At 37.5% G+C, this 115,343-nt stretch carries 95 protein-coding genes, 1 tRNA gene and 1 pseudogene (2 of these 97 only partly in view); 61 read left to right on the top strand and 36 right to left on the bottom strand.

Features of this window, described 5'->3' with window-relative positions:
* Both KO521_RS18840 and KO521_RS18835 read right to left on the bottom strand, forming a co-directional pair.
* A protein-coding gene (locus tag KO521_RS18840; RefSeq protein ID WP_215941443.1) for a TonB-dependent receptor crosses the window boundary here: on the bottom strand, nt 1–417 show its start. It extends 1,893 nt beyond the left edge of the window; the window shows 417 of its 2,310 coding nt (coding positions 1–417); its start codon is at nt 415–417; its stop codon lies off the left edge, out of view.
* Between the two features lie 168 nt (nt 418–585).
* Complete coding sequence (locus KO521_RS18835; protein ID WP_215941442.1) at nt 586–999, bottom strand: HYC_CC_PP family protein; 414 nt, start codon at nt 997–999, stop codon at nt 586–588.
* A 328-nt stretch (nt 1,000–1,327) separates the two neighbouring features.
* Here KO521_RS18835 and KO521_RS18830 point away from each other — a divergent pair, with 328 nt between their 5' ends.
* The 8 genes from KO521_RS18830 (at nt 1,328) to rodA (ending at nt 10,423) form a co-directional block, all read left to right on the top strand.
* The gene (locus tag KO521_RS18830) at nt 1,328–2,410 is read left to right on the top strand and encodes a hypothetical protein (protein WP_215941441.1); all 1,083 of its coding nucleotides are present in this window, start codon (nt 1,328–1,330) and stop codon (nt 2,408–2,410) included.
* Nucleotides 2,411–2,499: 89 nt separating this feature from the next.
* Nucleotides 2,500–2,958, top strand: a complete 459-nt coding sequence (locus tag KO521_RS18825; RefSeq protein WP_215941440.1) for a GAF domain-containing protein — start codon at nt 2,500–2,502, stop codon at nt 2,956–2,958.
* Between the two features lie 175 nt (nt 2,959–3,133).
* On the top strand, nt 3,134–4,663 hold the full coding sequence (purH, locus tag KO521_RS18820) for a bifunctional phosphoribosylaminoimidazolecarboxamide formyltransferase/IMP cyclohydrolase (protein WP_215941439.1): 1,530 nt from the start codon (nt 3,134–3,136) through the stop codon (nt 4,661–4,663).
* Nucleotides 4,664–4,729: 66 nt separating this feature from the next.
* Complete coding sequence (locus KO521_RS18815; RefSeq protein ID WP_013992538.1) at nt 4,730–5,758, top strand: rod shape-determining protein; 1,029 nt, start codon at nt 4,730–4,732, stop codon at nt 5,756–5,758.
* A gap of 89 nt (nt 5,759–5,847) precedes the next feature.
* A complete protein-coding gene (gene mreC, locus KO521_RS18810) occupies nt 5,848–6,672 on the top strand; it encodes a rod shape-determining protein MreC (RefSeq protein ID WP_215941438.1) in 825 nt (274 codons plus the stop codon).
* On the top strand, nt 6,662–7,171 hold the full coding sequence (locus KO521_RS18805; RefSeq protein ID WP_215941437.1) for a rod shape-determining protein MreD: 510 nt from the start codon (nt 6,662–6,664) through the stop codon (nt 7,169–7,171). Before mreC ends, KO521_RS18805 begins: the two co-directional genes overlap by 11 nt.
* 45 nt (nt 7,172–7,216) lie before the next feature.
* Entirely contained in the window at nt 7,217–9,136 is a 1,920-nt protein-coding gene (locus tag KO521_RS18800; protein ID WP_215941436.1) for a peptidoglycan D,D-transpeptidase FtsI family protein, read from the top strand.
* 3 nt (nt 9,137–9,139) lie between these two features.
* The gene (gene rodA / locus KO521_RS18795; protein WP_215941435.1) at nt 9,140–10,423 is read left to right on the top strand and encodes a rod shape-determining protein RodA; all 1,284 of its coding nucleotides are present in this window, start codon (nt 9,140–9,142) and stop codon (nt 10,421–10,423) included.
* A gap of 15 nt (nt 10,424–10,438) precedes the next feature.
* Here rodA and KO521_RS18790 read toward each other — a convergent pair whose 3' ends face one another.
* Nucleotides 10,439–11,257, bottom strand: a complete 819-nt coding sequence (locus KO521_RS18790; RefSeq protein ID WP_215941434.1) for a DNA/RNA non-specific endonuclease — start codon at nt 11,255–11,257, stop codon at nt 10,439–10,441.
* 119 nt (nt 11,258–11,376) lie between these two features.
* Between KO521_RS18790 and msrB the strand changes: the two genes are divergently transcribed.
* The 4 genes from msrB to KO521_RS18770 all read left to right on the top strand — a co-directional run bounded on the left by msrB (nt 11,377) and on the right by KO521_RS18770 (nt 13,531).
* On the top strand, nt 11,377–11,841 hold the full coding sequence (msrB, locus tag KO521_RS18785; RefSeq protein WP_215941433.1) for a peptide-methionine (R)-S-oxide reductase MsrB: 465 nt from the start codon (nt 11,377–11,379) through the stop codon (nt 11,839–11,841).
* Nucleotides 11,831–12,388 (top strand): peptide-methionine (S)-S-oxide reductase MsrA, encoded by a 558-nt coding sequence (msrA, locus tag KO521_RS18780; protein WP_215941432.1) that lies wholly within the window; start codon nt 11,831–11,833, stop codon nt 12,386–12,388. Before msrB ends, msrA begins: the two co-directional genes overlap by 11 nt.
* A 106-nt stretch (nt 12,389–12,494) precedes the next feature.
* Nucleotides 12,495–12,908, top strand: coding sequence for a DoxX family protein (locus tag KO521_RS18775; RefSeq protein ID WP_215941431.1), 414 nt, complete (start codon nt 12,495–12,497; stop codon nt 12,906–12,908).
* A 116-nt stretch (nt 12,909–13,024) separates the two neighbouring features.
* Nucleotides 13,025–13,531, top strand: coding sequence for a peptide-methionine (S)-S-oxide reductase (locus tag KO521_RS18770; protein ID WP_215941430.1), 507 nt, complete (start codon nt 13,025–13,027; stop codon nt 13,529–13,531).
* A gap of 49 nt (nt 13,532–13,580) precedes the next feature.
* Here KO521_RS18770 and KO521_RS18765 read toward each other — a convergent pair whose 3' ends face one another.
* Nucleotides 13,581–15,725, bottom strand: a complete 2,145-nt coding sequence (locus KO521_RS18765; RefSeq protein WP_215941429.1) for a carboxy terminal-processing peptidase — start codon at nt 15,723–15,725, stop codon at nt 13,581–13,583.
* Between the two features lie 190 nt (nt 15,726–15,915).
* On the opposite strand from KO521_RS18765, the gene surE reads away from it, so the two are divergent.
* The 6 genes from surE (at nt 15,916) to KO521_RS18735 (ending at nt 22,773) form a co-directional block, all read left to right on the top strand.
* Nucleotides 15,916–16,692 (top strand): 5'/3'-nucleotidase SurE, encoded by a 777-nt coding sequence (surE, locus tag KO521_RS18760; protein WP_215941428.1) that lies wholly within the window; start codon nt 15,916–15,918, stop codon nt 16,690–16,692.
* Nucleotides 16,693–16,760: 68 nt separating this feature from the next.
* Nucleotides 16,761–17,045, top strand: a complete 285-nt coding sequence (locus KO521_RS18755) for a hypothetical protein (protein ID WP_215941427.1) — start codon at nt 16,761–16,763, stop codon at nt 17,043–17,045.
* An 89-nt stretch (nt 17,046–17,134) separates the two neighbouring features.
* On the top strand, nt 17,135–18,253 hold the full coding sequence (gene lpxB, locus KO521_RS18750; protein ID WP_215941426.1) for a lipid-A-disaccharide synthase: 1,119 nt from the start codon (nt 17,135–17,137) through the stop codon (nt 18,251–18,253).
* 28 nt (nt 18,254–18,281) lie between these two features.
* The gene (locus KO521_RS18745) at nt 18,282–20,117 is read left to right on the top strand and encodes a DUF885 domain-containing protein (RefSeq protein ID WP_215941425.1); all 1,836 of its coding nucleotides are present in this window, start codon (nt 18,282–18,284) and stop codon (nt 20,115–20,117) included.
* Nucleotides 20,118–20,196: 79 nt separating this feature from the next.
* A complete protein-coding gene (locus KO521_RS18740; protein ID WP_354668226.1) occupies nt 20,197–20,745 on the top strand; it encodes a C40 family peptidase in 549 nt (182 codons plus the stop codon).
* Nucleotides 20,746–20,793: 48 nt separating this feature from the next.
* Nucleotides 20,794–22,773 (top strand): ComEC/Rec2 family competence protein, encoded by a 1,980-nt coding sequence (locus tag KO521_RS18735; protein WP_252730109.1) that lies wholly within the window; start codon nt 20,794–20,796, stop codon nt 22,771–22,773.
* On the opposite strand, the gene KO521_RS18730 is transcribed toward KO521_RS18735, so the two are convergent.
* Nucleotides 22,770–24,164: a peptide MFS transporter gene (locus KO521_RS18730; RefSeq protein WP_215941423.1), complete on the bottom strand. Its 1,395-nt coding sequence runs from the start codon at nt 24,162–24,164 to the stop codon at nt 22,770–22,772. The two genes, KO521_RS18735 and KO521_RS18730, sit on opposite strands and share 4 nt — an antisense overlap.
* Nucleotides 24,165–24,293: 129 nt before the next feature.
* Nucleotides 24,294–26,471, bottom strand: a complete 2,178-nt coding sequence (locus KO521_RS18725; protein WP_215941422.1) for a S9 family peptidase — start codon at nt 26,469–26,471, stop codon at nt 24,294–24,296.
* 153 nt (nt 26,472–26,624) lie between these two features.
* Here KO521_RS18725 and KO521_RS18720 point away from each other — a divergent pair, with 153 nt between their 5' ends.
* Together KO521_RS18720 and KO521_RS18715 are read left to right on the top strand one after the other, a co-directional pair.
* On the top strand, nt 26,625–27,947 hold the full coding sequence (locus KO521_RS18720) for a hydroxymethylglutaryl-CoA reductase, degradative (RefSeq protein ID WP_215941421.1): 1,323 nt from the start codon (nt 26,625–26,627) through the stop codon (nt 27,945–27,947).
* Nucleotides 27,944–28,858 (top strand): GYDIA family GHMP kinase, encoded by a 915-nt coding sequence (locus KO521_RS18715; RefSeq protein ID WP_215941420.1) that lies wholly within the window; start codon nt 27,944–27,946, stop codon nt 28,856–28,858. Before KO521_RS18720 ends, KO521_RS18715 begins: the two co-directional genes overlap by 4 nt.
* Before the next feature lie 55 nt (nt 28,859–28,913).
* Here KO521_RS18715 and KO521_RS18710 read toward each other — a convergent pair whose 3' ends face one another.
* The 7 genes from KO521_RS18710 to KO521_RS18680 all read right to left on the bottom strand — a co-directional run bounded on the left by KO521_RS18710 (nt 28,914) and on the right by KO521_RS18680 (nt 36,825).
* A complete protein-coding gene (locus KO521_RS18710) occupies nt 28,914–31,028 on the bottom strand; it encodes a peptidylprolyl isomerase (protein WP_215941419.1) in 2,115 nt (704 codons plus the stop codon).
* A 68-nt stretch (nt 31,029–31,096) separates the two neighbouring features.
* Nucleotides 31,097–32,386, bottom strand: coding sequence for a hemolysin family protein (locus KO521_RS18705; protein ID WP_215941418.1), 1,290 nt, complete (start codon nt 32,384–32,386; stop codon nt 31,097–31,099).
* 2 nt (nt 32,387–32,388) lie between these two features.
* Complete coding sequence (locus KO521_RS18700; protein WP_215941417.1) at nt 32,389–32,592, bottom strand: hypothetical protein; 204 nt, start codon at nt 32,590–32,592, stop codon at nt 32,389–32,391.
* Nucleotides 32,585–33,193, bottom strand: a complete 609-nt coding sequence (lptC, locus tag KO521_RS18695) for an LPS export ABC transporter periplasmic protein LptC (protein ID WP_215941416.1) — start codon at nt 33,191–33,193, stop codon at nt 32,585–32,587. Before lptC ends, KO521_RS18700 begins: the two co-directional genes overlap by 8 nt.
* 4 nt (nt 33,194–33,197) lie before the next feature.
* Nucleotides 33,198–34,571 (bottom strand): tetratricopeptide repeat protein, encoded by a 1,374-nt coding sequence (locus KO521_RS18690; RefSeq protein WP_252730108.1) that lies wholly within the window; start codon nt 34,569–34,571, stop codon nt 33,198–33,200.
* Between the two features lie 239 nt (nt 34,572–34,810).
* Nucleotides 34,811–36,097 (bottom strand): hypothetical protein, encoded by a 1,287-nt coding sequence (locus KO521_RS18685; RefSeq protein WP_215941415.1) that lies wholly within the window; start codon nt 36,095–36,097, stop codon nt 34,811–34,813.
* On the bottom strand, nt 36,097–36,825 hold the full coding sequence (locus KO521_RS18680) for a type III pantothenate kinase (protein WP_215941414.1): 729 nt from the start codon (nt 36,823–36,825) through the stop codon (nt 36,097–36,099). The genes KO521_RS18685 and KO521_RS18680 overlap by 1 nt, the downstream gene beginning before the upstream one ends.
* Before the next feature lie 102 nt (nt 36,826–36,927).
* Here KO521_RS18680 and KO521_RS18675 point away from each other — a divergent pair.
* The 8 genes from KO521_RS18675 to KO521_RS18640 all read left to right on the top strand — a co-directional run bounded on the left by KO521_RS18675 (nt 36,928) and on the right by KO521_RS18640 (nt 43,015).
* Nucleotides 36,928–37,000 (top strand) — tRNA-Phe (locus tag KO521_RS18675).
* A 65-nt stretch (nt 37,001–37,065) separates the two neighbouring features.
* Entirely contained in the window at nt 37,066–38,040 is a 975-nt protein-coding gene (locus tag KO521_RS18670) for a phosphotransferase (RefSeq protein WP_215941413.1), read from the top strand.
* Entirely contained in the window at nt 38,037–39,344 is a 1,308-nt protein-coding gene (locus KO521_RS18665; protein ID WP_215941412.1) for an ADP-ribosylglycohydrolase family protein, read from the top strand. Before KO521_RS18670 ends, KO521_RS18665 begins: the two co-directional genes overlap by 4 nt.
* A 68-nt stretch (nt 39,345–39,412) precedes the next feature.
* Entirely contained in the window at nt 39,413–39,904 is a 492-nt protein-coding gene (locus KO521_RS18660; RefSeq protein ID WP_215941411.1) for a rhodanese-like domain-containing protein, read from the top strand.
* A gap of 78 nt (nt 39,905–39,982) precedes the next feature.
* A complete protein-coding gene (locus tag KO521_RS18655) occupies nt 39,983–40,651 on the top strand; it encodes a TIGR04282 family arsenosugar biosynthesis glycosyltransferase (protein WP_354668232.1) in 669 nt (222 codons plus the stop codon).
* Entirely contained in the window at nt 40,648–41,463 is an 816-nt protein-coding gene (locus KO521_RS18650) for a purine-nucleoside phosphorylase (protein WP_215941410.1), read from the top strand. The genes KO521_RS18655 and KO521_RS18650 overlap by 4 nt, the downstream gene beginning before the upstream one ends.
* 90 nt (nt 41,464–41,553) lie before the next feature.
* A complete protein-coding gene (locus KO521_RS18645) occupies nt 41,554–42,324 on the top strand; it encodes a DUF547 domain-containing protein (protein WP_215941409.1) in 771 nt (256 codons plus the stop codon).
* Nucleotides 42,311–43,015, top strand: coding sequence for a TIGR04283 family arsenosugar biosynthesis glycosyltransferase (locus KO521_RS18640; protein ID WP_215941408.1), 705 nt, complete (start codon nt 42,311–42,313; stop codon nt 43,013–43,015). Before KO521_RS18645 ends, KO521_RS18640 begins: the two co-directional genes overlap by 14 nt.
* Here the strand turns inward: KO521_RS18640 and KO521_RS18635 are convergent.
* The 5 genes from KO521_RS18635 to KO521_RS18615 form a co-directional block, all read right to left on the bottom strand.
* On the bottom strand, nt 43,012–44,085 hold the full coding sequence (locus tag KO521_RS18635) for an N-acetylmuramoyl-L-alanine amidase family protein (RefSeq protein ID WP_215941407.1): 1,074 nt from the start codon (nt 44,083–44,085) through the stop codon (nt 43,012–43,014). The two genes, KO521_RS18640 and KO521_RS18635, sit on opposite strands and share 4 nt — an antisense overlap.
* Nucleotides 44,086–44,272: 187 nt before the next feature.
* On the bottom strand, nt 44,273–45,154 hold the full coding sequence (locus tag KO521_RS18630; RefSeq protein ID WP_215941406.1) for an AraC family transcriptional regulator: 882 nt from the start codon (nt 45,152–45,154) through the stop codon (nt 44,273–44,275).
* Between the two features lie 65 nt (nt 45,155–45,219).
* Nucleotides 45,220–46,257, bottom strand: a complete 1,038-nt coding sequence (locus KO521_RS18625) for a flavin monoamine oxidase family protein (protein WP_215941405.1) — start codon at nt 46,255–46,257, stop codon at nt 45,220–45,222.
* A 2-nt stretch (nt 46,258–46,259) separates the two neighbouring features.
* Nucleotides 46,260–46,562, bottom strand: coding sequence for a carboxymuconolactone decarboxylase family protein (locus tag KO521_RS18620; RefSeq protein ID WP_215941404.1), 303 nt, complete (start codon nt 46,560–46,562; stop codon nt 46,260–46,262).
* A gap of 99 nt (nt 46,563–46,661) precedes the next feature.
* Complete coding sequence (locus KO521_RS18615; protein ID WP_215941403.1) at nt 46,662–47,408, bottom strand: SDR family NAD(P)-dependent oxidoreductase; 747 nt, start codon at nt 47,406–47,408, stop codon at nt 46,662–46,664.
* A gap of 138 nt (nt 47,409–47,546) precedes the next feature.
* On the opposite strand from KO521_RS18615, the gene KO521_RS18610 reads away from it, so the two are divergent.
* Genes KO521_RS18610 through def form a run of 3 tightly spaced genes read left to right on the top strand, consistent with a single transcriptional unit; the run spans nt 47,547 to nt 49,559 of the window.
* Nucleotides 47,547–48,194, top strand: coding sequence for a VOC family protein (locus tag KO521_RS18610; protein ID WP_215941402.1), 648 nt, complete (start codon nt 47,547–47,549; stop codon nt 48,192–48,194).
* Between the two features lie 8 nt (nt 48,195–48,202).
* Nucleotides 48,203–49,018 (top strand): DUF6503 family protein, encoded by an 816-nt coding sequence (locus KO521_RS18605; protein ID WP_215941401.1) that lies wholly within the window; start codon nt 48,203–48,205, stop codon nt 49,016–49,018.
* A gap of 10 nt (nt 49,019–49,028) precedes the next feature.
* Nucleotides 49,029–49,559, top strand: a complete 531-nt coding sequence (def, locus tag KO521_RS18600) for a peptide deformylase (protein WP_215941400.1) — start codon at nt 49,029–49,031, stop codon at nt 49,557–49,559.
* On the opposite strand, the gene KO521_RS18595 is transcribed toward def, so the two are convergent.
* The 5 genes from KO521_RS18595 to KO521_RS18575 all read right to left on the bottom strand — a co-directional run bounded on the left by KO521_RS18595 (nt 49,560) and on the right by KO521_RS18575 (nt 54,323).
* The gene (locus tag KO521_RS18595) at nt 49,560–50,825 is read right to left on the bottom strand and encodes a POTRA domain-containing protein (RefSeq protein ID WP_215941399.1); all 1,266 of its coding nucleotides are present in this window, start codon (nt 50,823–50,825) and stop codon (nt 49,560–49,562) included.
* 77 nt (nt 50,826–50,902) lie between these two features.
* Nucleotides 50,903–51,622, bottom strand: a complete 720-nt coding sequence (locus KO521_RS18590) for a hypothetical protein (RefSeq protein ID WP_215941398.1) — start codon at nt 51,620–51,622, stop codon at nt 50,903–50,905.
* Nucleotide 51,623: 1 nt separating this feature from the next.
* Nucleotides 51,624–52,625 carry a glycoside hydrolase family 113 gene (locus KO521_RS18585; protein ID WP_215941397.1) on the bottom strand — a complete coding sequence of 334 codons (1,002 nt, stop codon included), beginning with the start codon at nt 52,623–52,625 and terminating at the stop codon, nt 51,624–51,626.
* 45 nt (nt 52,626–52,670) lie between these two features.
* Nucleotides 52,671–53,561, bottom strand: a complete 891-nt coding sequence (locus KO521_RS18580; RefSeq protein WP_215941396.1) for a hypothetical protein — start codon at nt 53,559–53,561, stop codon at nt 52,671–52,673.
* A 42-nt stretch (nt 53,562–53,603) separates the two neighbouring features.
* Entirely contained in the window at nt 53,604–54,323 is a 720-nt protein-coding gene (locus tag KO521_RS18575; RefSeq protein ID WP_215941395.1) for a DUF547 domain-containing protein, read from the bottom strand.
* A gap of 238 nt (nt 54,324–54,561) precedes the next feature.
* On the opposite strand from KO521_RS18575, the gene KO521_RS18570 reads away from it, so the two are divergent.
* The 23 genes from KO521_RS18570 to KO521_RS18460 all read left to right on the top strand — a co-directional run bounded on the left by KO521_RS18570 (nt 54,562) and on the right by KO521_RS18460 (nt 87,466).
* The gene (locus tag KO521_RS18570; RefSeq protein WP_215941394.1) at nt 54,562–55,935 is read left to right on the top strand and encodes an NAD(P)/FAD-dependent oxidoreductase; all 1,374 of its coding nucleotides are present in this window, start codon (nt 54,562–54,564) and stop codon (nt 55,933–55,935) included.
* Nucleotides 55,936–56,015: 80 nt separating this feature from the next.
* Nucleotides 56,016–57,596 carry a 4Fe-4S binding protein gene (locus KO521_RS18565; protein WP_215941393.1) on the top strand — a complete coding sequence of 527 codons (1,581 nt, stop codon included), beginning with the start codon at nt 56,016–56,018 and terminating at the stop codon, nt 57,594–57,596.
* 134 nt (nt 57,597–57,730) lie between these two features.
* The gene (locus KO521_RS18560) at nt 57,731–58,192 is read left to right on the top strand and encodes a toxin-antitoxin system YwqK family antitoxin (protein WP_215941392.1); all 462 of its coding nucleotides are present in this window, start codon (nt 57,731–57,733) and stop codon (nt 58,190–58,192) included.
* Nucleotides 58,193–58,278: 86 nt separating this feature from the next.
* Complete coding sequence (locus tag KO521_RS18555) at nt 58,279–58,974, top strand: glycosyltransferase family 2 protein (protein WP_215941391.1); 696 nt, start codon at nt 58,279–58,281, stop codon at nt 58,972–58,974.
* A gap of 1 nt (nt 58,975) precedes the next feature.
* Entirely contained in the window at nt 58,976–60,460 is a 1,485-nt protein-coding gene (locus KO521_RS18550; RefSeq protein WP_215941390.1) for a cellulose synthase family protein, read from the top strand.
* An 80-nt stretch (nt 60,461–60,540) separates the two neighbouring features.
* Nucleotides 60,541–61,902 (top strand): mannosyltransferase, encoded by a 1,362-nt coding sequence (locus KO521_RS18545; RefSeq protein ID WP_215941389.1) that lies wholly within the window; start codon nt 60,541–60,543, stop codon nt 61,900–61,902.
* A 214-nt stretch (nt 61,903–62,116) separates the two neighbouring features.
* On the top strand, nt 62,117–62,749 hold the full coding sequence (locus KO521_RS18540) for a GNAT family N-acetyltransferase (RefSeq protein WP_194533561.1): 633 nt from the start codon (nt 62,117–62,119) through the stop codon (nt 62,747–62,749).
* A 53-nt stretch (nt 62,750–62,802) separates the two neighbouring features.
* Nucleotides 62,803–63,993 carry an argininosuccinate synthase gene (gene argG, locus KO521_RS18535; RefSeq protein WP_215941388.1) on the top strand — a complete coding sequence of 397 codons (1,191 nt, stop codon included), beginning with the start codon at nt 62,803–62,805 and terminating at the stop codon, nt 63,991–63,993.
* Nucleotides 63,986–64,960 (top strand): N-acetyl-gamma-glutamyl-phosphate reductase, encoded by a 975-nt coding sequence (gene argC / locus KO521_RS18530; protein WP_215941387.1) that lies wholly within the window; start codon nt 63,986–63,988, stop codon nt 64,958–64,960. Before argG ends, argC begins: the two co-directional genes overlap by 8 nt.
* Before the next feature lie 72 nt (nt 64,961–65,032).
* Nucleotides 65,033–65,833 (top strand): pyrroline-5-carboxylate reductase, encoded by an 801-nt coding sequence (gene proC, locus KO521_RS18525; RefSeq protein ID WP_215941386.1) that lies wholly within the window; start codon nt 65,033–65,035, stop codon nt 65,831–65,833.
* A 54-nt stretch (nt 65,834–65,887) separates the two neighbouring features.
* A complete protein-coding gene (locus KO521_RS18520) occupies nt 65,888–67,012 on the top strand; it encodes an aspartate aminotransferase family protein (protein ID WP_215941385.1) in 1,125 nt (374 codons plus the stop codon).
* Nucleotides 67,012–68,211, top strand: coding sequence for a glutamate-5-semialdehyde dehydrogenase (locus tag KO521_RS18515; protein WP_215941384.1), 1,200 nt, complete (start codon nt 67,012–67,014; stop codon nt 68,209–68,211). The genes KO521_RS18520 and KO521_RS18515 overlap by 1 nt, the downstream gene beginning before the upstream one ends.
* A gap of 45 nt (nt 68,212–68,256) precedes the next feature.
* Nucleotides 68,257–69,045 (top strand): glutamate 5-kinase, encoded by a 789-nt coding sequence (gene proB, locus KO521_RS18510; protein WP_215941383.1) that lies wholly within the window; start codon nt 68,257–68,259, stop codon nt 69,043–69,045.
* 54 nt (nt 69,046–69,099) lie between these two features.
* Complete coding sequence (locus KO521_RS18505) at nt 69,100–70,035, top strand: acetylornithine carbamoyltransferase (RefSeq protein WP_215941382.1); 936 nt, start codon at nt 69,100–69,102, stop codon at nt 70,033–70,035.
* 2 nt (nt 70,036–70,037) lie between these two features.
* A complete protein-coding gene (argB, locus tag KO521_RS18500) occupies nt 70,038–70,811 on the top strand; it encodes an acetylglutamate kinase (protein WP_215941381.1) in 774 nt (257 codons plus the stop codon).
* Nucleotides 70,812–70,813: 2 nt separating this feature from the next.
* Nucleotides 70,814–71,878 carry a M20 family metallo-hydrolase gene (locus KO521_RS18495; protein ID WP_215941380.1) on the top strand — a complete coding sequence of 355 codons (1,065 nt, stop codon included), beginning with the start codon at nt 70,814–70,816 and terminating at the stop codon, nt 71,876–71,878.
* Nucleotides 71,879–71,906: 28 nt separating this feature from the next.
* Nucleotides 71,907–72,263, top strand: coding sequence for a four helix bundle protein (locus KO521_RS18490; RefSeq protein WP_215941379.1), 357 nt, complete (start codon nt 71,907–71,909; stop codon nt 72,261–72,263).
* Nucleotides 72,264–72,291: 28 nt separating this feature from the next.
* On the top strand, nt 72,292–73,572 hold the full coding sequence (gene argH, locus KO521_RS18485; protein WP_215941378.1) for an argininosuccinate lyase: 1,281 nt from the start codon (nt 72,292–72,294) through the stop codon (nt 73,570–73,572).
* 27 nt (nt 73,573–73,599) lie between these two features.
* On the top strand, nt 73,600–75,204 hold the full coding sequence (locus KO521_RS18480; protein ID WP_215941377.1) for a M1 family metallopeptidase: 1,605 nt from the start codon (nt 73,600–73,602) through the stop codon (nt 75,202–75,204).
* A gap of 523 nt (nt 75,205–75,727) precedes the next feature.
* Nucleotides 75,728–76,348 carry a hypothetical protein gene (locus KO521_RS18475; protein WP_215941376.1) on the top strand — a complete coding sequence of 207 codons (621 nt, stop codon included), beginning with the start codon at nt 75,728–75,730 and terminating at the stop codon, nt 76,346–76,348.
* A gap of 499 nt (nt 76,349–76,847) precedes the next feature.
* On the top strand, nt 76,848–77,915 hold the full coding sequence (locus KO521_RS18470) for a cadherin domain-containing protein (RefSeq protein ID WP_215941375.1): 1,068 nt from the start codon (nt 76,848–76,850) through the stop codon (nt 77,913–77,915).
* Nucleotides 77,916–77,997: 82 nt separating this feature from the next.
* The gene (locus KO521_RS18465) at nt 77,998–86,520 is read left to right on the top strand and encodes a BspA family leucine-rich repeat surface protein (RefSeq protein ID WP_215941374.1); all 8,523 of its coding nucleotides are present in this window, start codon (nt 77,998–78,000) and stop codon (nt 86,518–86,520) included.
* A gap of 4 nt (nt 86,521–86,524) precedes the next feature.
* Nucleotides 86,525–87,466: a PorP/SprF family type IX secretion system membrane protein gene (locus KO521_RS18460; protein ID WP_194551507.1), complete on the top strand. Its 942-nt coding sequence runs from the start codon at nt 86,525–86,527 to the stop codon at nt 87,464–87,466.
* A 47-nt stretch (nt 87,467–87,513) separates the two neighbouring features.
* Here KO521_RS18460 and KO521_RS18455 read toward each other — a convergent pair whose 3' ends face one another.
* From KO521_RS18455 to KO521_RS18435, 5 genes are all read right to left on the bottom strand, one after another.
* Nucleotides 87,514–88,362, bottom strand: coding sequence for a pseudouridine synthase (locus KO521_RS18455; RefSeq protein WP_215941373.1), 849 nt, complete (start codon nt 88,360–88,362; stop codon nt 87,514–87,516).
* A 25-nt stretch (nt 88,363–88,387) separates the two neighbouring features.
* Complete coding sequence (locus tag KO521_RS18450) at nt 88,388–89,338, bottom strand: carbon-nitrogen hydrolase family protein (RefSeq protein WP_215941372.1); 951 nt, start codon at nt 89,336–89,338, stop codon at nt 88,388–88,390.
* Nucleotides 89,338–90,243, bottom strand: a complete 906-nt coding sequence (locus KO521_RS18445) for a geranylgeranylglycerol-phosphate geranylgeranyltransferase (protein ID WP_215941371.1) — start codon at nt 90,241–90,243, stop codon at nt 89,338–89,340. The genes KO521_RS18450 and KO521_RS18445 overlap by 1 nt, the downstream gene beginning before the upstream one ends.
* Before the next feature lie 11 nt (nt 90,244–90,254).
* The gene (locus tag KO521_RS18440) at nt 90,255–91,193 is read right to left on the bottom strand and encodes a mevalonate kinase family protein (protein WP_215941370.1); all 939 of its coding nucleotides are present in this window, start codon (nt 91,191–91,193) and stop codon (nt 90,255–90,257) included.
* Between the two features lie 280 nt (nt 91,194–91,473).
* A complete protein-coding gene (locus KO521_RS18435) occupies nt 91,474–92,562 on the bottom strand; it encodes a diphosphomevalonate/mevalonate 3,5-bisphosphate decarboxylase family protein (protein ID WP_215941369.1) in 1,089 nt (362 codons plus the stop codon).
* Between the two features lie 92 nt (nt 92,563–92,654).
* On the opposite strand from KO521_RS18435, the gene KO521_RS18430 reads away from it, so the two are divergent.
* Nucleotides 92,655–93,128, top strand: a complete 474-nt coding sequence (locus KO521_RS18430) for a TspO/MBR family protein (protein WP_215941368.1) — start codon at nt 92,655–92,657, stop codon at nt 93,126–93,128.
* Nucleotides 93,129–93,135: 7 nt separating this feature from the next.
* Here the strand turns inward: KO521_RS18430 and KO521_RS18425 are convergent, their stop codons facing one another.
* The 7 genes from KO521_RS18425 to KO521_RS18395 form a co-directional block, all read right to left on the bottom strand.
* Nucleotides 93,136–93,675 carry a DUF1697 domain-containing protein gene (locus tag KO521_RS18425; RefSeq protein ID WP_215941367.1) on the bottom strand — a complete coding sequence of 180 codons (540 nt, stop codon included), beginning with the start codon at nt 93,673–93,675 and terminating at the stop codon, nt 93,136–93,138.
* Nucleotides 93,676–94,959 carry an NAD(P)/FAD-dependent oxidoreductase gene (locus KO521_RS18420; protein WP_215941366.1) on the bottom strand — a complete coding sequence of 428 codons (1,284 nt, stop codon included), beginning with the start codon at nt 94,957–94,959 and terminating at the stop codon, nt 93,676–93,678.
* Complete coding sequence (locus KO521_RS18415) at nt 94,959–95,708, bottom strand: glycerophosphodiester phosphodiesterase (RefSeq protein ID WP_252730107.1); 750 nt, start codon at nt 95,706–95,708, stop codon at nt 94,959–94,961. The genes KO521_RS18420 and KO521_RS18415 overlap by 1 nt, the downstream gene beginning before the upstream one ends.
* A 6-nt stretch (nt 95,709–95,714) precedes the next feature.
* The gene (locus tag KO521_RS18410) at nt 95,715–97,490 is read right to left on the bottom strand and encodes an alpha-amylase family protein (protein ID WP_215941365.1); all 1,776 of its coding nucleotides are present in this window, start codon (nt 97,488–97,490) and stop codon (nt 95,715–95,717) included.
* Nucleotides 97,491–97,493: 3 nt separating this feature from the next.
* On the bottom strand, nt 97,494–99,797 hold the full coding sequence (locus tag KO521_RS18405; protein ID WP_215941364.1) for a glycoside hydrolase family 65 protein: 2,304 nt from the start codon (nt 99,795–99,797) through the stop codon (nt 97,494–97,496).
* Nucleotides 99,798–99,838: 41 nt separating this feature from the next.
* Entirely contained in the window at nt 99,839–100,495 is a 657-nt protein-coding gene (pgmB, locus tag KO521_RS18400) for a beta-phosphoglucomutase (RefSeq protein WP_215941363.1), read from the bottom strand.
* A gap of 82 nt (nt 100,496–100,577) precedes the next feature.
* The gene (locus KO521_RS18395) at nt 100,578–101,609 is read right to left on the bottom strand and encodes a LacI family DNA-binding transcriptional regulator (RefSeq protein ID WP_215941362.1); all 1,032 of its coding nucleotides are present in this window, start codon (nt 101,607–101,609) and stop codon (nt 100,578–100,580) included.
* Nucleotides 101,610–101,953: 344 nt separating this feature from the next.
* Here KO521_RS18395 and KO521_RS18390 point away from each other — a divergent pair, with 344 nt between their 5' ends.
* From KO521_RS18390 to KO521_RS20515, 4 genes and pseudogenes are all read left to right on the top strand, one after another.
* Nucleotides 101,954–105,064 carry a SusC/RagA family TonB-linked outer membrane protein gene (locus tag KO521_RS18390; RefSeq protein ID WP_215941361.1) on the top strand — a complete coding sequence of 1,037 codons (3,111 nt, stop codon included), beginning with the start codon at nt 101,954–101,956 and terminating at the stop codon, nt 105,062–105,064.
* A 10-nt stretch (nt 105,065–105,074) separates the two neighbouring features.
* On the top strand, nt 105,075–106,649 hold the full coding sequence (locus KO521_RS18385; protein WP_215941360.1) for a RagB/SusD family nutrient uptake outer membrane protein: 1,575 nt from the start codon (nt 105,075–105,077) through the stop codon (nt 106,647–106,649).
* A gap of 134 nt (nt 106,650–106,783) precedes the next feature.
* Nucleotides 106,784–106,882: pseudogene (locus tag KO521_RS20655) on the top strand (hypothetical protein); the annotation flags it as partial.
* Between the two features lie 48 nt (nt 106,883–106,930).
* A complete protein-coding gene (locus KO521_RS20515) occupies nt 106,931–107,068 on the top strand; it encodes a hypothetical protein (RefSeq protein ID WP_252730106.1) in 138 nt (45 codons plus the stop codon).
* 75 nt (nt 107,069–107,143) lie between these two features.
* Here KO521_RS20515 and KO521_RS18375 read toward each other — a convergent pair whose 3' ends face one another.
* Nucleotides 107,144–108,796, bottom strand: coding sequence for a solute:sodium symporter family transporter (locus tag KO521_RS18375; protein ID WP_215941359.1), 1,653 nt, complete (start codon nt 108,794–108,796; stop codon nt 107,144–107,146).
* 171 nt (nt 108,797–108,967) lie between these two features.
* Between KO521_RS18375 and KO521_RS18370 the strand changes: the two genes are divergently transcribed.
* Together KO521_RS18370 and KO521_RS18365 are read left to right on the top strand one after the other, a co-directional pair.
* Nucleotides 108,968–112,291 carry a VCBS repeat-containing protein gene (locus KO521_RS18370; RefSeq protein ID WP_215941358.1) on the top strand — a complete coding sequence of 1,108 codons (3,324 nt, stop codon included), beginning with the start codon at nt 108,968–108,970 and terminating at the stop codon, nt 112,289–112,291.
* A gap of 1 nt (nt 112,292) precedes the next feature.
* Nucleotides 112,293–115,343: the 5' portion of a VCBS repeat-containing protein gene (locus KO521_RS18365; protein WP_215941357.1), read on the top strand. It continues 309 nt past the right edge of the window; the window shows 3,051 of its 3,360 coding nt (coding positions 1–3,051); the start codon lies at nt 112,293–112,295; its stop codon lies off the right edge, out of view.

Below are 115,343 nucleotides of genomic sequence, written 5' to 3'. Positions count from 1 at the left end.
CAAATTACAACAGGCCGCCTTTAGCAGCTCCGCGCTATTTACGGTTACTGTATTCTGTGGACTGAAATAAGTTTTCTGAATGTTATCCCGCTCTTGTTGCACAACCACTTCATCCAATTCATTTGAAGGCTTTAAACTTACACGAATGCTTTTGGGCTCTGCTACCGTAAGCGTATCGGACTCATAGCCTACATAACTGATGATTAATTTATTGAATTCCTGTTTATAGGGAATGGTGAATTTTCCATCCATATTGGTTACAACTCCTATTTGAGAGTCCATCCAATACACGTTGGCTCCTGCAATACCCGTTTTACTGGAATCACCTTGCTCCAAGACAATCCCTTTAATTTTCTCTTGTGAGAATGACAGCAATGGTAGCGTTACAGAGATAAGTACTATTATATATTTATTCATTTTCTTGATGAAACATTTTATCAATTAACCTTTATTCATCGGTAATTCATATCTGAAAACCGAAAACACAAAGTAGAACTATCAGGAAACATAAAAATGTAACCGCTACAATAGACCTTATCTAACAAGGAACTACTTTATGCAAAACCATAAGAAATTGATAAAACATCAAATCAAAAAGACAGCGTCCAGAAGCTGTATATCTTTGACGATTTTAGGTGGAAGATAATGTGTGTAGCTAGAATGTGTTTGAACCTCTGTTTCAAACAAGTCAATAAAGGAATAGACATAGGCTGCCAAGAAAACCTGCTGATCTAATTCAAAATCATTGAAAGATGGCTTAACATCTTCTTGCCCTTTTTTAGCGATTACTTCACTATTGCAGCAAGACATTTTTTCAACCGAGGGTTCTATTTCCTCATCTAAAGTCATGCTCATACCGCAATCCTGGGCTTCCCCAAAAAAGGCTACATCTACCAAGTGACCCATACAATAGTGCTTCTCTACTTTCCAAGAGGTAGTAGTTGTCAAAAGCAATACAGCCATGACTAGAGAAACTATTCTATGTAACACATTTTTCATTGAAGCAAAATTACATATTAATTCTTCAATCAGCTAAGCCCAAAAACGCCAACTTTGTTTAAACGCCTTAAATGGCATTCAAATTGTTCATTTTTAACAACATCTTAATATTTTTTTGAACAAACCTAGTTAGGGCACTAGTAATCAAAACAGCTGAATTTCAATAAAATTAAACAGTCTGCACACCAATATTTACAGGGAAATACTTGATTTTAACATTTTTTTTCGTCTTTCACATACTTATCGGTCGGTTTTTGAGTTATCACATGACGGATTAAACTTACAGTACATCCGATTCACTAACCACATTGAACTTAAAATTTTAGTAATGAAAAAAAATATTAGATCAGTAGTAAAATCAGGTTTTGCAGTATTTGCTCTAGCATTTATGGTATCTAGCTGTAGTAGCGACGATGGCTCTGTGTTTGACACACCCATAGGCGATGAAGAACAAGACGACACAGATGAAGAAACCGTTGCTACACTTATAATTAACGACAGTGACTCTTCAGGCGACGTTTTGTTTGCCGAAGCCTCTGGCGAAGTTAGCACAACTGTACCAGGGCGTATCATTTATACATCTGAATCAAATCAAAAAAGATTATATATTACTCAAAACATATCTGGTGGCGGAGAAATGCCATTTAACAATTTCAACATAGAAGGTAAAGACCTTACAAAAGCTTTAAAAGGCGATGGTTCTGTTGATTTAGATGGAGATACTCAGAAAGCTATTGATTTTACTTTTGAACTTCCTGTTCCAGATATTGATAATGGAGAGATTGTTTACCAATTCTGGACAACGACCGGAAAAGGAGATTTCAGAGATCCTACAAAAAGAAAAGCTTTAGGTGTAGGTACTATTACTGTAAAGGTTGGTAATGGAACCAACCCAGCGGCCGAGGCAAGGTCTTTTACAGACATTAAACTATTCGCTCCTAGAGAAGATGGCGATTCCGAAACATTTTTCTCTTTATTGAACGAAACTGTTTACAATATCACAGACGGACCAGAATTTAGAGCATTTTGGGATTTTGGCTACTACTATACCAATGGAGATAAAGCTTCATTAGCATCAACTGCCAAGTACAAAGAAGTATTTAATTTTGATGTAGAAGGTTTTGAAGCAAGTGCAGACGAAGAAGCAGAAGGAGAAACCTTAAACAATACCTATTTTGAACTATCTTTTGTAACTGTTGCAGAGTTCGATGCCATTACATTATCAGGTCAAATAAACGATGAAATTGAGGAAGAAACTTTTGACTTTCAGTATGTAAATGGTTTGAATGTTGGCGATGTTATTAAATTTGTAGACAACTACGGCAAAAAAGGCCTTATTAAAATTACAGAAGTAAAAAGTGGTTTTAACGCTGACGACTATATCGTTTTTGATGTAAAAATACAGCCATAATATATTTTTAAAATATTGCAAAGGGATGTCGTTAATTCGGCATCCCTTTTTTTTGTTTTCAATAGTTTATTTTTGCATAAAAAATTAGCATGTTTAACGACTTAAGAATCAAAACTAGCACCATACTTAAATCTTCCTCTTTAACCGTAGACGAACGCCTTCAGAACCTTTGCAAACTTCTTAAAGAAACCGTACCTCATTATGACTGGGTAGGATTCTACTTTAAAAACGGAGATAAGGAGGAGCTTAAATTAGGTCCTTATGCTGGCGCACCTACGGACCACACCATTATACCTTTCGGAAAAGGAATTTGCGGACAAGTAGCCGTGTCCAATCAAAATTTTGTAGTGCCAGATGTACAAGCTCAAGATAATTATATAGCATGCAGCATTACCGTAAAAGCAGAAATTGTAGTCCCTCTTTTCATAAAGGGAGAAAATGTTGGTCAGATTGATATCGACTCAAATACGCCCGACCCATTCACTGAAGAAGACGAACGTTTTCTAGAGTTCGTAAACACTGAAGTGGCCAAAATTTACATATTATAATTCATCTTAATTAGATTTTTAGTTTTTTAGAATACCGTTTATCGATGCTGCCCCGTGTTATTTGACACAAAACGGTTTAAAACTTTAGCAGTTTTGTTAATAACCTAGGTAGTTTTTTCTTTCAAAAAAAGTACTTTTGCATGTCTTTTTAACTTAGTAACTACATCTTATTAAAATGAGCATCAAAAAAGCTTCTTCTGCACTGATTTCCGTATTCCATAAAGACGGATTGGAACCAATCATCAAAAAATTTCAGGAACTCGGTATTACCATCTACTCTACCGGTGGAACTGAAAAATTCATAAAAGAACTTGGCGTAGATGTTGTGCCAGTGGAAGATGTTACGAGTTACCCTTCTATTTTAGGAGGAAGAGTTAAAACATTGCACCCAAAAGTTTTTGGTGGAATCTTAAACCGACAAGACAACGAAAGTGATGTTGCCCAACTGGAAGAATTTGAAATTCCTCAGCTAGACATTGTAATTGTAGATCTTTATCCTTTTGAGAAGACGGTTGCCAGTGGTGCACCGGAACAAGATATTATAGAGAAAATTGACATTGGTGGAATTTCACTTATCCGTGCCGCCGCAAAAAACTTCAAAGATGTACTTTGTGTATCTTCTATGGAAGACTACTCAGACTTTTTAAATGTGATTTCAGAAGGAAACGGAAGCACAAGCCTTGAAGACCGCAAACGTTTTGCTGCAAAATCTTTCAATGTTTCTTCTCACTACGATACTGCTATTTTTAATTATTTCAACAAAAACCACAATCTCGCAGCTTTAAAAATTAGCGAGACTAATGGCAAGGTTTTGCGTTATGGCGAAAACCCACATCAAAAAGGATTCTTTTTTGGTGATTTTGATGCCATGTTCAATAAACTACATGGTAAAGAACTTTCATACAATAACCTATTAGATGTTGATGCCGCAGTAAATTTAATGCTTGAATTCAAAAATGACGACCCTACTTTTGCCATTTTAAAACACAATAATGCGTGTGGACTGGCACAGCGTAGTACTTTACACCAGGCCTACGTAGATGCATTGGCAGGAGACCCTGTTTCAGCTTTTGGAGGAGTTTTAATCAGTAATAAAGAGATTGATAAGGCAACTGCCGAGGAGATTCATAAGTTGTTCTGCGAAGTGGTCATTGCACCAAGTTATGCAGATGATGCCCTAGAGATTTTGACAGGCAAGAAAAATCGTATTGTTTTAGTTCAGAATGAAGTAAAAATGCCGGAAATGACGGTTAGAACCTGTCTAAATGGCGTCTTACTTCAAGAAAAAGACCATAGAACCGATACTTTAGAAGATTTACAATATGTAACCGATAGCAAACCTTCTGAACAAGATTTAGAAGATTTGATTTTTGCTTCCAAACTATGTAAGCATACAAAATCCAATACAATTGTCCTTGCAAAGAACAAACAATTATGTGCCAGCGGAACCGGTCAGACCTCACGGGTAGATGCCCTGAACCAAGCAATTCACAAGGCTAAATCATTTAATTTCGACCTTAAAGGAGCCGTAATGGCGAGCGATGCGTTCTTTCCTTTCCCAGATTGTGTAGAAATAGCCAATAAAAGTGGTATTTCTAGCGTTATACAGCCGGGCGGGTCTATAAAAGACCAATTGAGTATCGATTACTGTAATGAAAATAGCGTATCTATGGTTATGACGGGCACACGTCATTTCAAGCATTAATTTCATTACTTTTGTCGATGAAATACACCCCTTATCAAGCTAGTAACATAACCAAACAGATTACAAATGGGATTTTTTGATTTCTTGACAGAGGAAATCGCCATCGATTTAGGTACGGCGAATACCCTTATCATTCACATGGACAAGGTAGTTGTAGACAGCCCGTCTATTGTTGCTCGTGACCGTATCTCAGGCAAGATTATTGCTGTGGGTAAAGAAGCGAACATGATGCAGGGTAAAACCCACGAAAACATTAAAACAATCCGTCCGCTAAAAGATGGGGTTATTGCAGATTTTGACGCATCTGAAAAGATGATCAATATGTTCATCAAGAACATCCCTGCTTTAAAGAAAAAATGGTTTCCTCCAGCATTACGAATGGTTATCTGTATTCCTTCTGGTATTACAGAAGTAGAAATGCGTGCGGTAAAGGAATCTGCCGAACGTGTAAATGGCAAAGAAGTTTACTTAATTCATGAACCAATGGCAGCAGCCATAGGTATTGGTCTTGATATCATGCAACCAAAAGGTAACATGATCGTAGATATAGGAGGTGGTACTACAGAAATTGCCGTTATAGCATTAGGAGGTATTGTTTGTGACAAATCCGTGAAGATTGCAGGTGATGTTTTTACAAATGATATTATTTATTACATGCGTACGCAACACAACCTTTACGTTGGTGAAGCAACCGCCGAGAATATAAAAATTGAAATTGGTTCGGCTACCGAGGATTTACAGACGCCACCTGACGAAAAATCAGTTCAGGGTCGTGACCTATTAACTGGAAAGCCAAAGCAAGTTCAGATTTCATATCGTGAAATTGCAAAAGCATTGGATAAATCTATTCTTCGTGTAGAAGATGCCGTTATGGAGACCCTTTCGCAGACGCCTCCGGAATTGGCCGCCGATATTTACAATACCGGTATTTACTTGGCCGGTGGTGGTTCTATGCTACGAGGGCTAGACAGAAGATTATCACAAAAGACAGACCTACCTGTATATATTGCAGAAGACCCGCTACGAGCCGTAGTAAGAGGTACAGGTATAGCACTTAAGAACTTAGAGCGCTACAAGAGTATCCTTATCAAATAAAACCTACAGATTTCGGGGCGATTTCAAAAGGTTTTAATTTTTATTTCCATTCGGAATTGCTTCACAGGTTTCACCAAATCTAATAGTGAATGCAGCAGATCATCAACTTTATCATACGATATAAGAATTTCCTTCTTTATGTCTTTTTGATGATGGTTTCTTTGGGATTTACGATTCAATCGCATTCGTATCACCAGTCGCGTTTCTTTAACTCGTCCAATTGGCTGACGGGAAATATTCTAGATACCTCTAATGATGTTTCCAGCTATTTTGGTCTTGATAAAGAGAACGAAAAACTTATGCAAGAAAATGAATACTTGCGTAAGCTATTGTTTAACAAAGAAGAAAGAATAGATAGCACAGCACTAGATTCCGTTTTTCTTACGTATACCATTTCAACAGGAAAAGTCATTAAAAACAGCTTTGCGGACCCTCGTAATTATATTACTATAGACAAGGGCAGAAATGACAGTGTTGAACCTGACATGGGTGTTATAACCAGCAAAGGTATTTTAGGCATCATAGAAAATACCTCCAATAATTTCGCCACTGTACAGTCTATTTTGAACGAAAAATCCAATATTAACGCTAAAATTAAAAATACGGATCACTTTGGTTCTTTAGTATGGGACATGAAAAGGTTTAATGTGGTACAACTGGTTGACATTCCAAGATTGGTACCCTTAACTATTGGCGATACTATTGTTACCGGTGGTATGAGCAGTATTTTCCCTGAAAATATTCCTATTGGAACCATACGGAAATTTGACCTTAATACTTCCAAAAGTTTTTACAATATAGATGTGGCTCTTTTTAATGACATGACGAATATTAAAAATGTTTACATCATTAAAAACAATTACCGCAAAGAGATTTTAGAACTAGAAAAACAAACGGAGACAAATGGTCAGTAACTATTACTTCTTAAATGTCATTCGTTTTATACTACTGGTACTAGTACAGGTACTGGTATTCAATAAATTAAACTTTTTTGGTTTTATAAACCCAATGGTTTATATTTTATTTCTGTATTGGTACCCAATCAAAGAGAATAGAGCGGCCTTTATAGGGCTTGCTTTTCTATTAGGTGTAGCCATAGATTTCTTTTCGGACACCATGGCCATTCACGCGGCTTCTACAATTACTATAGCCTATATGAGGCCTGCCATTATGAGATTTGTTTTTGGCGTGAATTTTGAATTTCAAAGTTTTAAACTAAGTAACACCACTAGGGTACAACAAATTACATATTTGGCGTTATTAATTATAGTACATCACTTTGTTTTCTTTACCCTGGAAATTTTTAGTTTGGACAATTTCCTATTAATTTTGAAGAAAGTATTGGCTACGGGCGCCGCAACTCTTATTCTTTGCTTATTATTCGGCTCACTTTTCAGTGTTCGAAAAGAGTAGAAAGCAAAAAAGTATAAACTTCGTAAATATAAAATTTCATCTAAGATGAAAAAGCTGTTATTATCCTCCATAATCGTAATCATTGGTATTACGTTTCTCGGTAGACTTTCCTATCTGCAAATTTTCAGCTTCTCGCCTGATCAGGTTCTAGAAGACCCTGCAATAAAAAGGGTTTATGACTATCCTGAGCGCGGTTATATCTATGATAGAAACGGAAAGCTTTTAGTAGGTAACGACCCAGCGTATGACGTCATGGTAATTCCTCGTGAAGTTCGCGAACTAGACACATTAGAACTATGTGGACTTCTTAAAATCGATAAGGAGAAATTTAAAAAGGAATTACGAAAAGCTAGAATTTATTCCCCCAGACTTCCCTCTGTATTTGTGCCCCAACTTTCCAAAGAGGATTATGCCAAGCTTCAGGAAAAGATGCGTCATTACAAAGGTTTCTATATTCAGAAGCGTTCATTACGGTATTATGATACCAATAGCGCTGCCAATGTTTTAGGATATATTAGTGAGGTAAACGAACGAGATTTAGCTAAGAACCCTTACTACGTTCAAGGTGAACTTACCGGTCGTACAGGAGTTGAAAAGGTATATGAAGATATTTTAAGGGGCCGAAAAGGTGTTCAATACATTCAGAAAGACCGCTTTAACAGAGACATTGGTCCTTATAAAAGCGGTACACTTGACACATTACCGGAACAAGGTTATGAAATAAATATAACTATAGATAAGGAGCTACAAGAATACGGCGAAAGATTAATGGTTGGCAAATGGGGAGGAATTGTTGCTATAGAACCTTCTTCAGGTGAAATATTATCAATGATTTCCGGCCCTACCTATGACCCATCTCTATTAGTAGGTAGAAAGCGGTCTGCCAATTATAGCAAATTACATTACGATTCTATCTCAAAACCCACATTCGACAGATCTATTTCTTTTGAAAAAAGCCCAGGTTCACCTTTTAAAGCTATTAACGCATTGATTGCATTACAAGAAGGCGCAATAACACCTTCTACAACATTTACCTGTCACCATGGCTTCTTCATAGGAAGGCATAAAAAGGGCTGCCATTGCGGAGGAGGAACAAGAAATTTGAATAACGGAATATACCTTTCGTGCAACGCTTATTTTGTAGGTGCTTATAAAAAGATATTTGAGCAATTCCCTTCTAACAGTGAAGCAATGGATGCGTGGGAAAAGCACGTAAAAAGTTTTGGTCTTGGATCGTATTTAGGTTCTGACCTTTATACCGGTAGACCCGGTAGTGTCCCCAGTACGGATCTTTATAACAAGTGGTATGGAGTTGGAGATAAAAGATGGTCCGCTACCACCACATATTCCAATGCTATTGGTCAAGGAGAAGTAAATGTAACCCCTATACAGTTGGCCAATATGACGGCCGCAATAGCTAACAGAGGACATTTCTTTACACCCCATGTTCTTAAAAAAGTTGATGGTAAAAAAATTGATATTCCAGATTTTGTAGAGCCAAAGTACACCACCATTGATAAAAGACATTTTGAACCTGTGATACAAGGCATGGCAGATGTGTACCATAAAGGAACAGCCAGATACGTGCAGATTCCTGATATTGAAATTGCCGGCAAAACAGGTACGGTAGAAAATTACGTTAAAATAGATAGCGTTAGAACGCAATTAACGGACAACTCCGTTTTTGTAGCTTTTGCTCCAGTTGACAATCCAAAAATTGCTATTGCTGTGTATATTCAAAATGGATATTACGGCTCTAGATATGCGGGTCATATTGCCTCTTTAATGATTGAAAAATACATTAAAAGAGAAATTACTCGCACGGACCTTGAAAAAAGAATGCTGGAAAGAACTTTGGAACACGAATACGCCAAACCTTATAGCGGTAAGGAATTCAAAATAAACGAATACGATTGGAGCAAGCATTCAACTAAATATAAAGCGGAAAACCAATCAGAACAATAACTTATGACCGGTAAAAGTGTCCTCAAACGTCTTGATTGGCTTACTGTTCTATTTTACGTGCTCTTACTAACTATTGGGTGGGTAAATATTTATTCAAGTACATTTTCCGAAAGTGATTCTTCTATATTCGATTTTGGAACACTACATGGCAAGCAACTTTTCTTTATTCTTACCAGCTTTGCATCTATTATAATACTATTGGCTCTGGAAGCTAATTTTTACGAACGTTTCTCTAGTGTGCTATATATTATATCTATGGTGCTATTGCTAGGTCTGTTTGTATTTGGAAAAACCATTGCAGGGGCTACTTCATGGTATGACTTGGGATTTTTTAACCTACAGCCCTCTGAGCTTGCTAAAGTGGCCACAGCCCTGGCATTAGCAAAATATCTTAGTGACATACAAACGGATATAAAACGAAATAAGGACCAACTCTATGCATTCCTGATCATATTGATTCCTGCGGTATTGATTATACCACAGCCAGATCCCGGTAGTGCCTTGGTTTTCTTTTCTTTAAGCTTTGTGATTTTTAGGGAAGGACTACCGCTTTACTATTTGGGGATTGCGTTTTTTGCCATTCTTGTGTTTGTAACCACATTAATGTTCGGTACTATTTGGATTACCATAGGTATCGCTTTAATCCTAATACTTTTCTTCTTATTGAAAAAGAAAAAATTCAAAGTCCCCATTATTCCAATGGCCATTACTGTCATCCTTACTATACTATTTTCGCTCTCTGTTGATTTTGTATTCAATAATGTTTTTGAGCAACGCCACAGAGACCGTTTTGGACTTTGGTTACGATTAGAGAAAGATCCTGCAAAACTGGAAAAAATCAGAAAGACCATTGGTTACAATACCTACCAATCTGAAAAAGCAATTGAATCCGGTGGTTTCTTCGGAAAAGGATTTTTGGAAGGCACACGTACAAAAGGGGATTTTGTTCCTGAACAGCATACAGATTATATCTTTAGTACCGTTGGTGAAGAATGGGGCTTTTTAGGTACAGCAACAGTTGTACTGCTATTTACTTTTTTACTATTAAGGCTGGTTTACTTGTCTGAACGTCAAAAAACAGGATTTGCCAGAATGTATGGCTACGGAGTGATATCAATTTTATTGATACATTACTTTATAAATATTGGCATGGTAATAGGCGTACTGCCTACAATCGGTATTCCCCTACCCTTCTTTAGTTACGGTGGATCGGGACTTTTGTTTTTTACTGCGTTACTATTTATTTTCTTAAAGTTAGATGCAAACCGGTTAAAAGAAGGAATTTAGATAACCTATTCCTAATTACCATTTAAACTTCCAGCTTTCCGTATCAATTCTACTTTCCAATTGGTCTTGCTGCTTTTTTGGAAGCTTCTGGAAAAAATCAATTCCGGTTCGCTTTTCAATTTCGTCAACAGGAACCGTAAATTGCTTTAATGGTTTAGAACTCTGTCTACCTTCCATTAGAAAGGCCAAAACCTTCATATCGCTCCCATTTCCTCTAGCTACTATCTTATAATAGTATTTGGGCACATCTACATCCTCCTCTCCAATCTCATTTAATCCTCTTTCTAGAACCCCTGCTGTAACCACAAAAACTTCACCATACTGTTTCGCCCATAAGCGCACTTGCATTTCCAGTTCATTCCAAACACCGGCATTAAACTCCCGGTCCTGCGGGCTAATATTACTAGTGTAAAATGTCTCGTTATACGCCTGTTTCGTAAACCTTCTATCACCTGCGGGACATAAATGCCCTCTATCATAACCTGATCCTTTATAATTGCGCCAATCCGCAGATTTCGTGCGCACATTTGGGTCCTCAATAAAATAGGGCCTTTTACGGTCATCATGGGTCAGATGCTCTTTCTTTAATGTATAGGCTACCCATTCGGCCTGCTCAAAAGGTTCGTTATATGAAAGTGTATAATGACTATGCTCAACTATTTCTCCCGTTGTAGAACTGGGCATTAAATTAGTAGCAATTGAAGTTTTAGGTCCGTCATCCGTTTTTTGGGAATAGGTGTCCGGCGTATAAAAATTCTCAAACAACCAAAAGCCCGCTATACAAGCTAGCATCAATGAAGAATATATAAATTTATTTCTGGAATTTTTATTCATATGTCAAATGTAAGTAAAAGCTAAAAATTTCGACAAATAAGCACATTTCATATCATACAATGTATTTATTTTGTATTTCTATTCGTATGTAACAAATTAGTGTAAAAGAAAGGAAAGATATGCTTACATGGAAAGATGTAATCAGTTTTAGTGTAAAGGGAAATCCAGAACCGGACAAAAGGGTTGAAAAGACCGAAGCCGAATGGCGGGAAATCTTGACTCCAGAGCAGTTTAGAATAACCCGGAAAAAAGGTACCGAACGAGCGCACACGGGCGCACTATGTAGTGCACATGATGCAGGAAAATATAATTGTATTTGCTGTAACACTCCATTATTTGATTCAACCATTAAGTTTGAATCAGGTACTGGTTGGCCCAGTTTTACGCAACCTATAAAGGAAAATGCTATTAAATATCATAAAGATTCATCTTTTGGTATGGTGCGAGTAGAAGTTTTGTGCAATACTTGCGATGCCCATCTGGGACATATTTTTCCCGATGGCCCGGAACCGAGCGGATTACGTTACTGTATAAATTCAGAATCAATGCAATTACAAAAAGAAAGCATTACAGATGAACAATAATAATTTAGAGACAGCTACCCTAGGTGGTGGATGTTTTTGGTGTATAGAAGCAGTTTTACAGGAAATAAAAGGTATTGAGAAACTAGTTTCTGGCTATACCGGCGGTACAGCTCCTGGTAAACCTACTTACAGGGAAGTATGTTCCGGTCTTACCGGTCATGCAGAAGTAGTGCAAGTTACTTTTGACCCCTCCATAATTTCATATCAAGATTTATTGATTGTTTTTATGACGAGTCACGACCCTACTTCGCTTAACAGACAAGGTGGTGATGTTGGAACCCAATACCGTTCCGTTATCTATTACCATAACGATACGCAAAAAACTGTTGCCGAAACGGTAATAAAAGAACTTGCATCCTACTTTGAGGAGCCTATTGTTACTGAATTAAGTCCCCTACCTGTATTTTACGATGCAGAGGAATATCATCAGGACTATTATCGTAACAATACCTCGCAAGGTTACTGTAGTGCCGTTATAACACCCAAACTTGTAAAGCTAAGAAAGATGCATGCAGACAAGTTAAAACAGCCTCAAACTAGTTCGTAATTAGTTTTTTACCGCTCACCTACAGGTAACGGTAATTGGTCTACTTGAGTTCAAGAAATGGGTTTTAAGAAAGTAATTTTACCAAACAATCTTAAAACCCATTTCTATGAAAACCACAAAACTTTATTACCGTATTGCACTTACTGTTTTCTCATTGGCTATTATTTATGCCGTAGCTAATTCTATTTTTAACTATGAAGCCATTGTTGTTAAGTTTCAAGAACTAGGATACCCTACTTATCTTATATCTGTACTTGGAGGCGCCCAATTAATGGGAATAGCCGTCCTAGTTTTCAATAGAAGCACTTGGATTCGAGAATGGGCCTACGCCGGATTTTTCTTAAATCTTGCCTTTGGTATTGTTGCACACCTTCTTGCCGAAGATGGCAACGGAATAGCCGCAGTACTATGTATAGTAGCCTTATATGTTACTTACGTACAAAATAAAAGACTTAACGAACATAACAATTCAATAACCGAAAACACACATACTCAACCTACGCTAAAAACTGTAGCATGATTTGGGCGCTACAGTTCTATTTTCGCGATGTAAAAGACCTGCTATTCAGCAGGTCTTTTTATTTTTACACTCTAACAGCACTAAATTAAATATTACAACTAAAACATAGAACATTTATGGTAAAGATAGCTTTAGGTGGAGGTTGCCATTGGTGTACTGAAGCCGTTTTTCAATCTATAAATGGTGTTGATAAAGTTGAACAAGGTTTTGTATCATCCACAGGGAAGCAAAATGAATTTTCCGAAGCTATAATAGTACATTACCAACCGATTACCATCAGTTTAAAAACTTTAATTGAAATACATTTGCGTACTCACAAGAGCACTTCTGAGCATAGTATGCGGAAAAAGTACCGATCTGCCATCTATACATTTTCTGATGAACAGAGAAAGAAAGCAAAAGCTATTTTAAAAAAACTACAACCAAGTTTTAATGAAATATTGATCACGAAGGTGCTTCCGTTCAATGCTTTTAGACCCTCTTTAACTCAGTTCCACAATTACTACTACAATAATCCTGAAAAGCCTTTTTGCCAAAGCTATATTGATTCAAAAATAAAATTATTGCTCACCCAATTTCGGGAACATACGAAACCCGGGCTTGCTCTCCATATCAAAAAATAAAAGCCCTGACACTATCGCGTCAGGGCTTCTCTATATTCTATTATTCTTATTATCCTTTTACAGCGGCTATTTTACCGTGTTCTAGACTGTTGTTCTTTAAATCTTCAAGAACATTAACCGCTTCTTCTACATAGACATCTTTAGCCAAAGCCTTGTGCCATCTGTCACGCTTTTCACGCAATACAGAATCTTTAGTGAAAAGCTCTTCTTCATATTTCAATGACCCAAAAGTTAATTTTGAATCATACTCGCCAATAGCTTTGAAATAATCCATTTTTTTCTTGTGCTCTTTTTCATCGGCACGGTAAGCCTCATAGTTTAACGAAATTTCCATTTCATCGCTTTCAGACTTCAACCATTTGGCATTTTCCTCGATTAATTTAATTTGTGGATTATTGGCCATTCTCTTAGTACTGCTTGCAATGGTCTGATCGTAATCTATATAACCTCCCCAAGGCTTATAATCTGCTGGAGAAATTTTATCCCATTTTAAAGGATTTGCTTGATCTCTTTCACCTAAATCAATATAGCTATACTTATCCGGAACAACCACATCACTTTTTACACCTTCTAACTGGGTAGACCCACCGTTAATACGGTAGAACTTCTGCGTGGTTAATTTAATAGCACCCAAATCCCCATGGTCATTGCTTCTTACAATGTTATCCAAAGGAATTACATTTTGTACGGTTCCTTTTCCAAACGTTTGCTTGCTACCAATAACAATAGCTCTCTTATAATCCTGCATTGCGGCAGCTAAGATTTCCGAAGCGGAAGCAGATAATTCATTTACAAGAATCACCAATGGACCATCCCATTGTATACGCTCATCTTTATCATCATAAACGTCTTTACCTTTTCCCGAAGAACGTACCTGAACTATTGGTCCGTCTTTAATAAAAAGACCTGCCATCTCAACCACAGTCTTCAAGGAACCTCCTCCATTGTCCCTTAAATCTATAATAAGACCTTCGGCACCTTCTTCTTTTAATCTTTCTACTTCCTTTGCAACATCGGTAGCCGCGTTTCTTTCTGTATAATCATCAAAATCAACATAGAACTTGGGCAAATCAATAATACCGAATTTCTCATCGCTTTTGATAATGTTAGCTGACTTAGCAAAGGACTCTTCTAGCTCAACAACATCTCTTGTAAGCTGAACGGTATCTAAGGAACCATCTATCTTACGAACCGTTAGTTCCACAATAGTTGCTTTAGGGCCTTTTATCAATTTGATAGCATCGTCTAAGCGCATGCCTACAATATTAATTGGCTCTTCACCTTCTTGACCTACTTTAAGAATAAGGTCTCCTACTTCTAAGCGGGCATCTCTCCATACTGGCCCTCCGGAAATAATATCTACGATTTTAGCTCCTTCAGGTTTTTTCTGTAAACGTGCCCCAATACCTTCGAATTTACCGGACATACTCGTATCAAACTTATCCTTTTCATCTGGCGCAAAGTAATATGTGTGGGGATCAAATTCGTCTACTATAGTATTAATGTATTGTACGAACCAATCCTTACGTTCCAAATCGTTTACAAAATCAAAAAACTCATCCAAAGTTTTTTGGGTAGACAACCTTGCCGATTTTTCAGCTTCTTTAGGCGTCAGAGGTTTAGATTTTTTGTCGCCATCCTTTCCAGCAACAACATCACCTCTTTCAACACCTTTCATTTTGGAGTCGTAAGTTCCTAAGGTTGCATATTTAAGCTGTTGTCTCCAACGCTCCTTCAGCTCCTTTTTAGAAGCAGCAAAAGACATTTTCTCATAATCAATATTGATACTTTCGTTTTTACTATAGTCAAATGGTTTTTGCAAAACCTCTTTATAAACAGATTTAGCCTCATCCATACGTTGTACCAATCTATCGTAAACCAAATTGAAAAAAGAAATATCCGTACTTTTTATTTGATCGTCCAGCTGAAACTTGTACTGTTCAAATTCATTGATATCCTCTTCCAAGAAATATCTCTTTGTAGGATCTAAAACATCAATGAAATCCTCAAAAACACTTACCGAAAAATCATCGTTAATGTTTTTAGGTTCATAATGACCTTTTTCAAGTACATAAGTAATTAGGTCTAAAAGTAATTTATCTTTATCGTCGGTTTCAAAAGACTTATTGGTAAAACTGCACGAAGCGACCGATATTAGCATTACCAAAAGAGAATAGGCAAGATTCCTTTTCATATATATATTTTCAAAATTTTTATTATAATCAATCTTGGGGAAGATTGAGATTTTCACACTTAAAAGTAATGAATTCCCTAAGATACTGAAAAAACCATGCCACCTTTGGAGCAGATACACTAATTTTTTGTTAAACGAACTTAGGTCGTTGTGTTCTGTAAACGTATTTTTGCTCTATAAAGTATTCAGCATGAAAAAACCTTTGATTTTAGTAACGAATGATGACGGTATTACAGCTCCAGGCATGCGAGCTTTAATAAGGTATATGAAAGAACTGGGCGATGTTGTTGTTGTGGCGCCAGACGGCCCTCAATCCGGACAAGGACACGCTATAACCATAGACAATACGCTACATGCAAATAAAATAGTGGTTGATAAGACGCATGGTGCCCCAGAGGAGTATAGCTGTAGTGGAACACCCGCAGATTGTGTAAAAATGGCACTGCAGGAACTACTGGACCGAAAGCCAGATATTTGCGTTAGCGGCATTAACCATGGTTCTAACTCCTCTATTAATGTAATCTATTCCGGTACCATGAGTGCTGCCATAGAGGCCGGAATAGAAGGAATTCCCGCCATAGGGTTCTCACTCTGTGACTATTCTTGGAATGCCGATTTTGGTCAAGCCGAAGAAATTATCAAGAAAATAGTGAGCGAATCATTGGAAAACGGCATTCCAAAAGGTGTCGTGTTAAACGTAAACATTCCTAAAGCACCAAAAGAAGATATAAAGGGCATTAAAATCTGTAGACAAGCACGTGCCAATTGGAAAGAGAAGTTTGATAAGCGTACCAATCCTGCAGGTAAAGATTATTATTGGCTTACCGGTAAATTTGAATTATTAGATAATGGAGAAGATACTGATGAATGGGCGCTAGCCAATGATTATGTGTCTATCGTACCCACTCAATTCGACCTTACCGCACACCACGCCATTCAACAATTAAACGGATGGCAATTTGAATAATTTTTTACCGTTTATCTTAGAAGAATACCTTTGCACCACCAAAAAAGCACTGAATAAAGTTGAAAAGCATGAACGTTAAAAAAGAACTTGCCATCGGATTTATTGTGGGTATTATAGCAAACACCGTTGGTACCCTACTCTACATTCTGTTGTTCTCGGAATTTGGCATAAATGAAACTTTTCAGGCAGCAGTACAACAAGGTCATATTGGCAGTCTTTTAGCCTTGGGTGCTATTCTTAACCTAATAGCATTTTTTGGATTTTTGCGTATTAGAAGAGACAATAGGGCAAAAGGCGTTCTAATTGCAACCATTTTAACTGCTTTAGCCATTCTTTACTATAAAGTTTTTTAATCCGTAATTTTAGCAGATGAGAACATACAAACAGTGTTCTTACTAAGTTCTCCATTAAAAAGAACGGATATAAACTGTATCGATTTCTAATGAAATACTATATAATAGCAGGAGAGGCATCTGGTGACCTACATGGCTCCAACCTTATGAAAGCCCTACTTCAAAAAGACGCTAATGCCAATATCCGCTTCTGGGGCGGTGATTTAATGCGAAAAGCAGGGGGTACTTTAGTAAAACATTACAAAGAAATGGCCTTTATGGGCTTTTTGGAAGTACTTATGAATCTGGGCACGATTGCCAAAGCCATTAAATTCTGTAAGGCCGATATTCAAAAATTTCAACCGGACATTATTATTTTTATTGACTATTCCGGTTTTAATCTTCGTATTGCTAAATGGGCCAAAGAGCATGGCTTTAAAACCAACTACTACATATCGCCACAAATCTGGGCCTCTAGAGAAGGGCGTATTTCAGATATCAAAAGAGATATTGATGCCATGCACGTTATACTTCCTTTTGAAAAAGAGTTTTACGAAAAAAAACACAATTACCCAGTTAATTTTGTAGGCCACCCTCTTATTGACGCCATAGAAAACAGGACTACTGTTGACGGATATAAATTTCGTTCGGACAATAACTTGGATGCAGAAAAACCAATTATCGCACTATTACCCGGAAGTCGGAAACAGGAGGTTCAAAAGATGCTTACTTTAATGCTTTCTGTAGTAAAAGACTTTACCGCGTATCAATTCGTCATCGCCGGAGCACCAAGTCTAGATCACGATTTTTACGAACCTTTTCTTAAGAATCCAAATGTTAGTTTTGTTACCAATAAGACATATGACCTCCTAAGTATTTCACATGCAGCCTTGGTCACTAGCGGTACCGCTACGCTAGAAACCGCAATTTTTAAGGTTCCCCAAGTAGTTTGCTATAAAGCCAACTGGCTATCTTACCAGATTGCCAAAAGAATAATTACGCTTGAATATATTTCGCTTGTAAACCTCATCATGAAGAAAGAGGTAGTTAAAGAACTTATTCAAAATGATTTGACCACGACTAATATTAGAACCGAATTAAAGAATATACTGGAAGGACCGGCCCGCACAGCACAAATTCAGGCTTATGACGAGCTCGAGAAAAAACTCGGAGGCAGAGGCGCCAGTGTTAAAGCTGCCGAATTGATTGTTAAAAATGCTGAGTTTTAATAACTTCATTACCAGAAAATATCTATTTATGACCTATAAAATCAGTACGATCACCCTAATTTTCGCTATCCTAATCACTACCGGCTGTAAGGAAGAGAACAATACAAAAGAAGCAGTTTCACCTAAAGAAATAGCAAGTGCTTCCAAAGCACTGAACGACTGGTTTCAAAAAAAATGGGATGAAGATGTTGCATTATCGCCAATGACACAAACCTACTTAGGTGATAAGACCGATTATGACAAATGGGACGACCTATCAAAGAACGCTGAAGAGGAGAAGCTGGAGCGCAGCAAATCACGTTTGGCTTTTTTAAAAGACTCTACCCAAATCAATTCTCTAGACGAGCCAACAAAATTAAGCTACAGATTGGCAGTGCAACATTTTGAAAATGAAATTGAGGATTACCAATATCGCTTGTACAATTATCCCGTAAACCAGATGTTCGGAATTCATTCTCAGGTTCCTTCGTTTTTAATCAACATGCACAAAATAACCACCAAAAACGATGCTGAAGCATATGTCTCAAGATTAAATGGGGTTGGAACGTTTTTTGACCAAACCATTATAGCACTAAAGGAACGTGAAGCGGCAGGTATTATGCTGCCAAAATTTGTTTTTCCAAAAGTATTGGAGTCCTGCACGAACATCTTAAAAGGAGAACCTTTTGAAACTGGAAAGAAACAAAGTACACTATTACAAGATTTTTCAGTAAAGGTGAATGCTTTAGATATCACCAAGGAAGAAAAAAATACATTGATTGAAAATGCGGAAAAGGCTTTAGTATCTTCCGTAAAACCCGCATACGAAAAATTAATTTCCTTTTTAAAAGAACAGGAGAAAAGGGCAAATAGCGATGATGGAGCCTGGAAGTTTCCGAACGGCGATGCATTTTTCAATAATGCACTGGCCAGAACTACCACTACCAATATGACCTCCGACGAAATACATGAGTTGGGCCTTTCCGAAGTTGAACGCATTCATTCGGAAATGGAAGCTATTAAAAACAAGGTAGGTTTTAAGGGGAGTTTACAGGACTTTTTTACCTTCATGAAAAACGACAAGCAATTTTATTATCCTGATAGTAAAAAAGGTAGGGATGACTACATGAAAAAAGCTACCATGATTATAGACAGCATGAAGGGTAGGTTAGATGAACTTTTCCTAACCAAACCAAAAGCCGAAATCATAGTAAAAGCAGTTGAGCCTTTTAGGGAAAAAGCAGCGGGCAAGGCATTTTATCAACAACCTGCAATAGACGGATCCCGTCCGGGAACTTATTATGCAAATATGTACGATATCATGGCAATGCCCAACTACCAGATGGAAGCCTTAGCCTATCATGAAGGTATTCCTGGCCATCACATGCAAATTGCTATTGCACAAGAGCTAGAAGGTATTCCTATGTTCCGAAAAATGGGCGGTTATACTGCTTATATTGAAGGTTGGGGCTTATATTCCGAAAAAGTCCCAAAAGAAATGGGTATGTATAGCGACCCGTATTCCGACTTTGGGAGACTTGCTATGGAGCTGTGGCGTGCGTGCAGATTGGTAGTTGACACGGGAATACATTCCAAAAAATGGACTCGAGAAAAAGGTATTGATTATTACGTGGACAACACTCCAAACGCTAAAAGTGATGCTGTTAAAATGGTAGAACGCCATATTGTTATGCCTTCACAGGCTACGGCATATAAAGTGGGCATGAATAAAATTCTGGAGCTTCGGAAAAAGGCTAAAACCAAATTGAACGATAAATTTGATATTCGTGAATTTCATGATGTAGTTCTATTAAACGGAGCTTTACCCTTAAATATTCTTGAAGAATTGGTTGATGCCTGGATAGTAGAAACTTCAAAAAAATAAGTTAGGCAGTTTCAAAGCCCATATTTCTTTAAAGATTATTTAATTAGTTTTGAAAATCGAAATCCAATCTATTCTGCCCGTGCGCAAGATTCTATATTTTATGCTTATTTGCTTGGTTGCAAGCTGTGGGTCCTCAAAAAAGAAGGCCGCGCAAAGACAACCTCGCAAAATTACCGTTGCCGCCCGTACCAATACTCCCCACAGAGAACGTGCTCCTGTTAGAAAACGTCCTTCTGCCAAACGCTCAAAAGCTGATGATGTTATTGATTCTGCCTTAAAATTCTCAGGTACGCGGTATAAATATGGAGGAACCACAAAAAAGGGAATGGATTGCTCTGGACTTCTTTATGTTGCCTTTGGAGAAAATAACATAAAACTTCCTCGCACCTCATACCATATGGCCGAAGAAGGCAGAACTATACGAAAAAGCAGTGTTGCAAAAGGGGACTTACTTTTCTTTAAAACAAGTAAACGTAGTAAACGTATTAATCATGTTGGCATGGTAGTTTCCGTAAAAAACAATGAAATTAAGTTTGTTCATGCATCGTCTTCCAGAGGGGTAATGGTTTCCTCATTGCGCGAAGGATATTGGAGCAGTGCATTCATAAAAGCCACTCGCATTCTTTAAATGAAGCTGCTACGCTTTATACCCATCAAACTTACATTAGTTCTAATTTTGGGTATTATAGTCGGTAATTATTCTAATTCAGATATTGAATATACGCTATTTGCCTGTCTTACTCCACTTTTTGCCCTGGGCATTTTACGCTTCGTGGATAAAAAAAACGAATCTCCTATTTTTGGCTACCTAACTATTCTTACTACCTTTTTTATCGGAGTTTTAGCGGTATCCCTATCGTTCCCCAAAAACAATCCAGACCACTACCTCAACCATGATTTTTCCAGTAACCACACTTGGCGTTTAAAGGTTTCAGGAGTATTAAAATCAACTTCTTTTTCCAATCGGTATATGGCTAAAGTAGAGAAACTGAATAGTAGACATGCAGAAGGCAAGGTACTATTAAGTTTTGTAAAAGATTCAACGTACCAAACTCTCCAAGTAGATGATGAATTGATGTTTTCTGCTATTCCCATGGAAATAAAAGCTCCATTAAATCCACATCAATTCAACTACAAGGTATACTTGAAAGATTTGGGTATATCACATCAGTTCCAATTAGATAAAAAAGATTTTATTAAAATACAAAAACCTGCGGCCACCATTTTCGGTAGAGCTTCAAAGGCCCGTTCCCACATTATATCCCAGCTTAGCAGAGCCAATTTTGGAAAGGATGAATTGAGTATTATACAAGCTTTACTTCTTGGACAACGAAACGATATCTCCGAAGAAACCTATACCGATTACAAGAACGCGGGAGCGGTTCATATTCTTGCCGTTTCAGGACTCCACATTGGTATTCTACTACTGTTATTACAATTTCTTTTAACACCTGTTGAGAGACTTCCTAGAGGCAAAACCCTAAAACTTATTTTAATTGTAATTTTACTTTGGGGTTTTGCCCTACTCTCCGGGTTATCTGCATCTGTAGTAAGGGCTGTTACCATGTTTTCATTTGTAGCCTATAGTATGTATTTGAATAGACCTAAAAATACTTTCAATATTCTAGCCTTATCCATGTTCTTCATCTTGTTGGTTATAAATCCAAAGCTCATCTTTCAGGTAGGATTTCAAATGAGCTATGCAGCCGTCTTAGCCATAGTTTGGCTCTATCCCCTTTTACAAAAATTATGGTTTCCAAAGAACAAAATTATACGAAAGATTTGGCAACTGCTATCCGTTAGTATAGCTGCACAATTGGGTGTACTACCCATAAGTTTGTTTTATTTCCACCAATTCCCAGGCCTTTTCTTTATTAGCAACTTACTAATTGTCCCGGCATTAGGAGTTATTCTGGGAATGGGTATTCTAGTAATCTTGCTTGCCTTAATAGATGCTTTACCCAATTTTTTGGTAGTTATCTATGACACTTTGATCGGCTGGATGAACTGGACTATAAGCTGGGTTGCCCAACAGGAAGCTTTTATTTTTAAAAACATCTCTTTTGATGCTATTCAAATGATACTGGCATATGGAATTATCTTTTGCTGCGTGATTCTATTGACCCGTCCCAACTTTAAAAAAATCATGGCACTAGCCACTTTAGTAATAGGATTCCAGTTATGGGTGCTTTACTCCAACTACCAAACCTCGAAAAACAGCTTGTTATTTCTTGCTCATCAAACTAAGAATACAGCGCTCATACATCAAAACGGAAGAACTGTAGCTGTCCTCACGCATGACACCACGCGACTAGCTAACATAATAGAGGACTACAGCGTTGCCGAGCGAATTTCCAACATTTCCTACTCCCCTGTTCAGAACAGCTATTTATGGCAGGATAAGACCGTTTTGGTTATTGATAGTCTTAGTGTATACCCAAATGAAGAAACCCCTGTTGATTATCTCATTCTTACCCAATCTCCCAAACTGAATCTTGAAAGAGCAATTACTACGCTAAAACCAAAATATATCATTGCAGATGGTAGTAACTATACCTCTTATATAAAAAGGTGGAAACAAACTTGTTCAAAAAGAAAACTCCCTTTTCACGCAACTGGTAAAAAGGGAGCTTATTATTTTGAACCGTCTAATTAAACATGTCCTTCTATTTCAAAATTCTCTTGGCCTTCATCAGTAATTTTTGTTTCGCCATCTTCTGCTCCATGAGCAAGCCGTTTTAACGGTTTTAACATGGCAATAACCAAAATGCCAATTGCAGACCAGATAACGGCTATTCCCGTAAAAATCTCGAACTCACCTAATGATTGAGAAGCTTGCCCTATTAAACCTGCCACTTTATTTCCCAAACCAGTAGCCGCCCAATATAGTCCCATAATGATAGAGGCATATTTAAGTGGCGCCAATTTAGTGATGTAGGATAATGACACCGGAGAAGCACAAAGCTCTCCAATAGTATGTAATAGATAGGCTAAAATTAGCCAGTACATAGCAGAAGAACCATTAGCCTCGTATTGCAGAGAAGCAGCACTCATAAACCCAAAACCGAGCGCCATAATAACCATACCTACGGCAATCTTAAAAATTGACGAAGATTCCTTACCCGCTTTTCGCCATTTCAACCAAAAAGCACCAACAACCGTAGCCAAGGTGATAATAAAAAATGAATTCACAGATTGAAAAACTGAAGCTGGAATTTCAAAAAGGCCGAAGAAATTACGGTCTGTCTTCTGCATGGCATAAAGATTCATTAATCCACCAGCTTGCTCAAAAGCAGCCCAAAACAGAATAATTAATAAGAAAGAAATCAGGAGCACCTTTATTCTGTCTTTTTCTATACTTGTAAGTGGCTTATCTAATATTTCTCGATCGGCCTCATTCTTTCTACTAATAAGATTACCTACATGCGTCAAATACTTCTGACCCCAAATATATACTGCCTGACCCAAGAACATACCAATAGCGGCAAGACCAAAGCCATAATGCCAATTTATATTCTCTCCAATATAGCCACATAAAATAGGTGCAAGGAAACCACCTATGTTGATACCCATATAAAAAATATAGAATCCTAAATCCCTTCTCTCATCTTTGGGCTTATACAAACCACCTACCATAGAAGAAATATTAGGTTTTAGACATCCTACACCCAGAATAATAAAAAAGCATCCAAGATAAAACGATGTCTCTGAATTCAATGCCAAAACAGCATGACCAACACACAATAGAGCTCCCCCAAGCATAACGGTCTTCTTCTGTCCTAGAAATCTATCGGCAATCCATCCTCCGGGTATTGAGGAAACGTAAACCAACATGGTATACCAACCATAAAGTGCCAAGGCATCATCATTACTCCAACCAAAACCTGCATTACTAGAAGTAGTCTCAGCCACTAAAAACAATGTAAATAACGCTCTCATACCGTAGTATGAAAATCGTTCCCACATTTCTGTAAAAAACAGAATATATAAACCTACCGGATGCCCGAACAGCTCCTTTTCATGCGGTGCCTTTTCTACTAATGCCATAAACTTTGTTATTTGTTAAATTGATCTCTATTAAGATTAGTTTCAAAAAACTGATTAAAGTGTTCTTTTTTAATCAGGTTCATCTTCTTGTCTCCAAGAACTTCCTTAACTAATCTTTGTTGGTTTAGTCTATTTTATAGGTTGCAATAAGTGATCGTCCAAGAAATTTGTCATTTTATTAAATAGATGAACACGAGTATTACCACCATAAATCCCGTGGTTTTTATCAGGGTAAATGGCCCAATCAAACTGTTTATTGGCTTGCACCAAAGCTTCTATCATACGCATTGAATTCTGAACATGCACATTGTCATCACCAGAACCGTGAACCAACAAGTAATTACCTTTCAACATTTCAGGATAATTAAGAGGCGAGTTCTCATCATAACCAGCAGGGTTTTCTTTTGGAGTGCGCAAGAAACGCTCTGTGTAAATCGTGTCATAAAAACGCCAAGTGGTAACAGGTGCTACCGCAATTGAGGTTTCAAAAACATCATTGCCTTTAAGAATACAATTGGTTGCCATATGACCGCCAAAGCTCCAGCCCCAAATACCTGTTCTTTTTTCGTCTATATAAGGAAGTTTGCTCAATTCTTTAGCTGCTGCAATCTGGTCTTCAGTCTCGTATTTAACCAAATTTAGATAAGTCGATTTTTTGAAATCAGAACCTTTAAATCCTGTGCCTCGGCCATCTACACAGGCAACCAAATAGCCTTTAGAGGCTAATTGCTGATGCCACAAATCCCTAGCATTCAACCAACTGTTGGCTACACTTTGCGAACCAGGACCACTATACTGGTACATTAACAAAGGGTATTTTTTAGAAGCATCAAAATCCTTTGGTTTTACCATGTACATATTAAGCTCATTACCGTTAATGGTGATGGTTGAGAATTCCTTTTCACTTATCTCGTAATCCTTCAATTTTTCAATTAAGCTATCATTGTTTTTAATGTCTTTTACCTTTTTACCACTTAGGGCCTTGTGCAACGTGTAAACAGGTGGTGTTTTTGAGTTTGAATAGGTTTGTATGAAATAGGTGAAATCAGTGCTAAAATCTGCTGCATTCGTACCTTCATTTGCTGCCAAGGCCTTTTTGTTTTCCCCACTACTTTCAATACTGTAAACTCCACGGTTGATAGAGCCATTTTCAGTAGATTGATAGTATACCTTGTCTTCGTTTTGGTCATATCCGTAATATTGGGTCACTTCCCACGGGCCTTTGGTTATTTGGGTGATAAGGTTGCCACCTTGATCATGAAGATAAATATGGTTGTAACCATCTTTTTCACTCGTCCAAATAAAACTGTCATCCTCTAAAAACGTTAGGTTATCCGTAATATCTATATAGGCTTTGTCCTTCTCCTCAAGAAGTACGGTTGCAGTATTTTTTTTTGCATCTACAGTGTATAACTTTAAATCGTTCTGATGTCTATTAAGAGTCTGTACACTTAAATAATTGGAGTTGTTCATCCACTTTATACGTGGAATATAATACGCATCTTCCAAATCAACCGATGTAGTACTGCCTACTTTAACGTCATATAAATGCAAGCTAACTTTGGCATTTTCTTCACCCGCTTTAGGATATTTAAAGGTTTCTTTTGTTGGATATAAATCCGTTCCAAAAACATCCATGGAAAACTCGGGCACATCTGTCTCATCAAAACGCAAGAAGGCAATTTTAGTCCCGTTGGTGTTCCAGTCAAAAGCACGAACAAAGGCAAATTCCTCTTCGTAGACCCAATCCGTTACCCCATTGATGATTTTATTCTTTTCACCGTCTGCTGTAAATTGTTTCGTACTTCCAGAAGTCAGGTCAAAAAGGTATAAGTTGTTTTCTGCTACATACGCCACTTTTGAACCATCTGGCGCAAGTTTAGGCTCTTGAATTTTTGAATCCGAAACTTTGGTCAATTTTTTGGTCTTTAAATCGTACACATAAAAAATACCGAGCGTAGAGTGTCTAAAAATTGGCTCTAGTTCGGTAGCTAATAAAATTTGAGATTCGTCATCACTAAACTGATACGAACTAAAACTTTGAATTTCTTGTAAATTCGCAGAATTGACTATAGTTCCTACTTTTTCTTGTGTTGTGTAATCAAACTTATCTATAGTAGTTGTACCATTAGCATCTCTGTTTAGAATGGTATATTGTTTTCCATTTTTCATGGATCTAAGGGCATCAAGTCTTTCAATTGAGAACTCCCCACCATAAACTGCCTCTACTGTAACTTGTTTCTTTTGTGCGTAAGAAATTGCCAAAAAAGCAAAAACAAAAGAGACATTTAAAACTATTTTTCTCATAGAATGTTATAAAAAGATTAAATCGCCCAAGTTTAGTGATTATTTTACAAAGAAATAAACTTTAAATCATAAAAATCCCTTGTATTATCGAGGTTTATCTCAATCTTTTGTATAAACCATTATCATTATCTTTACCAATCGAAACCAAACACTATGACCAAGCCCATAGAGGGATTCTCAAAACTGACAAAAGAGCAAAAAATAGATTGGCTAACAACTAATTATACGGCCGATCCAGATGCATCAAAAATGCTGCTAAAACGGTATTGGAACGTTGCCCAAGATGTGCAGCAATTGCATGATGAATTTATAGAAAACACCATTTCTAATTATTATCTGCCGCTAGGAGTAGCACCGAATTTTTTAATTAACAATACCCTTTATGCCATACCTATGGCCATAGAGGAAAGTTCCGTTGTTGCCGCTGCAAGCAAGGCCGCGAAATTCTGGTTGGACAAAGGTGGTTTTAAGGCCGAAGTTCTTGGAACCGAAAAAATAGGTCAGGTACATTTTATGTACCATGGTACTAAAGAACATTTAACCGATTTCTTTGAGCAAGTACATTCAAAGCTTCTTTCGGATGCCTCGTCCATTACCAAAAACATGGAAAAACGTGGGGGCGGTATCCATAAAATTGAATTAAGAGACAAAACCGCAGCTCTAGATAACTATTACCAATTGCATTGCACTTTTGAAACCCTAGATGCCATGGGTGCCAACTTCATTAACTCATGCCTAGAGCAGTTTGCAAAAACTTTAAAGGCAGAAGCTCAAGAATTTTCCCTTTTTACCGAAGAGGAAAAAGCAATTGAAATTGTAATGAGTATACTATCTAACTATGTACCCAACTGTGTTGTTCGTGCCGAAGTTAGCTGCCCTGTGGAAGACCTTGAAAGCGGAGACACGGAGAAATCAAAGGCGTTTGCCGAGAAAATGATTCAAGCGGTAAATATCGCCAAGGTTGAACCGCATAGGGCCGTTACGCACAACAAAGGTATTATGAACGGTATAGATGCGGTTGTTCTGGCAACAGGAAACGATTTTAGAGCCGTTGAAGCTGGAGTACATGCCTACGCCGCTAAAGACGGAATCTATTCCAGTCTTACCCATGCCGCTATTGAAAACGGGATTTTTAGATTCTGGATCGAGCTTCCGTTGGCGCTCGGGACCATTGGAGGACTCACAAGTCTTCACCCGTTGGTAAAGCTATCTATGGAAATGCTAGGAAAACCATCTGCAAAAGAACTAATGCAGATTGTTGCTGTTGCCGGATTGGCACAAAACTTTGCCGCAGTACGTTCTTTGGTTACCACTGGTATACAAGAAGGTCATATGAAAATGCACCTCATGAATATTTTAAACCAATTGGGTGCCACGGAAGACGAAAAGAAAACTTTGACCCATCACTTTAAAAAGCATTCCGCTACCCATAATGCTGTAGTAGATGCTTTTGAAAAGCTTAGGAAAAGCAAATGACAAAAGAATTCTACAGCAACGGAAAACTTCTTCTAACAGGAGAATACGCTATACTAGATGGCGCAATAGGTCTTGCAGTACCAACCAAGTACGGACAAACACTAAAGGTCTCTTCGATTAAAAGTAAAAACTTAATTTGGAAAAGTTTGGATGACAAAGGAGAAACTTGGTTCTCCACTTCTGTAGGCTTTACAAAAATACTGGATGATAAAAAGAAAACTTCCGATGAATCTGTACATAATGTTCTTCTTAACCTTCTTAGAGAAGCTAAAAAACTGAATCCAGATTTTCTAACCGGTGATAGCGGATTTGAAGTGGAGACAGAATTAGGTTTTCCAAGGGATTGGGGGCTAGGCTCTTCATCAACACTGATAAACAATATAGCCCAATGGGCAGAAGTAGATGCTTTTCAACTCTTATGGAATGCGTTCTCGGGCAGTGGTTATGACATAGCCTGCGCGCAGAACAACACGCCTATCTTATATCAAGTGAAAGAAAAGGACCCTACCATAAAACCAGTCGTTTTTAATCCCTCATTTAAGGAACAATTGTTCTTTATTCATCTTGATAAAAAACAAAACAGCCGAGAGGGTATTGCCCAATACCGCAAAATGGAATTTGATTCGGATCGGCTAATCGAAAGCATTACTACCCTAACATTAGAAATAGCCAAAAGTGAGGATTTAGCCACTTTTTCAACTCTAGTAGAACGTCATGAAGCCCTATTATCTCAAATACTTCAGACAAAAACCATAAAACAACAGCTCTTCCCGGACTATCTAGGATCTATAAAAAGTTTAGGCGCATGGGGCGGAGACTTTATTCTTGCTACAGGAAACAATGACACGCCTGAATATTTTAATAAGAAAGGATTTTATACCGTTATACCTTACGCTAATATGGTATTATAAAAAAGGGACCTTTAGTATGAAAGATCCCTTTTTTATATACTTGTAAAGCAAGTTTTTAATAGAAAGAAGCTCTTTTGTCTTCTATAACAGAAGCATCTTTAAGAGCATCATAAACAGCGGTATTAACTTTAGACTCCCTAGAGGTCTTAACCGAAGTTGCATACATACTGTAGTTGTCTAATTTTGGTGCCTCCGTTTTCTTGGTAACTGTCAACTTATAAATTCCGGTATTACCTTCAATAAGATCAGACGTAGCACCTTCTTTCATTGCAAAAGCCCTACCTACAACAGCAGGTTCCGAACCGGCACCAGGTATAGTTGGAGACTTTACCGTTAATGCAGATGCAGTAGATGCGCTTACATTGTTATCTTTTGCCAAATCCTCTATTGATTTACCTTTGTTAGCTGCTATGATCTGAGCTGCCTTTCGTTCTTTTCTAAGTTTAGGAAGAACTAAGGCAGAAGCGTCTTCAACTGACATAAGACCTTTTTCGTATGTTTTAGTTAACTGAGCTACGGCGTAACCACCTGCTAAGTCAAAACGTTTGATATCACCGATCTTAGTATCTTCCTGAAAAGCCCACTGAACAATGTTTCTTTGAGCAGAAAGACCAGGCAAGTTTTCATCTGTAGCCTTAATCTTGTTTACCGGGCGTACCACGTATTCATTTTCTTTTGCTAAATCCGAAAAAGCCTTGCTAGATTCAATTGACTCCATTTCAAATTTAGTAGCATCTGTAAACAATTTGTTCGTAGTTTCTTCAGATGGTTCAATTTCACGAGCTAAAGTAGCTATTTGAACTATATCTTCTTTATCATCTATGTTTATGATATGAAAACCAAAATCGGTTTCAACCATACCTATTGTTCCGACTTTATTATTAAATGCGAAATCATTAAAAGCAGGTACCATTCTACCTTCTTGAAAATACCCCAAATCACCTCCATTAGGTGCAGAAGGGCCATCAGAATTATCACGTGCCAATTCTACAAATTTTGCATCTTTCTTTCTAGCCTCTCTTAGTAAACGCTTGGCTTCAACTTCTGCCTCTTCTTTAGTTCTTGTTACCTCAGGGTTGGCACGTTGCGCACCTTCGTAAGCTATAAGAATATGACTAGCTTTTACAGACCCATTAGGTTTTCTACCTATCATTTTAGAAACTTTAAAGAAATCTCCATCTCTATAAGGACCGAACATCTCACCAACCTCTAACGTCATTAACGTATCTGCAAACTTTGCAGGAAGTTCTTTTTTTGATCTATAAATCGTATCAAACTTAATATCTGAATTACGATCTAAAAATGCCATCATATCCGTAGCATTCCTGAAACCAGCTATTGTATCGTTCTTATCTGTTTGGGCATTATACTCCACTGTATCGTCCATCAATTTAGTGATAGCATTTTTAACAGCGGTCTCATCTGCAGCAGAAGCCTTCTCTTGGAAGTAAACAAACTGAATGTCTCTTGCAGGTTCTTGTTTGAAATCTTCTTTATGATTGTTGATATACGTCTGAATCTCACTTTTAGAAACAGCTATTGTACTATCTGCAATAGAAGTAAAAGGTATACGAACGTACTTGAGATCAATTTTATCGTTGGCCAATTTATAATCTAACTCACCTTCTTTTAAAGTAGCACCAACACCCGCTTTAATCAAATTGAAATAAGTTTGTTGTTTGGCACTTTGAATGATAGCCTGCTCATCTTGCAACCACAGATTGTATTGCTCAGGATTGTTCATTTTAAGTTCCGCGATAAAGTTTCTGAACTTGTTTTGATCGAACATTCCACTTTCATTCTGAAATTGTGGACTCTGGGAGTAAGAAGGGATTGTACCTATGTAGTTCAAAATCTGATCTTGCTCGATATCCACACCTAAATCTTGGAATTGCTGACCTAAAACCGCATTACGAACTTCTTGGTCATATAGCTGATTCACTGTTTGCATAGTAGATGCAGTGGCCGATCTTCTAGAAGCGATATCTACTTTTTGACGAAAAGCATCTATGGAAATCTCTTCACCATTGATTTCAGCTATACTAGAGCCTACTTTACCATTAACATCTCCGTTAGTAAAAACATCGGAAATTACGAATGCGAAAAGGGCCAAGCCTATAATAAGTATTAGAACGGTTGTCCGTTTTCTTATATTCTCTAAAATTGCCATTAATTAAGGTTTTTTAATCAGTTTGCGAAATTACCATTTTTCCTTCAATTTATAAAAGGAATGAAAAACTATTCTTTATCAACGATTTGCAAAGACACTAAATCGATTTTTGTATTTGAGACTTCTACTATTTTAAATAGGAAATTTTCTACCTGTATTTCTGAATCCTGCTCAGGAATCTCTCCTGTTTCATTGACAATTAATCCCCCAAGTGTCTCATACTCTTCACTTTTAGGAAGTTCCAATTTATACACTTCGTTTATATAATCCACTTCCAAACGTGCTGAAAATTTATAGGTATTATCTTCCAATTGCTCTTCGATTAAATCTGTAGAATCATGCTCGTCTTCTATCTCACCAAAGAGTTCCTCTACAATATCCTCTACGGTCATGATACCAGAAGTACCACCATACTCATCTAAAACCACCGCAATACTTTTTCGCTTTTTAGTCAAAACATTAAGTATATCTTGAATTAACATTGTTTCCGGCACAAACTCCACCGGTAAGAGAATATTTTTTATGGTTTTAGGCTTCTTGAAAAGTTCGTATGAATGTACATAACCAATAATATTATCAATAGTATCCTCGTAAATTAAAATTTTTGAATAACCGGTATCGGTAAAAAGCTTGGCAAGGTTTTTTGGAGTTTCCTGAAGCTCTACAGCCATAATTTCCGTTCTGGGAACCATAACCTCACGAGCTTTTAATGCCGCGAATTCCAATGCATTTTGAAAAATCTGTATTTCGGAATCTACTTCATCCTCCTCTTCTACGGTTTCCATTTGCTCTGAAATATAATCTCCTAACTCAATTTTACTAAAAGCCAATTGCACATCATCACCATCAGTTTTAAAAAAAGCTTTTAAAATAGCATCTGAAACCCAAATGACAAATTCCGATATTACTGAAAATAGAATATAAAACAGGTATGCAGGTATAGCTAAAAACCGAAGTAGGACATTAGAATAAATCTGAAAAAGCACTTTTGGTAAAAATTCTGCGGTAAAAAGAATGATCAGTGTAGATATTACCGTTTGGGTAACCAAGCTAAAATCTCCCAGAACCAGATTAAGAAACTCACTATTGGCGGGCACTATGCTCTGAAACCAGCTCATGAGCAGGTCACCCATGAACAACCCGTATATAACAAGTGCAATATTATTACCAATTAACATAGTGGCAATAAATTTAGAGGGCTTCTTGGTTAGACGCGTAAGTACCTTGGCCAATAGACCCTCCTGTTTCTTCTCTATTTCAATGTGTATTTTGTTCGCGGAAATAAATGCAATCTCCATCCCCGAAAAAAATGCTGAAAACAGCAGGGACAAAACAATAATTAAAATGGGAGTTTCCACAATTATTGTTGGTTATCTTGTTTGTGTTGTTCAAATTTCTTCCTGTAATTTCTTCTAAAAAAGAACATCCCTATGGAAACAACAGCAAAAAACACAAAGATATAAGCGGACTGCCTATTGGTATTCCAATCCGTAAAAATCCTATACAACGAAAAGAAGGCAACAGCCACATACAAGTATTCGGTATATCTTAAAATCTTAATCATTAGATTCTTCTTTAATAGTCATTAGACCATATGTTTTATGGGCATTGAAATAGCTTAAATCTTTATTGAAATCCATTCCTTCGCCATCCATTATGGTTCCATCTTCAGGATTCGTAAACTTAAAATTTTCTTGGGTAAAAATCCAATTATCATCTTGATCCCAAAACAATTGCGGAGTTTCTAACTTTTTACCATCATGGCTTTCTATAACCACATTACCTTGTAAATCTATCACATTTGTAGCAGAATAAATAATTCCATAATCTGCCTTAATGATACTCTTCTCCCCTCCTTCATTAAAATAATGCACCAATAATCCTTTTGGAAAGGTACGATAGGGAAACTCTAAATTATTATAATCTTCATTTAACGGACTTGTTAATATAGCTATTACTCTAGTAGAAGTAGAGTCTTCACTCTCGAGCATTTCTTTAGCCTCAGTATATGTTGCTCTAAAATTTTCGGCAATACCCATAGGATAAACCAAGGGTACCTTTTCTTGTCCTGACCTTTTATAATTGTCCTGACATGAAAAAAAAAGTATTGCCATGGTGAAAACCATGGCAATACTTTTAAGTTTATATCCGTAAGATGAAATCATCTTTCTATAAGTTCGGTACTTTTATGCTACCACCAACCCAACAATTGAAGGTTACTGTCTTACCGGCCATACCAGAGTTAAAGATATCTGTTTTAGACGGTGCTTTTGCAGCGTAACTAGCAGCAGATTGGTTTGCAGCTCCTTTTACAGCTGGATCTACACGACCTGCTTGACGCGCCATATCTGCAGCTTTCCAATAAATGGCTCTCTTTTCGAATGGAGTACTACCGCAAGCATTAGCACTTGTTGCATAAAGGTTTGCTATTAAAAGATAAGCTTTACCGTTTGCTTTGTTAGAGTTAATAGCTAACTGAGCATATTTTCTAGCTGTAGACTTACTTCCTTTTCTTTTGTTAATAACAGCCACTTTATAAGCAATGTCAGATTTTTTGTAAGGATCGGTCTCTAATGTCATTGCTTTATCAAAATCTGCAAGGGCTCCTTTAGAGTCTCCGTTTTTCATTTTTAAAGTACCGCCATAAACATAAGCACTAGCTGAAGGATCTAAAGACAACTGAGCTTCAAATAGCTTCTGGAACAAAGGATCATCAGTACATTCTTTGTTGAACATTCTTCCTACTGCTCTTTTTACCCAGGTAATATCCCCTTTTTTCTCTTCAAAACTTTTCTGATACAAAGGAATAAGATTATCACAATCTGCCAATGCACCAAGCTTAGAATCTACACTACCTGCAATCTTACCATAAGATTCAGAGTTAGTAGTTGCAATCTTTAAGCTTCTCTTTTCTTTAGAAGTAATTGTTCCTGTAGAATCTTTGGGAAGCAACTTTGTAATTACCTCTGTAAGCTTTTTGTTTTCTTCTTCTATTTTGTCATTTACATTATCGTAAACATCAAATACTTCTTGCAAGTCTTTTTTACCTCCTTTGTGCAAGTCTACTAAACTTGAAAAATAAAGATACAAAGCTTTTGGGTTCTTAAAGTTTTTAGTGTCTTCGGTAAAAGCAGAACCTAACATAGAGTACAACTCATCATCAGAAGCCATTTTATTATCGTACAAAAACAAAGCTTTATCAATACCAACCACACCTGGAGAATATTTCTTTGGGAAATATTTTGCGCTATTATCGTATAATGCCAACATATCTTTTATGTAGCCATCCTTTTCAGCCCCAGAAGACTTTTCAATTTTATCTTCTAATATTTTTTCGCCGTAAATAAAATTCGCTCTGTTAATATCAGGACAATTATCATATACCATTTTCCATGGTGTATACGCCGCCTCATAATTTTTAACTTTTGCATGCTCAACGTATATAGATAGGTTGGTCATACATTCTTGATTTTGAGCTTGGGCATTACTTACTCCCATAAACCCTAAAAGCATAATCGCCGTGAAGTAAAGTTTCGTTTTCATTTCTTAATTTTTACTTGTTTTTCAAATTACAAATTGCCAATCAAAATCGTGGTTAGTGTCCAGAGTCATTATGGCTCGTTATATGTTCTAATTTTTGGATGGGTAATGTACTAATTTTTTACCAACAGGTCTAAGGGAAATTTAGAAAATGCCATTTTGAGATTTTTTTTACGAATTTATTCGATCATTCATCAAATTATCATTTAAACCCTAACAAAACCTCAAGTATTTTTACAATCTTAGTTAATTTTCCTTTTTCTAAACCATTGGTCGTTTAATGACAGCCCTAGGTTAACCTTAAAGTAACTCTCCTCAATTAAATCTGCTGAGGTAGTTCCTCTTTTTCCAACTTCAAAACCTAAGTTAAGATTGGAGAGATTGTTACCCAGCGGTAGACCCAATCCAAAAGTTATGCCAAAATTGTTTATGTCTTTTTCATTAACGTACATTCCTGTCTTCTCTAAACGCAAACCGGCTCTGTAGGTAACCCTTTTAAAGTAGCTCCCGAAAGAGTTTCTTTCCGGTGTATAAAAACCACCTAAAGAAAAAGTACTGGCATCTTTATAAACTATGTTATCAATCTCTAAAAAGTCGTTCGTAAAATCTGTTAGTTTTTGAAAACTATATTCTACACCAATAAACCACTGCATGTTTTTTCCGTAACCTAATCCCATAGTGGTGGTTGTAGGTATGGTCACCCCGGTATCTTCACGTCCTTGAGATGCAAGATCAACTTCTTCTACAAAACGTTCTGCGGAAGGGCTCCCGATAAAAGAACCTATTCTCTGTGTATTCCTTGCGGTAAGATTGGCCTGTGTATTTATACGCAAAGATGTAAATAATGTGTGTTGGTCATCAATTGCAGGCGTATAATTAAGCGCATAGTTCAAATCTACCCCGTTGATCCTAGAGACTCTTTCATCTTTAGAGCCAAGAAGTACACCTTCCGTACTTTGAACTTTTAGGGTTTCTATTCTTCCAAAATTATAGTTGGCGGTAACCCCGAAACTTAGATTCTTGGCAAACTCATACCCTATGGACATGTAAACTTTGTTTACACCACCGTCTCCTGAATATTGGTTGATTTCCCTAGAACCTTCTGTTCCTATTAAACTTTCAAAATTATAACCTACGGAAGAATATGGCAAAATACCAAAACCAACACCCAAGCCTTTTTTAATACTTAAGCCTATCGAAAGATATTCAAGATTAGTTACTGCCGTAGTTTGACTTTCAGTATAACTCTTTAAACTTGTTTGCTTATAAGACAGTCCGGCGGTGTAGGTAGTAATACCAAAATCATCTCTTCCCTGAATACCTAACTGACTGTAAGCGGCAGGGTTTTTTAGGTTAACATGAATACTATCGGCATACATACCGATTCCTCCCATCATTTGATTTTCCACGGTAGAACCGCTTCTTAATTCTCCTAAACCGAAATATGAATATGGGGAAACTGAACCATCTTGAGCGTACATGCCTGTTGTTAAAAGGCAGATTATAGCAAAACCTATTTTTCTGATCATTAGCGTTTGTTGTATTCCAACAGATAATTTAATCCTACTAGGAGAAATTTGGAGTCCGCAAATATGGTATTTTTTAACCATTTAGACAAAAATAGCATGTCACCGCCTGTTAAAATAACTGTTAAATCTGCAAAACGAGATTTGTATTGGTCTATTACACCGTCTATTTCATGGCAAATACCATTTACCACACCACTATGAATACTGGTTTCAGTAGAATTACCAATATAATCCAAAAATTCTTCTGGCTTTAATAATGGTAATTTGGAAGTCTGGTCGTGCAACGCCTTATATCTCATATGCAGACCTGGAGAAATTGCGCCGCCTAAATATTCTCCGTAATCATTAACCATGTCATAGGTTACACAGGTTCCCGCATCAATGACCAAACTATTTCCTTTTGGATTATGATAAAAAGCTGCCGTAGCCAGGGCAATACGATCTACACCTAAAGTTTGGGGTGTAGCATAAGAGTTCTTAAATGGTGTTTTACTGGAAGGTGTTAATTCGTGAACTTCACAGAAAACGGTTAACACTGACATCACTTTTCGGTCTAGATTTCCAACCGAAGCTATGATTCCATGGTTTATTTTCGGGTAATGGTCACAAATTTCCTTTATTTCTCGAGCCACATTTTGAACGTCGGCATTTTGACGAAATATGAGGGTATCTCCCTCAAACACCGCAAGTTTCACACAAGTATTACCAGCATCTATAACTAAGTTCATAGATACAAAGATCAAAAAATGTTACCTAACAAACATCTTTTTTTCGAATTTTGTTTGCATATCGCAAATTTGAAATTATATTTGCACCCCGCAAACGGGTATGGTGCCTTAGCTCAGTTGGTAGAGCAATGGACTGAAAATCCATGTGTCCCTGGTTCGATTCCTGGAGGCACCACAAAAAATCCTTACATCAGTAAGGATTTTTTTGTTTTTGGACTTATATTGCAAAAAACTACTGTTTTGACTGTAATAGATGCCAACACCCCTTTAGAAGAGCTTCAAAATTATTTATTATCTAAAGAATGGCTAGACGCTGCAGAAAAAATTACAGCTATAGAAAAGCCGGGTGAGGGAAACATGAACGTAGTTCTTCGTATCATAACCGATCAGCGCTCTTTTATATTAAAACAATCTAGACCCTACGTACAGAAATATCAGCAAATAAAAGCACCTGTAGACCGCATTGCTGTTGAGAAAAAATTCTATCAAGCGGTAAGAGACAATGCCGTTCATGCACATGTCCCAAAAATTATTGGGTTTGATGCCTCCGAAAATTTATTGTTATTAGAGGATTTGGGAAATTGCAAGGACATGACCTATATCTATCAGAAACATGCCATTTCAAATGGTCTGTTAGACCGTCTGATTTTTATTTTAGGCCTTATACATAGAAAAAAAGCCCCAAGTGATTTCCCGGAGAATATGGAAATGAGGCAATTGAACCATCAACATATTTTTGAACTTCCTTTCTTAGAAGATAACGGGTTTCAATTAGATGATATCCAACCGGGGCTTCAAGAACTTTCTCTCCAGTTTAAAACTGACAAGAAGGTTAGAAAAATTGTCAAAAAGGTTGGAAAAAAATATTTAAAACCTGGAAACACCCTCCTACATGGTGATTACTACCCTGGTAGCTGGATGACCGAGGCTGAAAATCTCTACATTATTGATCCGGAATTTGGCTTTGTAGGTTTTCCGGAATTTGATTTAGGAGTAATGGCAGCTCATGTTATTATTGCAACTGGTAAAAAAGGCTATATGAAACGTATTCATGCCGCTTACCAAGGTGATGCCGACCTAGAACTTATGTCTCAAATGGCCGGTATAGAAATAATGAGACGTTTAATCGGTCTTGCGCAATTACCGCTAGACCGCACTCTAAAAGAAAAGAGCAAACTTTTGAAAAAAGCCCGCAAACTTATTTTATCTCCATGAAGCGGTTATTAGCCTGTCTTGTCATTCTTGTAGCTATAGCCTGTAAAGAGTCCGCGACTTCAATAGATATACCGGCACCTACCAAAACCGAATACACTTCAGACATTTTACAGTTTTCAGAAGAAGAAGAATATTATGATAAAGTCCTAGGTGCTCTTGTGGGTTCTGCAATTGGTGACGCTATGGGTGCTTCTACCGAAATGTGGTCCAGAAAAGATATTCAACTTAAATACGGTTATATTACAACTCTTACTCCCGCCATACGGGAACAATCCCCAGAAGGCACCTGGGAACATAACCTCCTTGCTGGCGCCACTACGGATGACACACGTTGGAAATACCTCATGGCAAAGTATCTATCCCAGAACAAAGGAGATTTAAACGCTACTAATTTTACCAACTTTATAATCGATTATTATGCATCTCTAATCAAGAGCATAAATGATAACGGTACTATACCCGACACCGATTTTTTGGATACGCAGGTTGAAAAAATAGACTGGATAAAAGAATGGGTGCGTGTAAGTATGGCGTATAAAAAAGATACCGATTCTTATTTAAAGGCGATGAATCGCTTTTACGGTGGCGAAATGTCTTGTGCAGGGCAATTGTACACTCCCATCTTCGGTCTTATTAGTGAAACTCCAGAAGATGCCTATATAATAGCTTACGACCATGCTTTGTTTGATATAGGGTATGCCAAGGATATTTCTGCATTGGTCTCGGCAATGACACATATGGCGCTTAGAACGAAAAACATAGACTCCATAATCAATACGGCCACTTTCGTAGATCCATTGGGTTATCAAGATAGCAGGTTGGTAGGTCGTATTTCCTATGACATGGCAGACGTTTCGGTAAAAAAAATATTGGCTCTAAATCAGTTTAACCTAACTGACAGCCTATCTCAACACGACAGCATTCAATTTAAGATGCCCGAAGGCTTTCAGGGAGCCCAGAAAGATTGGACTCGTCAAGAAAAGGCCTATCAATTTTTAGAAGAGAATGAAAAAGCTATTCCCTTCCACTCGGGAGAAATATGGCAGATTCTAATTACCGCACTTCAATATGGTGAAGGCAATTTTGAAAAGACCTTGCAGTTCATCGTTAACTTCGGAAGAGACAATGACACCGTAGCAGCAGTTGCCGGTATGATTTTAGGCGCTAAGGACGGATATTCAAATTTACCCGTGGCGCTTCGCACCCAAGCCTTAAAAGTAAACAAAGAAAATATGGGTATTGACCTTGAAGCCTTAGCTAGTGAATTGGTTGCTAAGAAGTATATAGACTTTCAACACCCTTAGTCTTTACTTAACTAAAACAACCTCTTTTTAGTAGTATATTTGTTATTGCACCAAATAGTTACACATTCATGAAAATCTTTTTAAGCTCTATTTTATTTCTTTTGATTACTTCTTTTTCTTTTGCTCAGAATAAGATAGACAAGACTTTAAGAAAACTCAATAAAGAGTCTGTTGACTACATTCATGTAGAAACACTTCAGAAAGCTGAAAATCCTATTTTATTGGATGCTCGCGAAAAGGCAGAATATGAAGTAAGCCATATAAAAGATGCTATTTGGGTAGGTTATGATACTTTTCAGTTAGACTCTGTAGTTCAAAAAATCCAAAATAAAAACAGTGAAATAGTCGTGTACTGTTCTATTGGGGTTCGCTCTGAAAATATTGGCGAGAAACTGGAAAAAGCAGGCTACACTAACGTAAGAAATTTGTACGGAGGTATTTTTGAATGGAAAAACGAAGGTCTCCCTGTTGTAGATTCACTTGGAAACGAAACCGAGCGCGTACATGCCTTCAACAAACACTGGGGCAAATTACTGAAAACAGGAGAAAAGGTGTATTGAAACCAATATTCACATCAATTCGTAATAGACCCATTGTTTTGGCGACAAATCCCAAAAAAGAAAATCATTTTGAGTTTTATAACCCCTAATACAAAGCAAAAAGAAGCCGCTACGGTGAATTATACCAATATAGCTTCAAAAAATCTATTGCTCATTTTTACGAGAAACCCCGAATTGGGCAAGTGCAAAACCCGTTTGGCCGCCACATTAGGCAACCAAACGGCATTAGATATTTACGAGTTTCTATTGGATCACACGGTGGAAATCACTGAGAACCTTATCGCAGCAAAACAAGTATGGTATTCAGAAGAAATCTGGGAAGACGATATTTGGGATTCGAATATATTCGACAAAAAATTGCAACAAGGTGAAGACTTGGGCATTCGCATGGCAAAGGCTTTTCAAGAAGGATTTACTGCGGGCTACGAGCGAATTATTGTTATTGGAAGTGATATGTTAGACCTTAATCAAAATGACCTTCAAAATGCTTTTTCAGAATTAAAGAAAAACGATTTTGTAATTGGTCCTGCAGAAGATGGCGGATATTACCTTTTAGGCATGAACCGCTTTAAACCAGAACTGTTCGTTAAAAAAAACTGGGGAAAAGAAACTGTTCTTGCTGATACCTTAAACGACTTAAAAAACGAAAAATATCATATTTTAGAGGAGCGAAACGATGTGGACCTTTACGAAGACATTAAGGACATTGAAGTTTTTCAACCCTATTTAAAACATATAAAAGCATGATTCAAAAACAACTTAAAGAATCCGTAGCATATTTAAAAAGTAAAGGATTTGATAGTCCTGAAATTGGTATCGTATTGGGTACCGGACTTGGTAAATTGGCCGAGCAAATAGAAGACCCTATTGAGGCGCATTACAACCATATTCCTTTTTTTCCGTTAGCAACTGTAGAGTTTCACACCGGGAAGCTTATCTATGGCACCCTAGAAGGCAAAAAGGCCGTGGTTATGCAAGGGCGCTTTCACCTATACGAAGGATATGATTTTTTAGATATTACCTACCCTATTCGCGTGATGCACCAACTGGGTATTGAAAAACTATTCATTTCTAATGCCGCAGGGGCCATCAACCTTAATTACAAGGAAGGTGATTTGATGTTAATTGACGACCACATAAACCTTCAAGGAGGTTCTCCGTTAGCATTTAAGGGTGTAGGTCAGTTTGGCGAGCGCTTTACGGATATGTCCGAACCTTATGATGATCCTATGTGCAAAGCATTGCTAAATATTGCAGAAAAGGAAAACATAACCTTGCACAAAGGCGTATATGCCTCTGTAGTAGGTCCGCAATTGGAAACCAAAGCAGAATACCGCATGCTTAAAATTATTGGCGCAGATGCTGTAGGAATGAGTACCGTGCCAGAAGTAATAGTTGCCAACCATTTGAATCTCCCAATTATAGCCGTTTCGGTTATTACGGATGAATGTGATCCGGATAATCTAAAACCTGCAGATATACAGCGAATTCTTAAAACCGCCGAAGCAGCAGAACCTAAAATGGTAAAACTTTTTAAAGAATTGATAAAAACCCTGTAGTACATATAATTTGATTTATATAAAATTCATCAGAACCTTTATTGTAAGTTTTTGAGTGTTAGCACTACTTATAGTTAGAAACCAACAACTATGCAATTTAAACTAATGGCTAAAATGACCGTTTTATCAGTTCTTTCCTTAGCAGGATTTTTTTCTTTTTTTGGAGGAAAGGAAATGCCACAACACCAGTTTAAGGGAAATTTGCAAAGTGAAGTTTTAGATCACAGTGCATGGAACTCGCTTTTGAAAAAATATGTAGACCAAACAGGAAATGTAGACTACAAAGCCTTTAAAAACGACCAAGCAACGCTAAGTTCTTATTTGAACTATTTGGGGAACACCCCTCCGTCTGAAATATGGTCAAAAGAAGAAGGTTTGTCCTACTATATAAATATTTACAACGCTGCTACCGTAAAGCTAATCCTAGACAATTATCCTACCAAGAGCATTAAAGACATTAAGGACCCTTGGGGAAAAGAATGGGTTAAAATAGGAAGCGACACCTATTCCTTAGGGGACATAGAACATAAAATTCTTCGTAAAATGAACGAACCCCGTATTCACTTTGCCATCAATTGTGCTTCTTTTTCGTGCCCTAAACTATTGAACGAAGCCTACACTTCCGAAAAAGTTGAAGAACAGCTTCAAAAGGCATCGATAGACTTTGTGAACGATCCTACCCGAAATATTCTTTCCAAGGAAAAATTACAGCTTTCCAACATTTTTAAATGGTATAAGAAGGACTTTACCGAAAACGGAAGTCTAATCGATTATATCAAAACTTACAGCGAGAAGGAAATAGACCCGAAGGCAAAAATCTCATACGTTACATACGACTGGAGTTTGAATGAAAAAAAATAAACTCCAAATAAGCATAATAATTCCGGTGTTGAACGAGGCCAGTGGCATTGCTCAAACACTAAAATATCTTACCGCAAACAGTTCGCCAAAAAACATCCATGAAATATTGATTGTTGATGGCGGCAGCACGGATAATACTGTAATTATAGCCCAACAGAACGGAGCAAAGGTCATTCACTCTGCCAAAGGAAGGGCCAAACAATTAAATTACGGCGCTAAAAATGCCAAAGGTAATATTCTTTACTTTTTACATGCCGATACGCTACCGCCACATGATTTTGACCAATCCATTATTGATGCAGTAGCAAATGACCATAAAACAGGCTGTTTTCAGATGAAATTTGATAGCAACAGTAACTTTTTAAGCTTTTTTGCTTGGTTTACACGTGTGAACCACGAACTATGCAGAGGCGGGGATCAGTCTTTGTTTATTACAAAACAATTATTTGATTCTTCTGGTGGTTTTAATGAGGACTATGTTGTATATGAAGACAATGAATTCATAGGACGTTTGTACAAAAGTACATTCTTTAAAATCCTGCCCAGACATGTAAAAACTTCTGCCAGAAGGTATGAAGAAAGAGGTATGATAAAGCTACAGTACCACTTTGGAATGATGCATCTAAAGAATTACTTAGGAGCGGGCCCCGAGCAATTGTACGACTATTACAAACGGAAGATTTCCGTTTAACGAATAGGCCCTATTTCGCCTAACTTATGGTCTAAAAGAACACCTTCGCTAATCCATTTTGCCAACGCCTGTCGGTTTTCAGGCTCAAGAATCCTTATTTGGTCCTTTTTATTTTTAATGTTTCCAACTTCAATAAAAGTCATTGCAGGGTGCGTCTTTTTCACTAAGTACAAAGAAGTTCTATCTTGAAAAGTTCCTGAATATGTCCGGTTAGGCTGGTATTTTTTATACTTTTTCTCAAAAGTCTTGTGTATACTTTCTGCTAATTTTTTACCGTTACGGCTCTTTTCATGATGATAGAAAAACACATCAATATTCTGCCCAACACTACGGCTATCAATGTGAGTAACTATTAAGCGCTGATATTTTCCCCTATTTTTTCTATGCAAATCATTAATAATCTCCACTCGTTGCTTTAAACGAGCTACTTGATTTAAAGGAATTTTTTTATTTGGATATGCCACCTCATCGTGGTCTATTTCCAAAATACGCTCATCCCTGATACCATCGTTTTCATCTCTAATAATAATATATACTGTGGCTCCATGAGATAACAGTTCTTTGGCCAAACGCAGTGTAATATCATAGGCGTACTCATCTTCCGCTATTGATTTACCGCCATACTTTGCCATAGCACCAGGGTCAGGGCCTCCATGACCCGAAACTAAATAGTAAACGGCATCTTTAAGTAATTTACTTTTAGGAAGCACCGTTTCATGGTCTTTTCCAAAAATAGTATAGTTTTTACCCTCTATCTTTTTAATTTCCTTGGTCTTGTCTTGAATGGAATCTACAATAGCAACCGTTTCTAGATTTACATTCGGAATACGATAAGTACGGCCCGCATATAGGTGAACACTATCTCTAAGATTCTTAATATTCATAGAAACAAAGTCGTCATAATGTTCATAAGGGTTTACCCCCTGCTTTCTTAACAACGAAAGTATTCCATCTCCTTTTTTTGCAACAACGGTCTGTATCGTGTCCTGTGAAAAAGACAACACCGTAAAACTTATGGCAACAAATAAGAGACCTACTACCTTAAAACGATAAGAAAAACTATAATTCATTAATCATACTATATCAAAACTGAACACAAACCTACATTAACGGAATACCGTCTGACTTCAGAAAATCAAAAACAGTGCCTAACCCATTTGAATCAGCTACAAAATTAAAGAACCAAATAACAAAACCACCAAACCTTGCAAAATTTAGTTAACGATTTCTTTAACAGTCTATATTTTAAGTTGATATTCAGGTAAATTGACTTTTACGATAACTTTTTGGTGATTGCCCTATATGTCTTTTAAAATATTTCACGAAGTATGAGGCGTCTTCAAAACCCAATCTAAATGCAATTTCATTGATTTGTAACCCCGTGAACCTCACAAGACGTTTGGCCTCTAATATGGTCCTTTCAGCAATTACTTGGGAAGGAGATTTACCTACAACCGAGTTGGATAGTGTAGATAACGTTTTGGAGGAAATATGCAGTAAACCAGCATAATCCGCCACTGATAGACCCTTTTTAAAATGCACCTCTATGAGTTCTTTAAATTCAAAAAACTGTCTTTCATAGAGACTATTAAGTTGAATAGGCGCACTGTCATTTTTTTGATGAATGCGTTCTAATTGAATTAAAAAAGACTTTAACAAAAAACGGATAATATCTTCATATCCAAACCTATCACGTTGCTCCAATTCACTCTGTATTAGAGTGATATAAGTTGATGCAACGTTAAGAACTCCCTTTTCAATAGTATAACAAGGTTTATCCAACATGTGAAAAATGTTGAATTTCAGAAACATATCTACATCTATATGCTTAAAAAAGCTCTCGTTAAAATGAATAAGCCAACCCTGCACCTCTTCATTATCATCAAAAGCATGCACTTGATCTTTGGTAATAAAAAGCACGGTATTCTTTTTTACATCATACTTCTTAAAATCTACTACATGCGTTCCTCCTTCATTAAAGAACCATATAATCTGATAATAACTATGTGAGTGGGGCACGGCAGCCAAATCACCGCTTTTTTTCCTATACGCATTTAAATCGTACAGCTCAAACTGAAGCTTTCGAGGGTGCATTTTATGCAAATGGTACTGCTCAATTTTATTCTTTGAATGTTGCATTCACTTCGGTTGGAGCTGGTTAAAATCCATTTGTCGGAAAAAGATTGCCTCAATAACACCTCAACCTACAATTTTTCAATGGTTTTAATTCCAGTATAAATAGCACCGTCCATATATCCACCATGAACAGGGGAAGTTTCTGCTCCGGAGAACCGTAATTTTCCGTTCATGTAATTTTTGTCAAAAACCGTATTCCCATAAGACGGACTCATATAAACCGATTTTATTGTTTCACATGAGGTATGCCAATCTTGAGACCAATCTTTTTCTTCATAAGTAAGGTAATCTAAGGTTTCAGCTCCCAGATATTTGGACAAATAATCTAAAATACGTTGTTTTCTATTCTCGGCCGATGTATCCCTTAATCCTTCGTTTACAAAACCCATTAGGGCATAATATTGATTTTCAGAATCATTATGGTCATAAAGTTCGGTAACCGCACCTACTTGGCCAATGACCATTCCCGAAAAATCCTTTTTTCGCCAAAATGGTTCCTTAAACGTCAACCCTACCTTTATAGCATTGCTCATCCAAGTGTGGGTCTTATCCATCACCGCACCAACCTCAACTGGCAATTCGGGAGAAAAAGAAATACGGGTAGCTATTTTTGGTGGAACGGTAACAATAACCTTTTTGCTGTAAAATGTACCTTTATCGGTTTCTACCCGTACTCCATCTTCTATTTCCGTAATGCTCAAAACGTTGGTGCCGACCTGTATTTTGTCCAATACAGGTTTAGCCAATGCTTGAATCAAAGCTTGTGAATTTCCTTTAATACGGTAGGCAGACGGTGTATTTGGGTCATTCTCAAAATAATGTTCGGGCGCCATGGTACTATAGACCAATACACTCTTCCCTTTATTATATTGATGGTATTTCTCAACACCCAGCTCATCTAAAAGTGCTATAACTTCTTGATGGTGCGTCTGGAACCACGTAGCCCCGTAATCAATACGGTCTCGGGTTACGATTCGCCCTCCAATACGGTCTCGAGATTCAAGAACCGTAAAACTGGTTTCATCTTTATTAGATAATTTGTACGCTGATGTTAGACCTGAAAGCCCCGCTCCTACAATAATATATTTAGAAAAATTCTCTTTCAAACTTACTTCATTAAATGTGTTCCGTGCACCACTGCCGCTCCTGCCCTTAATGCCGCAGAAATCATAGTAACTTCCGATAGCTCCTCTTGTGTAGCGCCTGCCGCTATTGCAGCATCTTTGTGTATTTCAAGACAATACGGGCATTGTGTTGTCAAAGCTACGGCAATTGCCATTAATTCTTTATACTTTTTTGGTATAGCGCCATCTGCCAAAGCAGCTTGGTCAAAAGCCCAAAAAGCCTTCATTGTCTTTTCTGATTCTTTTCCTAGAGTTGGTAATTTCTCTAGATTCTTCATATCGTACATAACTTCGCTAATTTTATATGTGAAGAAAAATGGAGCAATTCATACATTTACTTGTCAGACCAAAAATTGCTTCCATCTTCCCTCGTTTATTATTTGTATTTAGTTTCTTCCGGACATTACACCACCATCTGTATCCCAAATAGCACCTGTTACCCATGAAGCTTTATCAGAAAGTAAAAAGGAAATGGTATTGGCTACATCTTCCGGTTTCCCGTATCGCCCAATGGGGTGAAAACCATGAAAACCTTGTAAAGCCTCATTGGCCTCTTCTTTTCCTCCAAAAACACTGTCATAAACCGGAGTTTGAACCACCGCCGGAGATACGGCATTCACTCGAATTTTGGAATCTGCCAACTCCATGGCCAAATGTTGTGTTAATGAATGTAAACCCGCCTTTTGCATAGAATACGCAGTTGAAGGCGTTGCTTTCACCGCTTGTTTGGCCCACATAGAACCTACATTTACAATAGACCCACCACCTGTAGCTGCCATCTTTTTAGCTGCATTCTGAGTAATAAAATAGAACCCTCTGTTCAAATCCATATACGAATCGTAATCTGCCACAGTATGGTCTAAAAATGGTTTTGGACCAAAAATACCGGAAGCATTTACCAAATAATCCAAATTATCCCAATCACCTATTTCTGCGTTAAGGCCATCTAATTCGTTTGCATTAGTAATATCAACCTTATGAGTTACCAAATTTCCAGTGGCTTCTTCCTTAAAATTTCCCAATTTTTCAGGGTTTGTACCAACAACATGTACTTCTACACCTTCGTTTAAAAGGTTTTGGGCCGTTGCTTTTCCAATTCCGCTACTTCCCCCTATAATCAATGCTCGTTTCATAGTTTATTTTTTTTTAGAATTTTTGTTGATACAAAGGTATTTCGGTTCTACAGGGCGGAACGGCATATTGAGGAGAATCCATGGTAATTTTCGGAAACGGATGCGTTTAACTCTTACTTTTAAAATATCTTTAAGCTTATGAAATCAATAAAAACAACGAATAGACTTTTAGATCACATTGTCTACACCGTACAAGATTTAGAGGCAGCAACCCTAACTTTGGAAAAGAAGCTGGGCGTTAAAGCAGTTTTTGGAGGTTACCATCCTACTCAGGGCACAAAAAATGCGCTTATAAATTTGGACAACGGCACCTATCTTGAGCTATTGGCAGCTGATGATTTGAACATGAACATATTAACACCCAGATGGATGGGCATTGATATTCTTACAAAAGACCAAATTACGCGTTGGGCCCTAAAATCCGAACAGCTTGAAAAAGATGCGGAAATAGTAAAACAATACCTCCCGGAAATGGGAAATATTACAGGCGGAAGTCGCAATACCGCAAATGGTTCTCTTTTAAAATGGCAGCTCATTTTACCACTGGCAAAACCAGAAGTTGAGCTCATGCCTTTTATGGTAGATTGGAGCCAAACGGAAACACATCCGCATGATGCCTTACCCCATATGGACTGTAAATTGATTGAGCTGTATGGTACGCACCCAGATCCCGACCTATTACGAGTTACATTTAAAAACTTGGGCATAAATTTACGTATAGAATCCAATAAAAACATCAGCTTAAAAGCTATAATACAATGCCCTAACGGGGTAGTTGAAATCTAGACCTATATATGAAAGTTATCTGTTATCTTATTATCCTAACCGTCTTTTTGGGATTATCCTCTTGCAAATCCAAAGAAAAAGAAAAAACTGTTGAAAATAATATTCCTAAACTTGTACAATCTATTGATGATTCTATCCAAAGAGAGGAACCTGATGAGGCAGAAATAGTTGTTCTAGAAGCCATTATGGCACATGGTGGCAACCGATATAACAAAGCCCATTACGGCTTTACTTTTCGCGATAAGAACTATACGTTTCAAAATGATGGCAACAAGTATATCTATACCGTATCTATGGTTGAAAAGGGAAATAAAATTATTGACTCCCTCAACAATGGAAACCTGTTTCGGACTTTAAATAAGCAATCGGTTTCATTATCACCTAAAGACAACACCAAATATACGGAAGCCTTAAATTCCGTTATTTATTTTGCCACGTTACCTCACAAGCTTAACGATAAAGCGGTACATAAAAAATACATAGAAAATGTAAAAATCAAAGATACCGACTATAAAGCTATTGAGGTTACTTTTGACCAAAAAGGTGGTGGCACAGACCATGATGATGTATTTATGTACTGGATTAACACAAAAACAAAGACTATGGATTACCTAGCATATAAATATGAAACGAACGATGGAGGTGTACGCTTCAGAAGTTCGTACAACCGTAGAACGGTGGACGGCATTATATTCCAAGATTATATTAATTACAAAGCTCCTATTGGCACACCGCTTACAGAACTACCAGCTTTATTTGAAAAAGGAGAGTTGGAAGAATTGTCAAGAATAGAAACGGAGAACGTTGTAAAATTGACGCAATAAATAGAAAAATATGGCTGTTCTTGATGTGATAAAAATGGGTAACCCCTTACTGCGAAAGGTATCTGAAGAAGTTGGAAAAGACGAAATAACTTCACCCGAGTTTCAGCAATTTATAGCTGACCTAGTCGAAACCATGCGTGCAGAAAGTGGAGCGGGAATTGCTGCCATTCAAGTGGGTGTTCTCAAAAGGGTCTTTGCCATGGAAATGAAAAAGAACGACCGCTATCCGGACAAAGGTTCTTTTGCGCTCACCACGGTCATCAACCCCACAATAGAACCCCTATCTCCCGAAAAAGTTGAAGGTTGGGAAGGTTGCCTTTCCATACCTGGCATACGTGGGAGATTAAAACGCTACAAAAAGGTAAAACTAAGCGGTCTGGACACCAACGGAGAACGGTTTGAAAAAGTTCTTGATGATTTTTCCGCTATAGTTGCTCAACATGAACTTGACCACCTAAACGGAATTCTGTTAATAGACCGTATGCCCAATATGGAAACGTTGACCTTTCAAGAAGAGTACGACACCTATTGGAACGTATAGTTAAAAATACTGACCAATTCCAAAAACAATACCTCTTGAAGCATCTTTGGTAATTCCGTAGCCATAATCTATCCTTAAAATAGCATTAAAAATGCGTTTATGCATTACTCTAAGCCCCACACCTGGGTAAATACGAATATTACTTTTATCGGAGAAATCATCAAAACTACCCCCCGGGTTTCGCCATGACCCTCCGTCAATAAAAAGGTTGCTTTGTAATACGAACCAATCTTCTTCAATAAGCGTGTGTCTATATTCTGTATTGAAAACAATGGCACCTGTTCCCCTGTCAATCGTGTTGCCAACTCCACGAATATTTAAGTTGTTATCTACCGTAAAAGGTGCAAAAGGCGTATTCACATTACTTGCCAATCCTAATCGGAGACGGTTTGCCCAATTGCCCTTGTCACCTACTCTTTTAAAATATACAAAGTCATTAAATCCTATCAAAAACTCGGGCAAGTTGGGATTACTACTACCCACGTATTGAAAATTCAAAGTACTTCTGAATCCATCTAAAAAATAAAAATAGTATTTAATGTTTTCATAATTATATATGAGTTTGAAAAGATGTTTATCTACTTTTAACTCTCTTGGTACATTGTCATTCGTAGCGCCGGACAGATATCTGTAATCTTCGGTAAAAAGACTCCCCCCCAACTCTATTCGGTTTTTAAAGTTGAATTCATGTAGGCCCATTACTTCAAACCCACTATTATTATACCTATAATCTGCTGTTGTACCATCAAAAAATACGGGCTCTTGAGTGGTAAAATCGTTGTAACTAAAAGACAGACCCGTAGTTCTACTAAACAAATGTGGGGCTCGCACCGCTATTCCATAAGAATTGAAAACATCATATTGATAAAAGCCTCCCAAGGTTATATTCCTACCCAAAAGATTGAATTCTTGTAACCCAAGTCTAAAGGCAAAAGCATCATTGGAAGACGAAAAAAGATTGGCAAACGGAATTAAAGTAAAATTCTCCTCAACATTATAGAACACATTGTGCTCATTGGTATCCGAAGAAAAAACTTGATAATAGGCATGCGATATAGAAGGAAGGCGCTGTAAACGAGCAATGTCCTGTTCTAAAACAACAGAGTCTAAAGGCATACCTGACCTTAGTGTAACTAGGTTTTTTAAAAAAGATGGTTTAGTTCGTTTTGCTCCTTGAATTTGAACATCTAAGACGGTACCCTCTTGTGCTTGTGAGAACACTCCATTCAATACAATAATAAAAAATAGAAGTATTCTTCTAACCATGCTTTACGCTGTGAGGCTACTAAAGTAGTTTTAATTGGCTATAAAGATATCACAACAACCAAATTACAGAGACTAATTTAAAATTCTTTTTCCGAAATAAGATTCACCCAATTGTCTTCACTAACCGCCATCAATGTAAAATTATAGGTCGATTCTGATTTTAAAGTAAGTGGATTTTCCGTCGTTATGTTCAATACCACGTTATCCAAGTTGTAATATTGAAAGCTATTTTCATACGTATATGTACCTGAAAGCAAATTATCCGACGCATCCGATACTACTTGAAAATAAATTTCAGAGTCAGTATACTCCCCATCCTCCCAAGAAAATATGGGCATGCCTGTTTCAATAGAATCAATTTTAATGTTTTGGGAAGCGTATTGCGTAGGTTTGGTAAAATGTTTTAAACGAATTGGGTTTGATACATGGGTCTCCCCTCCTTCTTGAAAAGTAACTATGACCCACTTTTCCTCAGAAACGGCAACTTCAAATTTTTTCAGGTACCCGTTAAAAACATTAAATGAAGGAATTTCCAAACGGTAGTACTCATCAAAATCGTTCTTAGAAACATTTAAGTCCTCAGTCTCATAGTAACGTATATTAGTGGCCCCAGTTCTTGGATAAAAAAACACACTTACCAGATCATCATTTTGATTACTTGCGGCACATGCTATAACATTGTCAAGGACAGTTGTACGCCCTTTTAAACCGTCTTCTAAAGTTATATCCTGATTTTCCAAATCAGATGAGCAGCTTACTGCCAAAACCAATAGCACAAAACAAATGAATGATCGCATTTTAATGACTTTTATAAACCTCTTTTATTATTTCTTGCGCCGGCTTATTCTGCGGTGTAAATCTATTATCCTTTTCACCTCCAGACTTTTTGTGATCTATAAACCACTTCCACACATAACCTCCTGCAAACCAATCCTCGTCCCAAAATTCCATAAAGATGGCTTTTTTGGCATTTACCTGGGCATCCAGATTTACATCATCTTCATTTCTATCTACCAACCAAGGTTTGTGAGCGGTAAAATCCATACTCCTGTACCCAAATTCTGTAAATAGCACAGGACGTCCTGTTTTTTCTGAAAGCGCCGCTATGTCTTTCTTCCATCTTTGCCAACCTTCTTGCAATTGCTCTACAGATGGTGTCTTTTCTTCCGACAGCGGAAAATACGCATCTATACCTATATAATCCAAATCTTCCCAAAAAGGAACTCGCGAATATTCATCCCAATTGGCCGCATAGGTAAGCTTCCCATCATAAACAGCACGGATTTTTGCAATCAAACCATGCCAATATTCCGGTCTATTCATTACAAATTTTTCAAGCTCTGTACCTATACAGAGGATTTCAGATTGGGTCTCTTGCGCCATTTTCGCATTAGCTAAAATGAATTTTTCATAAGAAGCCTCAAGATTTTTCCAATCATCCTCTGAGTTCATTTGTAACGTACCGGTAAATTCTCCCCGCCAAATCCAAATCTGCGGCTTTACCATGGTCTTTATATTGTTTTTATGAAGTAGGCCAATGTATTGCATGGCTCCCTTGTTGGTTTCCCCAAACCATTGGCGTTCTGTATTAAATACAATTTCTGGTGAGGCCACATCTCTAATAAAGCCAAAAGGCATTACGGCAGCATGGTTGGCATGGACTTCTTTTACATCATCTATATGTTCCTGAAGCACTTCATTTCGTGAAGCAACAAAGCTCACGCCATTAATTTTTTGTTCAACCTGACTAGAGCAGGAAAACTGAAGTAGACATAAAAAAAGAAGTCCTAATCTACGCATGCATCGTTATTAAGACCCCTAAAATACAGTATTTATGATTACCTCTTAAAAAATTGCTCTCAAACCCAAATTAAAGGTTTGCCCCAACCCGGTATTGCTTCCTCTTACGAAGTTGGTATATAGCGCTTCTAAGTTGAGTGCATTGGTCAATTGGTATTTTGCCCCACCACCTACTGCAGTAAAATCCTGTGCAAAATCATTACCCAAATCCAAACGCTGAGAATGCTGTACTAGACCCAAAACGGTAAATTTAGAGCTCGGAAAATAACTTAAAAATATACCCGGCGTAAGATTTAGACTATTGTTGGCAAAGCTATCTTCTTTATCTCCGAAACTTAATTCTGAGTTCAACTCACTAAACAATTGCCATTTATTACCAGGGAATGTATAATCGTAGAAAAAGCGGTTTTGCCAGATGTATCCCTTTTGATCTAAGAACACACCATTCTCGCTTTCGTTATCTACCAAAGGAATAAAGAACGAACTCTGAATAGAGAAATTACTAATAGACCTAAACGGTACAAACTTTACGGATGGCGCTATAGATGTAAGACCAGAACGTGCCGTATTTCCTTCTCCGTCAAACTTAAATACATCTAAGGCATCTCTATCTCCTATTACATTGGAACGAAATTCAAAAATAGCTCCAACATTCCATCTTTTATTCTCACCCACACCTGTATATGCTTCCAAGGTAGAGGTGAAAAATGTCTGTCTTGGCTCTTTTCCATCACTAAAAGTACTTTCGGTTTGTGTATACAGATTATTGAACCATTTTATATCTACCTGTCCTTTTCCAATAAGTTTGGAAGGCGTGTATTGCTGGATATTACTTTGTGTTGAATTGTCTTCATCATTAGTATTATCTTGGGCAAATACCATGGTCGTAGCCAAAAGGAGGCCTGAAAGAAATATATTTCTCTGTATTGATTTCATACTATTAAATTTTAAAGTGAGGTTATCTATTGAGGCTATTTCTTATTTGGTTTCGTTCAACGTCCAATCATATGGGTAGTAAGAAACCTTGGTTTTTTCTGGTAGATGTTCTGATTTATACTTATTGATAAAGTCTACCAAACTTTGTCCGTTTTGTGTAAAATCACCTTTATACCATTCAAAAATTTGAGAGATTTTTACTTTATTTTTATTGAATTGAATGAACTGCGGATTATTTATAGCAATTGTGGTCTGCTTTTCTAACTGCGCATCTAAGGTAGGAGGCATGTATGCTTTGCTTATTATGGGAGGACAACCTAAACCACCACAAACCAATACAAAGTGAAAACGTGCTTCAGACGGGAATTTTGCTCGCAGCAATTTGTTCTCAATATCATTAAGTGTAGTCTTGTTTCCTCCTATTTCATATTTTTTACCATCAAAAAATCCACTAACATCTAAAGGCGATTTCAAAGGATAATTGTCCACAATTCCTTTTATCACCAACAAATTATAACCGTTAATGTAGAAAGCTTGGTACTCATTAGCATTGCTTTCGTCTACCTTTATGTGCTTTGCAAGTTCAAGCAATTCATCCAAATCTGTGGAATTCGTTTTTATTGCCGAATAATTAACACGGCCATCCGTTACATTGGTTTTAAAGAAGGCATCTGCCTTAGTAAAAAAGTCAGCAGTACTTTGTCCGAAAGTAGCGGAAATAGTGGTCAAAGAAAATATCAAGACCAAGATTGAATATTTCATAATTTGATAGTTTTTGTTGTTATTCTTGTGGCTTCTGTCGAGACAATTTTAACATCCATACAAAAAAAGAGATTTTTTTGAAGTTTGTTTAAGATTTTTAAAATCAAGACCTTACAAGTTCGATAATAGCCCTAAAACCTTACATAAATCATAAAAATTTAAAATGGTTCTAAATTAGAATAGGCCATTAAGGTATTACCTTTAAGAACGACAGAATTCGCATTAACCAAATTAAATTATGGAGCACATAGTCATTATTGGCAACGGAATTTCAGGTGTAACGGTGGCAAGGCACATCCGAAAACTTTCCGATAAAAAAATTACAATAGTATCCGCAGAAACGAATTATTTCTTTTCTCGTACCGCCTTAATGTATGTCTACATGGGCCACATGAAATTTGAACACACACAGCCCTATGAGAATTGGTTTTGGAAAAAAAACCGAATAGAACTTCTTAAAGGATTTGTTACTTCTGTTAATCACGAAGACAAAACACTGATATTGGCAGAAGGCAAAGAATTAACTTATGACAAGCTAATAATTGCAACAGGATCCAAGCCCAACAAGTTTGGTTGGCCTGGTCAAGATTTAAAAGGGGTTCAGGGTTTGTATTCAAAACAAGACCTAGACCAAATTGAAGAAAATGCTCCTAATAAAGAGGTTTGCAATCGTGCAGTTATTGTTGGCGGCGGACTTATAGGTATTGAACTTGCAGAAATGCTTCGATCTAGAAAAATTCCGGTAACGTTCCTAGTTCGCGAAAATAGTTTTTGGAACGGTGTTCTGCCATCTGGAGAATCTGAAATGATTAATGAGCACATTCTAGAACATCACATAGATTTAAAACTAGAGACCAATCTGGTTGAAATCCTATCCGATGAAAATGGCAGAGCCAAAGCTATTACAACGGATAAAGGTGAAACTATTGAATGTAATGTAGTAGGTCTTACCGCAGGTGTTACACCTAATATCGATTTTCTAAAAGAGTCCGGTATTGAATTAGGGCGAGGGGTTAAGGTAAATCGCCTTCTCGAAACCAATATAAAAGATATATATGCCATTGGAGATTGTGCCGAACAGCATGAGGGAATTGGCAACAGAAGACCTATAGAAGCGGTTTGGTACACTGGTCGTATGATGGGTGAAACATTAGCTCAAACTATCTGTGGCAATCCAAGGGAATATAGTCCGGGGCATTGGTTTAACTCCGCTAAATTCCTTGATATTGAATACCAGACCTACGGTTGGGTTTTTAGTGAAAGGTCAAAAAAAGAACACGAAAACCATTTTCACTGGCGTCACGCTTCGGAAAAAATTTGCATTACAGTTGCCTATGACAAGGATTCTAAAAAATTCTTAGGCATCAATACCTTTGGCATTCGTATGCGCCATGAAATGTTTGATCGTTGGCTCACAGAAGAACGCAATATAGATTATGTCATGGAATATGTAAAAGATGCGAATTTTGATCCTGAATTCTATTCGCATTACGAAGAGGAAATCCTATCCAAATATAATTCGGTAATGAAAACCAACTTGTCTCCTAAAAAGAAAAGTTGGAAACGAATTTTTAACAAATCACCAAAGAGCCAGCCCATGAGGCATTCGTAAAGAAATAATCTTAAAATTTCGAGGCGAACCTCGGAGCATTTAATCTCGATTATCGAGTAAAGCTTAATCAGAAATAAATAATGAAAGCAATACAAAACATAGGCCTAGTCATTTTTTTAATCGGGCTAGCCGTTTTTGCAGCCGTGCCTGTATTAGGCACGTACAAGCTAGACCAAAATACCTTTGACGAAATTGTAAAAGAAAAAAACATTAAAAGCGATGTTTTTATCCAGGCGATAAACCAAAACGTTGTCAGCAAAGATTTTAATGGTATGTTGAGCCTCTCGCCTGCTATAAGTTCCGCGCTCGATGCAGCCAATAGCCAACACCGAAAAAACAAAGAATACAAAAAGGTTATCTACACCAGTGGCCATGATATGGCTGCCTTGGTGGGTAAGAAGTCCGGAGCTGGTTTTATTGCCCAAAATAAAGGACTAATGTGGTTTTTAACCTTTGGCCTTGGCATTATTGGAGCGTTAATGTTTATTCTTCCCAATGTAGTCTTACTAGGCAAAAAAGGAATAAAAAACGATGGTATTTATCATGAAAGCGCAACGAACAAAGGCTGGATAGCATGGATGGTATTTGTATTTCTAGTTTCCTTCTATCTAGTTTTATACTTCAGACCTGAATTTGCGGTAAACTGGACGTTTCTTGTAGACCCCATTAGCCAGAGCCTTAGCGGTAATCCCGCTGGACATTGGTTCGTATATGGTTTTATGTACTGTGTAGTAATGACCGTAATGGCCGTGCGCATGTACATAAAATACCGCCATAACGTGTACCAAATGGTACGCACAACATCGGTATTGTTTTTCCAGATTGTCTTTGCTTTTCTAATTCCGGAGATAATGGTGCGTCTACAGATGCCCTACTATGATTTTAAAAATGCATTTCCTCTAGATTATGATTTCTTTTTTCAATGGAACTTAAAGTCATTGTTGGATAGCGGTGGTATTGGCCTGTTTATTCTGGTATGGGGCGTTGTTCTTACGTTAGTTATTGTACCGGTAATGGTTTATTTTTTCGGAAAAAGATGGTACTGTTCTTGGGTTTGCGGTTGCGGTGGATTAGCCGAAACTTTAGGAGACCCGTACCGCCAACATTCAAGTAAGTCTTTATTTTCTTGGAAGGTGGAGCGTTGGTTAATACATGGTGTTTTACTCTTTGCCGTAGTAATGACAGGTATGACGCTCTATAGCTTCTTTACAGAATCCGGAACCGTACTGGGTATTAAAACACAAAGCGTTCAAAACACTTATAGCCTTTTAATCGGTGCAATATTCGCTGGTGTTATCGGAACCGGTTTCTATCCAATTTTTGGTAATCGTGTATGGTGTAGATTTGGATGTCCGTTAGCTGCATACCTTGGTTTTGTGCAACGTTTTAAATCTCGATTTAGAATTACCACCAATGGTGGCCAATGTATTTCTTGTGGTAACTGTTCTACCTATTGTGAGCAAGGTATTGATGTTCGTGCTTACGCCCAAAAAGGCGAAAATATTGTACGATCTAGTTGCGTTGGTTGCGGTGTATGTTCCGCAGTCTGCCCACGTGGTGTTCTAAAATTGGAAAATGGCCCAGAACAAGGTCGTATCAATCCAACTGAAGTGCTATTAGGAAATGATGTTGATCTTATGGAGTTAGTAAACAAAAAATAATTTTCAATTCATTGACAATCAAAAAAATCCTTTATATCAAAATATTTTGATATAAAGGATTTTTTGTTAGTTCTTACTTCTTATTACGACAACTTAAGTAGACACTTTGTAAAATGTTCCCAAAATTATTTTTAATGGTTTGTTTTGTTTTTTATGGATTACAATCCGAATATGATTTGGTGTACCATAAAGAGTATTACGAGTCAGGAGCTATCAAACAAGAAGGATGGTTAAAAAATGGTGTTAAAGCCGATTTTTGGAAATTCTACCATACTAACGGCAAACTATCCGAAAAAGGGCATTACCAAAATAACCAACGTGTATCTTATTGGTATTTTTACGATAGCTATGGCAAACCTCTACAAGAAGGTCATTACAAAGATGGCAAGAAGTCTAATTGGTGGCTATTTTATGACTCCATGGGGAAAGTAAACCATAAATGCCAACTGAGTAATGGTAAAAAAAATGGGTACTGTCTACAGTATATCAACGAAAAACTGACCTCTGCAGAGAAATATCAAAACGGTAAAAAAATTAAGGAATGGTTTAGTTTTAGTAGTTTTAGGCGCGAAAACAATTTATCAGACCTTAAATAATGCAATATTTCTTGACCCCTATTTTCTCTCCTATTATTATAAGTACTTATTTTTTCTAATACTACAGTAATTAACAAGCTTCACCAATGCCACAACCAGACATTAAAGTCATAATTCCTGCATACAATGAGGCAGATTCTATAGCTTCGGTAATCCGCGAAATACCAAAATCGGTTTCTGAAGTTATCGTTGTGAATAATAATTCCACTGATAAAACAGCCGAAAATGCCATTGATGCGGGAGCTACCGTATTGACTGAGAACCGAATGGGTTATGGCTATGCCTGTTTAAAAGGAATGAACCATATTGCCAAACAGTCCAAAGCACCTGATATTATCGTATTTGTTGATGGAGACTATTCTGATTATCCCGAAGAACTTAATAAGATTGTGGCTCCGATATTAAATAAACAAGCTGATTTTGTAATTGGTGCTCGTGTAAAACGACTTAGGGAAGAGGGAAGTATGACACCTCAGCAGATTTTTGGTAATTGGCTGGCTACTTTTCTCATGAAATTGTTGTTTGGTGCAACATTTACGGACCTTGGTCCGTTTAGGGCTATAGCATACCCTAAGTTGTTAACACTCAATATGGAGGATAAAACTTACGGGTGGACAGTGGAGATGCAATTGAAGGCCTTAAAGAATAAATTGACATACGCCGAAGTACCAGTACGTTACAAAAAAAGAATTGGTGTATCAAAAGTATCGGGTACCGTAAAAGGTAGTATATTTGCGGGCATAAAAATATTAGGTTGGATTTTTAAATACAGCATAAAATAATATGGGTTTAATTATTGCTTACATTATTATCGCAATCTATAGTGTAGCACTGCTATTGATATTTTTTTATAGTTTGGCGCAACTAAATCTCTTGGTAAATTACCTGGGGTATAAAAGGCGCAATCAAATCGCTCCAAAATTCAATCTTCTAGATCCAAAAGAAATTCCTTTTGTAACCATACAATTGCCTGTCTATAACGAAGAATATGTTATGGAACGCCTATTGGAAAATATTGCAAAAATAGAATACCCTAAAAGCAAACTTGAAATTCAGGTGCTTGATGATTCTACGGATGATACGGTAACTGATACCGCTGCTCGCGTAAAGGCCTTACAAGAAACAGGTTTAGACATCCAACACATACGTCGTGAAAACCGCCAAGGTTTTAAAGCAGGTGCTTTAAAAGAAGGCCTGGAAATAGCCAAAGGTGAATTTATAGCTATTTTTGATGCCGATTTTATGCCATCTGGCGATTGGTTAAAAAAGACCGTTATTTACTTTAAGGACCCTGAAATTGGGGTTGTACAGACACGTTGGGGGCATATTAACAGAGAGTATTCCACGTTAACCCGTATTCAAGCTTTTGCTTTAGATGCGCATTTTACGCTTGAGCAAGTAGGCAGGAATGCCAAAGGCCACTTTATCAATTTTAATGGTACTGCGGGAATATGGCGTAAAGATTGTATCATAGACGCTGGAAATTGGGAAGGAGATACCCTTACAGAAGATTTAGATCTAAGTTACCGTGCACAGCTTAAGAACTGGAAATTCAAGTATCTAGAAGACGTTGAGACGCCTGCTGAACTCCCTGTTGTTATTAGTGCCGCCCGCTCACAACAGTTCCGTTGGAATAAAGGTGGCGCCGAAAATTTCAGAAAGACGGTTTTTAATGTGGTTACCGCTAAGAACATCTCTTTTAAGACTAAATTTCATGGAGTAATGCATTTATTGAACAGCTCTATGTTCTTATGCGTATTCTTGGTTTCATTACTTAGTATACCAGCCATGTACATTAAAGCTATATATCCACAGTTAGATATTGTTTTTACTCTATTAAGTTTTTTTGTTTTAAGTACTATTATCCTCTTCGTTTGCTATTGGTTTACCTATAAAAGCATTCAGGGTAGTGGTTTTGACAATTTTGTAGATTACATTAAAATATTCTTTACTTTCTTTTCTGTTGCATTAGGCTTTTCATTGCATAATTCAATTGCTGTTCTTGAAGGTCATATGGGCAAAAGAAGCGAATTTGTACGTACACCTAAATTCAACCTGAACAACATTACGGATTCTTGGAAAGGTAACAAGTACCTTACTAAAAAATTATCTCCAAATATGATTCTGGAGGCAGTTCTTATGGTCTATTTCTTATTTGGAATGTACAGTGCCATTCCGCTGAACGATTTTGGGCTTTTCCCTTTTCACTTTATGTTGTTTCTGGGCTTTGGATTTGTTTTTACAAAGTCGCTTACAGCACGTGCGTAATGCACCTACACAAACTGTTAAAAGACCGGCAAGTCCATTTAAATTTCTTATTTTTTCGGGTGACTAGAACAAACCGTTAAATGCCCAATCGTTTCACTACATACTGGAAGCTTCACCAAGTCTCTATTCTCATGGCGCTATTGGCGGCTATTTTTTATTACACCTTTGCCTTCCATTTAGAGCGCACGGATTTTATTAAGCTCTTAACACTTTTTGCCGCTTCTTTTTTTCTGTGTTTCAAACTCATACAGTTTGAAAAATGGAACTTTAAATTTTTATTGGTTGCAGGCATCATCTTTAGATTGATATTCTTAACTACGGAACCTAATCTTTCCCAGGATTATTTTCGTTTTGTTTGGGACGGTCATCTAGTTGCCAACTTTATCAATCCTTATCTAGAAGTCCCGAATGACTTAATCGCCCAGAGTGATTTGGTCATACCCAATGCTCAACTTCTTTATGATAGTATGGGTAGCCTAAGTGCAAAGCATTTTAGCAACTACCCGCCATTAAATCAATTGCTCTTCGCAATAGCTGCGCTAATAGGAGGTAAAAGCTTAATAGGTTCTGTACTCGCTATCAAAACCATGATTATTTTAGCTGATGTAGGTATCTTTTACTTTGGAAGAAAACTATTGAAGAACCTAAACCACTCACCCCACCTCATCTTTTGGTATTTCTTAAATCCTTTGATTATTATAGAACTAACTGGAAACTTGCATTTTGAAGGTGTTATGCTTTTCTTTTTTGTGTGGGCTCTTCATCTACTATCCACAAAAAAATGGGCTCTTGCAGCTATTCCTTATGCTCTGTCTATTTGTGTCAAACTGGTACCTTTGCTATTTCTACCCCTTTTTCTAAAGCATTTAGGATTTAAAAAAAGTATAAGTTTTTACAGTATTATTGGCATCACATGCCTGCTCTTATTTGTTCCTTTCTATTCACCTGACTTCATTGCGAACTACTCGAAAACCGTTGGACTCTGGTTTTCAAACTTTGAATTTAATGCTGGAATATACAATGTTGTAAAATATATTGCTATCCAGTATGACGGAAAGCCCTGGGAACTTATAAAAACCTACGGAAAAATAACACCTATAGTCACAATTCTATTTGTCCTGCTGTTCACTTTTCTAAGAGACAATCAAAAAATACCAACATTAATTACCTCGATGATGGCCGTACTTACTTTGTATTATTTTATGTCAGCCACGGTACACCCGTGGTATATCATCTTTTTGGTGGTATTAGGTGTATTTACCAGATACAAATATGCGGTACTTTGGTCAGCCACTGTGGTTCTCAGCTACTATGCGTATTCGCAGGCCGACTTTAAAGAAAATCTAACCTTAATCACCGTTGAATATATTTCTGTATATGTGTTTTTGATTTACGAAATTTTTAACTCTAAAGAGCAATTTGTTATTTTTCGCAAAAATTAACGGAGCACCTTTATACTTTCGTCATAATCTTGTACATTTGGCTTTCCATGAAAGGACAAAGACACATATTTAACACTTTGAGCAATCTTGCTCCTGTTCGCCCGGCTTCTCGCCGTCGCCCGTAAGGGTGTGTATATTTCATGGGAATAGGTGAGTCCATTTCCGCTAAACGACCAACAATTCATTTTTTTTTACAATTTAAACCCTTTTGGCAATGAATATAATTATTGCTAACAAGTCTCATCTCAAATACGCTCAAATCATTAGTGATACCATTACGGAATCTGCTAAGGTAAGAGGTACCGGCATAGCTAAACGTACACCAGAATATATTCTAAAACGTTTGGAAAATGGCAATGCTGTTATTGCTTTAGATGGCGACAAATTTGCCGGTTTCTGTTATATAGAAGTCTGGGGACACGAGAAATTCGTAGCGAATTCCGGCCTCATAGTCCACCCTGATTATAGAAATCAAGGATTGGCCAAAAAAATTAAAAAAAGAATCTTCGAGCTTTCGAGAGAGAAGTTCCCGGATGCTAAAATATTTGGTATCACTACTGGCTTGGCCGTAATGAAAATGAATTATGAACTTGGTTACAAACCGGTTACATTTTCTGAACTAACTGATGATCCAGAATTTTGGAAAGGCTGTCAGACATGCAAAAACTTTGATATTCTTACGCGTACCGAACGCAAAATGTGCCTTTGTACAGGTATGCTTTACGACTCAGATGCAAAGGAGAAAAAAGTTGAAAAAGTTGAAAAAGAACATATCAACAGTAAAGCTTTCAAAAGACTCAAAAGTATTAAAGAGTCTCTTTTTCTTAAAAAGAAAACAAACGAATAACCTAATAGGTCATTGAATTATTTAATAATGGCCGAGACAATACAATTTTTAAAATGAAAAAATTAGTTTTAGCATACAGCGGCGGATTAGACACTTCCTACTGCGCTAAATACCTATCACAAGAACAAGGTTTTGATGTACATGCAGTAAGTGTAAATACTGGCGGTTTCTCTAAAGAAGAAATTGCTACTATAAAAGAGAAAGCAATAGAATTGGGTGCCAGTTCCTACACTTCTATTGATGCCGTTCAGATTTTTTACGATAAAGTTGTAAAATATCTCATCTTTGGAAATGTTTTAAAAAACAATACATATCCCCTATCTGTTAGTGCAGAACGAATTGTGCAAGCTATAGAGATAGTAACTTATGCCAAAAAAATTGGTGCTGATTATATCGCTCATGGTAGTACAGGAGCTGGTAACGATCAAGTGAGATTCGATATGATTTTTCAAATCATTGCTCCTGAAATTGAAATTATAACCCCAATTAGAGATAATAAACTAGCCAGAGAAGCGGAAATTGAATATCTAAAGCAAAATGGTGTGGATTATCCTTGGGCAAAAGCCAAATATTCTATAAATAGAGGTCTTTGGGGAACCTCTGTTGGTGGTGAAGAAACACTGACTTCTCAAAATGCATTGCCAGACAGTGCATACCCAAGTCAATTACAAGAAAAAGAGCCTACGGATGTAAAGCTAACCTTTGAAAAAGGTGAATTGGTTGCTATTGATGGTATTAAAGATACTCCTGTTGCCAATATAGAAAAGTTAGAAGCTATGGCTTCTAAATATGCTATTGGTAGAGATATTCATGTTGGTGATACCATTATTGGTACAAAAGGTAGAGTTGGTTTTGAAGCTGCCGCTGCATTAATTATCATAAAAGCACACCACTTACTAGAAAAGCATACCTTAACCAAATGGCAACAATTCCAAAAAGAACAACAAGGTAACTTCTATGGAATGTTATTACATGAAGGCAACTACCTAGATGCTGTAATGAGAAATATTGAAGCCTTCTTAACAGACACGCAAAAGAATGTTTCTGGTGATGTTTTCCTAAGTCTTTACCCTTTTCAGTTTAGATTAAACGGAATTTCGTCTAAACATGATTTAATGACCGATGCTTTTGGTAGCTACGGTGAAGTGAACAAAGGATGGTCTGCTGATGATGCAAAAGGTTTTATAAAAATACTTTCCAATTCTGGAAAAATATATAACCACGTAAATCAGAACAATGATTAAAACAGGAATTATTGGCGGTTCTGGTTATACGGGCGGAGAACTCATTAGAATTCTTTTGCATCACCCTGAAGCTGAAATAGATTTTGTTTTCAGTACAACCAGAGCTGGCAAGAAAGTTACAACGGCGCATGCTGATTTATTGGGAACCACTGAAATGGAATTTACAGGAAAAATCAATCCTGATGTAGACGTAGTATTCTTATGTCTGGGTCATGGTAATTCCTCTAAATTCCTACAGGAAAACAAGTTCTCTGAAAACACCAAAATAATAGACCTCAGCAACGATTTCAGATTACAGGCCGATGCTGTTTTTGAAGGAAAGGAGTTTGTTTACGGACTTCCGGAACTTAAAAAAGAAGCAATTAAAAAGGCGAATTATATCGCAAACCCGGGTTGTTTTGCAACAGCTATTCAATTAGCACTTTTACCTTTAGCCAAAGTAAACAAATTAGGACATACCGTTCATATCAATGCGGTTACCGGTAGTACTGGTGCAGGAGTTAGTCCTTCTGCTACATCTCATTTTAGTTGGAGAAATAACAATGTGAGCTGGTACAAACCGTTCACTCATCAACATTTAGGCGAAATAAACGAAAGTTTAAAATCGTTGCAATCAGACTCAGGTGAGTTGTTCTTTCTTCCAACCCGCGGAAACTTTACCCGCGGTATTCTAGCTACAGCTTACACCGAGTATGACGGCACTTTAGAAGAAGCTATTGCTTTATATAAGGAGTTTTATGCGGATGCGCTATTCACACAAGTAGCTGAGGAGCCTATCCACCTAAAACAAATTGTAAATACCAATCAGTGCCATATTCATTTGCATAAGCATGAAAACAGGTTGCTTATCACCTCGGCCATAGATAATTTGCTCAAAGGTGCATCAGGACAGGCGGTTCAGAATATGAACCTTATTTTCGGCTTTAAAGAAGGTACAGGCCTTAACCTTAAAGCCGGCGTTTTTTAGCAATTAACAAGAAAACTATTTCCGCAATAAGATTCCATTAGACTTAAAACGGAAACAACCAAAATTTTGAAAATGAAAATAGCCATTATAGGAGCGGGTAATCTAGGACTTTCCATTGCAAAAGGAATTCTAAATTCTAACGGTGCTACAACCATGTACCTTACCAAGAGAAACACTGCTGAAATAGAAGAATATGCCAATTACGGCAACGTAACCATAACCTCCGATAATACTGAGGCTGTAAAGAATTCTGACATTATCATTCTCGCGGTTCAACCTAGCCAGCTTGAGAATATCTTGGAAAGCACTAAAGGTTTGTTAACCGAAAATCATGTAGTTATTTCTACCATTACGGGTTTCAGCATTGCTAAAATGGAAGCTATCATTGGTTCTGACCATAACATTATCAGAAGTATGCCTAACACAGCTATTTCTGTGGGTAAATCCATGACTTGTATTTGTAGCAATTTAAAGGGTAAAAAGAAAATTGACTTAGCGAAAGCTATTTTTAATCGCATGGGACACTCAATGGAAATTCCTGAAACACAAATGCAAGCCGCAACAGTAATCTGTGCCAGTGGCATCGCTTTTTGGATGCGTTTAATACGCGCTACCACCCAAGGTGCCATTCAGTTAGGTTTTGATGCTAAAGAAGCACAGGAATTAGCCATGCACACCTGTAGTGGTGCCGCTAGCTTGTTAATTGAATCCGGTAGCCATCCAGAAGCAGAGATTGATAAGGTAACAACCCCAAAAGGCTGTACTATCCAAGGTCTGAACGAAATGGAACATCAAGGACTTAGTTCTTCCCTAATACAGGGAATTGTAGCTTCCTACGAAAAAATCAGTAGAATTAAAGAGGGTCAGTTGTAAAATCCCTCGCTAATAAAATGTGTCAAAGCTATGATCAGCACAACAACAAAAGTTATGAATTTATTTGATGTTTACCCATTATACGATGTAACCCCAGTCTCGGCAAAGGGAATTGTAGTAACCGATGACAAAGGAATAGATTTTTTAGATTTCTACGGAGGACACGCTGTAATCTCTATTGGCCATTCGCACCCACATTACGTAAAACGTCTGACCGATCAGTTGAATAAAATAGGTTTTTACAGTAACTCAGTAAAAAACCCATTGCAAGAGAAATTGGCTATAAAATTAGGTCACCTTTCAGATTGCGATGATTACAATTTATTTTTGTGTAATTCAGGAGCGGAAGCGAATGAGAATGCGTTAAAACTAGCTTCTTTCCATACCGGTAAATCTAGGATTATAGCATTTACCAACGGCTTTCACGGTCGTACTTCTGCTGCGGTTGCCGCAACGGACAATCCAAAGATAAACGCGCCTATTAATTTACAGCAAAAGGTGACTTTTTTACCTTTCAATGACTTACAGGCATTTGAGTCTGAAATAGAAAAAGGGGATGTTTGCGCGGTTATCATAGAAACCATACAAGGTGTTGGTGGTTTGGACGAGCCAACTACTGAGTTTTTTCAAAAAATTGCAGCATTAGCTAAAGCCAACGAAGCTTTACTTATTGCAGATGAAGTACAATGTGGTTTTGGTAGAAGCGGTAAATTCTTTGCTTTTCAACATCACAACATACAACCAGATATTATTTCGGTTGCGAAAGGCATGGGCAATGGCTTCCCTGTGGGTGGCATTTTAATCCATGAAGACATCAAAGCTTCCTACGGATTATTAGGAACTACTTTTGGAGGAAATCATTTGGCTTCCGTGGCTACTTTAGCTGTTCTAGAAGTATTGGAAGATGAAAAACTCATTGAAAACGCAGCGCATTTAGAAGGATATTTCAGGGCGTTAGCCGCAGAAATACCACAAATCAAAAAAGTAAAAGGTAGAGGACTAATGTTAGGTCTTGAATTTGATTTTGAGATAGCCGATTTAAGAAAACGATTGATTCACAATCAAAAACTATTTACCGGAGGCGCAAAGGATAAGCATGTATTGCGGGTTCTTCCTGCTTTAAATATTACCGAAGCCTATTTAGATACATTTTTCACCGCCTTAAAAGCAGAATTGTAATGAGCTTACTATTGGACATAAAAAAACGTAACGCTGTACTTTTAGACATGGCGCAACTGTTGCAAAAAGAACGGACTGCTATTCTAGAGGCCAACAAAATAGATATGGACAATTATTTAGGTGATGATATTGCTATGCGTGATCGTCTTAAAGTTGACCAAGGAAAAATAGATGGTATGATTTTGAGCCTGCAACAACTTGCGGCACAAGAAGACCCATTAGGTGTTGAGCGTTTTAGTTTTGAGCACGACAATGGTATGCAGGTGAGTAATAAAACTGCTCCTTTCGGAACAATTCTGATTATTTATGAATCTAGGCCCGATGTTACTATTGAGGCTGCTGGAATTGCTTTTAAATCGGGAAATAAAATACTATTAAAAGGCGGAAAAGAATCGCTGAACAGTAATTTATTTTTAGTCGATTTATGGCACAAGGCCCTTGAAGCCAACGAAGCCGAAATTGATTGGGTTACCTATCTACAGTTCGACAGAAAGGAAACGCAGGCTTTTCTTGAAAAACCTACCCAAAAAGTAGATTTGATTGTACCTAGAGGTGGTGAAAGGTTGATTGCTTTTGTAAAACAACATGCTACATGCCCAGTAATTATAAGTGGCCGTGGAAACAATTTTGTTTATGTAGGTGAAGAAGCCGATTTGGAAATGGCCATAGATATCATCATTAATGGTAAAACAACTAAAATATCTGCCTGTAATGCGGTAGATAAAGTTTTAATTTCTTCGGATTTACCTCGTAAACAACAGTTTCTTCAGCATTTAATTCAAGAATTACAGAAGAGCAATGTTGAAATTCAAGCCGATGACGCCATAGCCGGAATGGAAGGAACTAAAGAGATAGAAGATGACAATGTTTGGTATGAGGAGTTTTTAGATTACAAAATAGTAATTGGCCAAAGCTCAAGTTTAGAAGATGCTATATCAAAAATAAACACCTACGGTGGTGGCCATTCAGCAGCTATTATTACTGCAAACAATGAAAAGGCTGAGTACTTTATGAACAATGTAGATACTGCAGCAGTCTACCACAATGCTTCCACTCGCTTTACAGATGGAGGTCAATTTGGTTTAGGTGGTGAACTTGCCATCAGTACAGATAAATTGCACCAAAGAGGCCCTATCGGGCTTCAGCATTTGGTAACCAATAAGTGGTATGTAAAAGGAAACGGGCAAACAAGAGGGTAAATTTCAAATACTCTTTGGCGCCCCAATGAAGTAAAAGAACACCTAATGAAAAAAAGGATTTTATTAAAAATAGGCTCAAACACCTTAACCAAGGAAACGAATCAGATTTCCCGGGGAAAGATAGAGGATATAGGTAGGCAAATTGCGGTGCTCAAGGACAACTATGAGTTTGTCATCGTAAGTTCTGGAGCCATAGCGGCAGCAAAACAATTCGTAAAACTAGAGCATAACGGAGAAGAGATTAACGTGAAGCAAGCCTTAGCTGCTATTGGACAACCGCATTTAATGCGCATGTTTCAAGAAAGCTTTAGAGAGCTTGGCCTTTTTTCTGCACAGTGTCTTTTATCGTACTCAGATTTTGAGAATCCAAAATCCAAAGCCAATATTAAAAATACCATCGATATTTTAGTTGGAAATAATTTCATACCGATTATTAACGAGAACGATACGGTGGCTGCAGATGAGATTCAATTTGGTGATAACGATAAGTTGGCGGCATTGACGGCGGCATTACTTAAAGCAGACCTTTTAATGATTGCCACCAACACAAATGGCATATATACCAAAATTTCAATAGACAACGGGCAACCAGAGACCATTCCCGAAGTACTAGGCGTCTCTAGTTTACAACAAGAAGTTAGCTCGGGCAAATCATCGCACGGTACTGGTGGTATGCAATCCAAAGTTGAAGCTGCAACCATTGCCCAAGAAGCCGGTATTGAAACCTGGATTGTAAACGGCTTGAACGACAGCTTCATTACAGATGCTTTTGCCGGTTCGGGAAAACATACCAAAATAAAAACAAAAGACGGTCACTTTTTAGAAGACCATTGATACAGAATACATCCACAGAAAATAAGTAAGAATAGCCAGAGAAACAGAACACAAATGAAACATTACCTTTCCTTACAAGACATAGATTCGTTGGACAATTGGGTGGAAGAAGCCCGAGACTTAAAAGAAGACCCTAGAAAGCATAAAAACCTAGGTTCGGATAAAACTATTGGTTTGCTGTTCTTCAATAACAGTCTTCGTACGCGGTTAAGCACTCAAAAAGCTGCTATGAACCTTGGATTGGACGTTATTGTTATGAACTTTGGAAGTGAAGGTTGGGCTTTAGAATATGCCGATGGTACTGTTATGGACCAAGGTACTTCTGAGCACATTAAGGAAGCTGCACAGGTTATTTCCCAGTATTGCGATATTGTTGCCATTAGAGCTTTCGCTGGATTACAGAATAAAGAAGAAGATGAAGCGGAGAAAGTTTTAAACGGTTTTAAAAAATACGCAAGCGTACCCATCGTAAATATGGAAAGTTCGGTAGGTCACCCATTACAGGCCTTGGCCGACGCCATTACTCTGGCCGAACAAAATACAAAAGCGAGACCTAAAGTGGTGCTTTCTTGGGGACCACACCCAAAAGCATTACCGCATGCAGTTGCCAATTCTTTTGTGGAGATGATGCATTTACAAGATGCCGATTTTGTTATTACACATCCTGAAGGATACGAACTTAATCCTGAAATTACGAAAAGCACCACTATTGAATACGACCAGAAAAAGGCTTGTGAAAATGCAGATTTTATTTACGTAAAAAACTGGAGTAGCTATTCCAACTATGGAAAAGTATTGAACCAAGATAAAAACTGGACGATGACCCCAGAAAAAGTGGGTAACGCTAAATTCATGCACTGTCTTCCCGTGCGCAGAAATATGGTTGTTGCAGATGCTGTTTTAGATGGTGACCAATCGCTTGTTATAGAACAGGCAAATAACCGAACCTATGCGGCGCAGATTGTATTGAAAAAAATCCTGGAACAGTAGGCATGAAATTATCCATTATAAAAATAGGCGGAAACGTCATCGAAAATAAAGAAGAACTTTCTAAGTTCCTAAAAGCATTTTCCGAATTGGAAGGCCTTAAAATATTGGTCCACGGCGGAGGAAAACTAGCCACCAAATTGGGAACCAGATTAGGTATCAAATCTAAACTTATTGATGGGCGCCGTATTACCGATGAGGATAGCTTAGGGCTGATTACCATGGTTTACGCCGGACTTGTAAATAAAAATATTGTAGCAGAATTGCAGTCGCATAACTGTAATGCTATTGGATTAAGCGGCGCGGATGGTGATACCATTCAAGCACATAAAAGACCCGTAAAAGATATTGATTATGGTTACGCAGGAGATGTTGATGGCGTTAGCAGAGATACTATTACAAAGCTTTTAGAAGCTGGCCTTACTCCTGTTTTCTGTGCCATGACACATGATGGCAAAGGTCAATTACTAAACACCAATGCAGATACCATTGCTTCCGAACTCGCTATTGGCATGAGCGGAAACTATGAAACTACACTTTACTATTGTTTTGAAAGAAAAGGTGTTCTTATGAATGTGAACGACGATGATTCCGTAGTAAAACATATTGATACCAAATCCTACCAAACCTTGCTGGAACAGAAAATCATTGCTGACGGTATGCTTCCTAAAATGGAAAGTTGCTTTCACGCTTTACAAAAAAATGTACATCAGGTGCATATTGGAGATATTAGCATGTTAGACCCTAAATCTACTTTATTCACGACTCTTACCCTATAAAAATGGAACAAGCAGCATTAACGCAAAAAGCGATAGATTTATTAAAAGAACTAATTTCGATTCAATCGTTTTCATCTGAGGAGGACAAAACTGCGGACGCCATTGAAAACTGGTTTACGTCTTTTAATATTCCGTTCAAACGCCACATCAACAACGTTTATGCGGTGAACAAACATTTTGACGAAAGCAAACCTACCCTGCTTTTAAACTCGCATCACGATACGGTAAAACCGAATTCAGCTTATACTAGAGACCCTTTCAACCCGCATATTGAGGATGGAAAATTATACGGTTTAGGTAGTAATGATGCTGGCGGCCCATTGGTTTCATTGATTGCAACTTTTACCCACTATTATGCTGAGGAAAACCTCAATCATAATATTTTAATGGTAGCCTCTATGGAAGAAGAAACTGCCGGTCCAAATAGTTTACGAGGATTATTGGAAATACTTCCTAAAATTGATGTTGCTATTGTTGGTGAACCTACCCTATTGGATTTGGCTATTGCCGAAAAGGGACTTATTGTTTTTGATGCCGTGATAAAAGGTACACCTTCTCACGCTGCACATCCAAACAATGACAACTCCATTTACAATACCATTGAAGTATTGGAGTGGTTTAAAAATTATAAGTTCCCAAAAGTATCAGAAGTTTTAGGTCCGGTTAAGTTGACTGTCACCCAAATTAGCGGCGGTTCACAACATAATGTTGTACCTGCTCAGGTAGATTTGGTTATTGACGTACGTGTAAACGATAAATACACCAATGCAGAAATAGCTGAGTTACTGAAGAAAGAAGCACCTTGCGAATTAAAAGAACGGTCATTACGATTAAATTCTTCGGCTATTTCCAAAGACCATCCACTTATACAATCAGGAATTGCATTGGGAAGAAAAACCTATGGTTCTCCTACACTTTCTGACCAGGCTGCCTTAACTTGCCAATCTCTTAAGTTAGGACCTGGCGACAGCACTCGTTCGCATTCGGCAGATGAATATATCTACGTCAAAGAAATTGAAGACGGTATTGATTTGTATATTAACTTATTAAAAGGATTTATAAAATAGTTTTTAGTAAAAAGTTAATAGTTCCAAGATGTATAATTATAAAGAGCTTATTGTTTGGCAAAAGTCAATGACCTTAGTTGAAAAAGTTTATAAATTGACATCTAATTTTCCTGCCGAGGAAAAATTTGGACTTACAAGCCAAATATTAAGATGCGCCGTTTCCATACCTAGCAATATTGCAGAAGGAACCGGAAGGAAATCAAAGAAAGTATTTCGCCAATTTTTAGAAATTTCCAACGGATCTATTAATGAAGTAAAAACACAATTGGAGATATCAAAAAGAATTGGATTTCTGGCTGAAACAGACTTAGAGGATACTTTTGCCTTATGCGATGAGGTCCAGAAAATGACCTTTACTTTAATCAAAAAATATAGTGACTTTTAACTATAAACTTAAAACTTATAACTAAAAAATGAAACTCTGGGACAAAGGCTTTAGCACCGATAAAAAAATAGACCATTTTACTGTTGGAAACGACCGCGAACTAGATTTACACTTGGCGAAATATGACGTTATTGCTTCACAGGCACACGCCAAAATGCTAGGTAAAATAGGATTATTGACTGCCGATGAAACGAACGCTTTAGTAAAAGAATTGGATGCCATTGCAGAAACCATTGAAAAAGGCGAGTTTGTAATTGAGGATTCTTTTGAGGATATGCACTCAAAAATAGAATACGTACTTACCGAAAAACTAGGCGATACAGGAAAAAAAATCCACACGGCTAGATCACGAAACGACCAAGTTTTGGTAGCCATGCACCTCTATTTGAAAAACGAGCTTTCTGAAATAAAATCAGGAACCAAGGAACTGTTTGATTTGCTATTGGAGCTTTCCGAAAAGCATAAAGACGTATTGCTTCCTGGGTACACCCACTTACAAATTGCAATGCCATCTTCTTTTGGACTGTGGTTATCTGCCTATGCTGAAAGTCTTATAGACGATTTATATTTTGTTGAGGCTGCTTATAAAGTAGCGGACCAAAATCCGCTTGGTAGTGCTGCGGGTTACGGAAGTTCTTTCCCAATTGACCGTAGTTTCACTGCTAAAGAAATGGGTTTTGAGACTTTGAAATACAACGTAGTCGCTGCTCAAATGGGTCGTGGAAAAGTAGAGAAAGCAACCGCATTCGGTATGGCAAATATTGCCGCTACCCTTTCAAAACTGGCGATGGACATCTGTTTGTACATGAGTCAGAATTTCAACTTTCTATCCTTTCCAGATGAGTTAACAACTGGTAGTAGCATTATGCCACACAAGAAAAACCCAGATGTTTTTGAACTAGTACGTGGTAAATGTAACAAGCTACAAAGTATACCCAATCAGTTGACTTTGGTTATAAACAACCTCCCAAGTGGTTACCACCGAGATTTACAATTGGTAAAGGAAATCATTGTTCCGGCTATTCAGGATATGAAAGCCTGTATTGAGATTCTTACATTCAGCCTAAAGGAAATGAAGGTGAACAAAGGTATATTGGAAGACCCAAAATATGACTATCTGTTTAGTGTAGACACTTTGAACGAGCTGGTACAGAACGGAATGCCTTTTAGAGACGCCTATAAAAAAATGGGACAAGAAATTCAAGAAGGTACTTTTACCCCAAAACGAGACATTCACCATACGCACGAAGGTAGTTTGGGTAATTTGTGTTTGAAGGAGATTAAGGGGAAGATGGACAAGATTTCTTAAATTAGCTAGCATAGAAGGTAACGGTTTATGAAAACACGAGCTCACAACCAGTATTTTATTTTTTTCATTTTATTAGTACTAATTGGGCAAAAGACCAACGCCCAAGATACCTACCAAAGAAATACATCCGCGGATGTGCAGGGTTATGTTTTTGGGCTTACCCTAAATGACGAAACAAACAGCATAAAAGGAGATGCCGAAATTACAGTCGCCTTTAAAAATGAAGTGAATCCGTTTGCGTTAGACCTCATCGCCAAAGGAGATAACTATGGTATGCAGGTGACCCATGTTTTTGAAGGAGACACAGAAGCCAACTATAGCTACGAGCAAAACAAAATAAACATAACGCCATCTTCATCCGAGGAAAAAACAAGAATCTACAAAGTAGTTTATGAAGGTATTCCTGAAAGAGGTCTTGTCATTGATACCACTAAATTTGGCCAACGCTCTTTCTTTGGCGACAACTGGCCCAACTTGGCGCGGCATTGGCTTCCATCGGTAGACCACCCATCAGACAAAGCTACTATTGAATTTAGAATTACAGCTCCCGACCATTACGATGTTGTCGCCACGGGTGAAAAAATTGAAGAAAGCAATCTAGGAAATGATTTAAAACTCACCACCTACAAAGAACCTGCTCCCGTAGCTATGAAAGTGGTCACTATTGGAGTGACGAAATTTGCAAGTACCTTGCTGGACGAGGTGTATGATATTCCTGTTAGTGCATGGGTATACCCAGAAAACAGACTTGATGGTTTTTCAGATTACGGAGTGGCTACCAAAGTTTTAAAATATTTTATTGATAACATTGGCCCATATTCGTACGCCAAATTGGCCAACATGCAGGCCAAAACCCAATGGGGCGGATTGGAAAACGCAGGTACCATTGCATATTTTGAAAACTCCGTAACCGGAAAAAATGAAGTTGAAGGTTTAATTGCACACGAAATCGCACACCAATGGTTTGGTAATTCCGCCAGTGAAAATGACTGGAATCATGTTTGGCTAAGCGAGGGTTTTGCCACGTACTTTGCCATACTCTATCAAGAAAGTATCTATGGCAATGACAAACGAAAAGAAGAACTAGAACTTGACCGTAAGCAGATAATCGACTACTATTTGCAAAACCCCTCACCCATTGTAGACCATTCCATTACTGACCCAATGAAGGTCTTAAGTATTAACACCTACCAAAAAGGAGGTTGGGTATTAAACATGCTTCGTCATAAATTAGGTGATAAAGTATTTTGGAAAGGCATACAAGCGTATTACAAAGCTTATCGGGATTCCAATGCAATGTCAGCCGACTTTCAAAAAATTATGGAGGAAACCTCGGGTGAGGACCTTGAAGAGTTCTTTCAGCAATGGCTTTTTACCAAAGGACACCCTGAACTTAAATGGGATTGGAGTTACGCCAAGAAAAATTTGCAAATTAATATTGAGCAACTTCAAAAACAACATGTTTTCAAGTTCCCTATAGAAATTGGTGTAATAAAAGATGGTAAAACCGTCATCTACCAAATGGATATGGAAAACGCTAGAAAGAGCTTAACTATTAAACTGGACTACCAACCGGACGATGTAATTCTAGATCCGGAATCTTGGTTGTTGTTTGAAGAGAAGAGTAATTAGTAATTTTTTTGGGGCCTAATTTCATATAACTTCTTTCCTTTTTTCTCTTACAAATATGAAATCATTTCTTGTCTACCATAGTTTTTTTTAAAAAAATAACTTTCTATACATAAATACTAGATCTCAAAATTTCACTAATCTACTTTTTTGTCGTAAAAGGATGCTCATGCTAGGCATAATGAAGAATTATACACTATTTATTATACTTGTAAATTAATCGTAAAACATACTCTCAAGAGTAAATAAAGTACTTCCCCCCTTCTCAAATCTTACACGTTAATAAAAAGTTAACCTTTTTATTCCCACAATTCTAATAAGAAGTTTTAGTCATATTTGGCGTTTCTTAATATGTTTCAATCGCCAACATTTTTTCTTTGATAAAATCTAGTTAAAATTAGTGCTAAGAGAGACGATGATAACTTAGGCACCAGAATAGTTCAGTTCTCGGATAATCGTTACAAACGCTACGATTTAGGAAATATGAAGTTTATTAGGTGAATAGGAAATTAAACAGCAATTAATTATGAAGAACATTTTAATTTTTACTTTTTTCATAGCCCCATTGTTCGTTCTTCACGGACAGAATGAGCCAAAATCGTATTTGGAGTTTTCATTTGGGCTCAGTATACATGGAACAGGCGATATTACTGGGTATCATTTCGGTACCAATTATGGTAAGGAATTTTCAAATAAATTTTATTGGCAATTGGGTTTCGAAGGTACCCTGAACGATTCCCCCTACACTCCACTTTTTTATGAACTATCGGATGGCGAAAGGGTCGATGCTACATTGCATACGGTTACTGCCGGTTTTCAGCTTGTAACAGGTATTAGATATAATTTTATACAAACAACCAACCAGCGATTCGGTCTTTCCATTCTACCCTTATTTCGATATCAGGCTACCTCGCTTATGGACGAGGATTCAATCCTGTTCCCAGCAGGGACAGACCTTCCTTATCCCGTTCGCAGTAGTAGGAGGTTCTCTCCGGCTAGAACTTTTGCAGTAGGAGCGTCGCTTCGCTTAAACTATAATTTTCAGATTGGAGATAGTTTTTATCTAGGTCTTTTGGGGGCAATTCAATTTGATTCCAATGGTGATACTATTCCCCATTTTGGTTTAGTCTTAGGTAAAAGATTATAATCATAAAATCTAATATTGAGCAACTTCAAAAACAACATGTTTTCAAGTTCCCTATAGAAATTGGTGTAATAAAAGATGGTAAAACCGTCATCTACCAAATGGTTATGGAAAACGCTAGAAAGAGCTTAACTATTAAACTGGACTACCAACCGGACGATGTAATTCTAGATCCTGAATCTTGGTTGTTGTTCGAAGAAAAAAGCAACTAATAGAATTCTTCAAGCTTAAAAATTTAACTTCACATTATATCTTTCTCATTTTTCCGATAAACTCGGGAGAATACACGCTGCTTTCTAAACTCGTTTGAAAACTATTTAATTTTCTAAAAATCAATAATATAGCAGCTATTCTGTCTGACAGAAGTTTCTAAACTCTCAATTTTAACATACTCGCCATACAAATCATGGTGTTCACAACAAAAATTTCTCGACCATATACCTATCCTATACTTTTAACAACCTAGTTGATATGACCAAATCGATTTCAACCAACCAAACCTATGAAAAAAATTTTCATCCCCCTATTGTCCTTATGGGTAGTTTCCTGTAGTACGGACCTTGAAAATGTTACAGCTGAATCATTTGACGAAACGGCAGAAGAAACCCCTTCTACAGTAGAAAAAACAGAGAACTCCTCTGATGAAAGCACAAATACGTCTCCCGTTTTTAAAACAGGTGTCTATTCAATAAATGAGCATTCGCCATCAGATAGTTCCGTTGGTTTTATAAGCGCTACTGATGATGATAATGACGAGATAACGTATACCCTAGAATCCGATGCGGATATTATCATTAACGAATCTACAGGTGAAATTAAAACGGGAACAAATCTTAAACTCGATTTTGAAACCACAGATTCCTATCCATTTACCGTTTCTGCTTTTGATGGAAAAATAATTGTTGATCAGAGTTTTAATCTTGCGATAAACGATATTGATGAGACCACTATTTTATCCGAAGAACAGAAAGAAATAATTACCTACGCCCAACACCTAATTTTCTGGAAAGGTGTTAGCAACACACCGTTGAGCGCTAACCAAAAATGGGGAAGCCCCATGAAAATGTACCTCAATGGAACAATTTCACAGGAGTACAAAACTACCGTTGAAAGTGTAATAACACAGTACAATACCCTATTTACAGACAGTTCCTTTAGTATTTCACTAGTTGAAGACTCAGAAGCAGCAAATGCCAATCTATTTTTTGGAACGAAAGAAGAAGTAGAAACTATTTGGCCGGACATGTATGAAGAAATTAAAGATGGGAATTATGACGGTTTTGCAATGACCCCTTCCGAAAATTCCGTTCTGGTTTCCACACGTATTTGGATTTCGAATCCCTTAGAAGTATTATTAAAGCATGAATTAGGTCATGCGCTTGGTTTTGGTCATTCAGACAAATGCGAAGATGAATTTAGCTTTCTCTGCTCACAAATTAGCGCAGACAATGATTTTCTTCCCGTAGAAAAAGACATCATTCGATTTATGTATAGCTCAAAAATTACTGCTGGGCTCACCGAAAACGAAATGGAAATTATTCTTGCTGATATTATTCTAAACGAGGAGTAATTCTCCAAGTAGCTAAAAAGCACCAGTCACCAAACTACGTATTTAGACCTCTTTGTAGCCTTAATACCAAAACCAACCTTAAATGACCAAGAACCTACTATCTCTGCTAGTATTATTACTACTTAGCACGGGCGTTTTCTCCCAATCGTTTACTTCTATTTGGAATACAAACAATACTAGTACCGGTTCTTCTGCCATTAATGAAGTTACCATACCCACCAACCCAGCTTACACTAGCTATAATTATTCGGTAGATTGGGGAGATAGCAATACCGATACTGGAGTTACCGGTGACATTACACATTCATACGCAACACCAGGACCTTATACAATTTCTATAAGTGGTGACTTTCCATCAATCTATTTTAATGATACAGGAGATAGACTAAAAATTATTGAAATTTTGAATTGGGGCACTATACAATGGCAAACTATGGAAAATGCTTTCTATGGTTGTGAAAACTTAAATTTTGATGCTATAGATTCACCTAACCTTTCTCAGATTACCTCTCTAAAGCAAATGTTCAGAGGCTGTACCTCATTTAATGGTATAGTAAATAATTGGGACACCAGCACAATTACCGATATATCAGGCATTTTCTATGAAGCCGAAATATTTAATAGGCCATTAGCTAATTGGACAACAAACTCGGTAACAGACATGTCATTTTCTTTTTACAAAGCAGAACTATTCAATGAGCCCTTAGATAGTTGGAATACAGGCGCTGTGACTACAATGTCTAACATGTTTTATTATGCTGAAAAATTCAATCAGAATATCAACAATTGGAATGTGTCTCAAGTAACGGATATGTCCAATTTATTTTACTACGCCAGAGATTTTAATCAGCCTTTGGGTAATTGGGATGTTAGTAAGGTTACTACTATAGCAGGCATGTTTTATACAACAGACTTTAATTACCCTATAAATAATTGGGTAGTGGACAACGTTACAGATATGTCTTCAACATTTGGTAATTGTGACTTTAATCTCCCCTTAAACAATTGGAACGTTAGTAAGGTTACAACACTAGCAAGCACTTTTGCAAGTAATAACAACTTTAACCAAGACATAAACATGTGGGATGTCTCTAATGTTACCGACATGAGCAGAACTTTTCGTTGGACAGACGCATTTAATCAACCATTAAATGGTTGGAATGTTAGTAAGGTTACCACTATGTCAGAAATGTTTTATACCACTGAAGCATTTAACCAAAACATAAATGGTTGGGATGTTAGCAAGGTAACAAACATGAGTAATATGTTCGGAGGGTGGACAACGTCATACATTACTGTTTTCAACCAACCCTTAGACCAATGGGATGTAAGTGCTGTCCTCAATATGGATAGTATGTTTGCAAATTCTAGTTTTAACCAAAGTATTGAAGGTTGGGATGTATCTGGTGTTACCAACATGAATGAGATGTTCTATAACGCTACTGCTTTTAATCAACCTCTTAATAATTGGTCCACAAATTCAGTTACGAATTTATCGGGAATTTTTGGTAAAGCTCCATTATTTAACCAGCCTTTAGATAATTGGGATACATCCTCTGTTACCAACATGAGCGGTATGTTCGCTAGTGCTGGAGTTTTTGATCAAGATTTATCTACTTGGGATATTTCTTCAGTAACCAATATGAGTACAATGCTATCTAATTCCGCGCTTTCACAAGAGAATTATGATGCAACGCTAATTGGTTGGGCAACACAAACTTTTAAAGACAATGTAAGCTTAGGTGCTACCGGTGTAAAATATTGCGATAGTCGATTGGTGCGCCAAGATCTTATCGACAATCATGGCTGGAATATTACTGGTGATATTGTAAACTGTAGTAATGTATTTTGCACAACGATAACAAACCCAACATCAGGAGACACTAACGTGCCAGCTAATTCAAACATACATTGGGCAGCAGCACCCAACGCTACTGGTTATTACATTGACTTAGAAGTAGAACGGGGTGGAGTCAGAAGTTTTGTGAATATCAATGGTTCACCTGCAGATAATTATGATGTTGGTAACGTACAAATTTTAACTTTTAGTAATGAGTTTATTCCTGGTGATATTGTTTTCATCACAATTACCCCTTATAATGCAGAAGGACCTGCAGTTGGTTGCGAAGAATTTACTTTTACAACGGTTCCATCATGGGTAAATAGCCTCGATGCCTACAAGATTACAATTGATACTAGACTTGGATCAGCTTCCGGTCTTGATCAATACAATTTCAGAATACAAAGAAATACTTCATTTACGTATAACTATTCAATTGATTGGGGTGATAGTGAATACAACAATAATGTTACAAATGATATTACCCACATTTACAACACTCCTGGAATTTATACTATAGCGATTATTGGCGATTTTCCTGCTCCCTACTTCTCAAGTGGCGATGATGACGAAGTAATTTCTATTGATCAGTGGGGTACTCATGTGTACCAATCTATGAAAAAGGCGTGTAGCGGTTGTGAAAACATGATTTACAATGCTACAGACGTTCCAAACCTCTCACAAGTAACAGATATGTCCGAAGCTTTCGCGGAAGCATCATTGTTTAACGGCAATATAGATAATTGGGATGTTAGTAATGTGACTAATATGTCAGCAATGTTTGAAAGAGCCGAACTTTTCAACCAACCTTTAAATTCTTGGGATGTTAGCAACGTAACAAATATGTACAGAATGTTTGATGGTTTTGTACGGTACATGGATTTTAATCAACCACTAAATAATTGGGATGTAAGTAAGGTCACCAACATGGGGTTAATGTTTAGAAGAACCGAATTTTTTAATCAACCCTTGAATAACTGGAATGTTAGTAACGTTACTGACATGAAGTATATGTTTAACGGTACTACTTCTTTCGATCAAAACTTAAATGATTGGAATGTTAGTAATGTCACCGATATGAGTTATATGTTCAGCCAAGCCACTGCTTTTAATAGTCCGCTTGATAACTGGGATGTTGCAAAAGTCACGAATATGAATTCCATGTTCTCACGTTCAACAGCATTTAATCAAGCTATTGATATTTGGGATGTATCTTCTGTTACAACCATGATAAGTATGTTTGAAAGCGCAGAAAATTTTAACCAACCTCTAAACGGATGGAATGTCAGCGCAGTAACAAATATGGCCTCTATGTTCAAAAATTCTTTTTTGTTCAACCAACCTATTGCCAACTGGAATGTTTCTCGTGTAACCAGCATGCATTCTATGTTTAACGATGCTAAAGTATTTAATCAACCTTTCCAAAACTGGAATGTCAACTCAGTGGTAAGCATGCAATCCATGTTTGAATCAGCGGAAGCTTTTAACCAACCCTTAGATCAATGGAATGTTAGTGCAGTGGCCGACATGACTTCTATGTTTGAAAGTGCTTTATTATTTAATCAACCATTAAATTCTTGGGATGTTTCATCGGTAACTCTAATGCCATCTATGTTCAAGGGTGCTACCGCTTTCAACAATGCTATAAACAATTGGAATGTGGCCTCCGTAACAAATATGGATGCGATGTTTAACGACGCGTCCGCATTCAATCAGAACATACAAAGTTGGAATACTGGAGAGGTACTTAACATGGAAGACATGTTTAAAGGTGCGTCAGCTTTTAATCAGTCCATTGATTCCTGGGATGTTTCTTATGTGCAAACGATGGAATCTATGTTCGAAGATGCCGTTGCCTATGACCAAACTATGAATTCATGGAATGTGGCCTCAGTAACTACTATGGAAGATATGTTCAATGGAGCCATTGCTTTCAATGGAATTATTGAAGCATGGAATGTAAGAGATGTTACCACCATGGAAGAAATGTTTCGTGATGCAACAACTTTTAATCAAAGTTTAAATAAATGGCGTCTTTCTGGTGTTAGCAATATGGACTATATGTTCTATGGAGCTTCATCATATAACCAACCAATGGATTTATGGAATTTAGGTAATGTAACTATGCGTTCTACTTTCTATAATGCTACAGCCTTAAATCAAAATTTAGCCGAATGGGATGTGAGTGGAGTTAACGATATGCGAGACATGTTGGATAACACCGCATTGATCAGAGAAAACTATGATAACACCTTAATTTCTTGGTCAGAACAAACATTAACAAGTGGTATTACACTTGGCGCAGAAGGTCTTCCTTATTGTGATGCGCAAGAAGAAAGACAAGCCATGATAGACAATTTTGGATGGACATTTAGTTTAGATGTTCGCGATTGCCCTATTCCGGAATGTACACTACTAGCATCACCATTAAATGGAGATGTAGACGTACCGGTAAATACAAATATAACATGGGAACCTGCACTTTTTGCGCAAGGGTATCGTTTAACTGTTGGCACTACAACTGGCGGTACTGATGTTGTAAATAATGCAACTATAACCAATGAAACATCATATGAATTTGCATCTGATTTTAATACAGGAGATGTTGTCTTCGTAACTATAATTCCTTTTAATGATGAAGGAGATGCGGTTGGCCCTTGTACCGAGGAAAGCTTCACCATATCCAACGACCTTGCTACTATACCTGAATGTACCAATCTTACACAACCTACGCTTCCCGCAACTGATGTACTGGTAACTAGTGATTTAAGCTGGAACCCTATTTCAAACGCAGACGGTTACAAATTAACTGTTGGTACGTCAACAGGAGCAAATGATATACTTAACGCTGAAGATGTTGGTAATATAACCACTTATGAATTTACTACAAGCCTACCTGAAGATAGCGATATATTCGTAACCATTACCCCATACAATGATGAGGGAGATGCAGATGCATGTACTGAAGAATTTTTCCATACAGAGTTAATTCCTGTACCACCACGTTGTACCAGTTTAACAGCACCGTTAAATGGCGCAAATGATGTTCCTATTGACACCCAACTAAGCTGGACACCAGTAACAAATGCTACCGGTTATTTAGTAATTGTAGGCACAACGTCTGGCGGAATTGAAGTAGTAAATAATGCCGATGTAGTAGGTGTTACAAACTATGTTATTCCAGGAGATTTACAGGAAAGTAGATTACACTACGTTACTATAATTCCTTATAATGATGAAGGTGATGCTACAGGCTGTATTGAAGAAACGTTTACAACAGGAGACTCTACAAGTCCTCCAAGTTGTACTGTACTAACAGCACCAGCAGATTTAGCAACAGAAGTATCACCTGCCACTAATCTAACATGGGCTGAAGTTAGTTCGGCTACCGGATATACGTTAAACGTGGGGACTACTACTGGAGGCACAGATGTTTTTTCCGCAGATGTAAATAATGTAACTACTTATGATTTACTAGCAGACCTTCCTGAAAGTACTCTTATTTATGTAACAGTCATTCCGTATAATGATAATGGGAATGCCATAAGTCCTTGTACCGAGGTAAGTTTCACTACTGACGGACCGCCATCATGTACTACCTTAATGACTCCTGCAAACGGAGCTACGAATATCGCAGTTGATACAAATATTGAGTGGAACGCTAGTACCAATACAGATGGTTATAAGTTGACCGTTACGGCAAGTAGTAGCACAGCAAATAACTTAACAGACTTTGACGTTACTTCAGGAACAACTCACACTTTTTCAAATGACTTTGAAAGAGGAGAAACCGTTACTATAACCATTGTACCTTATAATTCAGTTGGTTATGCAACCGGACCATGTACTTCGGAAAGCTTTACTATAATTCCACCTCCCGTACCCGCTTGTACAACACTAACAACTCCTGCAAACAGCAGCGTAAATATTGCGGTTGACACTAATTTGGAATGGAATGCTAGCACAGGCGCAGATGGCTACAAACTAACCGTTTTAGCTAGCAGTAGTACTGCTAACAACATAACCGATTTTGATGTTACATCAGGAACCACTCATAATTTTACTAATGGCTTCGAGCAAGGTGAGACTGTCTCAGTTACGATCGTTCCTTATAATGATCAAGGTGATGCTATTGGATGTACTTCAGAAAGCTTTACAATTAAACCTGTTCCGTCATGTACAACACTTAGCTCTCCAATAAATACTGCTGTTGACATTGCCGTTGATGCTGATATTATATGGAACTCTATTCCAGAAGCAACAGGATACAAGTTGACGGCTATCGCAAGCAGTAGTACAGCAAATAACTTAACGGATTTTGATGTTACCGCTGGCACAACGCATTCTTTTGCCAATGATTTTGAGCAAGGTGAAACGGTTACCGTAACCATTACACCTTACAACGAAGTGGGTGATGCTATTGGGTGTTCGTCGGAAAGCTTTACAATTAAACCCGTACCTACATGTACTAACTTAACTTTACCTATTGATGGCGCTATTGATGTAGCAGCAGATTCTAATGTTGAATGGGCTACAGTTGCTGATGCCACTGGGTACAAATTAACTGTTTCCGCTAACAGCAGTACAGCTAATAATTTAACTGACTATAATATAACCTCGGGAACAACATATAATTTCCCTAATGACTTCAAACATGGTGAAGTAGTTACAATAACTTTAGTTCCTTTCAATGAAGTTGGTGATGCTTTAGGATGTACTTCTGAAAGTTTCACAATTAGCCCCCCTCCATGTACCTCACTTATTACTCCTGCAAACGGAGCTACTGATATTCCTGTGAATACAGCTATTGAATGGAATGCAAGTACAGATGCAGAAGGTTATAAAATCACGGTTTTAGCTAGCAGTAGTACTGCTAACAACATAACAGATTTTGATGTTACATCTGGAACCACTCATAATTTTACTAATGGCTTCGAGCAAGGTGAGACTGTCTCAGTTACGATTGTTCCTTATAATGATCAAGGTGATGCTATTGGATGTACTTCAGAAAGCTTTACAATTAAACCTGTTCCATCATGTACAACACTAAGCTCGCCTATAAATACTGCCGTTGACATTCCTATTGATGCGGATATTACCTGGAACTCTATTCCAGAAACAACAGGCTACAAGTTGACGGTTATCGCAAGCAGTAGTACAGCAAATAACTTAACGGATTTTGACGTTACCGCTGGTACAACGCATTCTTTTGCCAATGATTTTGAACAAGGTGAAACGGTTACCGTAACCATTACACCTTACAACGAAGTGGGTGATGCTATTGGGTGTTCGTCGGAAAGCTTTACAATTAAACCCGTACCTACATGTACTAACTTAACTTTACCGATTGATGGCAGCATTGATGTAGCTGTAGACACAAATATTGAATGGGCTACAATTGCCGAAGCCAACGGATACAAATTAACTGTTTCCGCTAGCAGCAGTACAGCTAACAATGTTACTGATTTAGTATTATCTACAGGTAATAGCTACGATTTTCCTGCCAATTTTGAACAGGGAGAAACAGTTACCGTAACTGTTACTCCTTACAACGAAGTGGGCGATGCCCTTGGATGTTCTTCAGAGAGTTTTACAATTAAATCGGTTCCCTTATGCACCAATTTGACCTCCCCTGCCAATAGTGATATTGTTGCGGAGCTCAGTGAATTAAGATGGAATGAAATTGTAGATGCAGATGGCTATAAGTTGACAATTAATGCTGGAAGTACAACAGCTAACAACCAAACTGATTTAATCGTTACTGGAACTACCCATGTTTTTCAAAATGATTTTAACCAAGGTGAAGTTGTTACGGTAACCATTACCCCATACAATGAGGTTGGTGATGCTCTTGGATGTACGTCCGAAAGTTTTACCATAAGACCCATACCACCTTGCACCAACTTATCGTCTCCATTAAACAATGCCACCGAAGTTTCAATTATATCGGATATTTCTTGGAATGAAAGTCTTGATGCTGATGGATACCGAATTTCTGTAGGTACTTCAGCCAACGGAACTGATATTGTAAATAATGAAGATGTTGCATCGCTAACCAGCTATACTTTTGGAAATGACCTTCCTTCTGAAACACTAATATTTGTAACCATAGTACCATACAACACCTCTGGCGATGCTCTTGGATGTACTTCAGATAGTTTTAAGACCGAGGTAATTATTCCAGAATGTACTTCAATTACAAGTCCTTTTAACGGAGAAAGCGAGGTTGCCTTAGAAAGTACTATTACTTGGAACGAAGTAGAAAAAACAGACGGTTATCGTATTTCTATTGGAACAACTTCTGGAGGAACAGACATAGTTAACAATCAGGATGTTGGTCCATTAACCAGTTATATGCATAATGGAGAGTTTCCGTTTGGAACGGAAATTTATGTAAACATTACCGCATACAATAGTAAGGGAGATGCTGTAACATGTGAGGAACAAACATTTACAACACTTATACCAGAAGATGAGACTAAATACGGCTTCTCTCCTGATGGTGACGGTATTAATGAATATTGGCATATAGAAAATATAAATTATTACCCTGAAAATATGGTTACCATCTATAACCGCTGGGGTGATGCCGTTTTTAAAATAGAAAATTATAATAATGGTTCAGAAGTCTTTAGAGGTGATGCCAACCTTAAAACCAAAATGGGAGCCGGTCAATTACCATCAGGCACCTACTTCTTTCACATTGAAATTGAAGGAGAAACCATTCTTAAGAAAACCAAAGGATACGTAGTAATCAAGCGCTAAACCAATGAAAATAAATCAGAAAATTGGCAAGTTAGCACTAGGTGTTTTATTGTCACTCTTATCATATAATTCAAGTTTCGGTCAGCAAACTGCTGTTTTTCCGGAATACAATTTCAACCCGTTTGTAATCAATTCCGCCTACGCAGGTTTATTACCAAATACTGAAGTTACAATAACAAATACAGGTTTCAGTTCCTTTGAGGGCAGTCCCAAAAATTTTAGTCTTAGTTTTCATTCTCCCATTAGTGTAGGAAGACAAGAAGGCAAGATAGGAATTGGCGCAGGTTTAATTAGGGATGAAATTGGAGTTACAACTTCTACCAGTGCTTTCATGGCCTATTCATATAAAATATTCTTTGATTTTGAAGACGATCGCCCCTATTGGCAAATTTACCAACCAGGCACTTTGTCTTTTGGTATAACAGCAGGGGTTCAAAAATATCAAGATAATTTGTTAGAACTAGGTATTGCAGACGACCCTAATTTTAGCCAAAATATTAACGCAACCATACCAACTATTGGCATTGGATTTCTATTTAATCACGCACGCTTTTATGCCGGAGTTTCATCACCAAATGTATTAGGAGACCGTTTGGCATCAAATGACGACTTAAAACTCGAAAGCCCCATATATGGTTATTTCGGTTATCGTTTTTATAATAATCGTTTTGAAGATTTTATGCTAAAACCGAGCATTCTACTTAAAACTGAAAAAGGAGCCCCCTTGCAAGTAGACACAAATATTTCTATAAGTTTCAAAAACCGCTTTGAACTAGGTGCAGGATACCGAAGCAATTCATCCGTAAACTTATTAGCAGGCCTCTATCTTATTAAAAACTTTCGTTTAATATATCATTACAATATGGCATTGAAAGATTCACCAGTTGGTAACACTCACGGTATTATGCTTAGTTATCGCTTTGGTAAAGGATATCAATCCAACTAAAAGAAAATGAAAATAAAAAATAGATTACTAAGCTCCGGAGGGAGCTTTTATTTAACCATACCCAAATTAACTACCTCTTGTTCGGTTAGGTAGCGCCAGTGTCCTCTAGGTAAATCTTTTTTGGTAAGTCCTGCATAAACCACACGGTCTAGTTTTATGATTTCGTATCCTAAGGTTTCAAAGATACGCTGTACAATATTGGTTCGTGTACTGAAGATTTCCATACCCACTTGGTTTTTGGGTGCTTTATCTACAAAACTTACGTCTTGTACCTTGACCACCTTTTCTTCTACAAGCAGACCATCTTGAATTTTCCTCAAATCAGCACTACGCAAAGGCTTGCTTAGCTCAATATGGAATATTTTTCGAAGGCCGTTTTTAGGACTGTTCAACCGTTTTGTTAAATCACCATCATTAGTGAACAACAAAAGCCCCGTGGTATCTTTACTTAGTTTCCCTACAGGTTTTAATTCGGTCTTTGTTGCTTTTGAAATCAAACCAATGGCAGTACGTCTACCTTGCTCATTGCGAGCCGCAGTTGTAAAGTCTTTAGGTTTATTTAATAAAACATATTCCTTTTTTATAGGATTTAAAAGACGACCATCAAACTTAACCTCATCGGTTAATTTTACTTTGTAGCCCATTTCAACCACAGGCTTTCCGTTTACGGTAACACTACCAGCGGAAATATAAATATCAGCCTCCCTACGAGAACACACACCGGAATTGGCCACGTACTTATTTAAACGAATTAAGTTAGGGTCCGAAGGTTTACTTGGCTGTTGGTTCGTATTCTTCTTTATAGGTGAATTGCCACGCGCATAACTTTTCTTGCGAAAAGTACCACCTTGTCTGCCCGAAGCTCTCTTATCATTGTTGGAATCTGATCTGCCCATGTCTAAAATTTATGCAAAGGTAGGTTTAATCTTTGAACTCTACAGTAGATTGACGCTCCCTATTTACGGTAAGCTTCGTAATATCAGGTCTTGAGTAGTGCCCAACAGGATCAAAATTCTGGCGTTCCTCGTAAACCCTGTTAAAATCAAGGTTGTGATATAGCAAACCCTCTTTATCCAATACTGGTTCAACCAACCATTCTCCATCAGGACCAGCGATACACGAACCTCCATTCGCCATAACAGCAGGTGCTTTTTTCAAAATTTCAGCTAAATGTGGTGTGGTTTTAGGAAAATCTTCTGTTTTCATCAAGGAAGAAACCGAAATTACGAAGCTCCGAGATTCACGTGCAATAAAACGGGTAATATCTCTCGTATTATGATCACTACCTGGCCAAACGGCAATGTGTAAATTTTCCCCTAAACCGTAAAGAGCTGTTCTTGCTAAGGGCATCCAATTCTCCCAGCAGTTGAGGCCGCCCACTGTAAATTGTTTCAATGAATGCACTTGAAGTCCGTTTCCATCGCCGGGAGACCATGTTAATCGCTCGTCATAAGTGGGTTGTAGTTTACGGTGAACGGATTTTATTTTACCCTCTGCATCAATATAAACTAATGAACAATACAAACTGTGTCCCCCCCTATTCCGTGCTCTTTCTATGATGCCCAAATAAATGGCAATCTTATTCTCCTTTGCCAATGAGCAAACCGAATCTAATTCCCCCAATTCAATTTGAACGGAGTTACGAGCGTAATGCGCATGTAATTCTTTATTAATCTTCGTATCCCAAGCAGCGCCATCCGTCAATGCCAACCAGAATGGGTAACCGGGCAAAAGGGCTTCCCCAAAAACAACAAGCTCCGCTTTTTCTTTGGCAGCTTCCTGAATGGTAGCCTCTATCTTTTTAAGCGTTGCCACTTTATCCAACCAAACCGGTGAAATCTGTGCCATGGCCACTTTTAATATATTCTTCATTACAAAATTCTATTTAGAACAAGGTCTACATCTATGAGCAAAATGCTAAAAACCCCAACTATGATTATCAATTTAAGAATATTGTGAAGCCAAACATAATCTTTTTTTGACTTGGACCTTACCAGTAAAACCAGGAATAAAATTAGAAGAACAACACAGGCCATGAAATAATAATTCATATATCCCACATCAAACTTTAGAATCAATAAAAGTGAAGGAATCAACGTAAATAGGATCAATGTGGAAATAAGAACTTTGGAAACCGCCCCTCCATACAAAATAGGTATAGTCTTGTAATTCTGTACCAAATCTCCTTTTAGGTTTTCAAGATCTTTTATCATCTCTCGCGCTAGAATAAGTAGAAACAAAAACATGGCATGTACAAAAATTACGTTTTCGAAATTCTTATAATACACAAATACTGCAAAGAACGGTGCTATAGCCAATGTTGCCGAAACAAAATTGCCTATGAACGGCAATCGTTTAAGCTTATGACTATATATCCAAATGCCAAAGATATAAGCCGAAAAGAAAAATACCGCTTTAAAAGAAACATAGCTTGCCGCTATAACAGCTAAAAAATTGAGAATGAAATAGGTGGTAAGTTTAAATTGTTGCCCAACAAATCTATCGATCATGCTTTTTCTTGGCTTGTTTATCAGATCTTTTTCCGCATCATAAAAATTGTTGATGATGTAACCACTTGCGATTACCAATGCGGACGAAACAACGATAATAAAAAGATTAAGATCAAAAATTACTTCACGCACAGGAAGTTGATGTGCCAATATATAAATAGAAGCTAAATACTGTGCTAAAACAACCATTAGGATGTTATAACCGCGTACAACAGAAAAAAGACTGAATACCTTTAACAGTAAAAGCCTATTTTTTCTACCTAACATGTATTATGATTTTAGAAGTTGTAAACCACTTCCAAATTGTAGCCTTTCAATGCTTTTTTAGCTTTATCCAAATCTTCAGCAAAACCTAGTATATAGCCGCCACCGCCGGAACCGCAAAGTTTCAGATAGTAATCATTGGTCTCAATACCTTTTTTCCATAAGTCATGGAATTTTACCGGTATCATAGGCTTAAAATTATCTAGCACCACGTGCGACAACTGCTTTAAGTTACCAAAAAGCGATTTTACGTTTCCGCTTACAAAATCCTCCACACATGCATCCGTATGCTTAATAAACTGATCTTTTAGCATATTACGGAACCCTTCTTGCTTCATTTTCTCCATGAAAATCTGAACCATTGGGGCTGTTTCGCCGGTAGAACCACTATCTAACAAAAATACCGCTCCTTTACCTTCTGGGTTTTGGGTAGGTATACTTGTAGATTCAATATTATCTTGAGAATTGATAAGAATAGGAATACTTAAATAACTGTTTAAAGGATCAAGACCGGATGACTTGCCATGGAAGAAAGATTCCATTTTACCGAAAATAGCTTTCAGCTTTAATAATTTCTCCCTGGTAAGATTCTCTAGAACCGTAATTTTATCTTGCGCGTATTTGTCATAGATGGCTGCAACCAATGCACCGCTACTCCCTACACCATAGCCTTGAGGAATAGAACTATCAAAATACATACCTCCTTCAACATCTGCATTTAAAGCGGCAAAATCAAAAGAGACCAGGTCAGGACTATTTTTATTTACCATTTCCAAATACCCCACATACTCACGTAGACTATTGTTGGATTGTTTAGCTGTTTCAGACGGATTTGCATCTGTTTTTAAAGCTCCTTTGAAAAAGTTATATGGAATAGAAAGTCCTTTAGAGTCTTTAATAATTCCATATTCCCCAAAGAGAAGTATTTTTGAATAAAATAATGGTCCTTTCATTATCTAGTTGATTAGATATGGCGCTAAAATACGAAATATACCTTTGATGATTCTATATTTCTGCCCCACAACACGTTTAAAGCTATAATTTTATCTATTAAAACCCATAAGCTTGTAATTATAAGTCGGATATCTGTCCACAATCTTACTTATCAGTACTTCAAATAGTTATCCGCTAATTTTTAAGACATACCGTATATACGTTTCTTCGAGCAATATGAATGAAAACGGCATATTCTTGTTGAAGAACTAACGGCCTATATTGGCTTAAATTATGAAGTTAGTCATTTATTTTTTGTGCACCGTTTCCTACATGGTCGTGTATAAATTGACCATTCTGACAGAAAGCAGCCAATTCATCTTCAATAAACCGTTCTACCTCTGCTTTTTCATCATTAGGATATAGTACATGAACATTTGCTCCTGCATCTAGCGTGAAGCATACGTGAGATTTTGTAGCCTCTCTGAAGGTCCATATTTTGTTTATAATCTCTAACGTATTAGGTTTCATCAAAATAAAATAGGGCATACTGGTCATCATCATAGCGTGCAGCGTTAGAGCCTCACTTTCTACAATACCTATAAAATCCTGAAGATTCCCTGAAGCGAAAATAGGTTCTAGTTTGGATAGATTTTCATGGGCTTGAGAAAAACGTTTTTCTGCAAACGGATGCCCGTGCATAAGATCATGCCCTACCGTACTACTGACCTGCTTTTGCCCTTTATCTACCAAAAGGATGGTATCACAATAGTTTTGAAAAACAGGATGTACCTTGTTTGGATATTCTATTCCAAATAAATCAGAACTACCTTTAATACTCGCATGATTGCCCCATTGTACTAAACTACCTTTAATACTACGGGCTGCACTACCGGACCCTAAGCGTGCTAAAAAAGACGCTTTTTCATTAAAATATTCTAATGTCATTTTAGGATATAAATTGCGTTCAATATCCATAAGACACAACGCCAATGCACTCATTCCTGATGCCGAAGAAGCAATACCACTACTATGCGGAAAAGAATTTGAAGTCTCAATTTCAAAATGATATTCCTTCAAGAACGGAAGATACCGATAAATACGCTCAAAGAAAGTTTTTATTTTCGGCTTGAAACCTTCTTCCCTTTTGCCATCTAAAGAGATGTTAAAAGAAAACATGCTCCCAGGGTTATTCAATTTGGTATAGGAAAGTGTAGTAACCGTTGCGCATTCACTTAATGTAAAACTAATTGAGGGGTTTGCAGGAATCTGATTTTCTTTCTTTCCCCAATATTTTACCAAAGCTATATTACTAGGCGACTTAAACCTCGTTTTTCCGGTGGAAACTGTTTTAGTATATGGGGAAGGAATAAATTCTTTTTCGGTCATCGAGAAATATTTTGTACAAAGATAGTTTTTACCAAGATTGTGATGGCAGTCAATAGAATAAATCACTATTTTAGGGGTAAACGCCAATTACTTTGAAAAAAAAAGCCCTATATATTACATATGCTGTAAGTATTTGCCTGGTCATTGGTTTCATATCTAGTTTTGCCACGCAAAGCTCTGTAAATGACTGGTTCACTACCCTGAACAAACCAAGCTTTAACCCTCCCAATTGGTTGTTTGCTCCAGTTTGGACCGTTCTTTACATTATGATGGGTGTTGCTGCAGGAATCGTTTGGGCAAGAGGATTTTATCACCTTTGGGTACAGACCGCTCTCTACCATTTTGGATTTCAGTTGCTTCTTAATGCGGCGTGGAGTATTGTTTTCTTTGGGTTGAAAGAACCTTTTTGGGCGCTCTTGGTAATTTTAACTTTACTCATTGTTCTATCCATTACCATTAAAAGATTTAAGGTAGTGAGTACCACCGCTGCCTGGTTACTTGTTCCTTATTTATTATGGGTTTGCTTTGCCACTATATTGAACTATAAACTTTGGGAACTTAACTAAATAGGTATTATGCGGACATTTCAAGTAATTTCACCATAGTGGCATAATTACGTGCAGTAGCTTCTACTTTAAGTTTTCTTTCCACTAGATTATTATTTAGTTTTGCTTTTCCGTAGCCGGTTTTACAGTGTAAGTAGACACAATTGGCAGTGATTTTAAAATCCTCATTAGTATAGACTTCCGTACTCAAAAGCTTGACAAGTTCTTTTTCCGGTGTATTTTTCAGCAACACAAAATACACTTGTTTCCGAACAATAGCTTCTACATTTGCAAACGGATTACTTTTGAATATACTTTTAAATTCGGTTCTATTTTTAACCAAAACAGGTACTTCAAAACCAAAGGCAACTTTGATTTTATCTGAGATTAAAGCTTCTAAAAAGGCTGTATTGTTTTCTTTACTTTCAAAAACTACATTACCACTTTGTATATACGTATTGACATTATCAAAACCCACACTCGTTAATATAGACCGCAATTCCCCCATTGGAACTTTCTTTTGTCCACTAACGTTGATTCCTCTTAAAAGTGCGATATAGATTTTCATTTAGAAGCTATTGGCAATGGCTTGAGCAACAATATAACCGCCCGTCCATGCATTTTGAAAATTGAAACCTCCTGTAATGGCATCTACATCAATAACTTCTCCGGCAAAGTACATACCAGGCAATTTTTTACTTTCGTAGGTCTTAAAATTAATTTCCTTTAAATCTATACCTCCTGCGGTTACGAATTCTTCTTTAAAAGTACTTTTTCCATCAATCTTGAGCTCACATTCCGTTAGTTGGCGGGCCAATTTTTCTAATTGAACTTTAGTGACTTCAGCCCATTTATGGGTTTCAGAAATAGTGGATGCCTTAACCAAATTTATCCATAGTCTACGTGGTACTTCCACAGCTTTGGTTCGTAAGACCGTTTTTTTGGCCTCTATTTCTTTTATTTCGGAAAAGAGTCCCATTAGACCTTCAAAACTATACTCGGGTAACCAATTAACTCGAATTTTAAATCGGTAATTCATATCACTCAGTAAACGCGCACCCCATGCAGAAAGTTTTAAAATTGCCGGACCGCTTAAGCCCCAATGGGTTACAAGCAAAGGACCGTCAGAAGTTAATAGGGCCGATTTTGAATTCACACTTTTTAACTTCGTGGTTACTTTTGATTGATACACTTGCTTTTCAAACACTTCTACTTGTGCCACAGTACTCACTCCTGGAATACCTGAAATTCGCTCGTCTTTACAATTAAAAGTAAAAAGAGAGGGTACGGCAGAAACCATAGAATGGCCCAACTTTTCCAAAAGCTTCCAAATTTTAGGACTGCTTCCGGTAGCCACAACCACTTTCTCGCACTCGTACACATGTTTGATTGTTGTTATCTTCCATCCTTCTTTATTTGCTTCCAATGAAATAGACTCAATTTCCGTTACGGCACTATGCTTTAGAATCTTTATTCCTAAACGGTCTGCTTCACCCAAAAAGCAATCTATAATAGTTTGTGAAGAATCAGACTCTGGAAACATACGCCCGTCCGATTCTATTTTTAGAGTAATGCCTCTTTCCTCAAAAAACCCGACTGTATCTCCACTACAATAGGTATGGAATGGGCCTAGAAGTTCTTTTTCTCCTCTTGGATAATTTTTTGTGAGTTCTCTGGGGTCAAATTCGGCATGGGTTACATTACATCGCCCTCCACCGGAAACCTTTACTTTACCCAGCACATCTTTGCCACGTTCAAGAATCGCGATTTTAAGATGCGGTTTTGCCTCTGCGATATGAATTGCGGTATAAAACCCGGCTGCACCGCCACCTATAACTATAACATCAAACATTAATTTACGCGTTCAGGATAATTGGTAATGATACCGTCTACGCCAAAGCGTTTCATTTGTAGAATATCTTGAGGCTCATTTACCGTCCAAGGAAAAATTTTGAAACCCGCTTCTTTTATTTTTACACTAGTTTCTGCACTAAGCTCCTTAAAGCTGGGGTTAATAGCTTCTGCATTTAATTGTTCCCCGATATCAAACGCATTAAGTGGATTTCCTTCAAGCAAAATAGCAATTCTAACATTAGGGTTTATCTTGCGCATATCTCGCAATTCATCCCACTCAAAACTAGAAATAATAAAATCGTTGAGCTTCCATTTTCCGGTGTTCACTTCTGCTTCTATCATTCTATTTACATCAGTTGCCGTATTTTTTCCTTTCAACTCTATATTGAGTTGTGTCTTTCCTCCCATGGCATCCAATACTTCTTGTAGTGTTGGTATTTTATGTCCTCCTTCTACGGTCAATGCCTTTAATTCAGAGAGTGTATATTTTTCTATTTCACCTTTACCGTTCGTTAATCGTTCTACAGTGTCATCATGAAAAACAACGATTTCGCCACTTTTTATTTTGAAAACGTCTATTTCTAACATATCAACACCCATCTCCATAGCCTTCTTAATTGAGGCGATGGTGTTTTCTGTTTCATGCCCCATAGCACCTCGGTGACCAATAACCAGTGGTTTCTCGTTTTCCATACAACTTGATAAGACTACAACACAAAATATAGCCAGAATAGACAACTTATTCATGATAAACTATTTTACAACGAAAATAAAAGATTCTAGCGGGTTGATGTCTATGCGAACCTGAGCAAAGCCATTCTCGACTTTCAAAATTTTCTCAACCCCATAAAGCACATCGGTAATGGTATGTTCACCATCTGACAACTGCCACTCTCTAACAATATTTTCAGGAAGCTTTAGCTCAAAACCAAACCAATCGTTCGCATCAAAATTAGAGATAACGATTAATCGCTCATTAGCTGACCAACGCACAAAGGATAGCACGTGGTGATTATAATATTCTGTGTGGTCCTTATTGTAAAAGTGAATGTCCTGATAAGCACCCATTAAAGCACTACTACCTACTGTAAAGGTCAATAAACGTTGATAAAAATCACGTAAATCCGCTTCATCTTCAGAAAGCTGACCACCATCGAACTTTTTATTATTTACCCAACGTTGATGGTGCGGAACACCAATATAATCAAAAATCGATGTTCTTGTAGAGCTACCAAAACCAGCATTTTCCGCAGCAGGCTCACCCACTTCCTGACCAAAATAAATCATGAGCGGTGCAGTTGTCATCGTTGCCGAAACTACCATTGCAGGTTTTCCTTTTTTGGCATCACCGGCAAATTCAGGAGAAGCAATGCGCTGCTCATCATGGTTTTCCAAGAAATGTAATAAATGATGCTCTATATCTTGCGTGCCATTTTTAATTACAGGTATGTGGTCCGTCCATCCATTGCCTTGCATAATGCTTTTTAAAGAATCGTACATCTCTACCTTATCGTAGAGATAGTCCATTTTCCCCCTAAAAATATAATTACGGTACTCATGCGGGTTGTACACCTCTGCCATTAAAAAGGCGTCGGGATTTTTCATTTTGATGTTTGAGTTCATATAACTCCAGAACTCTACCGGAACCATTTCGGCCATATCGTAACGGAAGCCATCCACACCCATTTCTATCCAATAGAGCGCTATATCCTTAAACTTCATCCAAGAATCTGGCACAGACCGTTCGTTCCAAAAGTCAAAATGTGCCCTATGGTCTTTTCCTCCAAAATCATCCGGAAGCACATCAAAATCATAATGGCCATCTGGACGAACTCCGTAATTTATTTTTACAGTTTCGTACCAATCGTTGAAATCCGGTTTCGCTAAACGCGAGCCATTACCTGTCCACTTTGCCGGATTTTCAGAAAACCGATGGTCTACCCCTTCATGATTCTCCCCTCCCAACGGCAAATAGCCATCACGCCATTCGGGCACTTGAAAAGCTGTATTAGGTATGTAATAGAAATTATTATCACGATGGTACTCTACCGATGTTTCATCAGAGGCTCCAAAAGGTTCTTTTCCGGTGGGAGTAGATGAGCCCTCATATTTGCGCGCTACATGATTGGGAACAATATCAATTATAACTTTAAGTCCTTCTTTATGCGTGCGCCTAATTAAGTTTTGAAATTCTTTTAGCCTGTTTTCCGGATTTTTGGCCAAATCAGGATTTACATTATAATAGTCCTTTACAGCGTAGGGCGAACCTGCCCTACCCTTTACAACATCTGGATCGTCATTAGAAATACCGTATGCCGTGTAATCGTTTATTACAGCGTGATGAGGCACGCCGGTATACCATATATGAGTAACACCCAAGTTTTTTATTTCCTTCAAAGCTTTAGTAGAAAAATCCGCAAATTTGCCCACTCCGTTTTCCTCTATAGTACCCCATGGTTTATTAGTTGTGTTGGTATTCCCGAACAACCGTGTAAACACATGGTATACTACTTTTTTATTTTGTCCCATGTTTTAGATGACTTTTGTTTTGTTGGGTTCCAAAACAATTCGCTCCCCTTTTAAACGAATAGACATATCTTCTTGACCGTTCAACAAAAATTCCGTGGAATCCTTCTTAACGGTTACCTTTAGAATACGTTCCCTAAAATTAATTTTAAACGAATAAGCTTCCCACTGCTCCGGTATTTTTGGTTCAAAAGAAAGTTTATCATCTGCAACTCTCATTCCGCCAAAACCTTCAACAATACTCATCCAAGTACCTGCCATAGAGGTTATGTGCAAACCTTCTTCAACTTCCCTATTATAATCATCTAAATCCAATCTTGAAGTTCTAAGGTAGAATGTATATGCCTGTTGCATACGATTAAGTTTTGCCGCTTGTATACTATGCACACAAGGAGACAAGGAAGATTCATGCACCGTAAAAGGCTCATAAAAATCAAAGTGTTTCTCTAATTCTTCTACGGAGAAGTGATCTTCAAAGAAATAAAATCCTTGAAGTACATCTGCCTGTTTTATATATGGGGAACGTAAAATACGGTCCCAGCTCCATTTTTGATTGATAGGTCTTTGTGTTTTTGGAAGTTCGCTAACGGTAACCAACTGCTTATCTAAAAAGCCATCTTGTTGCAAAAAGACTCCTTTTTCTTCTGAAAAAGGAAAATACAGGTTACCAGCTACCTTTCCCCATTGAGAAATTTCGGCATCCGTTAGTTTTGTTTTTCCGATGATGCGGCGATAATCCTCATTGTAGCCATCTTGTACTTTCTGCAACTGTTCTATGGTAAAATCTATACACCATTTGGCCAAATAGTTTGTATACCAGTTATTATTAACATTGTTCTCATACTCATTAGGCCCGGTTACACCTAAGATAACATACTTGTCCTTTAGGGTCGAAAAGTTAGCTCTTTGATGCCAGAAACGTGCAATACCAATAAGCACTTCAAGTCCCATTTCTGGTATATAGGAATAGTCGCCCGTAAAACGGTAGTAGTTGTAAATGGCAAAAGCTATTGCTCCATTACGGTGTATCTCTTCAAAAGTAATTTCCCATTCGTTATGACATTCCTCTCCGTTCATGGTCACCATAGGATACAGTGCCGCTCCATTGGAGAAACCTAATTTCTGCGCATTCTCGATTGCTTTCTCAAGATGATTGTATCTATATTTTAATAAACTACGCGCTACATTCTGATCTTTGGTAGCCATATAAAAGGGAATACAATAGGCTTCCGTGTCCCAGTAGGTGCTTCCGCCGTATTTTTCTCCTGTAAAACCTTTAGGACCGATGTTTAAATGGGAATCTCTTCCTAAATAGGTCTGATTCAATTGAAATATATTAAACCGAATACCCTGCTGCGCTTTCACATCACCCTGAATAGTGATATCGCTCATCTCCCAAATTTTGGCCCATGCCTGTCTCTGCTTATCCAGCAGTGCTTCAAACCCTAAATCAAAAGCTTTATCCAAAGCTTTTCTAGAGGCTGCAATTAGCGCCAGTGCTCTATGATCCCGTGAAACTACATATCCCCCGAACTTATGAAGCGCAACGGTCTCTCCTTTCTGAACCTTCTGAACATATTCATGCGACACACGAAATTCTTCAACCTGTTCTGTTGGTTTCTGATTTATATGTTTGCCATTAAGAAACAATCTGCTTTCCATAAAAGTGCAGGTTTCAAAATTGGTTTTCATCGTATGTGCCTCAATGAAAGCCTGGTTACTTTGTGAAGAAAGAGAGGTTGTGTTCCAGAATTTGTCATCCCAGTTAGAATCTTCATTTGTAATACCACTATCCAGATATGGAATGAACTTAATTTCAACATCTCCACTTTTAGGTGTAATTTCATAATTTATGGCACCTACTTCATCTAAATCAAGCGATAAAAAACGAGTAGCTTTTACCGAAACCTTTGCTTCATTAGGAAGAACAGCAGTAAAACTACGTCTGTACCAGCCTTCTTTCATGTTTAATTCACGCCTATAATCCTCTACTTTTTTACAGGTGTTCAAATCTAAGGCCTCACCGTCAATATACACCTCAATACCAATCCAATTAGGTGCGTTCAATACCTTTGCAAAATACTCGGGATATCCGTTTTTCCACCAACCTACACGAGTTTTATCTGGATAATAGACTCCGGCAATATAACTTCCTTGAAAAGTGTCTCCGGTATAGTTCTCCTCAAAATTGGCCCGTTGCCCCATGGCACCATTACCAATACTAAAAATACTTTCGGAGGACTTAACTAGTTCTCTATCAAAACCCTCTTCTAATATTGACCAAGGGTCTGCTTTTATATATTCTTGCATTTCATTTAAAATTTAGGGTGAAAAAAATTTTCAAAACCAACTTACTCAGAAATTAAGTCATTTAGAAAATCTATACTTATTTCGGTAAAATCGTTAAAGTTGTATTTGGCTTCTGAAAGAATATCTGGATGTCCTATTCCTATGCTCAACATTTTAGCATTGTTCGCTGCTTGTATTCCCGCTACAGCATCTTCAAAAACAAGACACTTCTCCGGCGCTGTTGCAAGTTTTCCTGCAGCAATCAAAAAAACCTCTGGGTCTGGCTTTGCTTTGGTCACGTCATTACCGTCTACAATGGCATCAAAATAAGTCAAAAGGTTAACTTTTTTTAAAATAGGTCTAGCGTTCTTACTAGCTGAGCCCAGTGCTATTGGTATATTTCTTTCCTTTAAAAAATCTAGAACCTTATGTACATCAGGAAGAATTTCGGAGGCGTCCATCTTTTCTATATATTCCAAATAGTCCTCATTCTTTTCGATCATCCATTTGTCAAACTGTTCTTGGGTTGCCGTAACACCTCCTATATCAAGAAGAATTTCCAAACATCTTTTACGACTTACCCCTTTAAATAGCTCGTTCTGGTCTTTTGTAAACTCAAAACCAAGCTCATTAGCCAGTTTTTTCCAAGCTAGGTAATGATACTTTGCGGTGTCTACTATTACACCATCTAAATCAAATATAAATGCTGATATACTCATGGGATTTGAACTTGTTATTTATAAATTGGTTACTTATTACGGGTTGAATCTATCAACATCACCAAAACGGTATTCATACGATCTATTTGTTAATGGTAGAACCTCTTTCTATTAAAGTTGCTTCAACAATTTGTGTTCTATAAACTTCCTCTTCATGAAAGCCAATTTCATTTTCCAGTTTTTCAATCAACATTTCGGCTGCAATTTCGCCCATACTCTCACCATGTTGTGCAACCGTAGTTAATGAAGGTGTAGAATAGCGAGACAAAAGTCCGTCCGTAAAGCCAATGACTGAAACATCCTCAGGAATCCTCAAGCCCTTCTTCTGCACTATTGCCATTAACAAAACCGCAAAAATTTCATTGACACATAATGCAGCATCAAACACTTCATTTTCAACAAAAGCATCAATATACGATTCTTCTACACCCTTAAATGGTAGAACCAGAGTTAGGTTTTCATCAACCTTAATACCAAAATCCTTAAGCGCTCTTCTGTAACCATCCGCTCTTTTCTCACTTACATTAAAATAGCTTTCAGTCGTTACTAGCGCTATTTTTTTCTTTCCCTCTGCCAGCATTTTAGCAGTTGCTTCGTACGCAATCTGCTCGTCATTCATTATAACTTTATCACATTCGATCTCATCGATAACACGATCAAAAAGAACCAATGGAAAGCCTTGTTCAACCACTTCTTTTAGATGGCTAAAGTCATTCTTTTGCTGTGTTTGGGCAGATACCGACATGATAAAACCGTCAATACTACCATTTGCCAGAAGTTCCATATTAAACACTTCCTTTTCATAGGATTCGTCAGAGACACATACCACTACATTATAACCACGCTCATTTGCATATTTTTCAATTCCTCTAAAGACAGTGGTGAAAAAATGATGTACTATATCCGGAATAACAACGCCAATATTCTTGGTTTTCCTATTCTTAAGGCTAAGGGCAATATTATTAGGCCTGTAATTGTACAATTTTGCAAAGGCCTGTACTTTCTTTTTGGTGTCTGCACTAATCTCATCACTATCTTTTAACGATTTTGAAACCGTTGAGATAGACACTTCTAATTCTCTTGCAATTTGTTTTAGAGTAATCTTTCGCTTCAAATCTTATAACTTTTGGGTAGTGAAATTAAACTTTAATTTGGGCAAACGATAACGTTCCACATTTTTTAACAATCTTAACAAATCATCTCGTAAATTCAATCATTTTTGAATTAAAATGAAATCTGTATATTTGGGATTACATACCGTTTCCCCATTTTCAACCCTTCTTATTACTAATTTGCTATTTATTCGACGTTATTATTATTAGTATCGAATTTTAGGAAAGTTATTAACACGAAACCGTTTTCGTAGATATGGCCCATGCCATTTTCATCTGATTAACTGTGTTTTTCCATACATTTAACTTTATTTTATAATTAAACTCAACTTAAAACAATTCATTTATGAAGATTATGCTACTCAGAAACCTGGTTATGGTTGCGGCTTTTTTAGGCTTTGGCATAGCACAGGCACAAGATGTTTCGGGAACTGTTTCCGATGCAAGTGGCCCTTTACCGGGAGCTAGTGTTGTAATTAAAGGCTCGACCACAGGAGCACAAACAGATTTTGATGGGAACTATGCGTTAAGCGACGTACCTGAAGGCTCAACCCTGGTATTTAGCTACATAGGATTTGCTTCTCAAGAAGTACCCGTTAACGGCCAATCAACAATTAACGTAACTTTGCAAGAAGATGCCCAAGCTTTGGACGAGGTTGTAATAATAGGTTATGGCTCTACGACGGTAAAAGATGCTACAGGTTCTGTTGCTTCTGTGACCTCCGAAGACTTTAACAAAGGGGTGATTTCTTCTCCTGAACAATTAATACAAGGTAAAACCGCTGGGGTACAAATTTCTCAAGGAAGTGGAGAGCCTGGGTCTGGAGTTTCAATTCGTATTCGAGGAACCTCTTCCGTAAGATCAAACAACAACCCTTTATTTGTTGTTGATGGCGTTCCATTACCTTCTGGGGACACCTCATCGGAAGGAACCAATATTGGCGTAGGTTCTAGCTCGGCAAGAAACCCTTTAAGTTTCTTAAACCCTAACGATATTGAAAGCATGAGTGTTCTTAAAGATGCTTCTGCTACGGCCATTTATGGTTCACGTGGAGCTAACGGAGTGGTAATCATTACTACTAAAAGTGGAAAAGGTGGTGCTGAAGGTGGAACATGGGAGTTCTCTTCTGATTTGAGTTTTTCAGAACCGGCTAAAGAATACGACCTTTTAAATAGAAGCCAATTTCTATCTGCCGTTGATGCTTTTGGAGGATCGGCTGCTGATTTTGGCAACGATACGGATTGGCAAGATTTAGTTACCAGAAATTCCGCATCTACCAATAACAACTTAGCATATTCAAGAAATTATGGGTCTGGTAACGTAAGAGCCACTTTCAATTACGGAAAGCAGTTTGGTGTTATCAAAAAATCATCTCAAGAACGAATTACTGGTCGATTAAATGTTTCTCAGAGATTTTTAGACGATAAGCTAAAACTTGATTTACAAGGTACAATTTCACGTGTTAACGATGAAGCTCCACCACTAAGTGGTAGCGCTGGTTCTACAGGTGACCTTTTGGGTTCAGCATATTCATCTAACCCTACTTGGCCTGCAAGCGCCAATTTTAACCCAGGGGATAGAATCAATCCTTTAAACTTATTAGAAAATTGGCAGAGTTTAAACAACACTAACCGTTTCTTAGTAAACTTTTCTGCTTCGTACAACATAACTGATGAATTGACCGCTAAAGCTACTGTAGGTTATGATAAAGCCGAATCTACAAGAGAAGCTTCATTAAGCTCTAATTCATTCAATGTATCTAGAGGAGCTGCTGGAAATGGTCGTGGTGCTTTAAATGACTTGACTAATGAAAATAGACTTTTTGAACTTACATTGAACTATAAGAAAGAGTTTGAGAACTCATCTTTAGATGTGCTAGGTGGTTTTTCTTATCAAGATTTTAATGTAAGAGGTAGAAATATAGAAGGATGGGGATATTCATCTCCAGACTTAAATTCAATGGCGCAAGATTTGTCTGATGCTTCTGATATTTTAGAATCTAAAATCTCTGGATCGTACCAACAATATGGTTATGCAGGAAATATTAGCGAAGGACTTTTCGTAAACAGACTTTTTCCTAATACTCAAACTGATTTCTTAGGCGAAGCTTCAATTCCAGTTAATTCAATTTTTGCCGATACATTTGACAATACAGATGAACTACAATCTTATTTTGCAAGAGTTAACTATACTATAGCGGGCAAATATTTATTTACTGCTACTGTAAGAGCGGATGGATCTTCCAAGTTTGGGGATAACAACCAATATGGTATTTTCCCTTCTGGAGCTTTTGCCTGGAAAATTAACGAAGAAGATTTTATTGGCGAGGCAGTATCTACTTTAAAACTTAGACTTAACTACGGTATTACAGGTAACCAAGATGGACTTGGCTACGGACGATTTGTAAGAAGAGAAAGATTCTCAGATGGCAGTATAAACGATGGTGGAGATATCAACATACCAGGAATCACAACTGTTGAATTTGCAAACCCAGATTTAAAATGGGAAGAAACTACACAATATGGTGTAGGTCTTGATTTTGGATTTGCCAATGATAGATTGAACGGTAGCATTGATTTTTATCGTAAAGAGACCAAAGATTTGCTTTTAAATATTCAAGCTGCACAACCATCTCCGCAGCCCACTTTCTTTCAAAACTTAGATGCTTTAGTTCTTAACCAAGGAGTAGAATTTGCATTGAACTATGATTTTGTTCAAACCGAAGATTTTAACTGGTCTGCCGGATTCAATGTCGCTTATAACAAGAATGAAATCCAAGATTTTGATGGTGAAATTGCAGCTGGAACCATACGTGGTGCAGGTCTTTCAAATGCCTTCTCTCAACGTCTTGCTTCAGGTCAACCTTTATTTTCATTTTATTTGCGTGAATTCGTTGGATTTGACGAAAACGGCAACCCTGTTCACGAAGGCGGTAACGATAACCAAAAATTTGTCGGAAAAAGTGCTCTTCCAGATTTCACAGGTGGTTTTTCAACAAGTCTAAATTATAGAAACTGGGATGCATCATTGTACTTCAATGGTCAATTTGGGAACTATATTTATAACAATACTGCTAATGCATTCTTTACAGCTGGAGCAATTGGTAGTGGTAACAATGTAACCCAAGATGTAGTTGGACTTGCTGGTGAAGAAGGACGTTTCGCAGAAGCATCAGTTTCAACTAGATTCTTAGAAAAAGGTGATTTTGTTAGACTTCAAAATGCTTCCATTGGTTACAACGTTCCGCTTTCAGGAGAAGGTTGTTTTGATACTATGCGATTAAGTTTAAACGCTCAGAATTTGTTCGTGATTACCGATTATAGTGGCCTTGACCCTGAAGTTAGCGTCAGCCCTGCAGGAGATGACCTTCTAAACGGTTTACCAATAGCCGGTATTGACTACAGTTCTTTTCCTAGACCAAGAACTTTGACTGTTGGAATCAACGTAACTTTTTAAAAAAACAGATATGAAACTAAATATAAAAATAACCCCGATATTATTATCGGTCTTTACGACAGCATTGATGGTCTCCTGTACCGATCTTGAAATAGAAGAGACAGACTCCTTGATAAGTGAAGATTCTGGATCTACTGGCTTCACAGGTTTAAGTGACCCTGAATCCTCCCTTAGCGACCTTTACAATAAAGTTGGAGGGGACTTTCAAGGTCAAGAAAATATGTATGCACTTTCTGAAGTTTCCACAGACGAACTATTAGTTCCTACTAGAGGAACCGACTGGGGTGATAATGGTATCTGGAGACAATTGCACACACATACTTGGACTTCATCTCATTTATATATACTAAACTCCTGGAACAATTTAAACCAGAACATTTTTAGAGCAACAGAAATTATTGAAAGTAATCCTTCTGCTGCAGTAACTGCCGAGGCAAAATTTCTTCGTGCATTTAATATGTTTTTTGTTGTAGACCTTTTTGGTTCGGTTCCTTTTAGAGGTGTAGACGAAGGCCCAGACGTTAATCCAATGGTAATGACCAGAACGGAAGCTTTTGATTTTATAGAATCAGATATACTTGACGCTTTTCCAAGCCTACCATCTGTAGCGCCCGGTGTTGATAACACTGGTAAAGCAACACAAGAGGCTGCTAATTTTTTATTAGCAAAACTGTATTTAAATGCATCTGTTTACAAGGGCACCGATACTTTCGACACTGCCGATATGCAAAAAGTAATAGATGCCGTGGATGCTATTGAGGCCAAAGGATTTGCCATTCAAGAAGGATATTTTCAGATTTTTGAACCAACGGATGATACCGAAACTATTTGGCACCTAAACAGTGAGGTTGGAGCAAGAATTTGGAATACCCTTCACTACAATCAAAATTCTCCTGACAATGAAGGTGGTGGATGGAATGGATTCACAACGTTATCTGACTTTTACAATAGTTTTGAAGGTGCTCCTAACACCAATTATGTTGGCGATGGCCAAGAAGAGCGAAGAGGTTTTGTTCCGGATGCCACTACTGCCAATAATGATAACTTAGGAATAGGCTATGGTTTCTTAATTGGTCAGCAGTACAATGAAGATGGTACTCCATTAACAAACCGTCAAGGTGCTCCTTTAAGTTTCACCAAAGAAATTCCTGCGTTGGTTGGTAATACCGAAGTAGAGGGAGTCCGTGTTATTAAATATCACCCGTTTGACCCTACTGATGACGAAAACCAAAACAATTCGTTCAGAAGGCATCAAATTATGTTCCGTTATGCGGATGCTCACTTAATGAGAGCAGAAGCTATGATGCGTATGGGTCAAGATGTTACGGATATTGTAAACGAACTAAGACAAAAAAGAACCGATACTCCTGATTTAACCTCAGTAGATGAGCAAGAACTCCTTGCTGAAAGAGGAAGAGAGTTGTTTATTGAATACTGGAGAAGAAATGACCTAGTTAGATTTGGACAATTTACATCCCCTTGGAGTCTTAAAGAAGTTACTGGAGATGAGAACACCAATTTGTATCCTATACCAGAAACTGCACTTCTTTCAAACCCTAACCTAGTTCAAAACCCAGGGTACTAAAATTTTAAATTAAGTGTTTAAAATGCCCAGACCTAATTAGGTCTGGGCATTTTTTTTTGTAATTAACATACCAAAAACAAGCACGTTAGCTTACTTCTGTTTTAAAACAAACATAAAATCCATTAGACAGTAGTATTCTCCCAGTTGTATTAAGTCTGTTCGAAAAACTATATAATAGACATCTTCTGGTTCGGTTGATTGGTGTTCGGTTTAGCCACTTAGTGGAAGGAGAACATCAAAATAATCTATTTGAAGTTGATGAAAAGCAAATCTGCTTGAGTTTGTCCATAGACAAGATGCGTGAACGGCACAAAGATCGCTCCGTTATTAGTGCTGCTGTAATGGAAGCCAAGAACAATAGCCAATGGAACCCGTTTCCAAGTGAACCGCCTCCCCTCCTAGCCAATAAAAAAAGGTAATCATATATTTCAAAAAAAGAAAAAGCCTTGCACAGTAGTAATCTGTACAAGGCTTTATATTATATAGCTTATTTTTTACTTCGCAAAATACACATAAAGCGCCACTACTATAAAGCAGATTGCTATACCTACTTGCTTTACATATTTGTAAGGCTCAATAGAAACTTGGTTGGTATATTCCAGCTCAAATGGTTTTTCATTCGGCCTTATTTTTCCAATGACAAGCATGATAGCCGCATTCAGCACGAACAATATGGCCATGACATGTATAAAATGAGGATAAGCTTCCGCCTTTATCAAGGCCAATGTATCAGGATCGGTTATACCTGAAGTAGCCGCTTCCTCCAAAGCACCATCAACAAACATAGGCTGTAAATAAAACTGACTAAAACAGTATAGCACTACGCCTGCGATAATTCCTATTTTGGCCGCAATGGCCGGAACTCGTTTGGTAAGGTACCCTACCACGATTATTGTAAAAATAGGAATGGTATAAATACCGTTCAACTCCTGCAGATAAGCAAAGAGGCTACCTGCGTTAGAGATTAACGGCGCAATAAGCATAGCACCTACCGCCAAAACAATCCCAAAAATCTTTCCATATTTTACAACCGTTTGTTCATTGGCTTCAGGGTTAATGTGCTGTTTATAAACATCAAGTCCAAATAGTGTTACCGAACTATTTAACACACTATTGAACGAACTCAAAATAGCTCCAAAAAGAACCGCTACAAAAAAGCCCACTAAGTATTTAGGTAGGACGGCGTTTACCAGAGCAGGATATGCTTGATCGGGCATATCTAGACCACCTTGGAAATAATGAAAAGCAATAATACCGGGAAGTACTACAATTAACGGACCTAGTATTTTTATAAAAGAAGCTAATAACAAGCCTTTTTGACCTTCGGCCAAATTCTTTGCTCCCAACGCCCTTTGAATAATTTGCTGGTTGGTTCCCCAATAAAATAAGTTGATAAGCATCATACCGGTAAATAATGTAGAAAATGGTACACTATTGGTAATTTCGCCTGTAGAATCAAATTTATCCGGATTCGCCTGATAAAGAACATCCAAACCGTCAAAAACACTTCCGTCACCAATAGCAATTAGTCCAAAAACAGGAATCAACAGACCTCCTATTAATAATCCTACCGCATTTATTGTATCGGAAACCGCTACAGCTTTTAATCCGCCAAATACCGCATAGATAGAACCAATGATACCAATACCCCAAATACTAAGATTCAGAGCCGTACCGTCAGAAACTCCTAACATGGTTGGCAGATCGAACATGGTACTGATTGCCAGCGCCCCAGAATAAAGTATAGTAGGTAACAATACCACCACATAACCTGTCAAAAACAAGACGGATGTTAAGGTTTTAGTAGTAACATCGTATCTATCTTTTAGAAATTGGGGCACGGTAGTAATACCTCCCTTTAAATATCTCGGCAATAAAAAAATCGCGGTTATAACCATTGCTATGGCCGCTAAGGTCTCCCAGGCCATAACCACAATACCTTCTGTATAAGATTGCCCGTTCAGGCCAACTATTTGTTCGGTTGAGAGATTGGTTAACAACAAAGACCCTGCAATAACGCCGGCAGTAAGACTTCTTCCCCCTAAAAAATAACCATCTGAAGAGCTCTCATCTGTAGTACGTGTTGCAAAGTATGATATGATGGCCACCAACGCAGTGAAACCCACAAAAGACAAAATTCCTATCATTATGTATTGGTTTGATATTTTCGCTAAATATATTGGATTATTTATGAAAAAGTTAATGATTAACTGACAATATATAGGATATCACATTTGATGGTGAAATAAGATGAAATTTCACAGCCCTGTAATTTCCTAGACCTACGAGCTTTGATTATCTTGCAAATGATTTTGACCATGAAAAAAGTATTGGGTTTTATTTGGGTTTGGGCACTGTCCTTTTTAATAATTTCCTGCTCAGAAGAAAAGCAAGAAACCCCTACCCTGTTTAAAATAACTGACGCCTCACATACAGGCATATCCTTTACTAATTCACTCAAAAACACACCGGAACTTAACATCCTCAATTACCTTTATTATTACAATGGAGCTGGAGTAGCTGCAGCAGATTTTAATAATGACGGACTTACAGACCTCTATTTTACGGCAAACGAAGGTGCAGACCATTTTTACCTAAATAAAGGCGACTTCAAATTCAGTGAAATAAGCCAAAAAGCGGGTATTGACAATTCCAACGGGTGGACCACAGGAGTAACCCACGCAGATATCAATAATGACGGGCTTTTAGATATTTACATTAGCAAGGTCAGTAATTATAAGCATTTAAAAGGCTCTAATTTACTCTACATAAATCAAGGTAATAACGCTAATGGAACTCCTATTTTTAAAGAGGAAGCAAAAAAGTATGGTCTTGATTTTTCAGGCTTTTCTACCCAAGCTTCTTTCTTTGATTATGATTTGGACGGCGACCTTGATATGTTTTTGCTCAACCACTCCGTTCACCCAAATCGCACCTATGGCAAAGGAAGCAAAAGAAAAAAAGTAGACTCCCTATCCGGAGACCGTTTGTACAAAAATGAAAACGGAAAATTTACTGATGTATCCGCAGAAGCCAATATTTTTCAAGGTGAAATTGGCTATGGTCTAGGTCTTGGTGTAAGCGATGTTAACAATGACGGTTATCCTGATATTTACGTAGGAAATGATTTCTTTGAAAATGACTATCTCTACATCAATCAGAAAGACGGTAGGTTTGAAGAAATTATTTCAAAAAACGATAAAAACCTAGGTCACACCACCCACTTCTCCATGGGCAACGATTTGGCTGATATTAATAATGACGGACTTACAGATATTGTCTCCCTAGACATGCTACCAGAAAATCTAGAGACCTACAAAACTTCTGGTTTGGAATTTGCTTACCCAACTTACCAAAACTATCTGCGAAACGGTTATGCCCCGCAATACATGCAAAATACGCTTCACTTAAATCTTGGAAATAATAACTTCAGCGAAATTGCACACCTTGCAGGTATTTCAGCAACAGAATGGTCTTGGGGCTCACTTTTAGCGGACTATGACAACGATGGATTAAAGGACCTTTTTGTTTCTAACGGAATTAAAGGTGCCACCAATGATATGGATTTCATAAACTTCATTGCCAATGAAAATATCCAAAAACGCATTGAAGCCGGAATGACGAAGGAAGATTTGGCATTTATTGAGGAAATGCCAAAGAAAAAGGTCCCCAACTATTTTTTTAAAAATCAGGGAGATTTAACCTTCAAGAACGTATCCGATGAATGGTCCGATCAACAGGCCAGTTATAGCAACGGCAGTATTTATGCAGACCTGGACAATGACGGTGATTTGGATATTGTGGTTAACAATGTTGACCAAGAAGCATATGTTTTAGAAAACACAAGCGATTCGAACTTGAAAAATCACTTTCTGAAAATCGATTTTAAAGGGAGTAAAAACAATCTTTTCGGAATTGGCGCAAAGGTTATCGCTTATGGAAAAACAGCTTCAATAAGTGCTGAAAATTTTGTGACCAGAGGGTACCTATCGGCTGTACCTCCCCAAATACATTTGGGTATTGGCAAAGATTCTCTTTTGGACTCTGTTAAGGTCATATGGCCTAACGGAAAACATCAAACGCTACAGAACGTTTTAACCAATCAAAAAATCACTTTCAGTTTTTCTGATGCAAATGAAAGCTTTGATCGGAAGTTAAAGCAATCTACACCTCTCCTACTTAACAACGCTCCTGATTTCCTTGGGTTTTACCATAAAGACAGTCCAACTCTTGAGTTCAACCGTAGTCCGTTGGTTCCTTTCGCGAACACTAATGAAGGTCCTGAAATTTCGGTGGCCGATGTCAACCTAGACGGTTTAGATGATGTTCTCATTAGTGGGGCAAAGGGGCAAGCCTCCACCTTGTTCGTTCAACAATCACAAGGTAACTTCATACAAGAACAGACTACCCTATTTGAAGAAGATCGTATTAACGAAGATATTTCTCAGGTCTTTTTTGATGCCGATGGTGATGGTGACCAAGATTTAATAATCGTAAGTGGAGGAAATGAATTCCAATCGGGCAAACCGTTGCAACCGCGTTTTTACCGAAATGAGAATGGCCAATTCAAAAAAGAAGAAAACCAGTTCAACGAGCTTTATGTAAATGCCTCAAATGTAAGTTCTGTAGATTTTGATAATGATGGAGATACAGATATTACAATCACTTCCGACCAGATTCCACATCAATTTGGTTCCACTCCGTCACAATATATTTTTGAAAATGATGGTACCGGAAATTTTGCCGATGTATCAGAAACCTTTGGCAAAGCTTTTCAAAATATTGGCGCAGTAAAGGACCTTATCTGGAAGGATTTGAACGGCAACGGATTCAAAGACCTCATAGCAGTTGGCCATTGGATGCCAATTTCTATTTTCTATAATGACGGAAAACTACTGCACCTCCAAAATCATCAAAACTTAAAAGAAAGCAATGGTTGGTGGAATACTATAGTTGCAGATGATTTTGATAATGATGGCGATATTGATTTTGTTACGGGAAATTGGGGACTAAACAGTAAGTTTAGCGCATCTAAATCCGAACCCATAACCCTGTATAGCGCAGATTTTGACCAAAACGGAACCGTAGACCCAATCGTAACCCATTATCAACAACAAACAGAAACTACTTTTGCATCTAAAGATGAACTCGTTAAACAACTACCTTATTTGAACAAACAATTCTTATCCTATAAAGATTTTGCCAAAGCCTCAGTCTCTGATTTATTTTCAGAAGAAAAGTTGGTAAAATCAGAACAAAAACAAGTCTATGAATTACAAAGTTTATTTTACGAAAACGATGGAGTTGGTAATTTTATATTAAAAGCACTTCCAACTATTGCACAAGCTTCTACAATTCATGATATTGCAATAGACGACTTTGATAATGATGGTTTTAAAGACCTACTTATTATTGGTAACACAACTGAAATAAGCACACAACTAGGTAGAATGGATGCCTTACACGGCATCATTTTACGAAACAACCAAAAAGGAGGTTTTGAGTGGCTTGATAATCAGAATTTTAATATTGAAGGGGCTGCAAGAAAAGCTGCTAAAATCAAAGTAAAAAACAAGGAGTTCTATATCATTGGCAGAAACAATGATATTCCGGTTTTCCTATCAAAAAAAAGCTATAAATAGTATGCAATCAATAGCCAAAACGGTTTATAATACTCCACTTTGGACAATTATTTTACTAATGGTTCTTTTACTTTCGTGTAATTCCGAAACCAAAGAAGACAGCACTGTAGAACAAAAAAAAGAAACACTCTTTAGTATGCTTCCCGCAAAAGAAACAGGCATAGATTTTATCAACGTTGTTCAGAACCAAAAGAATTTCAACATCTTCAAATACCGTAATTTCTATAATGGTGGCGGGGTTGCCATTGGTGATATCAATAATGACGGACTTGCAGATATCTACCTTTCTGCAAATATGGGACCGAACAAACTCTACCTAAACAAAGGCGATTTTAAGTTTGAGGATATTTCCGAGAAGGCAGGAGTTGTAGGGAATAAACCGTGGTCAACAGGTGTTGTAATGGCAGATATCAATGCAGACGGTTTTCTAGATATTTACGTAAGTAATGCAGGTAATATGGAAGGCAACAACCATGATAACGACCTCTATATAAATAACGGAGACCTTACTTTTTCTGAAAAAGCAAAAGACTATAACCTTGCCGAAACCGGTTTTTCAACTCATGCTTCATTCTTTGATTATGATAAAGATGGTGACCTTGATGCCTACATCTTAAATAATAGTAATATTCCCGTTAGCAGTTTGGGCTATGCCGAACAACGTAGCGTTAGGGCTCAGGACTGGGAGGGTGTACCACATATTTTTAGAGGTGTGGGCGATATGCTTTTGCGCAATGATAATGGTACATTTAAAGATGTTAGTGAAGACGCCGGCATTTACGGAAGCCTTATTGGCTTTGGTCTTGGAATAATGGTAAGCGATGTTAATGGAGACCTATGGCCCGACATCTATGTTTCCAATGATTTTTACGAAAGGGATTATCTTTACATCAACCAAAAAAATGGCACTTTTAAAGAAGAAATAAAAGAGTGGACTTCCCACCTGTCACTTTCCGCAATGGGTATTGATATGGCCGATATTAATAATGACGGCAATGCCGATATTTTTATTACGGACATGCTTCCGGAAGGAGATGAACGTGTAAAATCTGTCATGGAATTTGAAGGCTACAATGTTTTCAGATTAAAACAGAGTAAAGATTTTTATCAGCAGTACATTCAAAATACTTTACAACTCAACAATGGCAATGGTTCTTTTTCTGAAATTGCCTACCACAGTGGCGTAGCAAAAACGGACTGGAGTTGGGCCGGACTTTTATTTGATATGGATAATGACGGTCTTCGGGATATTTTCATCACCAATGGAGTAAACCATGACCTTACGGACCTTGATTTTGTAGATTTCTTTGCCAATGAAATCATTCAAAAAATGGCACTAACGGGTAAAAAAGAATCCATAGATTCCATTATCAATAAAATGCCCATTAAGCCGCAACCCAATTATGCATACCGAAACAATGGCGATATAACTTTTGACAACGCCGCAGTTGATTGGGGCTTTGAAATCCCCAGTTTATCGAACGGAGCGGCATACGGAGACCTTGATAATGATGGAGACTTAGACCTTGTTGTGAACAATGTAAACATGCAGTCGTTCATATACGAGAACAAAACCAATGAACTAACGAATAATCACTATATCAAATTAAAGTTCATAGGTCAAGGTCAGAATCCGTTTGCTGTAGGCACAAGCATTAAAATGTATTATGACGACCAGGTGGTTTTTCAAGAATTGATTCCCTCACGTGGTTTTCAATCTTCGGTAGATTATGTAATGGATATTGGTCTAGGTGCAACCACAACCGTAGATTCCCTTCGGGTTATTTGGCCAGATGATTACACCCAGAAACTAGAGAATGTTTCTGCAGACCAGCTTTTAACGCTAAAAAGGTCTGAGGCAACCGAGAAATATAGCCTGCCCAAACCATCAAAAATAAAAACACTGCTCACCGAACTGAAAAACGATAAGTTAGTCCCGCACAAAGAAGATGTTTATCAAGACTTTGATTATGAGGGATTAATTTCCAAATCGGTATCACAAGAAGGCCCTGCATTGGCTGTTGGAGATATAAATGGCGATGGTAACGAAGATATTTTCTTAGGAGGAGCCGATGGGCAGCCGGGAGTAGTATATATCCATTCCGGTAATGGCAAGCTTTCTAAAAAGCCATTAAGCTTTGATATTGATTTTGAGGATACCGCTGCTGCATTTTTTGATGCCGATGGCGATGGCGACCAAGATTTGATAGTAGGCTCAGGCGGAAATCGTATTAATCAAGAAAACACATATAAACCCAGATTATATCTAAATGACGGAAGAGGTAATTTCAGTAAAGCTAAAGATGACCTCCCCTCTGTTTTTAAGAATATTTCTGTAATTTCCCCATTTGATTTTGACCAAGATGGCGATGTGGACCTGTTTGTAGGTTCAAGAAGTGTTGTTGGCACCTACGGTATTGACCCTGACCACCTCTTTTTAGAAAATCAAGGCGATGGAAAATTCGTTGATGCCACGGAACGATTAGCATATGACCTTAAAGATGCAGGCATGGTAACGGATGCTATTTGGGCCGATATTGATGGGGATGGTAAACAGGACCTCGTTACCACATCTGAATGGGGAAGACCCAATATTTACAAAAATTCAGGTAGGCGCTTAAGCCGACTTTCAACAAGCCTTGACAGTCTATATGGTTGGTGGAACACTGCGGAAGCGGTTGATCTTGATAATGATGGCGATATGGATTTGGTGTTAGGAAATCAAGGTACAAACGTACCCTACGAAGCCTCTAAGGAACATCCCATGAAATTGTGGATCAATGACTATGATAATAACGGAACGTTGGAGCAGATTACAACCCGAGGGTTTGATGGAAAGGATTATCCTATTCACCAGAAAAAAGAGCTGACCGGACAAATTGTTTCCCTAAAAAAACAAAGTTTAAAAGCTTCGGAATACGCAAAAAAAACAATTGACGAGCTTTTCCCAAAAGAAATATTTGAGCGCAGTATTGTTAAAGAAGCCAATACCATGTCTTCCGTAATTGCCATTAATGAAGGTGGTGGTAAATTCACTATTAAAAAATTGCCC

This window comes from Zobellia uliginosa (genome assembly GCF_018860745.1).
In the GTDB taxonomy this organism is placed as follows: Bacteria; Bacteroidota; Bacteroidia; order Flavobacteriales; family Flavobacteriaceae; genus Zobellia; species Zobellia uliginosa_B.
The sequence above is the reverse complement of the archived record's forward strand: the minus strand, read 5'-3'. Positions and strand labels throughout refer to the sequence as shown.

Coding starts and splice junctions, on each gene's coding strand:
- proB (WP_215941383.1), top strand. CDS start 68,257: ATGAAAAAAAGGATTTTATTAAAAATAGGCTCAAACACCTTAACCAAG.
- KO521_RS18615 (WP_215941403.1), bottom strand. CDS start 47,408: ATGAAACGAGCATTGATTATAGGGGGAAGTAGCGGAATTGGAAAAGCA.
- KO521_RS18725 (WP_215941422.1), bottom strand. CDS start 26,471: ATGAGAAAAATAGTTTTAAATGTCTCTTTTGTTTTTGCTTTTTTGGCA.
- KO521_RS18565 (WP_215941393.1), top strand. CDS start 56,016: ATGAAAGCAATACAAAACATAGGCCTAGTCATTTTTTTAATCGGGCTA.
- KO521_RS18455 (WP_215941373.1), bottom strand. CDS start 88,362: ATGGGCAGATCAGATTCCAACAATGATAAGAGAGCTTCGGGCAGACAA.
- KO521_RS18540 (WP_194533561.1), top strand. CDS start 62,117: ATGAATATAATTATTGCTAACAAGTCTCATCTCAAATACGCTCAAATC.
- pgmB (WP_215941363.1), bottom strand. CDS start 100,495: ATGAGTATATCAGCATTTATATTTGATTTAGATGGTGTAATAGTAGAC.
- KO521_RS18515 (WP_215941384.1), top strand. CDS start 67,012: ATGAGCTTACTATTGGACATAAAAAAACGTAACGCTGTACTTTTAGAC.
- KO521_RS18450 (WP_215941372.1), bottom strand. CDS start 89,338: ATGAAGAATATATTAAAAGTGGCCATGGCACAGATTTCACCGGTTTGG.
- rodA (WP_215941435.1), top strand. CDS start 9,140: ATGACCGGTAAAAGTGTCCTCAAACGTCTTGATTGGCTTACTGTTCTA.
- KO521_RS18605 (WP_215941401.1), top strand. CDS start 48,203: ATGAAAGTTATCTGTTATCTTATTATCCTAACCGTCTTTTTGGGATTA.
- KO521_RS18825 (WP_215941440.1), top strand. CDS start 2,500: ATGTTTAACGACTTAAGAATCAAAACTAGCACCATACTTAAATCTTCC.
- KO521_RS18640 (WP_215941408.1), top strand. CDS start 42,311: ATGAAAAAAAATAAACTCCAAATAAGCATAATAATTCCGGTGTTGAAC.
- KO521_RS18630 (WP_215941406.1), bottom strand. CDS start 45,154: ATGCAACATTCAAAGAATAAAATTGAGCAGTACCATTTGCATAAAATG.
- KO521_RS18645 (WP_215941409.1), top strand. CDS start 41,554: ATGCAATTTAAACTAATGGCTAAAATGACCGTTTTATCAGTTCTTTCC.
- KO521_RS18815 (WP_013992538.1), top strand. CDS start 4,730: ATGGGATTTTTTGATTTCTTGACAGAGGAAATCGCCATCGATTTAGGT.
- KO521_RS18575 (WP_215941395.1), bottom strand. CDS start 54,323: ATGAAATATTCAATCTTGGTCTTGATATTTTCTTTGACCACTATTTCC.
- KO521_RS18715 (WP_215941420.1), top strand. CDS start 27,944: ATGACAAAAGAATTCTACAGCAACGGAAAACTTCTTCTAACAGGAGAA.
- KO521_RS18490 (WP_215941379.1), top strand. CDS start 71,907: ATGTATAATTATAAAGAGCTTATTGTTTGGCAAAAGTCAATGACCTTA.
- KO521_RS18620 (WP_215941404.1), bottom strand. CDS start 46,562: ATGTACGATATGAAGAATCTAGAGAAATTACCAACTCTAGGAAAAGAA.
- KO521_RS18730 (WP_215941423.1), bottom strand. CDS start 24,164: ATGGCATTAGTAGAAAAGGCACCGCATGAAAAGGAGCTGTTCGGGCAT.
- KO521_RS18680 (WP_215941414.1), bottom strand. CDS start 36,825: ATGAACTTAGTTATAGATGCTGGTAATACTTGTGTGAAACTTGCGGTG.
- purH (WP_215941439.1), top strand. CDS start 3,134: ATGAGCATCAAAAAAGCTTCTTCTGCACTGATTTCCGTATTCCATAAA.
- KO521_RS18590 (WP_215941398.1), bottom strand. CDS start 51,622: ATGCGATCATTCATTTGTTTTGTGCTATTGGTTTTGGCAGTAAGCTGC.
- KO521_RS18585 (WP_215941397.1), bottom strand. CDS start 52,625: ATGCGTAGATTAGGACTTCTTTTTTTATGTCTACTTCAGTTTTCCTGC.
- KO521_RS18595 (WP_215941399.1), bottom strand. CDS start 50,825: ATGGTTAGAAGAATACTTCTATTTTTTATTATTGTATTGAATGGAGTG.
- KO521_RS18710 (WP_215941419.1), bottom strand. CDS start 31,028: ATGGCAATTTTAGAGAATATAAGAAAACGGACAACCGTTCTAATACTT.
- KO521_RS18835 (WP_215941442.1), bottom strand. CDS start 999: ATGAAAAATGTGTTACATAGAATAGTTTCTCTAGTCATGGCTGTATTG.
- KO521_RS18650 (WP_215941410.1), top strand. CDS start 40,648: ATGATTCAAAAACAACTTAAAGAATCCGTAGCATATTTAAAAAGTAAA.
- lptC (WP_215941416.1), bottom strand. CDS start 33,193: ATGATTTCATCTTACGGATATAAACTTAAAAGTATTGCCATGGTTTTC.
- KO521_RS18570 (WP_215941394.1), top strand. CDS start 54,562: ATGGAGCACATAGTCATTATTGGCAACGGAATTTCAGGTGTAACGGTG.
- KO521_RS18830 (WP_215941441.1), top strand. CDS start 1,328: ATGAAAAAAAATATTAGATCAGTAGTAAAATCAGGTTTTGCAGTATTT.
- argH (WP_215941378.1), top strand. CDS start 72,292: ATGAAACTCTGGGACAAAGGCTTTAGCACCGATAAAAAAATAGACCAT.
- KO521_RS18495 (WP_215941380.1), top strand. CDS start 70,814: ATGGAACAAGCAGCATTAACGCAAAAAGCGATAGATTTATTAAAAGAA.
- KO521_RS18545 (WP_215941389.1), top strand. CDS start 60,541: ATGCCCAATCGTTTCACTACATACTGGAAGCTTCACCAAGTCTCTATT.
- KO521_RS18520 (WP_215941385.1), top strand. CDS start 65,888: ATGAATTTATTTGATGTTTACCCATTATACGATGTAACCCCAGTCTCG.
- KO521_RS18465 (WP_215941374.1), top strand. CDS start 77,998: ATGACCAAGAACCTACTATCTCTGCTAGTATTATTACTACTTAGCACG.
- argB (WP_215941381.1), top strand. CDS start 70,038: ATGAAATTATCCATTATAAAAATAGGCGGAAACGTCATCGAAAATAAA.
- argG (WP_215941388.1), top strand. CDS start 62,803: ATGAAAAAATTAGTTTTAGCATACAGCGGCGGATTAGACACTTCCTAC.
- KO521_RS18505 (WP_215941382.1), top strand. CDS start 69,100: ATGAAACATTACCTTTCCTTACAAGACATAGATTCGTTGGACAATTGG.
- KO521_RS18410 (WP_215941365.1), bottom strand. CDS start 97,490: ATGGGACAAAATAAAAAAGTAGTATACCATGTGTTTACACGGTTGTTC.
- KO521_RS18660 (WP_215941411.1), top strand. CDS start 39,413: ATGAAAATCTTTTTAAGCTCTATTTTATTTCTTTTGATTACTTCTTTT.
- KO521_RS18610 (WP_215941402.1), top strand. CDS start 47,547: ATGAAATCAATAAAAACAACGAATAGACTTTTAGATCACATTGTCTAC.
- KO521_RS18480 (WP_215941377.1), top strand. CDS start 73,600: ATGAAAACACGAGCTCACAACCAGTATTTTATTTTTTTCATTTTATTA.
- KO521_RS18790 (WP_215941434.1), bottom strand. CDS start 11,257: ATGAATAAAAATTCCAGAAATAAATTTATATATTCTTCATTGATGCTA.
- KO521_RS18435 (WP_215941369.1), bottom strand. CDS start 92,562: ATGACCGAAAAAGAATTTATTCCTTCCCCATATACTAAAACAGTTTCC.
- KO521_RS18385 (WP_215941360.1), top strand. CDS start 105,075: ATGAAACTAAATATAAAAATAACCCCGATATTATTATCGGTCTTTACG.
- KO521_RS18685 (WP_215941415.1), bottom strand. CDS start 36,097: ATGATCAGAAAAATAGGTTTTGCTATAATCTGCCTTTTAACAACAGGC.
- KO521_RS18755 (WP_215941427.1), top strand. CDS start 16,761: ATGAACGTTAAAAAAGAACTTGCCATCGGATTTATTGTGGGTATTATA.
- KO521_RS18420 (WP_215941366.1), bottom strand. CDS start 94,959: ATGTTTGATGTTATAGTTATAGGTGGCGGTGCAGCCGGGTTTTATACC.
- KO521_RS18770 (WP_215941430.1), top strand. CDS start 13,025: ATGGTAAAGATAGCTTTAGGTGGAGGTTGCCATTGGTGTACTGAAGCC.
- KO521_RS18470 (WP_215941375.1), top strand. CDS start 76,848: ATGAAAAAAATTTTCATCCCCCTATTGTCCTTATGGGTAGTTTCCTGT.
- KO521_RS18375 (WP_215941359.1), bottom strand. CDS start 108,796: ATGATAGGAATTTTGTCTTTTGTGGGTTTCACTGCGTTGGTGGCCATC.
- KO521_RS18800 (WP_215941436.1), top strand. CDS start 7,217: ATGAAAAAGCTGTTATTATCCTCCATAATCGTAATCATTGGTATTACG.
- KO521_RS18415 (WP_252730107.1), bottom strand. CDS start 95,708: ATGAATAAGTTGTCTATTCTGGCTATATTTTGTGTTGTAGTCTTATCA.
- KO521_RS18405 (WP_215941364.1), bottom strand. CDS start 99,797: ATGCAAGAATATATAAAAGCAGACCCTTGGTCAATATTAGAAGAGGGT.
- KO521_RS18665 (WP_215941412.1), top strand. CDS start 38,037: ATGAAGCGGTTATTAGCCTGTCTTGTCATTCTTGTAGCTATAGCCTGT.
- KO521_RS18690 (WP_252730108.1), bottom strand. CDS start 34,571: ATGAAAACGAAACTTTACTTCACGGCGATTATGCTTTTAGGGTTTATG.
- KO521_RS18425 (WP_215941367.1), bottom strand. CDS start 93,675: ATGAAAATCTATATCGCACTTTTAAGAGGAATCAACGTTAGTGGACAA.
- lpxB (WP_215941426.1), top strand. CDS start 17,135: ATGAAATACTATATAATAGCAGGAGAGGCATCTGGTGACCTACATGGC.
- KO521_RS18580 (WP_215941396.1), bottom strand. CDS start 53,561: ATGAAATCAATACAGAGAAATATATTTCTTTCAGGCCTCCTTTTGGCT.
- KO521_RS18635 (WP_215941407.1), bottom strand. CDS start 44,085: ATGAATTATAGTTTTTCTTATCGTTTTAAGGTAGTAGGTCTCTTATTT.
- def (WP_215941400.1), top strand. CDS start 49,029: ATGGCTGTTCTTGATGTGATAAAAATGGGTAACCCCTTACTGCGAAAG.
- mreC (WP_215941438.1), top strand. CDS start 5,848: ATGCAGCAGATCATCAACTTTATCATACGATATAAGAATTTCCTTCTT.
- msrB (WP_215941433.1), top strand. CDS start 11,377: ATGCTTACATGGAAAGATGTAATCAGTTTTAGTGTAAAGGGAAATCCA.
- argC (WP_215941387.1), top strand. CDS start 63,986: ATGATTAAAACAGGAATTATTGGCGGTTCTGGTTATACGGGCGGAGAA.
- KO521_RS18560 (WP_215941392.1), top strand. CDS start 57,731: ATGGTTTGTTTTGTTTTTTATGGATTACAATCCGAATATGATTTGGTG.
- surE (WP_215941428.1), top strand. CDS start 15,916: ATGAAAAAACCTTTGATTTTAGTAACGAATGATGACGGTATTACAGCT.
- KO521_RS18440 (WP_215941370.1), bottom strand. CDS start 91,193: ATGAAAGGACCATTATTTTATTCAAAAATACTTCTCTTTGGGGAATAT.
- KO521_RS18700 (WP_215941417.1), bottom strand. CDS start 32,592: ATGATTAAGATTTTAAGATATACCGAATACTTGTATGTGGCTGTTGCC.
- KO521_RS18550 (WP_215941390.1), top strand. CDS start 58,976: ATGGGTTTAATTATTGCTTACATTATTATCGCAATCTATAGTGTAGCA.
- KO521_RS18555 (WP_215941391.1), top strand. CDS start 58,279: ATGCCACAACCAGACATTAAAGTCATAATTCCTGCATACAATGAGGCA.
- KO521_RS18370 (WP_215941358.1), top strand. CDS start 108,968: ATGAAAAAAGTATTGGGTTTTATTTGGGTTTGGGCACTGTCCTTTTTA.
- KO521_RS18805 (WP_215941437.1), top strand. CDS start 6,662: ATGGTCAGTAACTATTACTTCTTAAATGTCATTCGTTTTATACTACTG.
- msrA (WP_215941432.1), top strand. CDS start 11,831: ATGAACAATAATAATTTAGAGACAGCTACCCTAGGTGGTGGATGTTTT.
- KO521_RS18445 (WP_215941371.1), bottom strand. CDS start 90,243: ATGTTAGGTAGAAAAAATAGGCTTTTACTGTTAAAGGTATTCAGTCTT.
- KO521_RS18390 (WP_215941361.1), top strand. CDS start 101,954: ATGAAGATTATGCTACTCAGAAACCTGGTTATGGTTGCGGCTTTTTTA.
- KO521_RS18745 (WP_215941425.1), top strand. CDS start 18,282: ATGACCTATAAAATCAGTACGATCACCCTAATTTTCGCTATCCTAATC.
- KO521_RS18460 (WP_194551507.1), top strand. CDS start 86,525: ATGAAAATAAATCAGAAAATTGGCAAGTTAGCACTAGGTGTTTTATTG.
- KO521_RS18765 (WP_215941429.1), bottom strand. CDS start 15,725: ATGAAAAGGAATCTTGCCTATTCTCTTTTGGTAATGCTAATATCGGTC.
- KO521_RS18475 (WP_215941376.1), top strand. CDS start 75,728: ATGAAGAACATTTTAATTTTTACTTTTTTCATAGCCCCATTGTTCGTT.
- proC (WP_215941386.1), top strand. CDS start 65,033: ATGAAAATAGCCATTATAGGAGCGGGTAATCTAGGACTTTCCATTGCA.
- KO521_RS18720 (WP_215941421.1), top strand. CDS start 26,625: ATGACCAAGCCCATAGAGGGATTCTCAAAACTGACAAAAGAGCAAAAA.
- KO521_RS18775 (WP_215941431.1), top strand. CDS start 12,495: ATGAAAACCACAAAACTTTATTACCGTATTGCACTTACTGTTTTCTCA.